Source organism: Bradyrhizobium sp. CCBAU 11430, assembly GCF_028128855.1.
Lineage (GTDB): Bacteria > Pseudomonadota > Alphaproteobacteria > Rhizobiales > Xanthobacteraceae > Bradyrhizobium > Bradyrhizobium ottawaense.
In genome coordinates, this window is the sequence record NZ_LBJV01000070.1 from 1 (window position 1) to 111,584 (window position 111,584).

Sequence of the window (111,584 nt, forward strand, 5' to 3'; positions counted from 1 at the left end):
ATCCGATCGATCGGCGGCCCAGCCCGGGCGGCCACCCGGGCTGGGCCATTCCTCACGGAACGAGGCCATTCTAATCCGGCGCGCTAATACAAGGGTGGGCAAAGGCGCATGGCGCCGTGCCCACCAATTTCTCCAACATCACGATAGAAGACGTGGGCACGCTGCGCTTTGCCCACCCTACGATATCGAGTTTGTGGCACGCAGCTCAAGTAGCAGACACGGCATCGCGGCCTCGCGGCGCAATTCGCCCGAGCTTTGCCTGGTCTCGCTACCCTCTAAATCCAAGAGGGCGCAGGGAAGGCCGGGTGCTAGCTCGCACCCGCGGTCTGCTGCGCAATAGGCACACGCAGAAGAACCGCACAGCAGCATACAGGTGGTGCCGATCACTCGGCCTTCCCTGCGCAGTGGCTGGACGGCTTATGCCGTGATCTCCCGGGAGCCGACCATTCCTTCTGGCCTCCCTCGACCCGCGAATGGATGATGCAGTCTGCCCGGTTGGGCTCGCTCGCACCTTCGCAGGACTTGACCGTAGCAACGACGGCCAGGACCACACGGTTTTGCCGTACGCACGGCTCGCCATTTCGCCGCAGTTTTTCCTGGCCCCGTCGACGGAGCCGGAAACTTACAGACGAGACGAAGCCTAGCAGCGCCGCTCGTCCGCACGAAGCCTCGGGCTCACAGGGACACCCCGCCCTGCCCGCGCCTCTCGTGCCGACGCTGCCGCGTCCACCGCAAGCCCGGCTCGCGATGCGTGACGACACATGATCGCCCCTCTTGGTGAGCCGGGATGGACGACACATACGCCGAAACCGAATTTCGGTAAAGTGGAATATTTTCGGCGACGAGGATTGACAGAGCGCGACACAGGCCCCGTTTTCGGCTGGATGGGCGGTTCAGTCGCTCTCCAGCGCACCCGCCAATCGGACGTCACAGCCGATTGTCCTGAAGAGAAAGGGAAGCAAGGCGATCCAGACAACGCCGCCGCAAGACCTGGATCGCCCTCGCCTTCCGTTCCTCAATCGATTCGAATCCGACGTGACCTGTCGCGCGGCCGCGGAGCGGCCGTGCTGAATGCGGTCGAGCAGTCGTCGTCGTTCTCACCGTCGAGCAGCGGAGCACCACAGTGCCGGCACATGCGTGCCGACATCGACGACGCCTTGCCGCTCGCCAGGACCTGACGATAGTTCGCCAGGTCGATGACGTTGCGGGGCGACGTTATGTGTTTTTCAACCATGGTTGTTCCTCGCGGCTACGCACTGCTTATCGCAGACAAGTTTCGCGCAAACGTTCAGCCCACCGCTCAAATTTTACCGGAGGAATTGCGGCACGGCGAACACATCACGGCGCGGCCTCAATCCCGATCTATTCTGCGACACGATTCACCGTGTCTGTACGACCGGCGTAAGGTCTCGGTAGCTATTTTCCGAGCGCGACGAGATCAGAGCCACTTCTTCCACTTGAAGAGCCAGTACGGAAGAATCGCGGCGACAAGCATCATCACCAGCGCCATCGGATAGCCGTGCGCCCATTCGAGTTCCGGCATCATCTTGAAGTTCATGCCGTAGATCGAGGCGATCAGCGTCGGCGGCATCAGCACGACGGCCATGACCGAGAACAGCTTGATGATGTTGTTCTGCTCGAGATTGACGACGCCGAGCATGGCATCGAGCACGAAGGTGATCTTGCTGGAGAGATAGGAGGCGTGGTCGGTCAGCGAGGAAACGTCACGCTGCATGGTCTTGAGCTGCTCGCGCATGTCCTTCGACCATTTCACGCCCTCCACCACCGCCGAAAGGAAGGTGACGACGCGGCCGATCGACACCAGGCTCTCGCGAACCTTCGAGGTCAGATCGCCTTTGCGGCCGATCGAGATCAGGATCTGGGAATACTGCTTGGCGTGACCGTGGCGCTCGCTCTCGGGCTCGAAGATGTCGTGGCTGACCTGGTCGATCTCGGCGCCGCAGCGCTCCAGGATGTCGGCGCAGCGGTCGATCACGGCGTCCAGCAGTTCCATCAGCACCATCTCGCCGGTAATGGAGGGCGTGCAGGAGCGGGCGAGCTTGGCCTCGACCAGGGCGAACGGCTTCGGCAGGTCGTAGCGCACCGTCACCAGGCGGTGGTCGCCGAGGATGAAGGTCACCGCCGTGGTCCGGGGCATGTCGGTATCGGAGTGGCACATCAGCGTCGCGGTCATGTAGCGGGCGCCGTTCTCGATATAGAGACGGCTGGAGATCTCGATCTCCTGCATGTCTTCCCGGGTCGGGATGGCGATGCCGGCGAGCCGCTCCACCGCCTTGTCCTCGGCCGCGCTCGGGTTGACGAGATCGATCCAGACCGCGCTTTCCGGCAACGCGGTAAGATCTTCGATGACAACCTTCTTCAGAACGGACTCTGAGGGAACAAACACCGAAAACATGCACGACTCCAGAGAACCTGCGACAGAATGACAGCCCTTAGCGCGATTCTGACAAGTTCACGATGACAACCACATTAACGGAGCGTTGGCATTTGTGGCGGTGCCATGGCTCAACTGTGGCACGGAATCGACAGTCCGGCCCCCTTTGGCCCAAAAATCTTCACGGGACCGCAAAACTTGCGGCAGAAAAGCCACAGCTTGGGTCTCGCAGCGCGGGATAAGGCCTTCAGTGCTGGAATTGTGGCAGATTTCAACGATAATGGGATTAACGGAGTCGAGGAACTTGGGCGGTAAGCTCAGGCCTTCCGCACGGTATTGTTTTGATTGGAACCAAATCATGTCGTCGCTGAAAGTTAAGTTGGGAATTCTGGCCGCCGGCCTGATGCTGTCGGGCTGCATGCAGGCCACGCATTTCGAGGCGACCGACACCAAAGCCTTCAAGCCGAAGGACAAGGAACTGCTCGCCAAGGTTCGGTACGAGAACACCCCGGTTGCGGAGCCGTTCCGTCGCGCCATCGTCCAATACCACCGCAAGGAATCGCCCGGCTCGATCGTGGTCGATTCCGACAATCACTACCTCTATTACGTGCTGGATGGCGGCAAGGCGATCCGTTACGGCATCACCGTTGGCGAAGAGGCCATGGCCTGGTCGGGCATCGCCAAGGTGGGCAGCAAGACCGAGTGGCCGGCCTGGCACCCCACCCCCGGCGAAATTTCGCGCCTGGGCGTGCCGACCTATGTCGCACCCGGCCCGGACAATCCGATGGGCTCTCGCGCGATTTACCTCTATTCCGGCGGGAAAGACACGTTGTTCCGCATCCACGGCACCAACCAGCCGGAATATATCGGCGCCTCGATCTCGTCGGGCTGCATCCGCCTGACCAACGAGGACGCGATCGATCTCTATGACCGCGTCAAGCTCGGCACCCTCGTCGTGGTGCTCGAGCCGAAGCACGGCGATTCGCCCTACAATTCGCGGCTGGCGCTCGGCGGCAGCCAGACCGGCCAGGCGGGCAGCTACTGATCGCCTGCTGATCTCTGAGATCCAAAAGCGCCGGTTTCACCGGCGCTTTTTTGTTGCCGGCTTGCGCGGCTGGGACTTGCTGCCTTCGGCCGCCGGCTTTTTCGCAGGCGCCGCGGACTTCTGGACCGCCTCGTCGTCAGCTCCTTCCTTTTCTTCAGGCTTGGCCTCGGGCTTGACCTCGGGCTTGGCCGCGACCTCGCGCGGTGGCGCCTCCTCGGGGCGTTCCGCCGGCAGCAGCGGGGCGACCTGCGGCAGGGGATCCCAGACGTTCCACTGGCAGATCCGGTAGTCGTTGCGCCGCTGCGCCAAATCCAGATGGATATGGTCCTCATGGTACCAGTCCGAGCCCGGGCCGAGCACGGTGGAAAACCGCGCGCAGACCGAGTGCAGCACGCGCTCGCGCACCTCGCGCGACATGGTGCGGTCGGTGAGGCCGATTGACTGCCCATTGGCCAGCTTGATGCCGCGGACGTCGAGGGCGTTGGCCTTGCCGTGCTCAGACAGCAGCGCGCCGACGACGCGGTTGCGTCCGCGGCACTCGAACGAATCGAAATTGTCGAGTTCGCCAATGGTCGAGCCGAGGCTGGTGGCCAGCGGCGCCATGTCCTTGCGCAGCCAATCGGCGATCGCCGACGCCATGGTGCAGCGAAGGATCGCCGCCGGCTTGACCGTCACCTTGCGCTTGTCCGGCAGGACGACGGCTTCCAGCCGCACCAGATCCTCGCCGCCACAGGCGCCGGGGCCGCGGATATCCGGAATCGAGGGTGCGATCGCGATCTCCTCGGTCAGCGCGAGACGGCAGGCCGAGACCGGCTTCTGGGCCGGTGCCGCAGCCTCGGCGGGCTTGTCGGCGCCGGGCTTGTCCGCCGAAGGCTTGCCGTCCGCCTCCGGCGGGGCCTCGTCCGATGCCTTGGGCGCCTCCTCGGGGCGGGGTCGCGGCAGCGGGATCCTGGCGGAATGAACCGCGGGGCGCGGCCGTGGTGCGGCGATACCGAAGATATCCAGCGGGGACGTATATTTTCGCGCCTCTGCCCTCTCGGCGAGCACGAGCGACAGCCCGAGCACAGCGGTAACCATTGCCGCGCCAGCGGACATATAGCCGCGACAAGACCATTTGCGGCGAAAGTCCGGCAGGCTAAAACTCATGACAATTCTTTGGCCCAACGCTGAGAGCGACAACGCGCCCAGCGACTTCTCGGAGGAACGTCGGAATGCTTGGTTTGATGCAAGATTGGCCCCTGCTCTGCCACCGGATCATCGAACACGCCGCCAAAATTCATGGCAAGCAGGAGGTGGTTACTCGCTCGGTCGAGGGACCGATCCATCGCACCAATTACGCCGAGATCCACAAGCGCGCGCTCAAGGTCTCGCAGATGCTGGAGCGCGACGGCATCAAGCTCGGCGACCGTGTCGCAACGATCGCCTGGAACACCTGGCGCCATCTCGAGGTGTGGTACGGCATCATGGGGATCGGCGCCATCTGCCATACCGTCAATCCCCGCCTTTTCCCCGAGCAGATCGCCTGGATCATCAACCATGCGCAGGACCGCATCGTGATGACCGACATCACCTTCGTTCCGGTCCTGGAGAAGATCGCCGACAAGCTGACGAGCGTGGAACGCTACGTCGTGCTCACCGACAAGGCGCACATGCCGCAGACGACGCTGAAGAATGTGGTCGCCTACGAGGACTGGATTGCGGAGGCCGACGGCAAATTCAAATGGAAGGACTTTGACGAGAACACGGCAGCGGCGATGTGTTACACGTCGGGCACGACCGGTGACCCGAAGGGTGTGCTGTATTCGCATCGCTCCAACGTGCTGCATGCGCTGATGGCCAACAATGTCGACGCGCTCGGCACCAGTGCGTCCGAGACGATGCTGCCGGTGGTTCCGCTGTTCCATGCCAATAGCTGGGGCATCGCCTTCTCCGCGCCCTCGCAGGGCACCAAGCTGGTCATGCCCGGCGCCAAGCTCGACGGCGCCTCGGTCTACGAGCTGCTCTCGACCGAGAAGGTGACGCACACCGCCGGCGTGCCCACCGTGTGGCTGATGCTGCTCCAGCACATGACCGCCAATAATCTCAAGCTGCCGGACCTGAAGATGGTGATCTGCGGCGGCTCGGCGATGCCGCGCTCGATGATCAAGGCCTTCCTCGACATGGGCTCGAACGTGCGTCACGCCTGGGGCATGACCGAGATGAGCCCGATCGGCAGCGTCGCGGCGCTGAAGCCACCGTTCCAGAACGCCACGGGGGATGCGCGGCTCGACGTGCTGCAGATGCAGGGCTATGCGCCCTTCGCGGTCGAGATGAAGATCACCGACGATGCCGGCAAGGAGCTGCCCTGGGACGGCAAGACCTTCGGCCGCCTCAAGGTCTCCGGCCCTGCCGTCGCCAAGGCCTATTACCGTGTCGAGAGCAGCATCCTCGACGAGGACGGCTTCTTTGATACCGGCGACGTCTCGACCATCGACGAGGACGGCTACATGCGGATCACCGACCGCTCCAAGGACGTGATCAAGTCCGGCGGCGAGTGGATCTCCTCGATCGACCTCGAAAACCTCGCGGTCGGTCATCCGGCCGTGGCGGAAGCTGCCGTGATCGGCGTGTTCCACCCCAAATGGGACGAGCGGCCGCTCCTGATCGTGCAGCTCAAGCAGGGTCAGCAGGCCACCCGCGAGGAGATCCTCAAATACATGGACGGCAAGATCGCCAAATGGTGGATGCCCGACGACGTGGCCTTCGTCGAAGGTATTCCGCACACCGCCACCGGCAAGATCCTGAAGACGGCGCTGCGCGACCAGTTCAAGGATTATCGCTTCCCGAACGCGGCGGCGTGAGCTCGCTCGGGGCCCCCCTCCCCCGGAGGGTCCGGGACGAGCGGAGCTCGCCCGTGGGTCGGCTCACATGAAGCGAAGCGCAATGTGAGACGGGGTGGGGTGATCTCTCCACACGGTCACCGCCTCAAATGGAGACACTGTCACCCCACCCCGCTCGCGCTCCGCGCGATCGACCCTCCCCCTCCAGGGGAGGGTAAGTCCCTTGAATTTGCCCCCGCGCCGTGGTCTCAACGGCCCATCGTCGCGCCAGATCGGCCGGCATCGCCAACCCCGGCAGAGCTCACTCGATGGCCCGCAGGTTTTCCGCTCCCTATCAGTCGGAGCCCGTGTCCAGCCTCGCGAGCTGGGCGCGCAATCTGGCCGTGTTCGCGGTGGTGGCGGTGGTGGTCTCGATCATCATCGTCCGCTTCGATTTCCTGGAGCCGAAGCCGGCGCTTGCGACCTTCTTCGGCGGGCTCGCGATATCAGGCCTGTCTATCCTGTTCGGGCTCGCCGGCTTTGCCGCGATCTGGCAGAACGGCTCGCGCGGCATGGCGCGCATCCTGCTCGCTTTGCTCATCGACGGGGCGATCCTCGCCTATCCCGCCTATCTGGCCTTGCAATATCGCAAGCTGCCGGCGATCTACGACATCACCACCGACCCGATCGATCCACCGCGTTTCGACGCGCTGGCGCGCCTGCGCACCGGCGAGGGCACCAACACCGCGGTCTATGCCGGGCTCTATTCGGCGGAGCAGCAGCGCCATTTCTACCCTGATATCGAGCCCGTCGAGCTCGAGATTTCCGTCGACCGCGCCTATGCGATCGCGCTGCAACTCGTCAACAAGCGCAAATGGATCGTCATCGACGAGCGTGCACCGCAGCCGCCGCGCCGCATCGGCCGTATCGAGGCGGTGGCGCGCACGCCGATCATGGGTTTTCGCGAGGACATTTCGATAAGGTTCGTGCCGGACGGCGATGATTCCCGCGTCGACATCCGCTCGGCCTCGCGCAATTTCGACAGCGATCTCGGCAGCAACGCCGCGCGCGTCAAGAAATTCATCGACGACCTCAACACCGCCGCCGATGCCGACGCGCTCAAGCCGGTGAAGAAGACGCCGGTGGCGCCGCCGAAGGCGCCGGCAAAGACGGTGAAGAAATAGCTGGCTGTCATCCGGGGCGTGCGAAGCACGAACCCGGAATCCATCGGGCGGCGGAGTTTGTCGATGAATGGATTCCGGGCTCTCGCTTCGCGAGCCCCGGAATGACGGCGAAGGCTACGCGCCAGCCATCCGATACGTCCCGCCAATCACGGGATCGCCCTCGGTCGCGACCACGCCGCGGGCGACCAGATCTTCCAGGTGCGCCAGCACGGAATAGCCGGCGGCCGTCGTCAGCCTCGGATCGATGCCGATATAGATCGCGCGGACCATGGTCGGGATGTCGGTCTCGCCCTTGGCGAGGCGGTGCAGGATCGAGGCCTCGCGCGCCTTGCGATGACGGATCAGGAAGCGCACGAAGCGCTGGCCGTCGGGGATCTCGGGGCCATGGCCGGAGAAGTAGAGATCCTCCTCGCGTGCGGCGAGCCGGTCGAGCGAGTCCATGTAGTCGATCATCGAGCCGTCGGGCGGCGCCACGATCGAAGTCGACCAGCCCATCACGTGATCGCCGACGAAGTTGAACTTTCGCTCCGGCCAGGCGAATGCCAGATGATTGGCGGTGTGCCCCGGCGTCGCCACGGCCTCGAGCCGCCAGCCGTCGCCTTCGACGACATCGCCATGGGCGACCTTGACGTCCGGTGCAAAATCGCGGTCGGCGCCGGATTCCGGATTGTGCTTCTCGCTCTCGAAACGCGGGCGCGAGGCCCGGTGCGGGCCCTCGGCATAAACCGGCGCGCCGGTCGCCTGCTTGATCCGCGCGGTGTTCGGTGAATGGTCGCGATGGGTGTGGGTGACGAAGATATGGCTCACCGTCTCGCCGCGCACGGCATCGAGCAGCGCAGCCGCATGGGCCGCATCGTCCGGACCGGGATCGATGATCGCGACATTGCCCTTGCCGACGATGTAGCTGACCGTGCCGGTGAAGGTGAACGGGCTCGGATTGTTGCAGAGCACGCGGCGCACGCCGGGTCGGACTTCCTCGACGATGCCGGCTTTGAGCGGAAAGTTGCGGTTGAACGGGACGTCGTCATTGTCGGACATGGCTTGCTCATACCTTGCTGACTTCGTCATGCCCGGCCTTGTGCCGGGCATCCACGTTCTTCGCGCGGCCTAAGACGTCGATGGCCGGGTCGTCTCGCGCGAAGACGCGCTTCGCGCTTTTGCCCGGCCATGACGTCGAAGAGTTTCCTGCCGCTTAACCTTACGAGCTCAGAAGAACGCCTGAATGCCCGTGATGGCGCGGCCGAGGATCAGGGCGTGGACGTCGTGGGTGCCCTCGTAGGTGTTGACCGTCTCGAGGTTATGGACGTGGCGCATCACATGGTACTCGATCGAGATGCCGTTGCCGCCGTGCATGTCGCGCGCGACACGGGCGATGTCGAGGGCCTTGCCGCAATTGTTGCGCTTCATGATCGAGATCATCTCGGGCGCGAACTTGCCCTCGTCCATCAGGCGGCCGACGCGAAGCGAGCCCTGCAGGCCGAGCGCGATCTCGGTCTCCATGTCGGCGAGCTTCTTCTGCACGAGCTGGGTCGCGGCGAGCGGCTTGCCGAACTGCTTGCGGTCGAGCGTGTACTGGCGCGCGCGATGCATGCAGTCCTCGGCCGCGCCGAGCGCGCCCCAGGAGATGCCGTAGCGGGCGCGGTTGAGGCAGCCGAACGGCCCCTTGAGGCCGGAGACGTTGGGCAGCAGCGCGTCTTCGGGAACCACGACGCCGTCCATCACGACCTCGCCGGTGATGGAGGCGCGAAGCGAGAGCTTGCCGCCGATCTTCGGCGCGGAGAGGCCCTTCATGCCCTTCTCCAGCACGAAGCCGCGGATCTGGTTGTCGTGCGCGGCCGATTTGGCCCACACCACGAACACGTCAGCGATCGGCGCGTTGGAGATCCACATCTTGCTGCCCGTGAGGCGGTAGCCGTCCGCGACCTTCTCGGCGCGCGTCTTCATGCCGGCCGGATCGGAGCCGGCATCAGGCTCGGTCAGGCCGAAGCAGCCGACCCACTCGCCGCTGGCGAGCTTCGGCAGATACTTCTTGCGCTGGTTCTCGTCGCCATAGGCGTAGATCGGATACATCACCAGCGATGACTGCACCGAGTTCATCGAACGATAGCCGGAATCGACCCGCTCGATCTCGCGCGCGACGAGGCCATAGGCGACGTAGCTCGCATTGGCGCAGCCATATTCCTCCGGCAGCGTAATGCCGATCAGGCCGAGCTCGCCCATTTCGTTGAAGATCTCGCGATCGGTCGTCTCTTCGAGATAGGCCTTGGAGACGCGCGGCAGCAGCTTGTCCTGGGCATAGGCGCGGGCAGTGTCTCGCACCATGCGCTCGTCTTCGGTGAGTTGCTCGTCGAGCAGGAACGGATCGTCCCATTGGAAAGAAGCCGCAGCCGGCTTGTCCTTGGCCTGAGGGCGCACGCTCATGAAACGTCCTTTCGTCTGGTTCCGTCAGAAATTGCCCGACAAACTAAAGCGCCGCGGCAACAAGTGCAATTGCATCCTGGTTCGGTCATTCCGGGTCGCGCAACGGCGCGAACCCAGCAACGGCGTCGTCAGCTCTCGAGCTGTTCGTTGGCGACGATCTCGATGCCGAAGCCCGACAGGCCCTTGTAGTCGTGCACCGAGGAGGTGAGATGCCGGATCGAGGTGACGCCGAGGTCGCGCAAGATCTGCGCGCCGACGCCGACCTCGCGCCACTGGCGGTTGCGGTCTGCCTCCGTCGCGCTCTCGTCGGGCAGCGGGGCGACGGGGACACCGGCAGCGCCGTCGCGCAGATAAACCAGAACGCCACGGCCGGATTTCTTGAAGTGCTCGAGCACCGTCGCCATGCGCTTGTGGCCCGTGAAAGTGTCCTTGACGATGTTCGGCTTGTGAAAGCGCGTCAGCACGTTCTTGCCGTCACCGACGCCGTTATAGACGAAAGCGACGTGGGCGATGGAATCGAACGGCGAACGGTAGGCATAGCCTTGCAAGGGTCCGATCGGGCTTTCGGTGACGAAGGTCGAGACCCGCTCGATCAGCTTCTCGCGCGCCTGACGGTAGGCGATCATGTCCGCGATGGTGACGTGCTTCAGCTTGTGCTTGGCCGCGAACTGCGCGACCTGCTCGCCCTTCATCACGCTGCCGTCGTCGTTCATCAATTCGCTGATGACGCCGACCGGCGGCAGGCCGGAGAGCTTGCAGAGATCGACGGCGGCCTCGGTATGACCCGAGCGCAGCAGCACGCCGCCATCCTTGGCGATCAGCGGGAAGATGTGGCCGGGCCGGGCGAAATCGTTGGCGCCGACATTGGGATTGGACAGCGCGCGGCAGCAGGAGGCGCGCTCCTCGGCGGAGATGCCGGTGCCGCCATCAGGCTTGTAGTCGATCGACACCGTGAAGGCGGTGGTGTGCGCGGAATCGTTGTGGGCCACCATCGGATCGAGCCGCAGGCGGCGCGCGTCCTCGGTCGTCACCGGCGCGCAGACGATGCCTGACGTATGGCGGATGATGAACGCCATCTTCTCGGCGGTGCAGAGCGAGGCGGCGACGATCAGATCGCCCTCACCCTCACGGTCCTCGTCGTCGGTGACGACCACGAGCTCACCCCGGGCAAAGGCCTGCAAGACTTCCTGAACGCTATCGGGCATGTCCCAATCTCTATCGGTTATGCCGGGAGGCTTAGCCGGACTTGAGCCGGGGCGCTAGTGTCCTGGACGCAACCGCATATTCCGGGCAGCGGGCCATCGGAGGCCAGCCTTGCACCCCAGCCTTGCACCGAAGATACCAGGGATATAGGCGCAGACGGCCGGAGCGGAAGGTGGCCGAGCGCCGTCAGGGCAGCACTTCGCGGCGTTCGCCGAGCCGCTGGTCGAGCTCGGCGCGCTTGTCGGCCAGAAGGCCGGCCTGCGCGGCCTCAATGACCGTGAACAGCTCATGAGCGTCGCTGAGCCGGGTCACGGTGACGTAGCTTGCGCCGGCCGCATAGAGCTCGTCCACGTCCGACAGGAGATCGGCCGTGGCCACGATCAGGGCGGTCGGATTGAGCGCGCGGACGTGGCGGACCAGCTTCTCGTTGCTGGCGCCCTTCAGCAGCGAATCCGGCACGCTGAGGATGATCATCTCGGACTTGCCGACGCCGGCATGGAGCAGCGTATCCGCGCTGCTGATGTCGCCATAGATCACGTGCAGGCCGCGCGACAGCAACGTCTGGTACACATTGGGGTTGAAATCGACCACGGTGATCTGCTCGAGCAGCACCGGCGTCTGCCGTTCGATCTCGGCCAGCAACGCGCTCGCCGCACGGAAAAAACCGAGGATGACGATACGGCGGGCCTCGCCATGGCCGCCCTCGTGCCCCTCCTCGGCATGGCCGTTGCCGTGATCGAGGTCGCGCAGGCCGATCCGCTTCAGGGGGCCGATCGCCCAGCGGGTGATCTCGTCGCTGCGGCTCATCGCAAAGGTCGAGAGCACCGCGAGCACCACGAAGGCGAAGGAGGCGGCATTCGCCGTCTGCGCTGCGATATGGTGATCGGCGACGCCGGTCTGGATCACCACCAGCGAGAACTCGGAGATCTGCGCGAGGTTCAGCGCCGGCAACAGGCTGGCGCGCAAGCCCTGCTTCATCAGATAGAGCGGCGTGAAGGTGGTGACGAGGCGGCTCACCACCGTGAAAGCCGCGATCATCAGCGCCAGCCCGATCACGGAGAGGCCGGGGACGGGAATGGTCATGCCGAGTGCGACGAAGAACAGGGTGATGAAGAAGTCGCGCAGCGTGGTGACCTTGGCGGTGACGTCGAGCGCGTAGGGAAAGGTCGAGAGCGAGACGCCGGCGATCAGGGCGCCCATCTCGCGCGACAGCGACAGCCGCTCGGCGGTCTCGGCGACGAGAAAGCACCAGGCCAGCGCGCCGAGCAGGATCAGCTCGGGCCGCCGGGCGATCTGGTGGAACAGCCGCGGCAGCACGTAGCGGCTGACCAGCAGAGCTGCGGCGACCAGCACCGCGACACGGCCGATCGAGAGCAGGATGACGCTGGCCTGCAGATTGGCAAGGCTCGGCTGCACCGCCAGAAACAGGATGGCGAAGATGTCCTGGAGCACCAGCACGCCGAGCGTGATGCGTCCTGGCAGCGTGTCGAGCTCGCGTTTCTCGTAGAGCACCTTGACGATGATGACGGTGCTCGACAGCGCGCAGGCAACGCAGAGATAGACCGCATCGAAGTGCCCGCCCCCGAGTGACAGGCCGATGCCGACGAAGAACAGGACCCCGAGCAGGCAGCCGCCGAGGAGCTGGCCGCCCGCCGCGAACAGGATCACCTTTCCCGCCCGCACGATCTTCTTCAGATCGATCTCCAGGCCGATCATGAACAGCATGAAGATCAGGCCGAGCTCGGAGATGACGCCGATCGATTCCTGCGAATGGACCCAGCCCGCGCCGAATGGACCTATGCAAAAGCCGGCGATAAGATAGGCCAGAATGAGCGGCTGCCGGGAGAAATGGGCGAGCAGGCCCAGCATCCAGGCAAACAGAATACAGAGAGTGATGTCGCGAATGAGCTCATGCATGCCAAATTGGTCCGTTTTGCCGCACCCTAGAGGCGGGTTGCGGCGCGGCAAGCGAGCAATTCGTCACATGCGAAAAGGGCTGTTCGCAGCAATGCTGCTATGTCCCCTCGCCTTTGCCGTGCCCGCCGTCGCACAATCCAAGGTCAATATTGAACAGAACTTTGCCGATTCCCTCACCGCGCTGCCGAAGGAGGAACTCGCAATCTCCGGTGGATTCTACGTGCCTGCCTATTCCAGCGTCGCAATGAGCCAGGGCAAGCTGCGCGTCGACTTCTCGGTGACCTTGAGTGTTCACAACGCCTCCGAGACGCAAGCACTGGTGATCAAACGCATCGCCTATTTCGACACCGCAGGCAAGCAGGTCGAGAGTTATCTGAAGGCGCCGGTGGCCGTGAGGCCGCTGGCCACCGTCTCGATCTTCATTCCGACCGACGACGTGCGCGGCGGGACCGGGGCCAATTTCCTCGTCGACTGGGCCGCGACAGGCGAGATCGCCGAGCCCGTGGTCGAGGCCCTGATGGTTGGCGGCGTCGCCAATGCGCATTACGCTTTCATCAGTCAGGGCCGTCCGACTAGGACGGCCACAAAGAAGTGAGTCCGTCCGACCCGGACGGCAGGCAGGAAGTAAGGCCGTCCGACCCGGACGGTTGGCCAAGAAACAAGACTGGCCGGCGCAACGCCGGCTGGCTCAACAAGAACAAAACGAGGAACACTCCCATGACGTCCAGCTTCGATTTCGCACCCCTGTTTCCGGCAGGGCTGCCGGCCCCTTCTGCGCGCTGGACGGGCCTTGCCAAATACAGTTTTGTGGGCGGCAATAACGATTCCGAACAGGTGCCGCTCGACGAGTTGATCGAAGCGACCAACACGGTGCTGCGGCGAGAGGGCCGGTCGCTCGCCACTTACGGGCTGGCGCATGGGCCGCAGGGCTACCTGCCCTTGCGCGAATTCCTGGTGACCAAGCTCAAGCGCGATGCCGGCATCAACTGCACCGTCGACGATCTCCTGATCGTGTCCGGCTCGCTGCAGGCGCTCGACCTCGTCAACGCGACGCTGCTGACCCGCGGCGACACCGTGATCTTCGAGCAGGACAGCTATCAGGGCTCGCTGACCCGCCTGGCACGGCTCGGCGTCAATGTGGTCGGCGTCCCCCTCGACAAGGACGGCATGCGCATGGACGTGCTGGCCGCGACGCTGGCCGACCTGAAGAGCCGCGGGATCCGGCCGAAATACATCTACACCATTCCGACGGTGCAGAATCCGACCGGCAGCATCATGCCCGAGAGCCGCCGCACCGAGCTGGTACGGCTCGCGACCGAGTATGGCGTGCCGATCTTCGAGGACGATTGCTATGCCGATCTCGTCTGGTCGGGGCAGCGGCCGCCGGCGATTCATGCGATGAGCCCGAACGGCGGCGTGATTCATATCGGCTCGTTCTCCAAGTCGATCGCGCCGGCGCTGCGCGTCGGCTTCATCGTGGCGCCCTGGGAGGTGATGTCGCGGATGCTGGCGCTGAAGACGGATGCCGGCTCCGGCGCGCTGGAGCAGATGGTGCTCGCCGCCTATTGCAAGCCGCATTTCGCGAGCCACGTGCCGGCCCTGACCAAGGCGCTGCGCACCAAGCTCGACACGCTGATGGAGGCGCTGAACGAGCAGTTCGGGACGGCCGCCGAGTTCGAGGAGCCCAAGGGCGGCATCTTCCTCTGGGTGAAGCTGCCCGACCAGGTCGATACGCTGAAACTCTATCAGGCCGCTCTCACCGCCGGCGTCTCGATCAATCCGGGGCCGGAATGGTCGACCAACAAGAGCCATGCCAGCTCGCGCCTCAGGCTGTGTTTTGCGAGTCCGACGCACCAGCAGATCCGCGAGGGCGTCGCCGTGCTGGCCGAGGTCTGCCGCAAGGAATTCGGGGTGCCGGCCCGGAGTGCCAATGTTGAGAAGCGGGCCTGAGGCCGCGGCCTCACGCCTCGACGTGAAACTCCACGTTGACTTGGCCGCTCCCGGAGGACGGAAAATAGTCGCAGAGCTGCTCGGCGGCGCCGCGGTAGTCGTACCAGCCAAGCGCGGCGAACAGCATGATGGTGTCGGCCATGCCGCCTTCGCCGTTGCACTTGGTGGCGTAATCCGGAAGCATGTCGAGGAATTCGCGATAGCGGCGGCTCTGCCACAGCTCGAGCACGCGCAGATCGACCTGACGGTTGAACTCGCTGGCGACCGACGTCCAGGCCTCGGGGCCCAGCTTCTTGTTCGGCCAGAGCCGATGCGAGAGCGAACCGCTGGCGATGATTGCGACGCGTTCACCGGATTCATCGATCGCGCGGCGGGTCGCTTCACCGAGGATCCGGCTCTCCTCGAAGGAGGTGAATAGCGGCGAGGCGACCGAGACGACCTTCGCGAAGCCGTCCCGGTTCAGGTAGTGCATCGGCACGACGGTGCCGTATTCGAGCCCGAGGCTGGCCACCTGATGGGCGATCACGTTCAGGCCGGCGTCCCCGGCCCTATCAGCGATGGCTTCGGCCAGGCGCGTGTCGCCCGGCAAATCGTAGCGCAGATCCTGGATCATCTGCGGCGCCTCGTGGCTCGTGAACGAGCCGCAATGCCGCGCATTGGCATTGATGTGGTAGCCGAAATTGGAGAGCCAGTGGGTGTCGAACACCACAAAGCAGGTCACGCCGCGCTCCTTCGCCCGCCGGCCGAGCTCGCGCAAAGACCTGACCGCCGGCTCGCGCGCATCGCGTAACGGGCTGCCGGGTTGCTCCGACAGCATCAGCGATGGAACGTGGGTGACCTTGGCCGCGAGTACGAGTTGCCCCATGGCGGTCACCCCGAAGCGTCAGGCCGCCTGTGGCTGGCTGCCGTGGATCGCGGAGGCCAGCCTCAGCAAGAGGACGATCGAGACGTTGCCCTTGCCGGCCTCGATCTGGGCGATATAGCGCTCGGAAATCCCGGAACGGCGGGCCAGCTCGCGGCGCGACAGGTCGCAGCGCATGCGCGAGGACCGCAAGCGATCGCCCAGCTCGGTCAGAAACGCGGTCTCGGAATAAGGCGGCACGGCGCAGCTCCCCGGCAGCACTTCGCCCGCAAAATCCATGACTTGATTCAGCATTGGTCTATCCAGGTTCGCCTTCGGGAAGCGCCATCCTACGCCGGAAAAGACCGGCCTCATTGACGCGGATCAAATTCGCGAGCGATCGGCGGCAGCCATGGACGGAAGCGGACGGGATGCTACACTTTGGAATTCTTCGAGGCGGGGTTTCTTCAGGACATGACGCGTTGTTTGAGCCGCTGGATCGCGGCTGCGATGCTGTGGGCGGCGATCACCTCCACGGCAGGTGCCGAGACACTGACCGCGACGGTCGAGCAATGGGGCCTGCTCGGCTCGTGGGCGGTCGATTGCGCAACCGGGCCTGACCGCGACAAGGGCGCGCTCCTGACTTACGAAATCCGGAAGGACGGCCGGGTGATGTACCGGCGCAATTTCGGCGAGGCCAGGGACGAGAACGAGGTGGTGTCGGCCAGGGTCAGCGCCGAGGGCCTGCTCAATGTGATGGTGTACTTCCCCTCGCTGCACCAGGCCCGTGAGTTCGGGCTGCTGCTGGCGAAGGACGGCAGCAGCCTGCGCGCGATCTACAATCGCAGCGAGCGTGGCGAGTACACGATCAGGGACGGCAAGTACGTCGCCACCGGCGCGCCGACGCCGGCGCAGCAACGCTGCGATTAGTCAGCTGAACAGCTGTTCAGAATTCTCCCGCGTTTCCTCCGGAACGTTCGCGCGAATGCGCGGTTTAAATGTGCATTCGATTGGAGGAGGACATCATGAAGAAGCTTGGTTATGTGGTTGCGGCCCTGGGTGCGCTCGTGATCGCGGCGCCGACGCTGGCGAGCGCGGAGACGGTGGTGATCAAGCGCGGCGGCTACCACCATCATCATCACGGGCCGTACGGCGCTCGCGCCGAATTCCGCGGCCATCGCGACCATGGTTGGCATCGTGGCTGGCACAATCGCGACAAGGTCGTGGTGATCAAGCGCAGCCATCGCCATCACAACTGGGACTAATGCAGAGCGCATATGGAAATGGCCCCTCACGGGGCCATTTCTCTTGCGCGCAGTCTTGTAGGGTGGGCAAAGCGACTTGTCCGCCATAGCTCGAAGAGCGACGGCGGAAGCGTGCCCACCGCTTCCGTAGTGATCAAGGAGAAGTGGTGGGCACGGCGCAAGGGCGCCTTTGCCCACCCTACGATTATTCTGCGTTCGCAGGGCGTGTTGACGAAGCTAATCCCACGCCGGCGCGAAGCCCGGATTGACGCAGCGGCGGTCCTTGGGCAGCGCCGCGATCTTGTTGCGGTCGGCATCGTCGAGCGTGATCTTCAGCGCATCGAGATTGGCTTGCTGGCTCTCCCGGCGCGAGGCCTTCGGAATCGCGGCGACGCCGTCCTGGTCGAGCAGCCATTTCAGCGCCACCTGCGCAGCGGTTGCGTTGTGCCTGGCGCCGATCTCGGCCAGCACCGGCTCCGAGGCAATGCGCCCTTGCGCGAGCGGACAATAGGCCACCAGCGGGATCGACTTCGCGGCGAGATAGGCCAGCACCTTCGATTGATCGAGCATTGCGTGATATTCGATCTGGTTGCAGGCGATCGGCGCCCTGATGTCCTCGACCACGGTCTTGAGCAGCGCCGTGGTGAAATTGGCAACGCCAATCGCCCGCGTGCGCCCCTCCTGCTTCAGCTTCATCAATGTCTCGAACACCGCACCCCAGTTCGCCGCCTTCGACGGCCAGTGCACGAGATAGAGATCGACATGATCGAGCCTGAGCTTGTTCAGGCTCGCATCGAAGGCGCGGCGGATCGCGTCGGGGCTGAGGTTCTCATGCCAGACCTTGGTCGTGACGTGCAGCTCGCCGCGCGGCAGGCGAGCCGCGGCAAGGGCGGCGCCGATGGATTCTTCGTTGGCGTACATCTCGGCGGTGTCGATGTGGCGATAGCCGATCGACAGCGCGCTCTCGACTGCGGCGCGGCAGGCATCGCCCTGCATGCGGAAGGTGCCGAGGCCGAGCTTGGGCATGCTGATGCCCTGGGTCTTCAGATTGTCCATGAACAGGCTCCTGACGTCGTTCAACCCGCTGGATGCACGCGGCGTTGCCGCGTGGGCAGACTCTTCGGTGATGGAAAAGAGGTGGCGGGAGTGAGGAGCATAGCCCGGCATGGGCAGCGCTGCCAATCAAGATCGGGTTAGCATTGCACGCACCATTCCTCTCAGCCGTCATGTCCGGGACGAGCCCGGCCTTGACAACTGGGCTCATAGTCGCCCCGCCCCTCACGAATGCTGTGCCACCACGGCAGGTCGCGCCTGCGGCTGCGGCACGATGTCGACCGACCAGAGGTCGCGATTGTCCACGTCTTTCAAGGTCACAGTCATCACGCCGCTGGCACCGTCGATGTCGACTCGGCCGAAGAATTGCAGTCCGAAACACGGCGCCAAATTCTCGCCCTGCGCCGCGCTACAGCCGTTCTGGTACAGCGCGACCGGACCAAAGGTGTTGTCGAGCTCGCCCGGGCCCCAGGTGCCGGCGTGCAGCGGGCCGGAGACGAACTCCCAGAACGGCTCGAAGTCTTGAAACTGCGCCTTGGCGGGATCGTAATAATGCGCGGCGGTGTAATGCATGTCGGCGGTCAGCCAGACGGTGTTGCGCACGCCGGCGCGCTTGATGGAGGCCAGAAGGTCGGCGATCTCGTGCTCGCGCCGGTCGGGCGGCCCATCACCAAGCGCGACGGCATCCAGGCTGACCAGGCCGATCGGCAAATCGGCCGCAATCACCTTCCAGGTCGCGCGCGAGGCCGCGAGCTCGCGCTTCAGCCAGGCGAGTTGCTCGGCACCCAAAATCCAGCCGCGGTGATCGCCGCCCTTGTTCCAGCTGTCGTCGCGATAGCTGCGCATGTCGATCATGAAGACGTCCAGCAGCGGGCCGTAGGCGATCTTGCGATAGACCCGGCCTTGCCGCGCGCCGAGGTCGCGGATCGGCATGAAGTCGAAGAAGGCGCGGCGGGCGCGCGCGACCAGGCGCGGGGTGCCGTCGTCCTCATAACCGGCCTCGTCATGGCTGCCGGCCGGTGACCAGTCGTTGGTGACCTCGTGGTCGTCCCATTGCGCGAACATCGGCACCTCGGCGTGGAAGGCGCGAAAATTCCCGTCGAGATGGTTGTATCTGTAATTGCCGCGAAACTGCGCCAGCGTGTGCGCGACCTCGGACTTTTCCTCGGTCACGAGGTTGCGCCAGATCTCGCCGTTCGGCAGCTTCTGCTCGGAAGGAACCGTGCAGTCGGCGTAGATGTGATCGCCGGAGTGGATGAAGAAATCCGGACGGTTATCGAGCATGGTGCGATAGCTGCGATAGCCGCCGCGCGAAACGTCGATGCCCCAGCCCTGCCCCGCGACATCCCCGGACCACACGAACGAGATCGACCGGCCCGCGGCCAGCGCGGTGCGGAAATGGCCGACGCGGCTTTCGCCGGCAATGCCGGCCGCGATGTCGTCGAAGCGCACGCGGTAGAAGATATCCTGGCCGGGCGGCAGATCGTTCAGCAGCAGCTTTGCGGTGAAATCCGCATCAAGCAGAGCGTCGCGCGAAGCTGACGCGATGATGGTCTCGAAGCTCTCGACGGTCGAGCATTCCACCTGCATCCGCGCGGGGCGGTCGGCGCGCGCCCAGATCACGGCGGAGTCCCCAGAGACGTCGCCGGACTGGATACCGCCCGCGATCTGCGGCCGATCGGCGGCGCGGCTGAGGTGTGGCGTTGCGAGCGTGCCGAGCGAGGCGACGGCGAGGCTGGAGGTCGAGCGGACCAGGAATTGCCGCCGGGTCCATGCGCGCGAAGCGCGGAGCGTTGCCATTCAGGAAACCTTCGTCGAATCGCGACGGAAGGTGCCTGCGCTCCTTGACTCCTACCCTTACGGTTTCTTGACCCCGCGCCTACGGTTTTGCGACGCGCCGATGACGCGCTCAGACCGGGTTAACGCTGCCAGTTGCAGATGCCGCCGGAGCGGCACGGCCAGGTTTGGATGCGGGTATCCCTCGCCTGCGCATCCAGCGGATTGCCGTGGCGATGCGCGAGTTTGGTCCGGGCTGCGCCGCGCGGCTGGGCAGGCCTGGCGTGCGCAACCTTCGGCTCGGCCGCACGGACGCGTTCGGCCGCAACCTTCTTCGGCGCGTCGACGGGTGCGGCGCGGGCCTGCGCCTCATTGCCGCCGCGCGCTTCCAGCGCAACCGGAGCGAAGTGCGTCTCGGGCCCGAGACGTTTCGGCGACAGCACGGCCTTGGAGAGATCGAGGCCGAGATATTCGTCTGGCTTGTAGTCGTCAGCGCGCGCGAAGCTGCCCCATGCGATCACGAGGGCAACGGCAACTGCAAAAGGAATGCTTTTCAGGACCACGGACGCCTCCTGAAATTGATTTTGAAAGGGATATTTTATCCTTATTTAGGAGGCCTCGCTTGCGATTCCAGCGGCCAAGTGCCGCCGTGGTTAAGAAGTTTAGCGGTGTCAAGCGACCTTTCGCGTCGCCGCCGTCCCATCCAGGAACCCCATCAAACGGCTACGGATGATCTGTTCCGCCTCGGTCATGATCCGATCGACGAGTTCCTTGCAGGAGGGGATGTCGTGGATCAGGCCGGCGACCATGCCGCAGCTCCACGCGCCGGCGTCCATCTGTCCCTCCAGCATGATCCTGGGATAGACGCCCGCGACCTGATCGTGGATGTCGTCGATCTTCAGCTTGTCGCCCTTCTCGCGCTCGATCTCGATCAGGCGATCGACATTGGCGTTCCTCAGCACGCGCTCGGTGTTGCGCAGGCTGCGCATGATCAGGCGGGTGTCGAGCTCGGTCGCGGCGACCAGCGCATTCTTCACGTTCTGATGCACGGGCGCTTCCTTGGTGGCGATGAAGCGCGTGCCCATGTTCATGCCGGCGGCACCCAGCGACAATGCCGCGACGAGGCTGCGCCCGTCCGCCATGCCGCCGGAGGCGACGAAGGGGATCTTCAATTCCTCCGCCGCGCGCGGCAGCAGGATCATGTTGGGAATGTCGTCCTCGCCGGGATGACCGCCGCACTCGAAGCCGTCGACGCTGACGGCATCGCAGCCGATCCGCTCGGCCTTGAGTGAGTGACGCACCGAGGTGCATTTGTGGATGACCTTGATGCCCGCCGCCTTCAGCGCCGGCATGTATTGTTCGGGGCTGCGGCCGGCCGTCTCCACCGCCTTGATGCCACCCTCGACGATGGCCGCGATGTATTCCGGATAGGGCGGTGATCGCGGTCTTCACTTAATTCGCCTCCCGGAATTTGCTCAGATCGGGTTCAGTCTAGCCGGACTTTTGCGCCGCGGTCACCATTTCTCTCCGACGGTGGATCTCCATTTCGAGGATCCCCGAGGCCCACACCTCGCGAGGGCCCCGCTGCCATTCGTGAACGCCGGCTCAAAAAGAAGCGCGGCACAGTGCGTGCCGCGCTCGTCTCTGACGTCTCACGGGAAGCCCGCCTGTCTCAGTGCGTCTTCGTCTCGTGCCATTTCTCGAGATCGGGCTTCTCCTCGTCCGATCCCTGCTCCTTCTCCGGATTGCCCTTCCAGGGCTTGTCCGTCTGCCGGTGCGAACCCCAATCGTTCTGCTGCCGGGGATCGTCGTTAGGCCGTTCCTTGCTCATCGATCTCCCTTTCCGTGAACGTCAAGCAAAGGGAACACCATAATAGGAGTTGATGCCGCGCACCGCGGCATCATCACCCCAGTTCCAATCGCTTCGTTCGCCATATTTCGGCGCCCCTTCCAGTTCCTTGGTGGTGATGCCGGTGACATACCCGCCAAGCTCCGTGTCGTATTTCAGCGACTGCCAGGGCAACGGGTAGTGGTCGTTGCCGAGGCCCAGGAATCCGCCGAAGCCAAGCACGGCGTAGGACACCCTGCCGCTGACCTTGTCGATCATCACGCGTTCGATCGAACCGATCCGGTTGCGGTCGGCGCCGTAAACCGACGTTCCCTCGACCTTGTCGCTGCCGATCAGCCGTCCCATCTCGCTGCGGCCCAGCTCGCCTTGATTCAGCATCTCAATCCTCCACTCAGCCAATGTGAATCAACCGGATGAGCAAGCGATCGTTCCGGCGCCGATGTTCCCGGAAGTGGACCAGGAACATCGCAGGGAAGGAGCCGTTCTCTGAACTTCACGCACAACCGAGAGCCACGCGCGATGTCCCAGACCGTCTCCGACTTCATCGTCCAGCGTCTGCATCAATGGGGCGTGCGGCACATCTTTGGCTATCCCGGCGACGGCATCAACGGCGTGTTCGGCGCGATGAACCGGGCCCAAGGCAAGGAAGGCGAGATCGGCTTCGTGCAGGCACGGCACGAGGAGATGGCGGCATTCATGGCGAGCGCCTACGCAAAATTCTCAGGGCAGCTCGGCGTCTGCATCGCGACCTCGGGCCCGGGTGCCTCGCATCTCATCACCGGGCTCTACGATGCGCTGCTCGATCACCAGCCGGTGCTGGCGATTGTCGGCCAGCAGGCCCGCAACGCTCTCGGCGGGCACTATCAGCAGGAGATCGACCTTCTCTCGATGTTCAAGGACGTCGCCGGTGCCTACGTCATGCAGGCATCCTCGCCTGCGCAAGTGCGACACTTGATCGACCGAGCCGTGCGGATCGCGCTGGCGCGGCGGGCCCCGACCGTGATCATCCTGCCCAACGACCTGCAGGAAGAGCCTTACGAGAGCCCGCCGCGTGCACACGGCACGCTGCATTCCGGCATTGGTTATAGCGCGCCCAGCATCATGCCACGTGAGGCCGATCTCGATCGCGCCGCGGAAGTGCTCAATGCCGGCAAGAAGGTCGCGATGCTCGTCGGCGCCGGCGCCCTTGGCGCCACCGACGAGGTGATCGCCGTCGCTGACCGGCTCTCGGCCGGCTGCGCCAAGGCGCTGCTCGGCAAGGCAGCACTGCCCGACGACCTGCCATGGGTCACCGGCTCGATCGGCCTGCTCGGCACCGAGCCCAGCTACAACATGATGATGGAGTGCGACACGCTGCTGATGGTCGGCTCTGCCTTCCCCTATGCCGAGTTCCTGCCGAAGGAAGGCGCGGCCCGCGGCGTGCAGATCGACATCGACGCCGGCATGATGTCGATCCGCTTTCCCATGGAGGTCGGCCTCGTGGGCGATGCCGCCGAGACGCTGCGCGCTCTGTTGCCGCGGCTGAAGCCCAAGAGCGACGGCGCCTGGCGCCAAAGTATCGAAGCTGACGTCGCGACATGGTGGAAGACGCTGGATGGCCGGGCACATCAGCCGGCGGCGCCCGTCAATCCGCAGCTCGTCGCCTGGGAATTGTCCCCGCGCCTGCCCGACCGTGCGATCATCACCAGCGATTCCGGCTCTTGCGCCAATTGGTTCGCCCGCGACCTGAAGATGCGCCGCGGCATGACGGCCTCGCTCTCCGGCGGCCTCGCCTCGATGGGCGCCGCGGTGCCCTATGCGCTCGCCGCCAAATACGCCCATCCGGACCGTCCGGTGATCGCGCTGGTCGGCGACGGCGCGATGCAGATGAACAACATGGCCGAATTGATCACCGCCGCGAAATACTGGCGCTCCTGGCGCGACCCGCGCTTCGTCGTCTGCGTCTTCAACAACGAGGACCTCAACCAGGTGACCTGGGAGCAGCGCATCATCAACGGCGATCCCAAATTCGAAGCCTCGCAGCGCATTCCCGACGTCTCCTATTCACGCTTCGCCGAGCTCATCGGCCTGCGCGGCATCTTCGTCGACACCCCACAGCTGCTCGGCTCGGCCTGGGAGCAGGCGCTGGCAAGCGAGATGCCCGTCGTGCTGGAGGTGAAGACCGATCCCGAAGTGCCGCCGCTGCCGCCGCATATCACGCTTCAGCAGGCCAAGAACTTCTCGCTCGCCCTCTTGAAGGGCGATCCGAACGAGAGCGGGATGATCAAGGGAGCAGCGCGGCAGGTGCTCGAAACGATCCTGCCCGGAAAGCAATGAGGTCAACCATGAGCGACTTTCGCGACATCCAGCACGGCGTCAACGATCCCGTCGATGGCGTCGATGTAAAGTACCATTTCAACGACAACAAGACTCCGCACGAGCGCGCGCAGCGCCATGCCGATGTGCGTGCCGAAGCCACGGCCGTCGCCGCCGAGCCGTTTCTCCCCGAGCGGCTGCGACGCAAGCCGACCGATCCCATCAATCCGCGCACCGGGCGGAATCCGGCGGATTAGTCGTTAGGAACCTCGGCGCATACGACGTGTTGATCGGCGCAATATCGCGCGGCAAGAGGCCGCGCGCCCACTCGGAGGGACCGAACCATGAAACGTACCATCATCGCCCTTGCCTGCGTGCTTGTCGCAGGGCCCGCGCTCGCCCAATCTCTTGGCGAGAAGACCGGCGTCAATTCGGCGCTCGGCGTCGCGCCAACGACTGCCGACTTCGTCAAGCAGGTCGCCATCAGCGACATGTTCGAGATCGAGTCGAGCAAGCTCGCCACGCAAAAGGGCAACGCGCAGGAGAAGAGCTTCGCGCAGCAGATGGTGACCGACCACACCAAGACCAGCACCGAGCTCAAGGGTCTCGTCGGTGACGGCAAGGTGCAAGCGCCCCTTCCGACGGCGCTCGACAGCTCGCACCAGAGCAAGCTCGACAAGCTCAAGAGCGCGAATGGCAAGGACTTCAGCTCGGACTACAATTCCTACCAGGTGAGCGCCCATGAGGATGCCGTGTCGCTGTTCGAGCGCTACGCCAAGGGCGGCGACAATTCGGCGCTGAAGGTTTGGGCCGGCAAGACTCTGCCGGCGCTCAAGCACCATCTCGACATGGCCAAGGAGCTCGGCAAGGCGCCGAGCGTCGGCCAGGCGAAGTAAACCTCGAACGAGGGCGCCGGCGTGGCCGGCGCCCCGCGGGCCTGGTGCCGACGCGGCCGAACCCAGGAACCTTCGTTGATTCCGGGCTTTACAAATTTGTCATGAAGAACATCTCGCCTGCGGACCGATGGCGCTCGTAACAGTCAAACCCACCCGGATCGATACGGCGATCGCGAACGAGATCGCGCACCACACCAACTCCGGCCTCGAGCATGCGGCCCAGACATTGACCTGGGGCGCCGACGAGCATGTGCTCATCGCGCTCGCCGCCGCGGGATGGCTCTACACCCGGCTGCGGCAACCGCAGCAGCGTCGCGTTGCAGATCACATTCTCATGGTCTCGCTGGCGACAGCCGTGCTGCCGCATGTCCTCAAATCCGTGTTCGATCAGACCAGGCCGGACCGGCTGACGGTCGCCGGCCACTGGCGCGGCGTCCCCTTCTCGGGGCGATCACGCGACGCATTTCCCTCCGGTCACGCCGTGCACATGGGCGCCCTCGCCTCGGCGGCCGACCTGTTGCCGCCTGCCCGGCGTCAGGCGGTCCGCTTCGTTGCCGTGGCGCTATCGTTGACGCGCATCGTGGTGCTGGCGCATTGGGCCAGCGATGTGGTGGCCGGTTTCACGCTCGGCGTCGCCGTCGAGCGACTGTTCAGGCCGTTCACGCTGGCGAAGCGGCGGTCCAAGGCCTCACGGACACGGCCATGACCGAATATCTCCTGCGCTTCATCGCCGGCGGCCTGATCGTCTCTGCCTTCTCCATCCTGGGCGACATGCTGCGGCCGAAGAGCTTTGCCGGACTGCTCGGCGCGGCGCCGTCGGTCGCTCTGGCCACCCTCAGCATCGCCGTCGTCCAGCACGGCCCGCAATATGTCGCCGCCGAAAGCTGGACGATGATCTATGGTGCCATCGCACTCGGCTGCTACAGCATCGTCGTCTGCCATCTCCTGATGAGGTTTCATTTCTCCGCACTGCCAGCCACCATTCTCGCTTTTGCCACATGGCTCGTCGTCGCCTTCGCTCTGCTCGCGGGTTTCGGAGGTGCTGCCTGATGCTGGTCAAGATGTCTGCATCGGCGCTGAAACAGACTCGGTGGTACGAGTACGGTATCCGCTTTCTGCTCGGCGGACTGGCGACGGTCCTCGCGGGAGCCGTGACCACAGGTTTCGGCGTCTCCGTCGGCGGCCTCTTCCTCGCGCTCCCCGCCATCTTCTGCGCCAGTGCAACGCTGATCGAAAGCCATGAGCGCCGCGCCAAGGAAAAGGCCGGCCTCAGCGGAGACAGACGCGGGCAGCAGGCCGCAGCGCTCGATGCCGCCGGTGCCGGCCTTGGGAGCATCGGTCTCGCAGCGTTCGCTGCAGTCTTTTATCTCGTGGTTTCGACAACCGTGATCGGCGCATTCGTCGCCGCCATCCTGGTATGGGCGGCCGTGTCGGTGTCGGCTTGGTGGCTGCGGCGAAAGCTTCGCATCACCTCGAGGACCGTGCAGACCAAACGCATGGGGCCATCAGCGAGGGGCCGCGGCCTCTTCCCGTAGCATCAGAAAGCCGTACATCTCGGCGGCCGTCTGAAGCTGATCGATGCGCGCAAGAACAACTTCGCGCTGGCGGCCGTCCGGCAGGCCCGACAGTTCATGCTCGAGCCGCAGCTTCTGCGCCCCGAGACGCTGTTCGAATGTATGTGGCTCAGATCGTCTTCGCATCTTCCGTCCTCGGTGGCTGCAGTCCCGAGCTGTTGGCCCAGCGCTCGACTTGTTCGATGACCTTCTGGTGGCTGGGACGCACCGGCTTGGGGGCTTCCGGCTCTTCGGAAAGCTTGCGAGGCAACCTGACTTCGTCCGTCATGGCTTCTCTCCCTTTCCATGAGAATGCGCCACCGCCGGAGTCGTTTCAATAATAAATCATTGATTTTGTTATATTTTCTTACTCATTCGGCGTCTTTCTCGACTCTTGTGGAACTCCCGCCAAGTTGGTTCGTTGAGTAACCTACTCAACCTGCTCAATTTGTGTGATCGACCATGAACGACCTTCGCGCCGAGCGCCTACAGGTCATGCTCACGCCGGAAGAGTTGGCCGCCGTTGACGATTTCCGGTTCAAACATCGCATGCCGACGCGGGCGGCAGCGGTCCGCGAACTGCTCAAGTTCGGATTGGCCGCCGTCGGCGTCGACGCGGCTGCGGGTGTGAAGTCGAGCAGCTTCGGCGTTTTCGGCCGCGGGCCCGACGGGCATACGCAGGAGGATCCCGAGAACGGCACCGGGGGCTGACCCACAGGAGCCGTTCATAAGCAAACGACCCCGGCACGGGGCGTGCCAGGGCCGTCTTGGAGATTGCTTCCGGCGCACCGGGGGCGTGACAACCGGGAGCAACCTGTCGACGCGTCGCGCGAGGATTCGTTCCTCGCGCTTACCGTTGCGTCTAGCCGCTCGGCGCGTCGCCGGAATCGTCCGGCGTCATGCCGGAGCCCGGCGTCTTGCTGTTGTCGTTGAGCTTGGGATCGCGCGTCGCCTCCCGCGACGGCGAGCCTTTCGAACCCGTCTTTTGCGGATCCGTCTTGTGCACGGACTGTGCGCGCTGCTTGTCGCGCGGCTGTTCCTCCGCCCGTTTGTCCTTGACGATGCCGTGGTCGGAATGGGCCATGATGTGCTTTCACCTCTCCTGATGTGTCGAAGCGCTTACGCACTGCGGCGTCGAATGTTCCGGCGAGGCGCTAGCTGTGCGCCGCGTGGACCGCAGCCGACGCATTCCCCAGATGAACCTGGCGCACCGTCGTCACCGTCGCGAACGCGACCGAGACACCAAAGGCGAGAATGAGTGAAAGAAGAGCCAGACGTGGAGCCATCACAAAACCTCCTTCTGGAAGCGAAAACCAACGCGATCGACTGTCCCCTGATCATCCTGGATTGGTCGCTTGCATTCCGTGAGCGGTCTCACACGCGGATTCACGAAAAGCAGAGCCCTCACGCATCCCGCTTTTGAGAGAAACGGACTACGAGAGGCGGAATTTCCCCGTCGAGCCAATCCTGCTCGTGGGCGAGCGCCGTCCAGGCGTCCGCCATGCGCGAAAAGCGCTTGTGGGCGGGTTGTCCCTCGGCGCGCTCGGCGAGCTGAAGACAGTTGTCGGCATTATCCCTGAAGATGTCAGACTGTTTCATATTGAAGACGTGGGGACGGAACTCTCGGGTCGCAACCCGCTTGCCGGATCGTAATGTTCAGGGAACTCCGCACGCCATTGGCTGTTTGATATCGATGCGAGTTCTTGTCGCGATCATCCTGGCATTCATCAGCACCGCAGCGCTTGCCGACAGCACCGGTGAACGAAAGTCTGGCGGCCGCCCTCCGAGCGCAACCGACGTCATCAGCGGCCTTTATGATTTCAGCCGCTTCCAGCAGGGCCTCCTGGAGAGCACCGATCTGAAGGGCAACGCCGAGGTCAAGAACCTCGCCGCCTTGCGTGCCGAGGAAGCGGCCAAGCGCGACAAGGCGCTGAAGCAGATCCAGGAGGCGATCGGCGCGGAGCCGCGCATCGGCAAGACGACGTCGGTCAGCGCGGGCCTGGTCGAGCCCGAAACGTCCGACGGACCGACTTACGTCCGAAGCTTCTATGCCTCGCAGATTCCCGAATATGAATCGGCCATTGACCTGCTCGAACGCTATTTGAAGGCGCCCGATAACGCGGCGCTCGCAACGTTTGCGCGCGAGCAGCTCCCGATGCTGCGCGCACAGGTCAAGGACGCCGGGCGCACCATGGCGGACAAGTAGCCCCCTCTATTTATTTGTCGTTCGGATGATGTTGCTGGCTCTGCGGTCGCACGGTGCGGTCGCTCTCCGGCATCCGGTCCCGGCCCGCATCCCCATTGTCGTCCTTGCCGCCCGAAGACGAGGTGCCGCTGCCGCTCGGGTTCGACCGGGTCGCCGCCCCCGTCGTCGGAGTATCCGCCCTCGGGCTGGCGGAGCTCGCGGCGGGATCGCCGGTCACCGCCCCGCGGCCGCTGGGCGCTCCGCCCTGCGCCAAGGCCGACCCGGCAAACAGCACGACGACGATCGCGGCAAGTCCTGCTTTCATATCCGTTCTCCATGTCTTGGCGGGCTAACCGCGAGGGTTGGCGCTCGTTCCGAAGGGTGGCGGGGACGAACGAGCTGGCCGCAGGATCGCGGACGCCAGCCCTTTTCGAATTCGGATGGAACCAATTCGGCGGATCGTGGTTATATTTGCCGGGCTGAGCAAAGCAGGTTCCATTTGCTGGCGCCGCAAGGTTGGCGCTTGATTTCGAATTTGGCTGACGCTCTATGTTGACCAATCGCGTCTGGCCATAGATTCGGCCGACACCTGCGGGGGAATCAGTATGAGCGACCTCGATCCCGGATCTGCATCACGGTCCGGTCGTCGCGTCCCAAAGCCAAAGCCCAACGGTGTATCGGATCCGGATTCCCGGGCCGAATTGCTGCTCGCCCTGCAGGCCATGCGCAGCGGCGATTTCTCCGTCCGCATGAGCGGCGACTATCTCGGCATCGACGGCAAGATCGCCGACACTTTTAATGAAATCATCGCCGCCAACCAGCGCATGGCGCAGCAGCTCGAACTGGTCGGCCAGGTGGTCGGCCGCGAAGGCAAAACGCGCCAGCGCGTGAAGTTCGGCCTCGCCTCGGGCTCCTGGGCCGACATGGAAGGCTCCGTCAACACGCTGATCGACGACCTGTTGTGGCCGACCCGCGAGGTGACGCGTGCGGTCGCGGCGGTGGCGCAAGGCGACCTGCTCCAGACCGTCAAGCTCGACGTCGACGGCCGTCCGCTCCGGGGCGAATTCCTGCAGTCGGCGACCATCGTCAACACCATGATCAAGCAGCTCGGCGTGTTCACCTCCGAGGTGACGCGCGTGGCGCGCGAGGTCGGCACCGAGGGCAAGCTCGGCGGCCAGGCCCAGGTGCCGGAAGTGACCGGCGTCTGGAAGGACCTCACCGAGAGCGTCAACTCGATGGCGAACAACCTGACCAATCAGGTTCGCAACATCGCCGAGGTGACGATCGCGGTCGCCAACGGCGACCTCTCCAAGAAGATCACGGTCGACGTCCGCGGCGAGATCCTTCAGCTCAAGGAAGCCATCAACACGATGGTGGACCAGCTCCGCTCCTTCGCCTCAGAAGTGACGCGCGTGGCGCGCGAGGTCGGTACCGACGGCAAGCTGGGCGGTCAGGCGATCGTGCCCGGCGTCGCCGGCACCTGGAAGGACCTCACCGACTCCGTCAACGCGATGTGCGGCAACCTGACCGCACAGGTGCGCAACATCGCCAACGTCACCACCGCCGTGGCGCGCGGCGACCTGTCGCGCAAGATCACGGTGGACGTGCGCGGCGAGATCCTGGAGCTGAAGGACACCATCAACACCATGGTGGACCAGCTCAACTCGTTCGCCTCGGAAGTGACGCGCGTCGCGCGCGAGGTCGGCACCGAAGGCAAGCTTGGCGGACAGGCGCAGGTGCCTGGCGTTGCCGGCACATGGAAGGATCTCACCGACAACGTCAACTTCATGGCCTCGAACCTGACGGCGCAGGTCCGCAACATCGCCGACGTCGCCACCGCCATCGCGAGCGGCGACCTCTCGAAGAAGATCACGGTGAACGTCTCGGGCGAAATCCTTCAGCTGAAGGAGACGCTCAACACCATGGTCGACCAGCTCAACGCGTTTGCCGGCGAAGTGACCCGCGTGGCGCGCGAAGTCGGCACCGAGGGCCGGCTCGGCGGCCAGGCCAACGTGCTCGGCGTCGCCGGCACCTGGAAGGACCTCACCGAGAGCGTCAACTCGATGGCGTCGAACCTGACCGCGCAGGTCCGCAACATCGCCGAGGTGACCACCGCGGTCGCCGGCGGCGATCTGTCGAAGAAGATCACGGTGGACGTGCGCGGCGAGATCCTGGAGCTGAAGGACACCATCAACACCATGGTGGACCAGCTCAACGCCTTCGCCGGCGAAGTCACGCGCGTCGCGCGCGAGGTCGGCACCGAAGGCAAGCTCGGCGGCCAGGCCGTCGTGCGCGGCGTCGGCGGCACCTGGAAGGACCTCACCGACAGCGTCAACTCGATGGCCTCGAACCTCACCGGCCAGGTCCGCAACATCGCCGAGGTCGCGACCGCGGTCGCCAAGGGCGATTTGTCGAAGAAGATCACAGTGAACGTGTCGGGCGAAATCCTTCAGCTGAAGGAAACGCTCAACACCATGGTCGACCAGCTCAACGCCTTCGCCGGCGAAGTCACGCGCGTCGCCCGCGAGGTCGGCACCGACGGCAAGCTCGGCGGCCAGGCCGGCGTGCCCGGCGTCGCCGGCACCTGGAAGGACTTGACCGACTCCGTGAACTCGATGGCGGGCAACCTCACCGCCCAGGTCCGCAACATCGCCGAGGTCGCGACCGCGATCGCGGGCGGCGACCTGTCGCGCAAGATCACCGTGGACGTGCGCGGCGAGATCCTGCAGCTCAAGGACACGCTGAACACGATGGTCGACCAGCTCAACCGCTTCGCGGGCGAGGTGACGCGCGTGGCGCGCGAGGTCGGCACTGAAGGCCGCCTCGGCGGTCAGGCCAACGTGCCGGGCGTCGCCGGCACCTGGAAGGATCTCACCGACAGCGTGAACTCGATGGCGGGCAACCTCACCGCCCAGGTCCGCAACATCGCCGAAGTGACCACCGCCGTCGCGCGCGGCGACTTGTCGCGCAAGATCACCGTCGACGTGAAGGGCGAAATCCTCGAGCTCAAGAACACCATCAATACGATGGTCGATCAGCTCAACGGCTTCGCCGGCGAAGTGACGCGCGTGGCGCGCGAGGTCGGCACCGAAGGCAAGCTCGGCGGACAGGCCGAGGTGCCCGGCGTCGCCGGCACCTGGAAGGACCTCACCGACAACGTCAACTTCATGGCCTCGAACCTGACGGCCCAGGTCCGCAACATCGCCGAGGTCGCGACCGCGATCGCAGGCGGCGACCTGTCGAAGAAGATCACGGTGGACGTGCGCGGCGAGATCCTGCTGCTCAAGGACACCTTGAACACCATGGTCGAGCAGCTGCGCTCCTTCGCCGCCGAAGTGACGCGCGTCGCCCGCGAGGTCGGCACCGAGGGCCGGCTCGGCGGTCAGGCCGTCGTGCCCGGCGTCGGCGGCACCTGGAAGGATCTGACCGACAACGTCAACCTCTTGGCCGCGAACCTCACCACCCAGGTCCGCAACATCGCCGAAGTGACCACGGCGGTCGCGCGCGGCGACCTGTCGCGCAAGATCACCGTCGACGTGAAGGGCGAAATCCTCGAGCTGAAGAACACCATCAACACCATGGTGGACCAGCTCAACGCCTTCGCCGGCGAAGTCACGCGCGTGGCGCGCGAAGTCGGCACCGAGGGCGAGCTCGGCGGCCAGGCCCAGGTGCCCGGCGTCGCCGGCACCTGGAAGGACCTCACCGACACCGTGAACGTCATGGCGGTGAACCTGACCGAGCAGGTGCGCGGCATCGTCAAGGTGGTGACCGCGGTCGCGAACGGTGACTTGAAGCAGAACCTGACCGTGAAGTCGAAGGGCGAGGTCGCCGCCCTCGCCGACACCATCAACAACATGACCGCGACGCTGGCGACCTTCGCCGAGCAGGTGACGTCGGTGGCGCGCGAAGTCGGCGTCGAAGGTCGTCTCGGCGGTCAGGCCGACGTGCCCCGCGCGGCCGGCACCTGGAAGGACCTCACCGGCAACGTCAACCTGCTGGCGGCCAACCTCACCTCGCAGGTGCGCGCGATCGCGGAAGTGGCGACCGCCGTGACCAAGGGCGATCTGACGCGGTCGATCCAGGTCGACGCCCGCGGCGAGCTCGCCGAGCTGAAAGACAACATCAATACGATGATCACGAACCTCCGTCTCACGACGGACGTGAACACCGAGCAGGACTGGCTGAAGACCAACCTCGCCAAATTCACCAACATGCTGCAGGGCCAGCGCGACCTCACCACCGTCGGCCGGCTGCTGCTCACCGAACTGTCGCCGCTGGTTAACGCCCATACCGGCGTGATCTACCAGGTCGAGAACGAGGACAATCCGCAGCTCCTGCTGCTCGCCTCCTACGCCAGTGACGGCATCTACCCGTATCAGCGCGTGCTGCAGTTCGGCGACGGCTTGATCGGCCAGTGCGCGCTCGACAAGCGGCCGCGCGTGGTCGCCGACATTCCGTCCGACGCGGTGCCGATCAACTCGGCGCTGTTCCGCGTCGCGCCGAAGAACCTCGTCGTGCTGCCGGTGCTGTTCGAGGGCCAGGTCAAGGCCGTGATCGAGCTCGCCTCGCTCGTCTCCTTCACGACCTCGCAGATGACCTTCCTGGAGCAGCTCACCGACTCCATCGGCATCGTGCTCAATTCGATCGAAGCGACGATGCAGACCGAAGGCCTGCTCAAGCAGTCGCAGCAGCTTGCCGGCGAGCTCCAGACCCAGCAGCGCGAATTGCAGCAGACCAACGACCAGCTCGAGCAGAAGGCGCAGCAGCTCGCCGAGCGCAACGTCGAGGTCGAACGCAAGAACCAGGAGATCGAGCAGGCCCGCCGCGCGCTGGAGGAAAAGGCGACCGAGCTTGCGCTGACCTCGAAGTACAAGTCCGAATTCCTCGCCAATATGAGCCACGAGCTGCGCACGCCGCTGAACTCGATCCTGATCCTGGGGCAGCAGCTCACCGACAATCCGGACGGCAACCTCTCGGCCAAGCAGGTCGAATTCGCCCGCACCATCCACGGCGCCGGCACCGATCTGCTCAATCTCATCAGCGACATCCTGGATCTATCCAAGATCGAATCCGGCACGGTGACGGTCGACGCCGAGGAAATCCTCACCGCGAACCTGCTGGAGACCGTCGGACGGCCGTTCCGGCACGAGGCGGACAACCGCAATCTCTCGTTCAAGATCGACGTCGATCCGAACCTCCCACGCAGCATCGTCACCGACTCCAAGCGCCTGCAACAGGTCCTGAAAAACCTGCTCTCCAACGCTTTCAAGTTCACCGCCGAAGGCGAGGTGCGCCTGAATGTCACCGCCGCGGTCAGCGGCTGGGGAACCGATCATCCGGTGCTGAATTCCGCGCCGGCGGTGATCGCGCTCGAAGTGTCCGACACCGGCATCGGCATTCCCGTGGAAAAACAGAAGCTGATCTTCGAGGCGTTCCAGCAGGCCGATGCCGGCACCAGCCGGAAATATGGCGGCACCGGCCTTGGGCTTGCGATCAGTCGCGAATTGGCAAGCCTGCTCGGCGGCGAAATTCATCTGCGCAGTTCGCCGGGCAAGGGCTCGTCGTTCACGCTGTATCTGCCGCTCAAATATTCCGGTCCGACGCTCGCACCGCGCGCCGCACCCGCGCCGCAGCAAAACAATCAGCCGCCTGCGCTGCAGCCCGCCGCCGCGCCGGAGCAGCAGCGCGTCATCGAGCAGCTTCCCGACGACCGGCTCAACCTCGAGCCTGGCGACAGCATCCTTCTGATCGTCGAGGACGACCCGCATTACGCGCGTGTACTGGTCGACCTTGCGCGCGACAAGGGATTCAAGGTCCTGGTCGCCGCCCGCGGTGCGGAGGCGCTGGAGCTTGCCAAGCAATACCAGCCGAGAGCAGTCTCGCTCGACGTGTTCCTGCCCGATATGCTCGGCTGGACCGTGCTGAGCCAGCTCAAGCACAATCCGCTGACCCGCCACATCCCCGTGCAGATCATCACGCTCGACGAGGACCGCCAGCATGCGCTGGCGCGTGGCGCGTTCTCCTTCGTCAACAAGCCGACGACGACCGAGGGCGTCTCGGCCGCGCTGACGCAGATCAAGGAGTATGCACGGCCGCGGCGCAAGCGGCTCCTGATCGTCGAGGACAACGAGGCGGAACAGCTTTCGATCCGCGAGCTGCTGCACCACGACGACATCGAGATCGTGACGACGGACACCGGCGCCGGCGCGCTCTCGACGCTGCGGGAGGTGCCCTGCGATTGCGTGGTGCTCGACCTCAGGCTGCCCGACATGAGCGGTTTCGAGGTGCTGGACCAGATCCGCAACGACGAGGCGCTGTCCAACGTCCCGGTCGTCGTCTTCACCGGCCGCGAGCTTTCGGCGGAGGAGGATGCGGAACTCCACACCATGGCGCGCAGCATCGTGGTCAAGGGCGTGGAATCGCCGGAGCGCCTGCTCGACGAGACCGCACTGTTCCTGCACCGCGTGATCACGGAGCTTCCGGTCGAGAAGCAGCGCATGCTGGAGAAGCTGAACAGTTCCGACGAGGATTTGATCGGCAAGACCGCGCTGCTCGTCGACGACGACGCCCGCAACATCTTCGCGCTGTCGAGCGTGCTGGAACGGCGCGGCATGAAGGTGCTGACCGCCACGACCGGCCGTGAAGCCGTCACCCTGGTCGAATCCAATCCGGAGATCGCCATCGTTCTGATGGACATCATGATGCCGCAGATGGATGGCTACCAGACCATCGGCGTCATTCGCGAAAACCAGGCCTTCGCCCGCCTTCCGATCATCGCGCTGACCGCCAAGGCGATGAAGGGTGACCGGGAAAAATGCCTGGAGGCCGGCGCGTCCGACTATCTCGCCAAACCCGTCAACACCGATCAATTGCTGCTTGCGATCCGCATGTGGCTGCACCGATGAGTTTGGATCCGCGAATGGACCACGAAAAGGTCAACATCCTCCTCGTCGACGACCAGCCGGCCAAGCTGCTCGCCTATGAGGTGATCCTGAAGGAACTCGGCGAGAACCTCGTGGTCGCTTCGTCCGGACGCGAGGCGCTGGAGGTGCTGCTCAAGACCGAGATCGCGGTGATCCTGGTCGACGTCTGCATGCCCGAGCTCGACGGCTTCGAGCTTGCCGCGATGATCCGCGAGCATCCGCGCTTCCAGAAGACCGCGATGATCTTCATCTCCGCCATCCAGGTCAGCGACATCGACCGGCTGCGCGGCTACGAGATGGGTGCGGTCGACTACGTGCCGGTCCCGGTCGTGCCGGAGGTGCTGCGGGCCAAGATCAAGGTGTTTGCCGAGCTCTACCGCAAGACCCGCGAGCTGGAACGGCTGAATCAGGAGCTCGAGGATCGCGTCCGCGCACGCACGGCGGAACTGGAGAACTCCACCGCGAAGCTGCGCGAAAGCGAGCAGCGGCGCAGCATGGCCATCGCCGCCGGCAAGATGGGTTCCTGGGATTGGGACTGGATCAGCGGCGACTGGATGTGGGACGAGGGACAATATCGCATCTTTGGCGTCGGCCCGGAGAGCTTCGAGGTCAATCCGGCCAACGTCCAGGCGCTGTTGCATCCCGACGACGTCGATCAGTTGCGCAAGGCGATCGCCGAATTCAACAAGGGCACGCGTGCCTATGAGACCGAGTTCCGCATTGTGCGGCCCGACGGCGAGGTGCGCTGGTGCGTCGGCACGGCGGCCGCGACGGTCGACGACAGCGGTCGCGTCGTGCGCGTGAGCGGTGTCACCGTGGACATCACCGAACGCAAGCGAGCCGAGGAACGGCAGAATTTGCTGGCGCGGGAAGTCGATCACCGCGCCAAGAATGCGCTGGCGCTGGCGCAGTCGATCGTCCGCCTCACCCGCGCCGACGAGGTCAAGGCCTATGTCAGCGCCGTCGAAGGACGCATCAATGCGCTGGCGCGCGTGCACACCATCCTGTCGCTGTCGAGCTGGCAGGGCGCGGAGCTCTCCAAGCTGATCGACGAGGAGCTTGCGCCCTACTCGCTCGGCGGCCAGATCATATTGGCGGGTCCGGAGGTCCAGTTGCTGCCGGCGACGGCCCAGACGCTGGCGCTCGCGCTGCACGAGCTCTTCACCAACTCGGCCAAGTATGGCGCACTCTCGACCAGGTCGGGACGGCTCACGATCGGCTGGCAGGTCGAGGACCAGCTGCTGACGCTGAGCTGGGAGGAATCCGGCGGTCCGCTCGTCATGACGCCGAAATCGCGCGGCTTCGGCACGCGGAGCCTGCTTGCGAGCGTCGAGTCCCAGCTCGGTGGACAGGCGCAATTCGATTGGCGAGCCGAAGGACTGTTGTGCCGCCTCAAGGTGCCGCTGACACGCAAGACGGCGACGGCCGCCCCCGGAAAATTCGACGCCCCCAGCTCAGCCGAATTGCAACGCGCCTCGGGCTAAAGCGCGATGCGATCAGGATGAAGCGTCATCGCGCTTTGGTTTGTTGTTTGAGCATGATCTTTTCGGAAAACCGCTGCGCACTTTTCCGGATCATGCTTTAGCCCGACGCCGCCATCCTGGTTTGCCGCGGCGGCCGCGCTTCCTCGGCGAGGCGTCCTTCGAGCCAGGCTTCCGTCTGAGCGAGGTCGCGTAGCGCCCTCGCGTAGCGGCGGGCCGCACTTCGCTCCGCACCGCGCGGCAGTTTGCGGGCCTTGCGCAGCATGTCCGCAGCCGCGTTGCGATAGGCCAGCGAGCGGTAAAGAAAGACAACCTTACCCATATCGAATGTTCCCGTTTTGCTGACGCTCATCCTCGCAGGCCCGGCATGAACGTCGGATGAAGCCGGTGATGACAATTCCTTCATGCGTTTGGAACCGGCGAATATGGCCCGCGTTTGCATGTCAGTTCGGGATGCGGTTCCCATGCGCGCAAAAAAGTCGTCGGACCTGATCTCTCCCACCGGCCTCATCAAGCTGATGACGCATGCGATGATGGGCGCAGCCCTCGGCCTCGCCTTCAGCCTCACGCTGATCCTGTCCAATCCCGCCGTCGCCAAGCTGCTCGATCACGGCGGAAGCCAGGCCGCAATCATCTTCGCCCTGACATTGGTGACGACGTTCGCGATCGGCGCGACACTCACCGGCGTCGTGTTCATCCTCGCAGAGGACAAGCAATCTTGAAGCGTGCGTGCGGCCCGGCAGATGCGTTTGTCGGGAACTCCTTCGGCAAATGGCGGTTGGCTGCCTGCGTCAATTTAACTCAGGGAGTTCCCCGCATGACAACGGCAAAACTCGTTCTCACCGCAATTTTGGCCACCGGCCTCGCCGCCGCGCCGCTCGCCGCACAGGCCAAGTCGCACAAGGCCAAACACGGATCATCGATGTCGTCCTCGCAGACCACGGGCGCCAACACCAAGGCCTCGAAGGGCGCGGATCCTTCCGGCCAGGGCGGCTCCGGTCCCGGCTCGGACCAGGGCGGCACCATGACGAACAAGAGCAGCAAGGGCATGAGCAATACCAAGTGAGCTCAGGCCGACATGACATCAAAAGCCCCGCGGCGACGCGGGGCTTTTTTTCTTGATGCGGGATCGGCAATCGAGCGCCACATCGTCGAGCGCCGGCGTCAGCTCGTTACGGGCGACGCGTTTCAGAGTTGAGCGGGCGGCTCGCAGCATTCGTCTTCACGAGTTGCTCGAGCTGCGCCCGCTTGCGTCCGATCAGAAGTTGGGCCGCAGCATCGTCGAGCCCCGCACGCTGCAATTGCCGGATGGCCGAGCCCAATTCGAGAATCTCGGCGCGCAACCTCAAGATCCGGTAAGTGTCCGGGTCCTCCTCCACGGCGCCCCCCCAAAAGGTGTCAGCGCCGCGTGCTCGCGCGCTCGGGACCGACGGCTGTCTTCACGAGACGAAGGCGCACCCGGTCGCGAACGTCAGGCAGGACATCGCCGCCGCCAGCAGCCTTCCATTCGCCGATCAGCAAATTGACCTTCCGGCGCAAATCCATCTGCGCCAGGGCTTGCTGGACGCAATCGCGGTCGCCGTTGATGAGATACCGCACGGAGGCCTCGACGCCGGCCATCTCAACCCTCAAGGCGCTGATTTTACGTCGAATTTCATTAATTCTGTTGTCCATGGCTTGTTAGAACAAAATAAGAACATATAGTCAAGTCACGATTTCAGGACGGAGAAGCGACATGCAGGTTCAGGGCAAATACGACGCCAGGGTTTTCCTCGCCGAGCAGATGACACGGACGCAGGGGCTGAGGTTGAAACGGCTAAGCGAAGAAGCGTATCAGCCCGCGCAATATGCGCGCGATCTGTCCTTCAGCGAGGCCGCACGTCGTATCCAGGTGCTGGAAGCCGAGATCGAGCTGGCGAATTCCTTCTAGGCTGCGCCTGGAACACTGTCCGCGTCCTTCGGAACCATGCCCGTGTCGAATGGTTCTCCCCGGCCAAGGGAGAACATGCATGGCACGCAAGGCAAAGAAGCGCAGCTACTCGCGCAGCGCCGGCAGCGATGTCGAGAGCGAGATGCGCCGCTACAAGAAGGGCACCGCCAAGAGCGGTCGCAAAGGCCGTGGCGGACGTGTGAAGAGTCGCAAGCAGGCGATCGCGATCGGACTGTCGAAGGCACGCAAGAAGGGCAAGAAGGTCCCGAAGAAGGCCGCCAAGAAGACCTCCAAGAAGACGTCCAAGAAGACCTCCAAGAAGACCTCCAAGAAGAGGACGACCAAGAAGAGGACAACCAAGAAATCGTCGAAGCGCAAATCCAGCAAGCGTTGACGTTGGCCTGCGTCAGATCATGCTGCCCGGCATGAAGCAGCGGATCGAAACGCCGAACGCGGTCTTCACCGGCCACACCATGGTGCGGCCGGCCCGGTTCGGCTCGGTGATGACGGCTTCGTCCGGCACCTCGATCCACTCGCCGTCGAGACGCACGCGATAATGCCCGTTATGCGACTCCCAGTCGGGATCGGCGACGGCAAAACCATCCGCATCCGAACAGCACGGACCAAGGTGGCTGCGCAGGCTGTCGAACCATGGCTTCAGGGGTGAGTCCGCGTAGCGGCCGTCGTCCCGCCCGAGAGCGTTTCCGCCCCAGAGCACGAATGGCGCCACGAGTAGCGCCCTCCTCAGCGAGAGCTTCAATCGATCCATGTCGGCACCGATCAAATGCGAACAGCGGCCAGTTCCGGAAACCGGCGGCAAGTTCGAAGTTCCACGCTTGCAACTGGTCCCGGCGGCATCGTTACCGCCGGCGACCCGCACGAGTCGGAACTTTGATGAGCGAACACGGCTTTTTCGGACGAACCGCGTCATCGTCGCTGCCGTTAACGAGAATGTTATCGATCGCCTCCCGGGAGTCCTGAAGGCGAACGAAAAAGGCGGCCGCGAGGGCCGCCTTTCTTGATCCATGCCGATCGGCGTTCGCCTCAGGCGAGTGGTACCGCGACGAAGCGGGTCGCCTGCGCGCTTCTGACCTGCAACAGCACGCTGCGCTTGCCGGACGATTTGGCCTGCGCCAGCTCGGAACGGACATCGCCGACATTGGCGACGGCCTTGCCGCCGACGTTGAGGATGACGTCGCCGGTCTGGATGCCGCGCTGCGCCGCCGGCCCTTGCGGATCGACTTCGGTGACGACAACGCCCTTCTGGCCAGCGCCCTGGACGTCACCGGCCGGAGCCAAAGCAAGACCGAGGCGCGGCGTGCCGGAGCCCGGCTGGTCCTTGCCAACATCGGCCTTGGCCTGCCGTTCGTTCGGCAGTTCGCCGAGCGCGAGCGTCACCGTTTTGCTGTCGCCTTTGTGGAAGACGTCGAGCTTCACTGAGCTGCCAGGCGCAAGAGTCGCGATCGTGCGGGCGAGGTCGCGGGAGTCCTTAATCGCGGTGCCGTTGACGGCGGTGATGACATCGCCCGCCTCGATGCCGGCCTTGGCCGCCGGGCTGCCATCCTGCGGATTGTCGACGATCGCACCGCGCGCCTCCTTCAGTCCGAGGCTGTCGGCAATCTCGGCGGTGACCGGCTGCACTTGCACGCCGAGCCAGCCACGGGTCACCGCGCCCTTGTCCTTCAGCTGCGCGACGACGAGCTTTGCGGTCGAGGCCGGAATGTCGAAGCCGATGCCGACCGAGCCGCCGGAGGGCGAGAAGATCGCAGTGTTCACGCCGATCACGTTGCCGCTCATGTCGAAGGCCGGGCCGCCGGAATTGCCCTTGTTGATGGGCGCATCGATCTGGATGAAGTCGTCATAGGGACCGTTGCCGATGTCGCGGCCACTGGCCGAGACGATGCCGGCAGTCACGGTGCCGCCGAGGCCGAAGGGGTTGCCGACCGCGACCACCCAGTCGCCGATGCGCGGCTTCTGGTCGGAGAATTTGACGAACGGGAAGTCCTTCTTGCCGTCGACCTTGATGAGCGCGAGATCGGTCTTCGGATCGGTGCCGACGACCTTGGCGGTGTAGCTCGTGCCGTCATCCATGGTCACCTGCACCGACTCGGCGTGGTCGACGACGTGGTTGTTGGTCACGGCATAGCCGTCGGCGGAGATGAAGAAGCCGGAGCCTTCGCCCGTGATCATCTGATGGCGCTGGCGCGGCATGCCGTTCATGCCGCCCGGGCCACGGAAGCCGAACTGCCGCGAGAACTGGTCGAACGGGGTGTCCTCGTCCTGATCCATCCGGTTCTGCTGCAGCATCGCGCTCTTGTCGTTGTCCTGGTCGATCTTGACCCGCACCGAGATGACGGCGGGTTTGACCTTACTGACGAGGTCACCAAAGCCCGGCGGCGTCGCGGCGGATTCGGCGGCCTGGGCCGGGGTAATGAAGGAGCTCGGACCGAACGGCGAAGAGCCGGGAGCAGCCGCCAGCACGGCCACGCCGAGTGCGGCCACGGTGCCGAGCAGCGCAAGCCGGCGCGGCCTCAGGATCTTGCGGGACGTGGTGTCGGAATTGACGCGATCGTTCATGTCGAAATGTCCATGTTGGATAAGGTGTCGCCTTGCCTCCAACATGGCCATCGTCACCTTACGACGTCCCGTCCATCCGATTAAATCTTCGCAAAGAATGCGCGGGCCCCGGGAAAGTCGTCCCCTGCGCATTTGATGCAGCTCAACGCGGGTCCTTCGGGCAGTGAAAAAATGCGACCATTGGATGATGTTCATCGGAGGCGCGCCATGTACAAAGACATTCTCGTCCACATCCCCACCGAACGCCCCATGCGCTGCGCGATCGAAGGCTCGATTTCGCTCGCGGCGCGGTTCAACGCCCATCTCGACGCAGTCGCGATCGGCTATGTCGCGACCAGTGCGGCTTACGTGATGGAGGGCGGCGCTGCGGTCGCGGCCGTGTTCGAACTGGAACGCGAGCGCGCGGTAGAGCGGGCCGAGGCCGCGCTGGCGGTGTTTGGCATCGAAGCGGCGAACGCCGGCATCTCCTACGGCTGCCGCGCGCTCGGCGCGATCCCGGTAGACGCGGCCGGCTCGCTCGGCGAGATGGCACGGTTGCACGACCTCAGCGTCGTGCTTCAGCCAGATCCGGCGCAGGGCTCGTTCGACAACGACGTGCCGCGCGAGATCCTGTTCCAGGCCGGCGGCCCGGTGCTGTTCCTGCCCTACACCTTCCATGGAGCTTTCAAGGCGAACCGGATCGGCATCTGCTGGGACGGCAGCCGCCTCGCGGCCCGCGCCGTGCACGATGCCGCACCGTTCCTGGCGCGCGCCGATGAGATCGTGATCATCACCATCAACGAGGCCGATGCGGTCTCCGACGAAGCTTCAGCGAACGGTCTGGCAAGACATCTCGGCCGGCGCGGACTGTCGACCCGCACGGTCGGCCTGTCGGCGACGCGCGCCGACATCCAGCCGACCATCCTGTCGCTGGCGGCCGACGAGGGCCTCGATCTCCTGGTGATGGGCGGCTACGGCCATTCGCGGTTGCAGGAGCGCGTTCTCGGCGGCGTCACCCGCGCCATGCTGCAGGCCATGACGGTCCCGACGCTGATGTCGCATTGAGCCGGGCCGGCCCGGCGCCATCACGCCGCGACCGGGGTCTCCCACGTCGCGGGTACGGCGTCGCCCTCGTCGTGCTGCACATTGCACGCGTCGAAATGCGCCTTGAGCTCGACCTCGGCGAGATATTCGAAATGTTCGGCCTGGCCGAGGAGTTCCCAGTTCTGAAGCGGCCGGTAGGCCGCCTGCTGACGACAGAGGGACGCCAGCGCCCGGTAGCGACGTACGTTCTCCATGAGACCCTCCCTCGCATTCACTGGGCTTATTGCCCCGATTTGCGTCAGGCCGATGGCGGTTGTGCAAAAGATTTGCTGCGCCTAGCCTCGGCTCGCTGCTAGGAAATATATGTCCGGGCCAAAGTTCCAAATGAACCGCGCCTTGGACCCGAAGGCTAGGCGTAGAGCCGGCGCTCCACGGTCACGCCGACCAGGTCAAGATAGCGCTCGATCAGGGCGGGCCGACCGACCAGATAGCCCTGCATCTCCTCGCAGGCCTCCCGCGCCAGGAAGGCACGCTGCGCTTCCGTCTCCACCCCCTCGGCAATGACCGGGATACGCAGGGCGTGCGCGAGACTCAGGACCGCGCGGACGATCTCGGCCGATTGCGGCGTCGCCTCGAGATTGGAGATGAAGCTGCGATCGATCTTGATCTTGTCGAACGGGAACGACTGGAGATAGGACAGCGAGGAATAGCCGGTGCCGAAATCGTCCATCGCGATGCGGATGCCGAGCGCCTTCAGCCGCCGCAGCAGATTGAGCGCGCGGGTGAAATCGCCGATCAGCACGCCCTCGGTGATCTCGACCTCGAGCCGCGTCGGCGTCAGCCCCGTCTCCAGCAGGATCTGGTGGATCGAACGTTCGAGATCGCCGGCCTGGAACTGGATCGGCGACAGGTTGACGGCCACCTGCAGCGGCCGCGGCCAGGAAGCCGCCTCGCGGCACGCTTCGCGCAAGACCCATTCGCCGATCTGGACGATCAGCCCGTTCTCCTCGGCGAGCGGAATGAACTGGTCCGGCGGCACGAAGCCGCGGGTCGGATGGTTCCAGCGCAGCAGAGCCTCGAAGCCGATGACCTCGCCATCCACCCGCGCCTGCGGCTGGAAGTAGACCAGGAACTGGTTCTGCTCCAGCGCCAGTCGCAGGTCGTGCTGCAACAGCCTGCGGTCGCGCAGCTCCTGGTCCATCTCGGATTCGAAGAAGCGCACCCGGCCCCTGCCCTCGCGCTTGGCACGGTAGAGCGCCGAGTCGGCGTTGGCGAGCAGCGTGGCGGCATTCACGCCGTCGTCCGGATAAAACGCGATGCCGACGCTGAGGCCGACATGGGAGAGATAGTCGTCGACCTCCAGCTCCTGGCCGATGGTCTCGACCAGGCGTTCGGCGAGCGCCAGAACGTCATCGCGGCTGATGTCGTCGGGCATCAGGATCATGAATTCGTCGCCGCCGATACGGGCGACGAAGGCGCCGTCGGCTTCCTCGGCAAGCCGGTCCGCCGCCGCCCGCATCAGCAGATCGCCGACGGGGTGGCCGAACACGTCGTTGACTTCCTTGAAGCGGTCGAGATCGAGGCTGAGCACGGCAAAACTGGTCGCCGCCTCCTGCGCCCGCTCCAGCCGTTCGCCGAGCACGGCGTTGAAGGCGCTGCGGTTCGGCAGGTCGGTCAACGCATCATGATGCGCAAGATGGCTGATCCGCGCCTCGTTGGTGATCCTCTCGGTGACGTCCTCGATCACGCCGACCAGGTATTGCGGCGCGCCGCTGCCGTCCCTGACCAGCAGCTTGCGCGAATTGACGAGACGATCGCGGCCCTTCACGCCGACCTCGAGCAGATGCCCCTCCAGGAACATCGGCGCGCCGCTGTCGACGACGCGGCGATCCTGCTCGTTGACGACGCGGGCGATATGGTCCGGAAAGATCTGCTGCGGAGTCTTGCCCAGCATCGCCTCGCGCGGCATTCCGTAATACTCTTCGCCGGCGCGATTGAGCAGGACGTAGCGGGAATCCTTCGCATCCTTGGCAAACACCGCGATCGGGATGCTCTCGATGATGCTGTCGAGGAATTCGCGCGCCCGCAGCAGATCCTGTTCGGCGCGCTTGTGCGTCTGTTCGAGTTCCTCGATCATCAGCTTCATTGCACGGTCGGTGCGGCGGCGATCGCGATCGCCCTCCTCGTAGGCCGCACCGACGAGCTCGCAGAGCTTGGTCAGGTCGACCTGTCCGGACTCGTCCGTCGACTGGCGGATCTGTCTTGCGAGCAGCCGGTGCATGGTCAAGCTGCCGCCTCCGCGATGACGGTGACGGTCATGGTCTGGTTGTGCAGCTCGCAGCGGCCGGACGCGGCCGGCGGAGCGATCTCGCCATAGGAGTAGAACCCGATCCGGACGACGTCCTCGCCGAGCTCGGCGGCAACGGCATCCAGCTCGTCCTGCGTGTGCTGCCCCATCACCCTGCGGCGGCCGGTACAGCTCACCAGGATGGCAAGCTTGTCGCCGTCAACGCCCTCCGCAAGTGCACTGCGCGCCTGCCGGCCGGCCTCGCCAGCGCCGGCGGCAAGACTGTCGAAATTGGCGCGCATCAATTGCGCGGTGCATCCTTCCGGAATGTCGGCGGCGAATGTCAGGGTGCGGGCATTGCGATCCACCGCGAACACCGAGCGCACGATCTGCCGGTCCGGCTCGGCCTCATCGTGAATGCGCAAGGGGAATGCCAGACCCGAACCCGGCATCGCCTCGGCTTCTTCCTCCCCGAGATAGCGGGTGTAGAGGTCGAGCGGCGGCTCGCCGTCGAGTTCCACGACCACGGATCCTTCCGACTTCGTCACCTTGCGACGCGGGCCGAACACGTCCCAGCCGCCGGCACAGCCATGCGCGAAGCGGAACGAGGCGCCGTAGAATGCGATTGCGGCAACGCGGTTCGGCGACGGCTCGGCGTCGGCTCCGACGATCGTCTGTTCAAATCGGGTGCCGTCGCCGGCGAGCCCGCCGGTGACCGGCAAATCCGGCCCCAGAACCTCGGTGATTCCGGCAAGCAGTTCGCCGCCGTTCACCGCCAATCCGTCGGACAGGACAAACAGACCCGCCAGATCGGCCGCCAGCGCCTGGCGGGCAAGGCGCGCACCGCAGGCCCGCGACGCATCGCGGGTCTCGACGACCTCCTGCACCAACCGCACTTGCGTATGGGCGAAGCGCAAGGCGACCGCGATGACTTCGTCATCGCAGATGTCGTCGCCGTGGATCTGGCCGCCGGTGCTGCAGCCGACGATATGGCTCTCGGGATAAAGACCGCGCAGCTCGCGATAACGTTTGCCGTCCACCAGTTGCTCGCGGCTGCCGAAATAGAGCACGAGCTGGGGCGGCTCGCGCAGGGCATCCGCTCCGCGCCAACCATGGGCAGCATTCCAGTGACGATATTGAATGTGCATCCCACGCTCTCTGCAGTCCTTGAACCACAGATTGTGGAGCGGCGCATTGCGTCGCCGTTAATCACGCGTCTACTTCGACACCGTTGGTTACCCCGGCATGAAAGCTAATGCCGACTCGCGCCGGATTCTCCGTAGGACTGCGGGAAAATTTCGGTTCCCTCCAAGCGATCGACACGTCGGCGTAATCACCTAAGTGAGACCGCCCGTAATCTACCGGGTGCGCGCGCCTTCGCCGAGGCGCATCGGCTGCACGGCATTATCTTGCCGCTTTGGAACCCGGCCCGTCTCGGCGGCGACGCGGATGGCCTGGATATTCGCGGCATATTCGGCAACGCTCTTGCCGCGAAACACCGCGGAGCCCGCCACCAGCGTATCAGCGCCCGCTGCCGCCACGGCAGCGGCATTGTCGCGCGTGACACCGCCGTCAACCTCGAGCCGGATCGGCCGGTCGCCGATCATGGCTTTGATCCGTTCGATCTTCTCGAGCTGGGATTCGAGGAAGGACTGGCCGCCGAATCCCGGATTGACCGTCATCACCAGCACGAGATCGATGCGGTCGAGCACATAGGCGATCGCGCTCTCGGGAGTCGCGGGACACAGGCTGACACCGGCCTTCTTGCCGAGCGCACGGATCGCCTGCAGCGAGCGGTCGAGATGGGCGCCGGCTTCGGCATGAATCGTGATGACGTCAGCCCCGGCCTTCGCGAACGCTTCGAGATAAGGATCGACAGGCGCGATCATGAGATGCACGTCGAATATCTTCTTCGTCGTCGGGCGGATCGCCTTGATGACATCGGCACCGAAGCTGATGTTCGGCACGAAGTGTCCGTCCATGACGTCGCAATGGATCCAGTCGGCGCCGGCCGTGTCGATTGCGGCGATCTCCTCGCCGAGGTGCGCGAAATCCGCGGCCAGGATCGAGGGAGCGATGATGATCTCTCTGGTCATGGCTTTGCACTCCGCGCATCGGCGCCGCCGCTGAAGACACGGCTCGCCAGGACGTCCATGGGATCGATGGTTTCGAGATCGTCGACATCGAGCATACGGTCGAGGTCGGACACCAGGCGATCGGCCTGGCGCAAGCGGATGCGGTCGACGGCGTTGCGGATCGAACGCCCATTGGAGAAGAACGGCTGGGTCCGGCGCAGCGCGATGTATTTCTCGAACGCCTCGCGGGCCGCAGCCGAGAAGCGATAGCCCCGCTCCTTCAGCATCAGCTCGGCAATGACGAGCAGCTCGGCTTCGGCATAATCAGGGAATTCGATGTGATGGGCGATGCGCGAGCGGAAGCCGGGGTTGGACGCGAAAAAGCTCGTCATGCGCTCGCCATAGCCGGCGAGGATCACGACGAGGTCTTCGCGCTGGTTCTCCATCACCTGGAGCAGGATCTCGATGGCCTCCTGACCGTAGTCGCGTTCGTTGTCGGGGCGATGCAGATAATAGGCTTCGTCGATGAACAGCACGCCGCCCATCGCCTTCTTCAGGATCTCCTTGGTCTTCGGCGCAGTGTGGCCGATATATTGCCCGACGAGATCGTCGCGCGTCACCGAGATCACCTGCCCCCGCCGCACGAAGCCGAGCCCGTGCAGGATCTTGGCCATGCGCAGCGCGACGGTCGTCTTGCCGGTGCCGGGATTGCCGGTGAACGACATGTGCAGCGTCGGCGGAGCCGATGCCAGGCCCGCGCGCTGCCGGATGCGTTCGATCAGCAGCAGAGAGGCGATCTGGCGCACGCGGTTCTTCACCGGCTTCAATCCGATCAGCTCCTGCTCGAGCTGCTGCAGCGTGTCGGTGATCCCGGCCGCTTCCGCTTCCTTGCGGAGATCGAATTGGGTCTCGCCGGGCTCAGTCGTCGTTGCGTGGGGAACATCCAGCATCGTTACCTCGAAGAAAAGGAGCTTCGCCGCGGGGGAGCGGCGAAGCAGTGGTCCGCCAAGGATGCGGAGCAGGGAGAGCTCCGCGCGGAAGCGGATGGCTTACGTTGGCGCGTGCGCGGCCGGCCGGCGCACGGTGGTGTAACGGATCGCGCGGCCGCCGACTTCCTGCCGCACCAGCTCGAACTCCGCCTCATGCGGAGGCCTATTGACGAGGAAGGAGATCCGCACCGATTCCCAGCCATGGCTTGAATCGAAGCCGCTGATGCGGATGTACTTGTTGCCATACACCCTGCGGCACTCCGCGAGCTCCATCATCACGCCGGCGGCGTCCTGGAGGTCGAACATCGGCAGGCCCCACATCTCCCAATAGGTGTTGCGGGGATGAGGATCGTCGGTGAATTCGATATTCACCGCCCAGCCGTTGCCGAGGCAATATTGCACCTGCTTATAGATCTGATCGTCGGTGAGATCCGGCAGGAACGAAAAGCAACCCTGAGTGAGTTTCATGCTGCGTCTCCTCAAACGGTTTCGAGCGCGGTCGGCACGAAGTCCGGCGTGTCGGTGGATTGATAGTTGAACGTCACGTCCTTCCAGACCTCGAGCGCAGCCTTCAGCGGCGTGCAGGTCTCGGCCGCCCTGGCCAGGATCTCCGGACCTTCGTGGACGTAGTCGCGCCCCTCGTTACGGGCGAGGATCATCGCTTCCAGCGCCACGCGGTTGGCGATCGCACCGGCCGCAATGCCCATGGGATGGCCGATGGTGCCGCCGCCGAACTGCAACACGACGTCTTCGCCGAGCAGGTCGAGCAGCTGATGCATCTGGCCGGCATGGATGCCGCCGGAGGCGACCGGCATCATCTTGTTCAGGCTCGCCCAGTTCTGGTCGAAGAACAGGCCATGCTCGAGCTTGGTCGGGTTGAAGTCCTCGCGGCAGACGTCGTAATAGCCGCGCGTGGTGTTGGGGTCGCCTTCCAGCTTGCCGACCACCGTGCCGGCATGGATGTGATCGACACCCGCGAGCCGCATCCATTTGGCGATGACGCGGAACGACACGCCATGGCTCTTCTGCCGCGTATAGGTCGAGTGACCGGCGCGGTGCAGATGCAGGATCATGTCGTTGCGCCGCGCCCATTTGGCCATCGACTGGATCGCGGTGTAGCCGATCACGAGGTCGATCATGACGATGCACGACCCGAGCTCCTTGGCGAACTCGGCGCGCTCGTACATGTCCTCCATCGTGCCGGCGGTGATGTTCAGGTAGGTGCCCTTCACTTCGCCGGAGGCCGCCTGTGCGCGGTTCACGGCCTCCATGCAGTAGAGGAAACGGTCGCGCCAGTGCATGAAGGGCTGCGAGTTGATGTTCTCGTCGTCCTTGGTGAAGTCGAGGCCGCCCTTCAGCGCCTCGTAGACCACGCGGCCGTAGTTGCGGCCTGAAAGCCCGAGCTTCGGCTTCACGGTCGCGCCCAGCAGCGGCCGGCCGAACTTGTCGAGCCGCTCGCGCTCGACCACGATGCCGGTCGCCGGTCCCTGGAAGGTCTTCACATAGGCGACAGGGAAACGCATGTCTTCCAGCCGCAGCGCCTTGAGCGGCTTGAAGCCGAACACGTTGCCGATGATCGAGGCCGAGAGGTTCGCGATCGAACCCGGCTCGAACAGGTCGAGGTCATAGGCGATGTAGGCAAAATACGAGCCCGGCGTGCCCGGCACCGGATCGACGCGGTAGCATTTTGCGCGATATTTCTCCGCCGCGGTCAGGCGATCGGTCCACACCACGGTCCAGGTCGCGGTCGAAGATTCACCGGCGACGGCCGCGGACGCTTCGATCGGGTCAACGCCTTCCTGGGGCGTGACGCGAAACAGCGCGATGACGTCGGTGTCCTTTGGCGTGTAGTCGGGCTCCCAATAGCCCATGCGCTTGTATTCCATGACGCCCGAGCGATAGCGCTCTTTGCCGCGGACCGTGCCGGTATGTGCGTTCATGTCTCTCTCCTGCTGTTTTCTCTGTTGTTTCCGATTGACTAGGCCGCAACGGGCTCGCGGGCATCGACGCGCGGATCGAGCTCGCCGGCGCGATAGCGCCGCGCCATCTCGCTCAAGGGAATGACCTTGATCTTGCTGGCATGGCCCGCGGTCCCGAACTGCTCGAAACGGTCGCGACAGAGCTCGCGCATCGCGTCCATCGCCGGTTTGAGGAATTTGCGCGGGTCGAACTCGGAACGCGTTTGCGCGGCGACCTTGCGGAACACGGCCGTCATCGCGAGGCGGCAGTCGGTGTCGATATTGACCTTGCGCACGCCGCTCTTGATGCCGCGGACGATCTCCTCGACCGGCACGCCCCAGGTCTGCGGCATCTCGCCGCCGAACTGGTTGAACATGTCCTGCAGCGGCTGCGGCACCGACGAGGAGCCGTGCATCACCAGATGCGTGTTAGGCAAGCGGCGATGGATCTCCTCGACCACGCGCATCGCCAGGATGTCGCCATCCGGCTTGCGGCTGAACTTGTAGGCGCCGTGCGAGGTGCCCATCGCGATGGCGAGCGCATCGACCTTGGTGGCACGAACGAAGTCGACCGCCTGGTCGGGATCGGTCAGGAGCTGGTCGTGGCTGACCGTACCCTCGACGCCGTGGCCATCCTCCTGCTCGCCACCGCCGTGCTCGAGCGAGCCGAGCACGCCGAGCTCGCCTTCGACGGAGGCGCCGACCCAGTGGGCGAGATCGACGACGCGGCGGGTGATCGCGACGTTGTAATCGTAATCGGCCGCCGTCTTGGCGTCGGCCTTGAGCGAGCCGTCCATCATGACGGAGGTGAAGCCATGGGCGATGGCGGACGCGCAGGTCGCTTCGTCATTGCCGTGGTCCTGGTGCATGCAAAGCGGGATGTCCGGATAGGTCCGCTCCAGCGCGTCGATCATGTGCGAGAGCATGAGATCGCCGGCGTAGCTGCGCGCGCCGCGCGAGGCCTGGATGATCACGGGCGCGTCGACCTCGGCCGCCGCCTGCATGATCGCGATGCCCTGCTCCATATTGTTGATGTTGAACGCCGGCACCGCATAGCCATGGCTGGCCGCGTGGTCGAGCAGTTGGCGAAGTGTGATACGGGCCACGAGAAGTCCTCCTTATTGTCGCTTGCGAGCGACCGCCCGGCGGGCGGCTTCCGCAATGCTTTGCGGTGTGATGCCGAATTCGCGGTACAGCACCGGCGCCGGCGCCGAGGCGCCGAAGCCGCGCATGCCGACGAATTCGCCCTCAGCGCCGAGCCAGCGCGCCCAATCGCCCTGCACGGCAGCCTCGATTCCGACACGCGGCGCGGTACCGAGCACGGTGGCGCGGTAGTCGTTCGGCTGCTCCTCAAACAGGGCGAAGCAAGGCGCGGACACCACGGCCGCACGAATGTGCTCGGTCGCAAGCAGGCGGGCGGCTTCCAGTGCAATCGACACTTCCGAACCGGTTGCGATCAGCGTCACGTCGCGTCCGCCGTCCGGCGAGACGACGAGATAGGCGCCGTGTGCGACGCGGTTTCTGCCGCGCGCATCGCTACGGAAGGTCGGCAACGCCTGCCGCGACAGGCACAGCACGGAGGGGCGGTCTTCGGAATTGAGTGCGCAATCCCAGGCTTCCAGCGTCTCCACCGCGTCGGCGGGACGGAACACCAGCAGGTTCGGGATCACCCGCAGCGCGGCAAGATGCTCGACAGGCTGGTGCGTCGGGCCGTCCTCGCCGAGGCCGATGGAATCGTGGGTCATCACATGGATGACGCGCAGCCGCATCAGGGCCGCAAGGCGGATCGCGGGCCGGCTATAATCGGAGAACGCGAGGAACGTGCCACCGTACGGGATGAAGCCGCCATGCAGAGCGAGGCCGTTCATCGCGGCGGCCATGCCGTGCTCGCGAATGCCGTAGTGGATGTAGTCGCCGGCGAACGTCCCGCGCTTGACGGGGACTTGCAGCTTGGCGTGCGTGAGGTTCGAATGCGTCAGGTCAGCGGAGCCGCCGACCAGGCCGGCAATCGTCCCGGCGATGCCGTCGAGCACCTGTTGCGAGGCCTGCCGCGTCGCGAGCTTCGGACGCTCGGACGCAAAGCGTTCGCGCAACTTCGCCGCGGCCAGCGCGTAGGCGGCCGGCAGGGCAACCGCCTTGCCTTCGACGAACATGTCGCGCTGCTCGGCCGTCGCGCATTCATAGCGATCGAGCCAGGCGAGCCGATCGACCTGGCCGCGTTGCCCGATCATCCGCCACGCTTTCTGGACCGTGACAGGCACCACGAAGGGCTGATAATCCCAACCCAGCGTCCGGCGCGCGGCCGCGGTCTGCTCGGTCCCGAGCGGCGCTCCATGGGCTTTCTCCGTGCCCTGCCGATCAGGCGCGCCGTAGCCGATGACGGTGCGGCAGGCGATCAGCGACGGTTTGGCGGTCTCCCGCTCCTCTGCGATCGCCTGCGCAATCGCTTCGGGATCGTGGCCGTCGATGCTGCGCACCGACCAGCCGGAGGCGGCGAAACGCGCGAGCTGGTCGTCGGACGTCGCCAGCGAGGTGGGCCCGTCGATCGAGATCCCGTTGTCGTCGAACAGCACGATCAGGCGGCCAAGCCCGAGATGCCCGGCGAGCGAGAGCGCTTCCTGGCTGAGGCCCTCCATCAGGCAGCCGTCACCCGCGATCACATAGGTGAAATGATCGACGAGGCCGTCGCCATGTCGCGCGTTGGCCATCCGCTCGGCGAGCGCCATGCCGACCGCGGTTGCGATCCCCTGCCCCAGTGGCCCCGTCGTCATCTCGACGCCCGGCGTGTGACCATATTCCGGATGGCCCGGCGTCTTCGAGCCCCATTGCCGGAATGCCTTGATGTCGTCGAGGCTGACGTCGCCGCCGGTCAGATGCAGCAACGCATAGAGCAGCATCGAGCCATGGCCCGCCGACAGCACGAAGCGGTCGCGGTCCGGCCAGTTGGGATGCGCCGAGTCGAATTTCAGGAAGCGCGAGAACAGCACGGTTGCGACATCGGCCATGCCCATGGGCAGGCCGGGATGACCCGACTGCGAGGTCTCGATGGCGTCGACCGCGAGGAAGCGGACGGCATTGGCGAGATCGTTGTGCGTGACCGCCGTGAGGTCGGCTTCGGCATGAACCGAGATGTTCATTGGATTCTCTCCTCGTTCACTTCAAGCTGCGCTTGCGCTCGATCAGCTGCATGATCAGCGGCGTCAGGATCAGCTGCATCGCGAGATCGAGCTTTGCGCCGGGGCACACGATCGAGTTCGCGCGGGACATCCAGCTCTGCGGCAACATCGAGAGCAGATAGGGGAAGTCGATGCCGCGCGGGTTCTTGAAGCGAATCACCACCATCGACTCGTCCGGCGTCGGGATCCAGCGCGCGATGAACGGATTGGAGGTGTCCACCGTCGGCACGCGCTGGAAGTTGATGTCGGTCTCGGTGAATTGCGGGCAGATGTAGTGGATGTAGTCGGGCATCCGCCGCAGGATGGTGTCGGTGACGGCCTCGGTCGAATAACCCCGCGCACTGCGGTCGCGGTGCAGCTTCTGGATCCATTCGAGATTGATGACCGGCACGACGCCGATCTTGAGGTCGGCATAGCGCGCGACATTGACCTTGTCGGTGACGACGGCGCCATGCAGGCCCTCGTAGAACAACAGGTCCGAATTCTCCGGCAGCCGCTTCCAGTCGGTGAAGGTGCCGGGCGCCGCGCCATGCAGCGCGGACTCCTCGGCGTCATGCACGTAATGCCGCGTCGTCGCGGTGCCGGTCTCGCCATAGTCGCGAAACGCACGCTCCAGCTCCTCGAACAAGTTGGTCTCGGGGCTGAAATGGCTGAAATGCTTGTTGCCGCGATCGGCCTCCTTCGCCATCTGCGCGCGCATCTCGGCGCGGTCGTAGCGATGGAAGGCGTCACCCTCGATGTAGGCCGCGTTGACCTTCTCGCGGAAAAATATCTGCTCGAACGTCTTCTTGACCGAGGTGGTGCCGGCGCCGGAGGAGCCGGTGATGGAGATGATGGGATGCTTCCTGGACATCGGACGCCCTCCTTACAGCCGGAAGAATCCGCGCCGCGCGAACAGCGGCGCTGAGACACTGGCAACCAGCAGCGGATCGCAATGCAGTTCCTCGACGCGGCGCACCTCGTTGCTCGAGCCCATGATCAGCGGCACGCGCTGGTGCAGGCTCTGCGCCGAGAGATCGAGGATGCGCTCGCGCCCCGTCGTGGCGGAGCCGCCGGCCTGCTCGATGATCATGGCCATCGGATGCGCTTCGTAAGTCAGACGCAGGCGGCCGTCGCCATAGCCGGCACGCGCGTCCGAGGGATAGAGGAAGATGCCGCCACGGGTGAGGATGCGATAGGCTTCGGCGACCAGCGAGCCGACCCAGCGCATGTTGAAATCGTGGTTGGCTGGCCCGTCGACGCCGGCGAGGCACTCGTCGACGAAGGCACGCACCGGCGAATCCCAGTGCCGGCGATTCGACGCGTTGATCGCGAACTCCTCGCAGGCCTCGGCAATCTGCGCGCCGCTGCGCGCGAGGCGGAAGCAACCCGCCTTGCGATCGAGCGTGAAGATGTCGACGCCTTCGCCGAGCGTCAGCACCAGCGAGGTCTGCGGCCCGTAGGTGACGAAGCCCGCCGCGAGCTGCGCCGAGCCGCGCTGATGGAAGGCAAGCGAGAGATCATCGGGGGCGGGCAGGATCGAGAAGATCGTGCCGACCGTCATGTTGATGTCGATGTTGGAGGAGCCGTCGAGCGGATCGATCGCGATGCAGATCTTCGCCCCACGATCGCCGATCTGGGCCTCGCGCATTTCTTCCGAGGCGAGCGCGGCGACCGGCAGCTTGCTGAGGCAGCGGCGCAGGATCGCGTCCGCCTGCACGTCGAGATCGCGCTGGACGTCGCCGTCGCTGTTGCGGCCGGTGGTCAGGCCGGAGGCGTCCGCGAGATCTCCGGTGGCGATCAGGTCAGCGATCTCAATGGCCGCTGCCGCGATGGCATCGACCGCGGCCGCCACGGCGAGCGCATGAGGTGCGGTCTCCGAATACCGTTGAAGGTGGTCGTCCAGCCTCAATTGCCCGGTCATCTGCGCATCCCCTTTGCCGGCGCCGTATCCAGTTCCCTCCCCTCTGGAGGTCGGTACGGTCGGTCCCGGCATCAGGAGATTGACAGGGGCGGCTTAATAAGGAAAATTTCTATTCATAATGAGTGTCAAAGAATTTTCTTATAATGGCCCCAGCCATGCGGCGGCCCAGCTCCGGCATCTGACGATCCGGCAGCTGCGCTCGCTTGCGGCGCTCTCGGCCAAAGGCAGCGTGACGGCGGCGTCCGGGCATCTCGGGCTGACCCAGCCGGCCGTGACCCAGCAACTCCGGCAGCTTCAGGATCTCGCCGGCCTGCCGCTGGTGCAGCGGACCGGCGACGGCATGCTGCTGACGGAGGCGGGCAAGGAGGTCTTGACGCTGGCCGAGCGGGTCGAGGCCGCCATCATGGACTGCCAGGGCGCGCTCGACCTGCTCGCCGGGCGGACCGGCGGCACCGTGCATCTCGGCGCGGTCTCGACCGCGAAATATTTCGTGCCGCACGCGATCGCGGCGTTCTCCAAGCGGTACCCCAAGATCGAGATCAAGCTCACCATCGGCAACCGCGAGGAGATCCGCGAGGCCATGCACGGCTATGACCTCGATTTCGCGGTGATGGGTCGGCCACCGGCCGACGTCACGGTCGACGTCCGCCAGCTCGGGCGCAATCCGCACATCATCGTCGCGCGCAAGGGGCACTGGCTGGAGAACGATTCCGGCCTCAACCTGACCGACCTCGTCCACGAGACCTTCCTCACTCGCGAGCCCGGCTCGGGCACGCGGACGCTGATGGAGGGCATGTTCCAGAAGTCCGACCTCGAGCCGATCATCGGCATGGAGATGAGCAGCAACGAGACCATCAAGCAGGCCGTGATCGCCGGGCTCGGCATCGCCTTCATCTCGGCCCACACCGTGGCGCATGAGCTGACCGAGGGCCGACTCATCGTGCTCGACGTCGCGGGCCTGCCGATCGTGCGGCAATGGTACGTGATCCGCCGCAGCGACAAGGTGCTGCTGCCGCCGGCGCAGGCGATGTTCGATTTTCTGGGCTCGGAAGGGTCGAACTACCTGCCCGACGTGCCCGAGTTCGGCGGACGATGATCCGCCCGCGCTCAGCTCATCAGCTTCATGGCAACCGTCGCCGCCAGAATCACGATGATCTGGAGCAGACGCTCCGTCGTGAAGATGCGGTTGAACGTGATCATCGCTTGCCCCGGCCGACGTGAGGGAGATTTCGGTCGGCCCGTTGCTAGCACAGGCGGGCAGCCAGACAACTCCGTAATTGCCACAGGTGCCGCTTGCCGCCGGCCTGTTGCGAGGAGACCGCACGTCATCCCCTCCCCGGCTGACGGTCGATCCACCACGCAACATCGCGCGCGGCGCCCTCCTGGAATCCGACGACCGGCACGCCTGCAGTCACGCCGCGGAGGCGGCGGACGTCGGCGGCAATGATCGGCTCGGCGTCGATGCCCGTTGCATCGACGGCGCCGAACCTGGCCAGATGGCGTGCTTCGAGGAGACCTGCGACATGCTCGATCACGCTGCGCAGGCTGCGCGTCTCGCCACTGGCGAGATTGACGACGCCGGAGAGCTCGCTGTCGAGCACGGCGGCGATCATCTGCGCGAGGTCATCGACATAGACGAAATCGCGAAGCTGCCCGCCATGCGAGCAATCGAAATGCTGTCCCGCGCGAAGGCTCCGGATCAGCGAGGGGATCAGGCGCGCCTCGGGCTCGTGCGGCCCGAACGGGACAAACACGCGGCCCCAGGCGGCGCCTGCCGCGATATAGGCTTCGGCCGTCGCGAGCTTGGCTTGTCCGTACAGTGTCGTGGGACGGCATTGACTCACCTGCTCCTCGCACGGGCCGCTCTGCGGTCCGTATTCGAGGCAGCTTCCGATGCCGAGGATGCGCTGGGTGCCGCGGGCTCGCGCACGTGACAACAGGTCAATGCTCGCCTCGGCCCACAACCGATTGACGGGATCCTCGCGATAGCGGCCCGGCCGCACCTCCCATGCGAGATGAACGAGATGCGTCGGCCGCGATGCCGACAGCGCATGTACGCGGCCGGCTTCGGTGAGGAGATCGGCCGCATGCCATGTCACACCGGCCACCGCCGATTGAGTCGCGCGCGTGACGCCGTGCACCTCGAAGCCGCGACCAGTCAGCACAGGCAACAGCGCACGACCGACGAAGCCGGACGCGCCCGTGACCAACACCCGCCTCATGCGAGACACGGCAGCGCGCGGTCGCGCGCGGACAGAATAGGATCGGCAAGCGGCCAGTCGATCGCGAGCGATGGATCGTCCCAGCGAATGCCGGCCGCGCCTTGCGCGTCATAGGGCACATCGATGCAATACATCAGCTCGGTGCCCTCAGTGAGCGTCTGGAAGCCGTGCGCGCATCCGGCGGGAATGAATACGGCATTGCCACGGCCGGCGGCGAGCTCGACCGAGCACCATTGTCCATAGGTCGGCAGCGACCGGCGCAGATCGACGATCACGTCGAACGCGCGGCCGGCAACGCACCGCACCAGCTTGGCCTCCGGTCGGCCCATCTGATAGTGCAGGCCACGCAACGTGCCGGCGCGCTCGTTATGCGAGAGGCTGTGCTGCGCGAAATGCGTCGGCAGGCCCTGCGCCGCGAAGGCCTCAGCATCGAACAGCCGGGCGAAGAATCCGCGCGCGTCGGTCTCCGGCTCGATCCCGATTTCAACCACGCCTGGCAGCGCCAATGCAGTGAACTTCATCCCGGGCCTCCGCACCGCGACGCCGCCGTTGCGAACGTCGGTTCACCGAAACGCCTTTTGGGTTGCATCATGCGCAACGTTGTCGGAATTTCCGTGGCTTGGGAGAATTCACTAACAGCCGCGGCACGACGGCACAACCGGACGATCCGTTCATGGACAGGCATCGATGCCGCTTTTGCGCGCGGGAGCTCGATGAGACCTTCGTCGATCTCGGCCTGTCGCCTTTGGCGAATTCCTTCGTGCCGCCGGAGCGGGCGGAGGCGACTGAGCCGACCTATCCGCTGCATGCCCGTGTGTGCCCCGCCTGCGGACTGGCGCAGCTTCCGCAATTCGAGCCTGCGGCCAACATCTTCGAGCAGTATCTGTATTATTCGTCCTATTCCGAGAGCTGGCTCCGGCATGCGGAGAGCTATGCCGCCGAGATGGTCGTCCGTGCGAAGCTCGGCGCAGCGTCCGAGGTGATCGAGATCGCCAGCAACGATGGATATCTGCTGCAATATTTCCTGCGCGCCGGCATCCGTGCGCTCGGCATCGAGCCGGCCAGCGGTCCGGCGGCCGCTGCGATCGCCAAGGGGATTCCGACCCGGATCTGCTATTTCGGCCGCGACGTCGCGACCGCGCTGCGCGCCGAAGGTCATAGGCCCGAGCTGATCGTCGCCAACAACGTGCTGCCGCACGTCCCTGATATCAACGATTTCGTCGCGGGCCTGCGCATTCTCCTGCCCGAGACCGGGCGCGCCACGCTGGAGCTTCCGCATCTGTTGCACCTGATCGAAGGCATCCAGTTCGACACGATCTATCACGAGCATCTGTCGTACTTCTCGCTCGCGACCCTCGAGAGGGTGTTTCGCGCACACGCGTTGCGCGTCTTCGACGTGGACGAGTTGCCGACCCATGGTGGCTCGCTGCGCCTGCATGTCTGCGCCGAGGCTGCGCCTCAGAGCCCTTCGCCCACACTCGAGAGCTTGCGCCGGCGCGAGACCCTGGCAGGGCTCGACCAGCCGGCGAGCTATCGTGATTTCCAGGCCAAGGTGGCGGCCAAGCGCGAGACGATCCGCGACTTTCTCGTCGCGGCGCGGCGCGCGGGCAAGTCGGTGCTGGCCTATGGCGCGCCTGCGAAGGGCAACACGCTGCTCAATTATTGCGACGTCACGCGCGAGCTGATTCCGTTCACCGTGGACCGCAATCCGCATAAGCAGGGCCTGCTGCTTCCGGGATCGCATCTGCCGATCCGCGATCCCGCCGCCCTGATCGCGGCCAGGCCCGATTACGTCTTCATCCTGCCCTGGAATCTGAAGGACGAGATCATCGCCCAGCTGGCGGAAGTTCGCGCCTGGGGCGGACGATTCGTGGTGCCCGCACCCGATCTGACGATCATATCGTGAGCGATGGTTAACAATCAGGCTGCGAGCGGAGCGGCGTAGTCCGCGCGCAACGCGAAATAGGCTTCCAGCTCCGACAACGCCCGCGCTTCCCAATCGCTCGCCTGCTCCAGCAGCGACCAGCTCTGGCCCGGGCGGAACGCAGCGGTCTGGCGATAAAGCGATGCGATGCCGCGATAGCGGCGCACATTCTCCAAGATGGCTTGACCGTTCATGTCCGAAAACTCCCTCGTCATTCCCGGGGGAGAAACTGCGGCCAAATCTTTTTCGAAAAGTTAGCGGCGCGCGGCAAGCTTGCGGATGGTTGCCGGACTGTTGCGCGGACGCAACGTGCACGGCCGGGCAAAGGCGAATTATTGCGGATTCGTTGCCGCGCTCTCGCCCGGGGACTTCAACCCGCCCTGGCTGACGATCCTCATGGTCTCGCGGCAGAGATCGGCGAGGCCAATCAGCAGCACCGCGAGCAGGCAGAACAGGTTGATGGAATCGGTATTTGCGTTGCTCAGCGCGTTGAACTCGAAGAAGGGCGGAATGAACGCCCACCACACCAGGGGAATGGTGAACAGCGCGGCAAACCCCGCCGCCGGCGTGCCCGCAACGATGCCGAGTATGAACAGGCCGGGCAGGAACGCTGCAAAATAGAGCTTTGCGCCGAGCGCAACGCAAATGCCCTGAAACGCAGCCGACATGGCGACAACGACGCATCCGAGCAGAAACGCCTGCCACGACCATGGCCGTACCCGCGGTACGCCAAACAGCCCCGCACGCCTCATCAGCCTCCCCCTGCCGCCCATTAACCGGGCCTGCTTGAGACCAAAGTACTACAGCAGCACCGGAATCGCGAGATGCAAATTGCATCACCCGGCTGCCTCCCGCGGCCCGGTAAACGGCCGCATCGCACAATTGCTGTGGCCGGCGGCTATTCGGTCGCCGCCGGCCCGGTAAACGGCCGCATCGCACAATTGCTGTGGCCGGCGGCTATTCGGTCGCCGCATAGAGCAAGCCGATGACGGGCAGAGCGAGGCCGATGGCCGATGCGAGCGTCCAGCCGCCTTGCGCGAAAGCCCAGGCGCCGACCGCGGAGCCGGCCGCGCCGGCGGTGAAGAACGTCGCCATGTAGAGGCCGTTGAGGCGGCTGCGGTGCTCGTGCCCGAGCGCGAAGATGGCGCGGAAGCCGAGCACGACATTGCCCTGGACGCCGACGTCGATGGCAATTGCCGCCGCGACCAGACAGACCAGGTTCAGCATCGAGCCGGGCGCGCCGAGATAGGTCACGAGGAAGCCCCCGGCCGCGAGCAGCATCGCGACCAGCGTCGCGATGCGGCTATGGCCGCGATCGGCGAGCCGTCCGGCGATGGGCGCCGCGAACACGCCGGCCACGCCGGCCAGCGCAAACAGCGCGATGCCGCGCTGGGTGAAGCCGAACGCGTCGGCGAGCTGGAGCGGTGCCACCGTCCAGAACAGGGTGAAGCAGCCGAACAGGCTGGCCTGGTAGAGCGCCCGGCGCCGCAGCAGCGGCGTCGCCCGCACCAGATGCGGCATCGACAGCAACAGTTCGCCATAGTGCATCCGCGTCACCGGCTTGCGGTTCGGCAGCGTCATCCAGAGCACGGCCGTCAGCACGATCATCAGCGCGGCGGAGGCGAAGAACACCGCGTGCCACGACAGCGCCGAGGTGACGAAGCTCGACACCGGACGCGCCAGCATGATGCCGAGCATCAGGCCGGTCGAGACGTTGCCGACGACACGGCCGCGGATGGCTTCCGGCGCCAGATGCGCGGCATAGGGAATGATGATCTGCACCGCGACCGATCCGAGGCCGATGAACAGCGCGGCGATCAGGAACGGCAACGCGTGGGTGGCGAACGCGGCGGCGAGCAGCGCCGCCGCGCCGAGCGTGATGACGGAGCAGATCAGGATACGGTTCTCGACGAGATCGCCGAGCGGCACGATCAGCAGCAGCCCGGTGCCGTAGCCGATCTGCGTCATGGTGACGATCAGCCCGCCAGCTGCGTGCGACAGGCCGAGCGCGGCGCTGATCGGGGCGATCAGCGGCTGCGCGTAGTAGATGTTGGCCGCGATCATGCCGCAGGCCGCGGCAAGCACGAAGGTCAGGCGCTGCGACACCGCATCCGGTTCGGGCGCGGTCTCGATCGTGGCATTCATCGTCATGACGCGAAGTCTCCGAGAAACGGGAATGATCGTTCCCTAATAGGACACAAATTCAGGCGAGCAGTTTCATCGCGACGCCGACGAGGCGGGTCCCGTCGAGCGGCAGGCGCGCCTTGCCGACGACACGCAGGCCCTGCGTGATGCAGATCATCAGCCGCGCGGTGTCGTCGGCCGCGACATGACCGGGAATCGAGCCGTCGGCCTGCCCCTCGCGAATGAGGCCGGCGATGAAATCTTCGTTGGTCTCGAGCTGCGCGGCGACGCGGGCGGCGACGACGGAATCGACCGCCGACAATTCGACCGCGCTGCCGACCACGAGGCAGCCGCGCCGTCCCTCGGCGCCCTGGGACTGCTCCACATAGGACAGCAGCAAATTGCGGACCCGATCGCGGCCGTTTGTGCCGCGCCGGGCGGCGCTGCGGGTCTGCTCCTGGCGCAGCGCCGTATAGCGCTCGAAGGCAGCCAGGAACACCGCATGCTTGTCGCGAAACGCCTTGTAGATGCTCCCCGTCGCCAGCCGCATCGCCGCGGTAAGGTCGCCGATGGAGGTCGCATGATAGCCGCGCTCACGAAACACCCGCACGGCGCGGTCCAGCGCCGTATCCATGTCGAATTCCCGGGGACGACCGGGCGGACGGGCGGCAGACGGCGATCGGCGGGCGGCTTTTTGCATTGCGGGATAATAGGGAATGATTGTTTCCTAATAAAGACAATTGGTTGTGATGGGGGAGATCGGGTGGTCGGATAAGCAGGCCCCGGGCCTCGTGTCCCGGACAAGCAGCAACGCGAAGCGTTGCGGCGCAGAGCCGGGACCCAGAAGGCGACAGGGCGCGATGCGGATGGATGGGCCCCGGCTCTGCAGCGCACCGCCCCGGACGATGCTTCGCATCGCCCGAGCGCTGCGCTGCGTCCGGGGCACGCGAGCGGAGTGTGGCGCTCGCCCTCTCCACCGTCATCGCGACGAGCTCTAGCGACGAAGCAATGACGGTGTATGAGGCGATGGCTCGTTCTCCAAGCGCGCAGTGCCGTAGGGTGGGCAAAGGCGCATGGCGCCGTGCCCACGATCTCTCTCCATAAGCAACAAGACGTGGGCACGCTGCGCTTTGCCCACCCTACGATATCGAGTTTGTGGCACGCAGCTCAGCTCACAGACACGCCTTCGCGTCCTCGCGGCGGATTTCGCCCGAGCTTTGCTTCAACTCTCCACCCTCCAATCCAAGAGGGCGCAGGGAAGGCCGGGTGCCGGTTCGCACCCGCGGTCCGCTGCGCGAAATGCACACGCAGGAAGAACCGCACAGCAGCATACAGGTGGTGCCGATCACTCGGCCTTCCCTGCGCGATGGTCGGACGGCATATGCCGTGATCTCCCGGGAGCCGAACTTTCCTTCTGGCCTCCCTCGCTCCCGCGAATTGGATGATGCAGTCTGCCCGGTTGGGCCCGCTCGCACCTTCGCAGGACTTGACCGTAGCAACGACGGCCAGGACCACACGGTTTTGCCGTACGCGTTCAGCGTCGCTCGTCCGCACGCGGTTTCGGGCTCACAGGGACTACCCGCCCTGCCCGCTACCATCTCGTGCCGACGCTGTCGCGTCCACCGCAACCCGGCTCGCGAAACGTGACGACGCGCGATCGCCCCTCAAGGTCAAGCCGGGACGGGCAACACATACGCCGAAACCGAATTTCGGTAAAGTGGAATATTTCTGCGCGCGTGGATTGACAGAGGGCGACACAGCCCTCTCCGCTCCGTCATCCTGCACGGTCGTCAGGATGGAGATCACCCCTTCCGCAACACCGGCGTCCCATGCGCCGTCGTCGTCACGCCCTTCCGTTCCACGATCATCCCATAAGCCTGCGGCTGGCGGTGAAGGTCGAAATTGAAGGTGGTGCGCTTGTAGGAGTTGCAGAGGTCGAGATCGCAGCGCGCCAGCGCGATCTCGTCGCCCTTGGTCGTGCATCGCGCGATGATCTCGCCCGAGGGCGCGATGATGCAGCTGCCGCCGATGTGATCCACGCCCTCCTCGACGCCGGCCTTGGCGACGCCGACCACGAAAGTGCCGTTCTGGTAGGCGCCGGCCTGCATCACCAGATGGTTGTGGAACAGCGAGAGATCGTCATGCTCGGGCGCGGGCGGATTGTGCACCGGCGTGTTGTAGCCGATCAGCACCATCTCGACGCCCTGCAGGCCCATCACCCGGTAGGTCTCGCTCCAGCGGCGGTCGTTGCAGATCGCCATGCCCATCACGCCGCCGAAGGCCTCGGTCACGCCAAAACCGCTGCCCGGCTCGAAGTAGCGCTTTTCCAGATGCTGAAATTTCCGCCACGGCTCGGGCTCGGCATGGCCGGGCAGATGGACTTTGCGATACTTCGAGACGATCGCGCCGCTCTTGTCGACCAGAATGGACGTGTTGTAGCGCCTGACGACATCGGCCTCGACCGTCAGCTCGGCATAGCCGAGATAGAAGCCGATACCGATCTCGCGGGCGAGATCGAACAGGGCACGCGTCTCCGGCCCCGGCATCTCGCGCTCGAAAAAACTGTCGATCTCGGCCTGATCCTCAAAATACCAGCGCGGAAAAAACGTCGTCAGCGCAAGCTCGGGATAGACGATCAGATCGCAGCCGCAGGCTTTCGCCTCGCGCATCAAGGCCATCAGCCGGGCGACAACTTCCGTCCTGCTCGCGGTCCTTGCGATCGGGCCAAGCTGGCCGGCTGCGATAGTTACGAATCTCGCCACGCCTCATTCCCTCGTCTTCCGGAGTGCATCGGGCCTGAGCCTATCTAGCAGCGCACCGCGCGCACAGGCCGGCTCGACCCATCGTCGCGATGAGGCACAATCAAATTCCATGCCTACGGGTATCATTGTGCAGCGGCCGGCGCCCGCGCATCAAAACGTTGCGAATCTGCAACGGTTCCCCGCGATCTGAAGCCGGACAAAACAAACTCCCATTCCGGCCACGAACCGCTCTCACAAGGCCGTGAGACTAGCAGGGGAACGGCGATGCGTGCACAACGCGTTTGGAAAGTGAATGGAGATGCCAGCATCGGGCAGCTCCAGTCGAGACTGGACGATCTGAACAAGCGTCTCGGTCAACTCGAAAACCAGCATCCGGAGAGCTGGAAACTCGAGGAACTGAGAGCGAGCGCGCTCAGCCTGTCCCGCGAGATCGACGACATCCGCTGCGCCGAGGCGACGGCGGCATTGAGCGAGTTGCTGCGGAAGTAGTCACCCCTGGCGATTCGGCGTTGGCGCCAGCGAAACCCGTCGCTCCCTCTCAGTCGCGCGAGGAACCAACCTCTCTCGCCGTCATTTCCATGAGAGCATGGAGCACGATCATGACCAGGCACCTGACGCGAACCCATCTCGCGCGCGGCGTGGCCGGCGCGGTATCCACGCTGGTCCTGTGCGCGACGGCGGCCTTCGCTCTCGCGCGCCATTTCGCGCTGTAAGGGATTTCGCATGACGTCCGATCCCGAGGAGCAGGTGAGGCTGCAAGGTTTTGGCGAGATGACGCTACGCACGGCGATCGCGACGCTGACGGCGCTCGCGCCGCGGGAGCAATCGGAGGCTGCGATCTTCCGGGTGCGTGACGGCGTGCGTCTCGCGCAAAGCGAGATCGCCGAACTCGCGTCGAGCTGGGACATACCTGCGACGCCTGAAGTCAGGTCCCCAAAACTCGTCCCCGAACAGCACTGGCCCGACATCGTTCGCGGCATGGTGCGCGAAGCGCCGCTGCCGGCGCTGCTGGTGGCGTTTCTGGTGGGGGTGGTGGTGGCAAGGCGGTGAGGAACCCCACCGCCCGCCCCGGGGACCCCGACCTATTCGTGACGATCCATCGCGGACGTCGCCTTGGTGTCGCGCATCGTCAGATAGACCAGCAGCGAAACCGCGATGCAGCCGGTCAGATACCAGTAGAACCAGCTTTCGTGGCCGATCGACTTGAACCATAACGCGATCGATTCGGCGGTACCGCCGAAGATCGAGACGGTCAGCGCATAGGGCACCCCGACGCCCGTTGCGCGTACGCTGGTCGGAAACAGTTCCGCCTTCACCACCGCATTGATCGCAGTATAGCCCGACACGATCATCCAGGCGGCGGCGATCAGCAGGAAGGCGGAAAATGCATCGTGCGTGGCCTGCAGCGTCGTCAGCAACGGAATGGTGAACAACGTGCCGGATACGCCGAAGCCGATCAGCAGCCATTTGCGCCCGATGCGGTCGGAGATCGCACCGTAGACCGGTTGCAGCACCATCGCGAAGACGAGGCTTCCCGCTGTCACCATGGTGGTCTGGTCGTCGGTCAGCTTCACCGACAGGCGGAGGAATTTCTGCATATAGGTGGTGTAGGTGTAGAACGCCGCCGTGCCGCCCATGGTCAGCCCCACCACGAGCATCAGCTCACGCGGGTAGTTCAGCAGCGCGCGGATCGAGCTGGATTTCTTCACCGCGGCCTGGCTGCTCTTGAAGGCGTCGGTTTCGTGCAGATTGCTCCGCATCAAGGCCGCGACGACCGCGAGCACGGCACCGAACGCAAATGGCACGCGCCAGCCCCAGGCCCGGATCTCCTCAGTCGAGAGAAACACCTTCTGCAGGAGAAGCAGCACGAGGATGGCGCAGAGCTGCCCGCCGATCAGGGTCACGTACTGGAAGCTGGAGTAGAAGCCGCGATTCTTCTCGTCGGCGACCTCACTGAGATAGGTGGCGCTGGTGCCGTATTCGCCGCCGAGGCTCAGCCCCTGCAGGACCCGCGCGAGGCCGAGGATGACGGGAGCGGCCAGACCGATCGAAGCATAAGTCGGTGTCACCGCAATGATCAGCGACCCGAAGCACATCATCACGACGGACAGCGTCAGCGCGTTGCGCCGGCCATAGCGATCGGCCAGATGGCCGAACATCCAGCCGCCGAGCGGGCGCACCAGGAAGCCCGCAGCAAACAGCAGCGCCGCATTGAGCTGCTGCACCACCTCGTCACCATCAGGGAAGAACGCCTTGGCGAAATACAGGGAGAACGCCGCATAGGCGTAGAAATCGTACCACTCGACGAGATTGCCGACCGAGCCGACGAAGATCGCGCGCAACCGGCGCTTCATGTCGGTGATATCGGCACGCTGCTCCGTGGCGGGCGCTCCGACAGTCTGAATCGAGGCTTCCTGTGAACTCACGACGTCCTCCGCAGATTTATTGGAAAACCGGATGGTTTCGGCGGTGCTTCAGCAACGACCGTGCCAATCGTGAGCGGCACGCAAAAACGGGGGGAATTGCCGTAAATTGCGCAGTTTTTGAGGAGGACGGCCACGCGAGGGCGGGAGCGTCGGCAAGAATCCGCCGATGCGAATGTCGACATCGGCGGATTTCCGCCGATCAATCGCCGGCTCAGGGCTCCCTGCGGCCGGGCCGCGCCAGCGCGTATTTCGCCATCTTCTCGTTCAGCGTCCGGCGCGGCACGCCGAGCTCCTCGGTGACGGCGGCAATCGACCAGTCATGCTCGCGCAAGGCGGCCTCGATCAGCGCACGCTCGTAGGCCGCAACACGGTCGGCGAGCGACCGCTGCGGCGCTCCCGGTTCGCCGCGTCGAAGGATCTCGGCGACGCTGCGACCGGTCGCGACCAGTCCCAGCGCATAGCGTTCGGCGACGTTCTTCAGCTCGCGCACATTGCCAGGCCAGTCATGCGCGAGCAGCGCATCGAGATCGTCCGCCCGCAGCGGCGACATCGTGCGGCCCGCGCCCTGGGCGGCAGCGGCGGCAAAATGCTCGAACAGCAGCAGGACGTCATTGCCGCGCTCGCGCAGCGCCGGCAGGTGGACCTCCGCCGCCGCAAGACGGAAGTAAAGGTCGGAGCGGAAGCGCCCCTGGCGGCTGTCGGCCGCGAGATCACCCTTGGCTGCCGCGATGACGCGAACGTCGACCGGCAGCAGCTTGTTGGACCCGACCCGCTCGATCGCGCGCTCCTGCAGCGCCCGCAGGATCTTGGCCTGGAACGGAAGCGGCATGCTTTCGATCTCGTCGAGCAACAGCGTGCCGCCGCTCGCGTGCTCGAACTTTCCGATGCGGGCGCCACGTGCGCCGGTGAAGGCGCCGGCCTCATGGCCGAACAATTCGCTTTCAAACAATTCGGCCGGGATCGCGGCGCAGTTCACGGCAACGAAAGGCGCCTTCGCGCGCGGACCGAAATCGTGCAGGGCCCGCGCCACCACCTCCTTGCCGGTTCCGGTCTCGCCGGTGACGATCACGTCGCGATCGTGACCGGCGAGCTCGAGCACGCTGGCGCGCACCGCGACCATCGGCTTCGACAGGCCGATCAGGCGGGCATCGATCTCGCCAGGCGCGGCGAGGCGATCCGAGAGCTGGCGAAGCTGCAATTTCAACTGTCGCCGCTCGATCGCGCGGGTCATGACTGCCGAGAGCAGCTCGGGATCATGAGGCTTCTGCAGGAAATCGTAGGCGCCCTCGCGCATCGCAGCGACCGCCAGAGGCACGTCGCCATGCGCGGTCAGGAGCACGACGGGAATATCAGGATCGGCGCGGCGAATGTCGCGCATCAACTCGAGCCCGGATCGCTGCGGCATGCGAAAATCGGTCAGCACGGCGTCGGGCGGAGTTTCCTTCACGAGGCGCATGGCCTCGTCCGCGCCCGCGGCAACCCGGACCGTGAACCCGCCCAGCTCCAGCCACTGCCGCACCGAATTGCGGACGATCTCCTCGTCGTCGACGACGAGCAAGGACCCGCTCATGCCTGCAGTTCCGATTGCTGGAAAACCGGCGCGACATCCACGACCGGAATGACGACCTTGAAAGTCGAGCCTTTGCCCGGCGCGCTCTCCACCAAGATATCTCCTCCGAACTCCCTGACGATTCCGTACGAGATCGAAAGCCCGAGGCCAAGCCCCTCGCCGATCTCCTTGGTGGTGAAGAACGGGTCGAACAGCGATTTGAGGTGCTCGGGTACGATGCCGGCGCCGGTGTCGCCGACCTCGATCACAGCGCTGTCGTCGCGGCGGCCGAGCCGGACCTGGAGCACCCGCCGCTCGCAATCGCGCATCGCATCGATCGCATTCGACAGCAGATTGACGACGACCTGCTCGAGCCGGATCGGATTGGCAAGGCTATGGAGCGGCTCGGCAGGCGCCTCGCGCACCACCTCGATATGCTCGTGGTCGATGCGGTATTGCAGCAGGCGGACCGCATTGTCGATGACAGGCGCGAGCTCTACGGCGCTGCGCGTCCCGGTCTCCTTGCGCGCGAACATGCGCAGATGATCGATCAGTGCCATCATGCGCTCGGCGATCGAAGACATCAGGTCGAGGTTGGCGGCCGCGCGATCGACCTCGTTGCGGCGGAGCAGGACGCGACTGCTCGCGACATAGGTGATCAGCGCCGCGAGCGGCTGGTTGATCTCGTGCGCGACGCCGGCAAGCGCCTGGCCGAGGCTCGCGAGCTTGGCGCTCTGCACCAGGCTTTCCATGGTCCGGCGCAGCTCTTCCGTGCGCTCGGCCACGCGCCGCTCGAGAACGTCATGCGCCTCGAGCTTCGCCCTGACGGCCTGCCGCCGCTGCCAGGCAACCAGCACGACCAGCAGCGCGGCGACGAGAGCCAGGACGCTCGCGATCGCGACGGTCGCCGCACTGCGCTTGGCATCCGCGACGTCCGAGAACAGGAGCAGCTTCCAGCCCTGGTCGTGCGGATGGACCTGAAGGGCGTATTCCCCGAGCTCGGCATTACCGCGACCGCGCGCGCGACCGATCTGGATGCGCTGCCGATCGCGCTCGGGCACGAAGATTGGAGCGGCGTCGATCGCCTGACCGAATTGCTGTGCGGCGTTCAGCTCTGCGAGCCGCTCCGCCGGCACCGGGAGCAGCGGACGATATTTCCAGTCCTCGCGGCTGGCGAGGAAGATCACGCCGTTCTCGTCCTCCATCGCCACGAGGTCGCCCGCCCGCGCCCAGTCGGACTCGAGCGAACCGAGATCGATCTTGACCACGGCGACACCGAGGGTTTTGCCGCCCTCCACGATCCGATGCGACAGGAAATAGCCGGGCTGTCCCGTGGTGGCGCCGACGGCGTAGTAATGGCCCTCGCCGGCGCGCATGGCGTCCACGAAATAGGCGCGGAACGCGTAATTGTGCCCGACGAAACTCGAATCCTGGTCGAAATTGCTCGCCGCCAGAGCGAGACCGGTGCTGTCGAGGACATACAGCTCGGCCGATCGAGCTCCCTGGTTGAGCGAATTGAGGTAGCGATTCGCGGCGGCGGTCGCCGATGCGTCATGGGGATCGCGGTAGAGCTCGCGGATGGGATCGGCGAGCGACAGAACCGCCGGCAAATAGCGATAGCGCGCGACGGTCGCGTCGAAGGTGCTTGCAATCAGCGCAAGCCGGTCATTGCCCTCCCGCTGCATGCGCGCAAACCCTGCATCCAGCGCGAGAACGTAGGCCAGCCAGCCCACCGCCGCGATCGCCGCAAGCGCGAGAGCGCCCGTCAGCGTGTGCCGCCGCAGAGCTGGACGAGGAGTTTGCATCTGGGCTCCGGACCGGGACGATATCGCTAGGTAGCATATCGCGCGACCGGCGCCCGAGGGGAACGCCGCGCGGAAAAGGGGCTGCTGGGGGAATGCCGAGCCGTCCGGTCGGTCGGGTCCGGCCCATGGGCCGCAACAAGCCATGCCGCCGCAACAGACCGCCCTGCCCGGCCAAATCGGCCGTGGACCCGATCCCGAAATCGTTGCAAAAGGGCGCTCCCGAGGCGCCGGCGGCCGGTCCGCCAAACCTCTGGAAAACGTCGACTTTTGGAAGAATGGTCGGAGTGGCAGGATTCGAACCTGCGACCCCTGCGTCCCGAACGCAGTGCTCTACCGGGCTGAGCCACACTCCGACAAGAAGGCGGCTTATAGCGGCGGGTTCGGCGCACTGCAAGCGGCCGGCATGAGGAATTTTGTCCCTGTGAAAACGGGTCTTGAAACGCTGATTTTACCGGCCGGCGAGGCCGGCGCCGAGGCTGCGGCCCGCACGCTGGCCGCCGGCGGGCTGGTCGCGTTTCCGACCGAGACCGTCTACGGGCTCGGGGCGGATGCGGCCAATGCCGCCGCGATCGCCCATCTCTACGCCGCCAAGGGGCGGCCGGCCTTCAATCCGCTGATCGCCCATGTCCCGGACATTGCCGCCGCGCGGCGGATCGGCCGGTTCGACGCGCGCGCGTTGAGGCTCGCGGAAGCGTTCTGGCCGGGACCGCTGACGCTGGTGGTGCCGAAGACGGAGGGCTGCGCGGTGGCCGAGCTCGCCACCGCGGGCCTCGACACGGTCGCGATTCGCATTCCCGCGCACAAGGTGGCGCAGGCGATCCTCCGCGCCTTCGGCGGCGCCGTGGTGGCGCCGTCCGCCAACATCTCCGGCCACGTCTCGCCGACGCTGGCGGCCCATGTCGAGAGCGACTTGTCGGGGCGGATCGACCTGATCGTGGACGGCGGGCCTGTAACGGTCGGCGTCGAATCGACCATTGTCGGCTGCCTCGAGGCACCGATGCTGCTGCGCCCCGGCGGGCTGTCGCGCGAGCGGATCGAGGCGGTGCTGGGCGCCCCCCTGGCGCGGCTGCCGGTGGAGGCCGAGAGCGACGACAGCCAGCCGCTGGCACCGGGCATGCTGGCCTCGCATTACGCGCCGCGCGCCAGCGTGCGGCTTCGCGCGCAGGACGTTGCGCCCGGCGAAGCGCTGCTGGCGTTCGGCTCTGAGCGCCTGCCTGGCGTCGATACGGCCGTCGCCGTCATGAATTTGTCGCCCACCGGTGATCTCGATGAAGCCGCCGCCAATCTGTTCGGCTATCTTCGCGCCCTCGATGCGAAGGGGCCACGGGCCATCGCGGTGATGACGATCCCCGAAGACGATCTGGGCGAAGCGATCAACGACCGGCTACGCCGGGCTGCCGTGGCGAGATGAGAGTGGAAGTAGAGACGAGACAATGAACATCAATAAGCCTGCGATCCCTCCACTTGCGCCCGAACTGATCGACCAATTCCGCAAGATCGTCGGCGACAAGCACGCGATCACCGATGCAACCGACATCGAGCCTTACGTCACAGAGGAGCGCAATCTGTTCCACGGCCGCTCGCCGCTGGTGCTGCGTCCGGGCTCGACGGCGGAGGTCTCCGCAATCTGCAGGCTCGCCTCAGAACACAAAATCGCGCTAGTGCCGCAGGGCGGCAACACCGGGCTCGTCGGCGGGCAGACGCCGCATAATGGCGAGGTGGTGGTGTCGCTGCGGCGGCTCGACAAGATCCGCGAAGTCGACACCGCCTCCAACACCATGACGGTCGAAGCCGGCGTGGTGCTGCAGATCGCGCAAGCGAAGGCGTCCGACGTCGACCGGCTGTTTCCGCTCTCGCTCGGCGCCGAAGGCAGCTGCACCATCGGCGGCAATCTCTCCACCAATGCCGGCGGCACCGCGGCGCTCGCCTATGGCGTGGCGCGCGAGATGGCGCTGGGGCTGGAAGTCGTGCTCGCCGACGGGCGCGTGCTGGGCGTGCTGTCGAAGCTGAAGAAGGACAACACCGGCTACAATCTGCACAATCTCTTCATCGGCGCCGAAGGCACGCTCGGCATCATCACGGCGGCGACGCTGAAGCTGTTTCCGAAGCCGCGGGCGGTCGAGACCGCCTATGTCGGGCTGAAGTCGCCAGCGGCGGCCTTGAAGCTGCTGACCATCGCGCAGAGCGAGGCCGCGAGCGCGCTGACGAGTTTTGAACTATTGTCGGAGATGGCGGTCGATTTCTCGGTGCGGCACGGCATCGACGTGCGCGATCCGCTCAGCGAGAAGCATCCCTGGTACGTGCTGATGGAGTTGTCCTCCCCCGGCGACGACGCCCGCACGCCGCTGGAGACGATCCTCGCCCGCGCCATGGAAGAGGAGATCGTCGACGACGCCGTGATCGCGGCCAACCTCAGCCAGCGCAACAATTTCTGGAAGCTGCGCGAGGAGATGTCGTCGGCGCAGAAGCCGGAGGGCGGCTCGATCAAGCACGACATCTCGGTGCCGATCGCCGCGGTGCCTGAATTCATCGCGGAAGCCAACGCCGCCGTGGTGAAGCTGATCCCGGGCGCGCGGCCGGTGCCGTTCGGCCATCTCGGCGACGGCAATCTGCATTACAATGTCAGCCAGCCGATCGGGGCCGATACCGCGGATTTTCTGGCGCGCTGGCACGACATGAACGCCGTCGTGTTCGAGATCGTGCTGCGCATGGGCGGATCGATCTCGGCCGAGCACGGCATCGGCGTGCTCAAGCGCGACGAGCTGCCCGACGTCAAGGACAAGACCGCGATCGAGCTGATGCGCGCCATCAAGGCGATGCTCGATCCGCTTGGCATCATGAATCCGGGGAAAGTGCTGTGAGCGCTCTTGCGATCGACGCCATCGGGGATGCCGATGTCGAAGAGGTCGTCGCGCTGTGGCAGCGCTGCGGCCTGACGCGGCCCTGGAACGACCCGCATGCCGACATCGCTCTGGCACGGCGGCGCGATAACTCGACCGTGCTGGTCGGGCGCGACGCCGGCGCGATCGTTGCGACCGTCATGGTCGGCCATGACGGCCACCGCGGCTGGGTCTATTACGTCGCGGTCGACCCCGACGGCCGCAAGCGCGGCCATGGCCGCGTCATCATGGCGGCGGCCGAGGACTGGTTGCGCGCGGCCGGAATTTCGAAGCTGCAGCTCCTCGTCCGCCGCGAGAACGCGCAGGCCAATGCGTTCTACGGCTCGCTCGGCTTCGAGCTATCGACATCCGTGATGTTCCAGAAGTGGCTCGACGGCCGCTCCGCCACGCCAAGCAACTGAGATCAGGCAAATGACCATTTCCGACCGCGTCCGCATCAAGGACGTCCGCGTGCTCTCGGACGGCTGGACCACGCTGAAGACCACCACGTTCGAGTACCGGCGCGCCAGTGGCGAGTGGCAGACGCAGCACCGCGAGACCTATGAGCGCGACAACGCCGCCGCCGTGCTGCCGTATAATCGCGCTGGGCGTACCGTGATCCTGGTGCGCCAGTTCCGCCTGCCGGCCTTCATCCGCGGCTACAACGATCTCCTGATCGAGGCCGCCGCCGGCGTGCTCGACAACGCCGAGCCCGAAGAGCGCATCCGCGCCGAGGCCGAGGAGGAGACCGGCTATCGCCTGCACCACGTCCACAAGGTGTTCGAGGCCTTCATGAGCCCCGGCGCCATCACCGAGAAGCTGCATTTCTTCGTCGCCGAGTACGAGCCTTCGATGCGGGTCAGCGACGGCGGCGGCCTGGAGCATGAGGGCGAGGACATCGAGGTGCTGGAGCTCTCGATCGACGAGGCCCTGGCGATGATCGCCGACGGCTGCATCATCGACGCCAAGGCGATCATGCTGCTGCAATATGTGGCGCTGCATATTTTCAGGTGACGTGCTTACCCTCCCCCTCCAGTGAAGGGTCAGAGGCACCGCCCCACCTCATTCTGCAATTCAGGCCTGCGCCCCCCTTGCCCCCGTTGAGCAACCACAAAACTACCTCTAGTCTGTCGCCAACCAAGAACCAGGAGACGCGCCATGTCCGCGCCGCGCGACGACGAATTCGGCTTTGCGCCCGACTATGATTCCCCCGTCCCCTACATGCAGCGCACCCGCGATTATTACGCGGCGATCGGCTACACCACCGCGTATCGCTGGGCGCATTACACCGAGGCGCCGTTTCAGCCGCTGAAGAAGCCGCTGGCAAAGTCGCGCGTGACCATCATCACGACCGCTGCGCCGTATGATCCCAGCAAGGGCGATCAGGGGCCGGGCGCGGCGTATAATGGCGGCGCCAAGTTCTACCAGGTCTATGACGGCGACACATCGAAAGAGCACGATCTGCGCATCTCGCATATCGGCTACGACCGCAAGCACACCTCGGCGACCGACAACGGCACCTGGTTTCCGTTGCCGCAGCTCTTGAAGGCGTCCGCCGCCGGCCGCATCGGCGAGGTCGCCCCGCGCTTCTTCGGCGCACCGACCAACCGCAGCCATCGCGTCACGCTCGACACGGATGCACCGGACATCCTGGCGCGCTGCCTTGCGGACAAGGTTGACGTCGCGGTGCTGGTGCCGAACTGCCCGGTCTGCCACCAGACCACCGCGCTGGTGGCGCGGCATCTGGAGCGAAACGGCATCCCGACCGTGATCATGGGCTGCGCCAAGGACATCATCGAGCACGCCGCCGTGCCGCGGTTCCTGTTCAGCGATTTCCCGCTCGGCAATTCCGCCGGCAAGCCGCACGACGTCGCCTCGCAGGCGCAGACGCTCGAGCTGGCGCTCAAGCTGCTGGAGAGCGCGAGCGGTCCGCAGACCACGATGCAGTCGCCGCTGCGCTGGAGCGAAGATGCCTCCTGGAAGCTCGACTACAACAACGTCGCGCAGCTCAGCGCGGAAGAGCTGGCGCGGCGCCGTGCCGAATTCGACAAGCAGAAGGAGATCGCGCGCGGCAACCGCGCCGCCTGACGTCCTCCAATGACAACAAATCAAGGGAGAGCGACGTGACGCGACCGTTCGAGGGCGTGAAGATTTTGGACTTCACCCAAGTGCTGGCCGGCCCCTATGCGAGCTACCAGCTCGCGCTGCTGGGAGCCGATGTCGTCAAGGTCGAGCGGCGCGAGGGCGAGGACATGCGCCGCACGCCGCTCTCACGCGAATGGGCCGAGCGCGGGCTCGCCCCCGCATTCCAGGCCGTCAACGGCAACAAGCGCAGCCTGACGCTCGATCTGCAGAAGCCGGAGGCGATCGCGATCGTGAAGAAGCTCGCAGCGACCGTCGACGTCGTCATGGAGAATTTCCGCCCCGGCGTGATGGACAAGCTCGGCATCGGCTATGAAGCGCTGTCCGCGATCAATCCAAAACTGATCTATTGCGCGGTGTCGGGTTTTGGCCAGACCGGCCCGGATCGCCTGCGGCCCGGCTATGACGGCAAGATGCAGGCGCTGTCGGGCATCATGGCCATCACCGGCCATCCCGAGACGGGGCCGACGCGCGCGGGCTTTGCGGTGTGCGACGTGCTGTCGGGCGCCACCGCCGCGTTCGGCGTGTCGAGCGCGCTGTATCAGCGCGACCGCACCGGCAAGGGGCAGTTCGTCGATGTCTCCATGCTGGAGGCGACGATGGCGTTTCTATCGGGACAGATCGCGGACTGGTCGGTCGCCGGCCATCGCCAACAGCTCTCGGGCAATCAGGCGGTGAGCCGCAGGACCACGGCGAATTTGTTCAAGTGCGGCGACGGCCACATCCTGCTCGCCGTCAACAACGAGAAGCAGTACCGCGCGCTGATGGCTGCGCTTGGCCGCGAGGACACGCTGTCAGATCCGCGCTTTGCCGACTGGTTTTCCCGCAACGAGAACGAGCCCGCGCTGCGCGCCATCATCGAAGCGGCGCTGGCGGCAAAGCCGGCGCGCGAATGGGAGACCATTTTGGAGGACGCCGGCGCGCCCTGCGCCAGCATTTGGAAGGTCGAGGAGGTCATCGACCATCCGCAAGTGCAGGCGCGCGGCGCGATTCAGCAGCTGGATACGCCCTACGGACAGCTGCGCTTTGCCGGCAGCGGCTTCAAGCTCGCCCATGGCGGCGGCAGGCTGGACCGGATGGCACCGGAGCTCGGCGCCGATACCGATGCGGTGCTGGGCGAGCTGGGGTTTGATGCGGCGGAGATCGCGGCGCTTAAGGCACGGGAGATTGTGTGACGCTCCAACAAAAAACTCGGCCGTCGTCCCGGACAAGCGTCAGCGCAGATCCGGGACGACGGCGGAGTGAATGGCGCCAGCTTGGCTAGAACAACGACCCCTGCCCGTCATCAGATGACGCCGCCGCTTTCCGCGCCGCCTTCTTTGGCTTCGCCGCCTCTGCTTCCGCCGCCATCTCCTCCGCGCTGATCGGCAGCAGCAACTGATCGTCGTCATTGGCGACGCGGTTGACGCGGGTGGAGACCGGGTGCCAGGCGAATTCGCCGATGCGCGGCGCCGTCATCAGCGGCAGGATCGCATCGACCTCGTCGCCCCTGATGTCGAGCCAGCGCTCGAAATCGCGCGGGCTGATGGTGACGGGCACGCGGTCATGCAGGGCGGCGAGATCCTCGCCCGCCGCGGCCGTGACGATCGCGACCGTGTCCAGCTCCTCACCGTTCGGCCCGGCCCAGGTCTCGAACAATGCGGCAAAGCCGAGCGGCGCACCGTCGGCGCGGTGGATGAAGAAGGGCTGCTTGCGGCCGTCCGCCACCTTCCATTCGTAATAGCCATCGGCCGGGATCAGGCCGCGCCGCCGGCGAATCGCGCGTTTGAAGGCGGGCTTCTCCAGCACCGTCTCGGAGCGCGCATTGATCAAGAGCGTAAAGCCCTTGGGGTCCTTGACCCAGCCCGGCAACAGGCCCCAGCGCATCAGGCGAAAATGCCGCGCGCCGTTCTCGGCCAGAACGACCGGAATCGGTTGTGTCGGGGCCACATTGTACCGGGGCGGGAAATTCGGCTGCTCGATGTAGCCAAACAGTTGCCGCAAAGCCGCGGGGGCCGAAGTTATGACGAAGCGTCCACACATCCCAAGGTGTCTATATAGGGTCCGTTCAGGTCCTTTTAACCCCGAACGTTAACACTGCGGCAGATGAGCTCAACGGCCTCCCAACCCGCGCGGACGCATGCACAGACGGGCCCCGAGGCCGCCGACTGGGCCGAGCGGCTGCGCGTGGCCAATATCAACCCGCGGACCGGGCTTGCCACCGACTATCTCAACCATTTCAATGAAGCCGTGATGCTGCTGGAAATGGTTCCGGACATGCCGGAATGCGCGGAAGATTTCTTGACCTGGTCGCCGCTGTCCTATGCCGAGCATTTCACGGCATCGAACTTCAAGGCGCGGGACCTGGCCATCGAGGCCTATGAGAAGGCCAACCCCAACGTGCGCGCCCAGTTCGACCACATCACCGATACCATGACCTCGATCCTGACAGCGGTCGGCTCGGCCATGCGCGAGGTCGAAAAGGACACGACCCGCGTCCGCCTCGCCGAGCAGGCCACGCTCTGGGTCAAGCCGCTGATCGCCGCCTGCGGCGGCATCATCAATGGCGGGGCGGAAGCCGACGTCGACACCATCATGGCGAACTGAGCTGTGGTTGCCGTCGTCCAGCCCACCCATCCCCAGCTCGCCGTCAGCGCCGCCATTTTCCGCGACGGCAAGGTGCTGCTGACCCGCCGCGCCCGGTCGCCCGCCAAGGGCTTCTATTCGCTACCGGGCGGCCGGGTCGAATTCGGCGAGTCGCTGCACCAGGCCCTGAGCCGCGAGGTCGACGAGGAGACCGGGCTCGACATCGCGATCGTCGGCCTCGCCGGCTGGCGCGAGGTGCTGCCGGCGGCGGCCGGCGCCGGCCATTATCTGATCATGTCGTTTGCCGCCCGCTGGGTAGCCCGGGAGACGGTCCTGAACGACGAGCTCGACGACTACCGCTGGATCGCCCCCGACGCTCTGGCGGACCCCGGAGACCTCAAGCTGACCGGAGGACTGGAGGAGGTCATCCAGTCCGCCGCGCGGCTGATTGGAGCCTAGCTGGCGCCGTGAGCTCCACCTCTCCCGCGAGCGGGAGAGGGAGCGCACCGCCCGTGTGGCTCACCTTGCTTCCCCGGCCCCGACGGGGCATACACCCCGCCGATGTCGACGCGATTTCTGGTCATTTTTGCCCTGATTCTCGCCTGCGCCTCCGGGCCCACGAGGGCCCAGGACGTGGCGGCGCCGTTCGACGCCGATTTGCAGCGGCTGGCCGAGATCCTCGGCGGGCTGCACTATCTGCGCGGCATCTGCGGGTCCAACGAGGGCAACAAATGGCGCAACGAGATGCAGGCGCTGATCGATGCCGAAACCCCCTCCGGGGAGCGCCGCACCCGCATGATCGCCGGCTTCAACCGCGGCTATAACGGCTTTCAGCAGACCTATCGGAGCTGCACGCCCGCCGCCACCGTCGCGATCCGCCGATACATCGAGGAAGGCTCGAAGATCTCGCGGGATCTCACGGCGCGCTACGCGAACTAGGTTCTCTCCACTGTCATTCCGGGGCTCGCGTAGCGAGAGCCCGGAATCCATTTCGCGGCAGTGTCTGCGGCACGATGGATTCCGGGTTCGCGCTACGCGCGCCCCGGAATGACAGCGTGGCTGGAACCCTGTCATCGACTTTGTACACAGCCGTTAACCGTTCTTAAAGATGTGGCCTAGCGGTCGTTAATGCGCGTGCTACACCTCTCGCACAGCGCATCGCCGTGGATCGCGCCCCAGCCCCGATCGAGTTTCATGAGCCAGCCGATTTCCTACGCCCCCGACCGCGCGCCGCTGCCCGATCACGAGCAGAAGCAGGCCGCACTGAGTTATCTCAACGAGGCCTGGGCCGAAGCGCGCCATGAGGGCGTCGACGGCGACTGCCTTGCACAGGCGAGCCTGTTTGCGGCCTTCGCCGAACTCGTCGGCACCTACGGCGAGGACGCGGTCGCCAAGTTCGTCGAGGGTTTTCCCGGCCGCATCCGCAACGGCGAGTTCTCGGTCACGCTCGCAAGGCAGTAATCCCTCGTCACGAAAATGACCCCGCCACGCGGGCGGGGCCAGTCAACGGATGAATGACTTTGCGAACGGATTTGGCGAAAGCCTTCGCGAAGTCTGCCGCGTTTATCGCACGGAAGCCGCTTGCCGCGGACAAGCATTAGTCTCGCGGCGGCCGGGAGATGTTCCCGCGGCGATCAGGAACCTGCTCCCTCCCCTCACGGCTCGACCTTGAGCGTCGCTTTCATGTTGGGATGATAGCGGCAGTAATAGTCGATCACTCCCGCCTTCTTCAGAACCGATGTCGCCGACTTCTTCGGCGGCAATGTCACGTCGAAATCGCCATTCTTCGCCGTGGCGGTGTGGGCGAAGACGTCCTTGTTGATCCAATTGATGGTGTCGCCGACCTTGGCCGACACATCGGCCGGAGATATCTCGAGGTTCTCCATCGTGATCTCGATGGTCGCGGCGCGCGCCGGGGCGACCATCGCCGCAAGGACAAGTGCTATGGCGATCGAAGCCTGTCGCTCCGGCATCATTGCCTCCCCTATTTCAGCTCTGCCGCAACGTGCTCGGCGTGTTGCTGATGGCCCTGGAAGATCTTCAGGCCGGTCTGCAGCAGGCTCTTCAGCTCCGCATTGTTCGCCGACGGAATCAGCTGGGTCTCCAGCGCGCCGTTGACCGCCTTGTGGTAGGCGACCTCGTTGGCGACATAGGCCTTGTCGAAGGCGGCGCCACTGAGCTTGTCGAGCTCGGCCAGCTTGTCGCTCGCCTGCTTCGACAGCGACTTGCTGGTGTCGTTGTCTTCAGGGGTGACGTTCAGCTTCTTGACCAGCGCGAGCGCCTGCTTGTTGACCGCCTCGTGGTCGCGCAGCATGTCCTCGGCAAACGCCTTGACGTCCTTGTTCTGTGCCTTCTTCTGCGCCTGCTTGGCGGCGTTGATGTCGATCACGCCGGCGGTGTAGGCGATGTGGGCGATCTGGGGATCGGTGGGCTTGTCGGCTGCGCCGGCGCTTTGCAGCAGCGCGGGGCCAGACAACAGAATTGCCGCGGCGATCGCCGCGCTCCGTCGGGTGAACATGGCTCGATACTCCTGTGGTGCCGGACGCTGGCCGGCGCGTTGCTTCACAGGGATTGGATGCGAGTTTCGAGCAAACGTTCCGAAAAATTACGCCCCGACGCCAAGGCGCCCCAGCACGGCCTCGGTCAGGCGCTCGCAGCGCTGTCCGGCGAACGGAAACGCGTCCATCACGACGGGGCCGATCTTCTTCTCGACGTTCTCGCGCAGCAGGGTGCGCGCACGATGCAGCCGCGTCTTGACGGTCTCCGGCTTGATGCCGAGCAGCCCGGCCGTCTCCTCCATGCTCATGGCCTCCATCACCCGCGCGATGAAGACCATGCGGTAGACGTCGGGCAATTCATCGACCGCGTGTTCGACGACGCGCTGGATCTCGCGTTGGGCCATGGATTTTTCCGGATCGGTTGCGGCGGACGAAAGGGGAAACTGGATGATCTGTGCTTCCAGCGTTGCCTCCGGCACCGATCCCAGCTCGACCTGCGGCTTCCGACTGCGCAAGCGTCCGAGCGCGTCGTTGATCGCAATGCGCGACAACCAGGTCGACAGCGCGGCTTCACCCAGAAAACCGTCGAGATGTGTGAAGGCGCGGACGTAGGTTTCCTGCACCACGTCCTCGGCCTCGCTGTCGCTGCGCAGGATGCCGCGGGCGAGGCGATAGAGCCTGCGGTTGTTGGCCTGCATGATCTCGCGGAGCGCAGCCTCGTCACGGCGCCGCGCGCGCTCGATCAGCTCGGATTCCGACGTCCTGAGGCCGGCGGACAGGCCGGCTGCGGTCCCTGGCATGGCGGGCACCCTGTCTCCATTGGTTCCGGACATTGGATGCCGGCCGGGGGAAAAGGTTCCAGACTTTTCCCAAACCTAATCCGTCTCGATCGGCAGCGCCGGATCCCTCGCCCATTCGCCCATCGAGGCGTCGTAGAGCGTCAGTCTGTCGTAGCCGAGCTGCGTCAGCAGGAACAGGTCGATCGTCGCCGAGATGCCGCCGCCGCAATAGCAGATTACATTCTTGTCGCGCGTGACACCCTGGGCCGTGAATTTCGCTTCGGCGTCCGCCAGGCTGGTCAGCGTCTTGTCGGCGTTGACGAGCGTTGCGGCTGATACGTTGACGCTGCCGGGAACGCGGCCGGGCCGGCCGTAGCGGCTCGGCTCGAGGCCGCGATGAAACTGAGGCCCGAGCGCGTTGACGATGACCGTCGAGGGATCGCCGATCCGCGCCTTCACGGTCGTCTTGTCGACGAAGAAGCCCGCGCGCGGCGCGGCCTTGAAGGTGGTGGCCGGATATCCCCTCGGCGCGCCTGTCTCAATCGGCCGCCCCTCTTCCTTCCATTTGTCGAGACCGCCGTCGAGCACATGGGCATCGACGCCGAGCGAGCGCAGCATCCACCAGAACCGCGTCGCCCACATCATCGTGCCGATGCTGTAGAGCACGATGGTCTTGCTCGCATCGAGGCCGTGGCGGCCGAAGGCGGCCTCCAATTGGGCGACGCTGGGCATCATGAAGAATTGTTGCGCGGAGGTGTCGGAGAACTCGCCTTGCAGGTCGAGGAAGTCGGCGCCCGGAATGTGGCCGGCTTCGAACGTCTTGTCGCCGGGGACTGCGCGATAGGGTACGTCACTGCCGGGTGGGACAGGTTCGTTATAGGTCGTGCAGTCGTAGAGGCGCAGGCTGGGATCGCCGAGCATGGCGGCGAGCTGCTCGGTGGTGATGAGAGCGGCTGGCTGGGACATTGGACCTCTCCCAATTTGAGCTTGTGCGTCGTGGCACACTGTCATTTCCCGCGAAGGCGGGCAATCCAGTGTTCCAGAGGCAGCAGCCGTATCAGCCAACTATCGCCGCGGAGTACTTGATGCCCCGGTCAAGCCGGGGCATGACAGCAGAGGGAGAGGCTTGACCTACTCCTACTGCTTCAGCGTCTCCAGAAACCGCACCGGCTCGCCCTGCGAGGCCGTCACCAGCTCGCCCTGCCACATCACGCGGCGGCCGCGGATGAAGGTGCCGACGGGCCAGCCGGTGACTCGCAACCCGTCATAGGGTGTCCAGCCGGCCTTGGACGCAACCCATTTGTTGGTGATGGTCTCGCTGCGCTTCAAGTCGACGATGGTGAAGTCGGCGTCGTAGCCGGCGGCGATGCGGCCCTTGCAGGCCATGTTGTAGAGGCGCGCGGGGCCGGCGCTGGTGAGATCGACGAAGCGCGCCAGGGAAAGCCGGCCCGCATTGACGTGATCGAGCATCAGCGGCACCAGCGTCTGCACGCCGGTCATGCCGGAGGGCGAGGCCGGATAGGTCTTCAGCTTCTCCTCCAGCGTATGCGGGGCGTGGTCGGAGCCGAGCACGTCGATGATACCCTGCTCGATGCCGCGCCAGATGCCGGCGCGGTGATCGGCGCCGCGCACCGGCGGGTTCATCTGCGCCAGCGTGCCGAGCCGCTCGTAGCATTCGGGGGCTGCGAGCGTGAGGTGGTGCGGCGTCGCTTCGCAGGAAGCGACGTCCTTGTGATCGCGCAAAAACTCGATCTCTTCCTTGGTCGAGATGTGCAGCACATGGATGCGCTTGCCGGTCTCGTGCGCGAGCTTGACGAGGCGCTGCGTCGCCATCAGCGCCGCGGTCTCGTCGCGCCACACCGGATGCGAGCGCGGGTCGCCTTCGATGCGATGCGACTTGCGGTCGTTGAGGCGGTATTCGTCCTCGGCATGGAAGGCCGCGCGGCGGCGAATCACCTGGAAGATGCGGCGCAGGCTTTCATCGTCCTCCACCAGCAGCGCGCCGGTCGAGGAGCCGATGAACACCTTGACGCCGGCACAGCCCGGCGCGCGCTCCAGCACCGGAAGGTCCTGCACGTTCTCACGGGTGCCACCGATGAAGAAGGCGAAATCGCAATGCATGCGGTGATGGGCGCGCTTTACCTTGTCGGTGAAGGTGGCTTCAGTCACGGTGAGCGGCGAGGTGTTCGGCATCTCGAACACGGCGGTGACGCCGCCCATCACGGCGCTGCGCGAACCGGTCTCGAGGTCTTCCTTCTGCTCCAGCCCGGGCTCGCGGAAATGCACCTGCGTGTCCATCACGCCGGGCAGGATGTGCAGGCCCTTGCAGTCGATGACCTCCGCGGCCGAGGCCTGCGACAACGGCCCCAGCTCGGCGATGCGGCCGCCGGTGATGCCGATATCGCGAACATTCCCGCCGTCCTGGTTGACGACGGTGCCGCCTTTGAGGATCACATCGAAACGCTGGGTCATGGCTGAAGGCCCTTGTCATCCCCAAGCGCAGGGCTCGAGGTCTTGTCGTTTATGCCTCGCGGGCTTACGTTCCGGAGCAACATGTCGCAAGAGATTTTCGCATGAAATCAGCGTTTCTTCCCGACCGGGGCGTGGTCAAGGTCGCGGGCGAGGATGCGCGCAACTTCCTCAACGGCCTGGTCACGACCGACCTCGACAGGCTGAAACCGGGGCTGGGGCGATTCGGCGCGTTGCTGACGCCGCAGGGCAAGATCATCGTGGATTTCCTGATCACGGAAGTCCCCGCGGGTCACGGCGGCGGGTTCCTGATCGACTGCCCGAAGGCGCTGGCCGAGAGCTTCGCCACCAAGCTAAAATTCTACAAGCTGCGCGCCAAGGTCACGGTGGAAAACCTCGATCTCGGCGTGCTCGCCGCCTGGGACGGCCAGCCTGCGGCGCAGCCCGATCTTGCCTTCGCCGATCCACGCAACGAAACGCTCGGCTATCGCATCCTGATCCCCGAAGATCTCAAGCAGAAGCTCTCCGACCTCATCGGCGCCGAGCTGGTCGATGCGGCCGACTACGAGGCGCACCGCATCGCGCTCGGCGTGCCGCGCGGCGGGCTCGATTTCATGTACAGCGATGCGTTCCCGCACGAGACCAACATGGACCGCCTTGCCGGCGTCGATTTCGACAAGGGCTGCTATGTCGGCCAGGAGGTCGTCTCGCGCATGCAGCATCGCGGCACCGCGCGCACCCGCAGCGTGAAGGTGCTGCTCGACGGTCCCTCGCCCGAAGCCGGCGCGACCATTCTCGCCGGCGACAAGCCGGTCGGCACCATCGGCTCGACATCCGGCGGCAAGGGCATTGCCCTGGTGCGCATCGACCGTGTCGCCGACGCGCTCGATGCCGGCCAACCCCTCACCGCAGGCGGCCTCGCCTTGAAGCTGGCAGAACCTGACGTCGTCCGTATTCCTGCGAAGCAGCCCATCGCATGAGCCGAGCCCCTCGCCTGCATCCCGACGGAAAGACCCGCTGCCCCTGGCCGGGCGATGACCCGTTCTACGTTGCCTATCACGACACCGAATGGGGCGTGCCGGAATATGACGACCGCGCGCTGTACGAAAAGCTGATCCTCGACGGTTTCCAGGCCGGCCTGTCCTGGATCACCATCCTGCGCAAGCGCGACAATTTCCGCAAAGCCTTCGACGATTTCCAGCCGGAAAAGATCGCGCGCTACAATGCCAAGAAGGTCCACGCGCTGATGAACGATGCCGGCATCGTGCGCAACCGCGCCAAGATCGACGGCACGATCGCGAGCGCGAAGTCTTATCTCGATATCATGGAGAAAGGCCCGGGCTTCTCGCAGCTGCTGTGGGACTTCATGGGCGGAAAGCCGCTCGTCAATCATTTCAAGACCACCGCGAGCGTGCCGGCCTCGACGCCATTGTCGGTGCAAATCTCGAAGGAGCTGTCCTCGCGCGGCTTCAAGTTCGTCGGCCCGACCATCGTCTATGCCTTCATGCAGGCGACCGGCATGGTCAACGACCACCTCGTCGACTGCCACTGTCACGCCAGCTGCAGCAAGACGCAGCGCAAGCCGCGCCTCAAGGTCAAATGACGGCCAAGAAGACTGCACGCGACGTGGCGTCCCGCGCCTGGCAGCGCATGCTGTCGGGCCGGCGGCTCGATCTGCTCGATCCCTCCCCGCTCGACGTCGAGATCGCCGACATCGCGCACGGGCTGGCGCGCGTCGCGCGCTGGAACGGGCAGACCGTTGGCACGCACATCTTCTCGGTCGCCCAGCACACGCTGCTGGTGGAGACCGTGATGCGGCACGAGATGCCGCGGGTCGACCAGCGCATGCGGCTCGCGGCGCTGTTGCATGATGCGCCCGAATATGTCATCGGCGACATGATCTCGCCGTTCAAGGCGGTGCTCGACGGCCATTACAAGGCGGTGGAGAAACGCCTGCTCGGCGCCATCCACATCCGCTTCGGCCTGCCGCCGGTACTGCCTGAGGAGGTCACGCTGGCGATCAAGGCCGCCGATCGCGGGGCAGCCTATCTGGAAGCGACCGAGCTTGCCGGCTTCAGCGAGAGCGAGGCGCGGCGCCTGTTCGGCAAGGATCCCGGCCTCTCCGACAGCGTCCGGCGCGACTACCTTACGCCCTGGACGGCGGCGCGAGCCGAGAAGCAGTTTCTGGAGCGGTTTGGCGCGGTGTTTGCGTAGGTGCCGCAGAGTGGGCAAAGGCGCGCTTGCGCCGTGCCCACGTCCTTTCGCGTTTGCGACAAAGGTGGTGGGCATGCTTGCGCCTTCGCTCTTCGAGCTACGGCGGACATGTCGCTTTGCCCACCCTACGGCACCGGCTATAATCGCGGCAAAAAGGTCCGCCATGATCCACGTCTGTTCCCTCGCCGCGCTTCCCGAAACCGTCCGCCTCACCAGGGCCAGCCACGTGCTGACCGTGATGGCCAATGTCGAGCAGGTGGCGCGGCCGGTGTCCGTGCTGCCCGCCAACCATCTCAAGGTGTCGATGGACGACATCACCGAGGAGATGGATGGTTTTACCGCACCGTCCGAGACGCACATCGATCAGGTGCTGAACTTCGTGCGCGGCTGGGACCGTAGCGCGCCGCTGGTGGTGCATTGCTATGCCGGCATCAGCCGCTCCACCGCGAGCGCGTTCGCGGCGGTCTGCGCGCTCAATCCGAACCGCGACGAGCTCGAGATCGCCAGGAAGATCCGCGCCGCCTCGCCGATCGCCTCGCCGAACCGGCGCATCGTCGGCCTTGCCGACCGCGCCCTGGGACGCAACGGCCGCATGCTGCGCGCGCTCGACGAGATCGGCCCGGGCGCGATGATGGTCGAGGGCCGCCCCTTCGTGATCGAGCTCGAATGAGGCGAGAGTCGGATAGCAGCCGCAACGCCGCGCTCACTTTGATGCGCAGGCGCATCCACGTCGTCATGGCCGGGCTTGTCCCGGCCATCCACGAACTTTCTCGCGACACGAAGAACGTGGATGCCCGGCACAAGCCCGGGCATGACGAGTTTGTGGCAACTTCCTCGATCATCATCGCATGAGCGATAAGCTGCTGACGCCGATCGAGATCGGCCTGACCGCGGCGATCGTCGCGATCGAGGGGCATGAGCCCCTCATCCTCACCGCGCGCGGCAGTGACGGGCTTGCCGGCCTGCCGTTCGGCCCGTTCGACGCGCTCGCGCATCGCACCTTCGACATCGGCCTGCGCGCCTGGGTCGAGGAACAGGCGGGCTTGCGGCTCGGCTATGTCGAGCAGCTCTACACATTCGGTGATCGCGGCCGCCATGCCGAGGCCGGCGACACCGGCGCGCATATGGTGTCGATCGGCTATCTCGCCTTGACGCGCGCGGTCGACGGCGAGCTTGCAGCCAATGCGGCGAGCTTCGCGCCATGGTATCGCTTCTTTCCCTGGGAAGACCGGCGCGAGGAGCCGCCCGCGATCATCGCCCGCGACATCATTCCGGCGCTGACCGAATGGGCGGCGGAGGAGACCCCGGACACGACGCGCGCACTCCCGCGCAAGGATCGCGTGCGGTTCTATTTCGGCCTCGACGGGGCGGCCTGGGACGAGGAGCGCGTGCTCGACCGCTACGAGCTGTTGTATGAGGCCGGGCTGGTCGAGGAGGCGCGGCGCGACGGCCGCCCTGCGGCATTAGCGCGCAAGACGCTTCCCCCGCTCGGGACCTCGATGCAGTTCGATCACCGCCGGATTCTCGCCACGGCGATCGCGCGGCTGCGTGCAAAACTGAAGTATCGTCCTGTCGTCTTTGAACTTTTGCCGCCCGAATTCACACTTACCGAACTGCAGCATACGGTCGAGGCAATCTCCGGCCGGCACCTGCACAAGCAGAATTTCCGCCGCCTGGTCGAAATGGAAGCCCTGGTCGAACCGACCGGGGTGATGTCGACACAGACGGGCGGACGGCCGGCGGCACTCTATCGCTTCCGGCGCGACGTGCTCCAGGAGCGGCCCGCGCCGGGCTTGCGCGTGCGCTCCCGGCGCTAACCCGACATACTACGTGACCGGCCCCTGCCCGCCGGTCGCCTGGAGGCTTTATGTTCGACGGCCCGTTTGACGTCTTTGCGTGGATCATTGCGATCGCCGCCTTCCTGATCGCGATCAAGGCCTCCAGCCAGGCGGCCGAGCTGCGCCGGCGACTGAATTCGCTCGAGGAGATGTTCTACGCGCAGCGGCAGGTGCAGCCGCCGCCGCTCATGCCGGTGCAGGAGCCAGCGCCTGCGCCCGCGACGACGGCCGCCGAGTCGCCGCCGCTTGCACCCGAAGCCGAAGCGGCACCGCCTCCACTCGTCACCGAAGAGCTTTCACCGCCGCCGCTCGAAGCGGGCCCTGCGGCTGCCGCACCACCTCCCGTGCCGGCCGCTGCGCCCGGCTTCGAGGAGCAGCTCGGCACCCGCTGGGTGGTGTGGATCGGCGGCCTTGCGCTCGCGCTCGGCGGCTTCTTCATGGTGCGCTATTCGATCGAGGCCGGCCTGCTCGGCCCCGGCGTGCGCGTGTTCCTGGGTGGCCTGTTCGCAGCTGCGCTGCTCGGGGCCGGCGAGTGGTCGCGGCGCAAGGAGAGCATTTCCAACATCCAGGCGCTGCCGATCGCCAACATCCCGGCGATTCTCACCGCCGCGGGTACGGCGGTGGCGTTCGCGACCATCTATGCCGCCTATGCGCTCTACGGCTTCCTCGTGCCCGCGACCGCCTTCGTGCTGCTCGGCATCGTGGCCATGTGCACGCTCGCCGCCGCGCTGCTGCACGGGCCGGCGCTCGCCGGCCTCGGCGTGGTCGGCGCCTTCGTGACGCCGCTGCTCGTCTCCAGCGGCAAGCCGGACTATTGGGCGCTCTACATCTATCTCGCCATCGTCACCGCCGCGAGCTTCGGCCTCGCGCGCATCCGGCTGTGGCGCTGGCTCGCGGTCACGACGATCGCCTTTGCCGTGCTCTGGGTCTTCCCGGGTCTGGATAGCGAAGAGTTGCAAGTCGCGCCGCACGCCTTCCACGTCATCGCAGGCTTCGTGCTCGCCGCGCTGCTCGTCGTCTGCGGCTTCATGTTCGGCCCCAGCATCGAGGACGGCGAGATCGAGCCGGTCTCGTCGAGCTCGCTCGGCGCCTACCTGTTCGGCGCCATGCTGATCGTGCTGTCGAGCGCACATGCGGATCTGGCCCTGATCGCGTTCACGCTTCTCGTAGGCGCGACTCTTCTCGTCGCCTGGCATGCGCCGGCGGCCACCGGCGCGCTCGGCGCGGCGGCAGCGACCGTCTTCATCGTGTTCGCCGAATGGGCGGTGCGCGCCAATCCCGACATGCTGGTGCTGCCGGGCGGCGCGATGTCCGGTATCGGGCCGACCGCGATCGACAGCTCCGTGACGCTCCATCTGATGATGGCCGCGATCTTCGCCATCGGCTTCGGCGTTGCCGGCTTCCTCGCGCAGGGCCGCTCGAACTCGGCAATCATTCCCGTGGTGTGGTCGGCCGCAGCCGTCGCCACGCCGATCGCGATCCTCATCGCGCTCTACGCCCGCATCGCCCATCTCGACCGCTCGATCCCGTTCGCGATCCTCGCGGTGCTGCTCGCAGCCGCCTTTGGTGCTGCGACCGAAGCGCTCACGCGCCGCGAAACCCGGCCGGGCGTCACCGTCTCCACGGCCCTGTTCGCGACCGGCACGCTCGGAGCGCTGGCGCTGGCGCTGACCTTCGCGCTGGAGAAGGGCTGGCTGACGATCGCGCTGGCGCTGATGTCGCTCGGCACCGCCTGGATCTCGATGCAGCGGCCGATCCCGTTCCTGCGCTGGCTCGCCGCCATCTTCGCCGGCATCGTCACCGCGCGCATCGGCTATGATCCGCGCATCGTCGGCGACGCCGTCGGGACCACGCCGATCTTCAACTGGCTGCTCTGGGGCTACGGCCTGCCGGCGGCCTCGTTCTGGGCCGCGAGCATCTTCCTGCGCCGCCGCGCCGACGATGCGCCGCTACGCATGGTCGAGACCGCGGCGATCCTCTTCACCGCCCTGCTCGCCTTCATGGAGATCCGGCACTTTGCGACCAACGGCCGGATGACCTCGCCGCCGTCGCTGCTCGAATTCGCGCTGCAAGTCTGCGTCACGCTCGCGATGGCGATCGGGCTGGAGCGCTTGCAGCTGCGCAGCCGCAGCATCGTGCACAATGTCGGCGCGGTCGTGCTGACGGCGATCGGCGGGCTCATCAGCGTGTTCGGCCTCCTGATCCTGGAGAACCCGCTGATCTGGCGCATCGACGTCGGCGGCGCCGTGTTCAACCTGCTGCTGCTCGGCTATGCGCTGCCGGCGGCGCTGATGCTGCTGCTGTCCTATGCGGTGGTCGGCGAGCGTGGCAAAGTCTACGCCAACACCATCGCCGGTGGCGCGCTCGTGTTCGCGCTCGCCTATGTCACGCTGGAGATCCGCCGCTTCTATCACGGCCCGATCCTCTCCACCGGCGGGACGACGGGCGCCGAGCAATACACTTATTCGATCGGCTGGCTCGCCTTCGGCGTGCTGTTGCTGGGCGTCGGCATTCTCGTCAACTCGGAGCGTGCACGGCTGGCCTCGGCTGCCGTCATCGCACTGACGATCCTGAAGGCCTTCGTCATCGACATGTCGACGCTGACAGGCGTCTACCGCGCGCTGTCGTTCATGTGCCTCGGCGTCGTGCTGGTCGCAATCGGCTGGCTCTACCAGCGCATCCTGTTCCGGCGGCAGGTCGCACCGCCGCCGGCTCCGCAGGCGACCAGCTGAATTATTTGAGCAAGATCTCTTCGGAAAACCGCTTTCACACTTTTCCGGATCATGCTCCTGAAGATCAGGCCGCGCGGACCGATTCCAGGAACTGCGCGACCTCGACCTTCAGGCGGGTGCTGTCGGTCGCCAGCGATTTCGCCGCCGAGAGCACTTCGCCCGAGGCCGAGCCGGTGTCGATCGCGCCGCGCTGCACGTCGGTGATGTTGGACGAGACTTCCTGCGTGCCGAGCGCGGCCTGCTGGACGTTGCGCGAAATCTCTTGCGTCGCGGCGCCCTGCTCCTCGACGGCGGCGGCGATGGCCGAGGACACCTCGGACAACCGCTCGATGGTGCCGCCGATCTCCTGGATGGCGCTGACGGATTCCTGTGTGGCCGACTGGATGCCGGAAACCTGCGCCCCGATCTCGCCGGTGGCCTTCGCGGTCTGCTCGGCCAACGCCTTGACCTCGGAGGCGACGACGGCAAAGCCGCGACCGGCTTCGCCTGCGCGCGCCGCTTCGATGGTCGCATTGAGCGCCAGGAGGTTGGTCTGGCCGGCGATGGTGTTGATGAGCTCGACGACGTCGCCGATGCGGGAGGCCGCCTGCGACAGCGCGTTGACGCGATCGTTGGTCCGCGCCGCCTGCTCGACGGCTTCCGCGGCCATCCGTGCCGAATCCTGCACGCGGCGGCTGATCTCGGTGATCGAGGACGACAGCTCTTCCGAGGCGGACGCCACCGCCTGGACGTTGGTGGAGGCTTCCTCGGATGCTGCCGCAACGACGGTTGCGAGTTCCTGGCCGCGCTGCGCCGTGCCGCTCAACGTGGCCGCGGAGGCCTCGAGCTCGGTCGAGGCCGACGACACGGTCTCGACGACCTCGCCGATCATGGCCTCGAAATTGCGCGTGATGGCATCGACGCGGCGGCCGCGTTCGATTTTGGCCTCGGCGTCGCGAGCAGCCGCCTCATCGGCGGCCTTCTTGGCGATCAGTGCCTCCTTGAAGATCTGAAGCGCATCCGCCATCGAGCCGATCTCGGTCTTCTCGCCGCGATGCGGCACTTCGGCCGAGAGGTCTCCTTCGCCGAGCGACTGCATCGGACGAATGATCGAGGCGATGCCGCGAGAGACGTCGCGCACGAGATAATAGGCTGCGCCGATCGCGATCACGACCGAGAGCACGATGATGCCGACCAGGACGCGGAAGATCGTGGCGTAACTGTCGGCCGCCTGCTTGGTCTCCAGCTCGGCGCCCTGGTTATTGAGCTCGATGCCCTTCTGAAGCAGGGGATCGGCGGCCTGAGCCATCTTGGCGACCTTGGTCTGCAACATCTCGTTGGCGTCGGTCGGGAAGCGGCCGACGCTCTTGCGCGACAGCGCCATGGTCTCCTGCACGCCGTTCAGATATTCGCCCCACGCCTTGCTCCATTGCTCATAGAGCGCGCGCTCTTCGGCGGCCGTGATCAGCGGCTCGTAGACCTTGCGCGTCTTCTCGATGCGCTCACGCAACGAGCCGAGGCGCTTCTCGGCGGCTTCCTTGCCTTCGGCGGTGTCCTGCATCAGGTGCAGACGCAGCGCGACGCGCAGCTCGTTGATGTCGGCGCGCATTGAGCCGAGCGCACGCACGCTCGGCAGCCAGCTCTCCGCGATCTCGACGGTATGAGCATTGATGTTCTGCATGGTGCCGATCGCCGTCACGCCGACGCCGGCGAGTGACAGCACGAGGACCGATAACACGGCCAGAAGCTTGAAGACGATCGACAACTTCGACATCACACAAATCCCGATGATATCCTGGCAGCACGCACGTCACCCGCGCCGCAGGCGTCACGACGGACGACCGGGCGGAGGTCAGTTCAACAATGCTGGCTGGTTCTTATCCCGTAAGATTGCGCCCCATAATTGCAAGCAGGCGTTAACAGGAGCCTACGTAAAACTACGGGTCGGCCTCTTCGGACGCTATTTTCTCCGCAGCCGTGCTGCGACGCGAAACACGACGCGCCGCCACATTCACCGGGCGGCGGCCGCCTCAGGCCGCCCGCACCGATTCCAGGAAGCGCGCGACCTCGCTCTTGAGCCGGTTGCTCTCCTGCGACAGCGACTGCGCGGCCGAATGCACCTGCGCCGAGGCAGCCCCGGTCTCGCCGGAGCCGCGCTGGACGTCGGCGATGTTCGACGAAACCGCGGAAGTACCTTGCGCGGCGTGCTGGATGTTGCGGGAGATCTCCTGCGTGGCGGCGCCCTGTTCCTCCACCGCAGCAGCGATGGTCGACGAGATCTCCGACATCCGCGCGATGGTGTCGCCGATCTCCTTGATCGCGCCGACGGATTCGTCTGTCGCGGACTGGATCGCGCCGATGTGCTGACCGATTTCGCCGGTGGCTTTCGCGGTCTGCTCTGCAAGAGCCTTCACTTCGGTCGCGACCACCGCAAAGCCCTTGCCGGCTTCGCCCGCCCGCGCCGCCTCGATCGTCGCGTTGAGCGCCAGGAGGTTGGTCTGCGCGGCGATGGTGTTGATCAGTTCGACGACGTCGCCGATGCGGGAAGCGGCCTTGGTCAGCTCGGCGACGCGCGCATTGGTGCGCTGGGCCTGCCCGACGGCGACGTCGGCGACGCGCGCCGATTCCTGCACCTGGCGGCTGATCTCGGAGACCGAGGAGGTCAGCTCTTCACTTGCAGACGACACCGACTGCACGTTGGCGGACGCCTCCTCCGAAGCCGCTGCCACGGCGGTGGCGAGGCTGTTGCCGCGCTCGGCGGCGTGGGTCAGCGTATTCGACGACGCTTCGAGCTCGGTGGCCGCCGACGATACCGTCTCGATGATCTCGCCGACCGCGCCTTCGAACGTATCGGCGAGCCGTTGCATGTCGAATTTGCGCTGCTCGCGCCGACGCGCGTCCGCTTCGGCCTGCTCGGCGCGCAGCCGGTCGGCCTCGGCCATGTTGCTCCTGAACACCTCGACGGCACCAGCCATCTCACCGATCTCGTCCTTGCGGCCAACGCCGGGGATTGCGACTGACATGTCGCCCTTCGCCAAACCGGTCATCGCGCGAACCATGGCGATCAGCGCTGTCGAGATCGAGCGGCCGGTGAAGAAGGACACGCTCCCCACCAGCAGGATGGAGCATCCGAGTGCGACCCACATCCAGAGCTTGATCGAGGCCCGCATTGACTCTTCGGCGGCCCGCGCAGCGTCGTATTGCTGACTGACGGTCTTTTCGATCTCGTCGAGGACGGGCTCGATGGTGCGGAACTCCTTGGACATTGCCGAGCCGTGCGCGGTCAGATCCTGCGCGCCGGCTGCCCACGCCACGAAGTCGTCCTGGTATTTGGAGAGCTTCTTGCCGATATCGGCCTTGACGGCCGGCGGGATCGCCGAAGCCTCGACTTGCCCGGAGAATTCCGTCGCCGTCTTCTTCAGGGCGTCGAGATATTTCGGGTCGCGGCGCAACATGAAGTCTTTCTCGTGACGACGCATCGTCAGCATGCCGCTGGTGAGCCTGGGATCGTCGACCTCCTTGAGCTTGGTCTCGATGCCGTGCACCGCCGTGCGCAACGAGCCTGACAGCCCGAGGGTTTCGTTCAATCCAAGCCTGACCTCGGCCTGCTCGACGGCCGCGAATTCGCTCACGTATCTCTCGAATCCGGTGCGGACCAGTGACGCCTTTTCTCCGACCGCCGCGTACCCTGCCGCACGCGCCGCGCTGCCGAGGCGATCAAGATTTCGGGTAATGTCGGAAGCAAGTTCGGCGTGACGCTTCGCATAGGATTGATCGCGGCGGAGCTGGAAATCCTTCTCGGCCCGGCGCGCTTCGAGCAATTGCTGCGAGATCCGCTGGTTCAGATCGGACAGCCGGCGCGCGTCTTCAGCAGCGTCGCGGGACGTGTCCTGAGAGAGGCTGCCAATCTGGTAGATCGTGCCGAAGGCGACGAGCCCAATGAGGCCGAACAGTCCGATCGCCATGACCTTGTGAGTGAGGCGAATGGAAATGCCGCTCATGAAAGTGCTCCAACGATTGAGACGCAATACGCGAAAGGCGACTCAGCGCCCCAAATATTGCGGGCATCATGACTGCGCCGCTTTTCCGGAAGGTTAACCCTGCGCGCATCGGTCGCGGCGTCGAGATACGCGCGCGAGCAACCGCCACGCATTCACGCGTGATGGTTGCAAGCAGGACCTGCCGAAAGACGCCACCGTCAGGCCGCGCGCACGGTGCCGAGAAACTTGCCGACCTCGAGCTTGAGGCGGTTGCTGTCGCCGGACAGCGATTGCGCCGCCGCCAGCACCTGCGAGGACGCCGAGCCGGTCTCGCTCGCGCCGTGCTGCACGTCGGTGATGTTGGACGACACCTGATGGGTGCCCTCCGCCGCCTGCTGCACGTTGCGGGAAATCTCCTGCGTCGCCGCGCCCTGCTCTTCGACGGCAGCCGCGATGGTCGAGGAAATCTCCGACAGTTTCTCGATGGTGTCGCTGATGTCCCTGATGGCGCCGACCGAATGCTCGGTCGCGGTCTGGATGCTGGCGATCTGCTGGCCGATCTCGCCGGTCGCCTTCGCGGTCTGCTCGGCGAGCGCCTTGACCTCGGAGGCGACAACGGCAAAGCCGCGACCCGCCTCGCCGGCGCGCGCGGCCTCGATGGTCGCATTGAGCGCCAGGAGATTGGTCTGGCCGGCGATGGTGTTGATCAGCTCGACCACGTCGCCGATCCGCGCCGCCGCCTTCGACAATTCGCCGACGCGGTCGGTCGTGGTGCGGGCCTGGCTGACCGCTTCGCTTGCGACGCGCGCGGATTCCTGCACCTGGCGGCTGATCTCCGTGATCGACGACGACAGCTCCTCGGTCGCCGACGCCACCGACTGCACGTTGGTGGACGCCTCTTCGGAGGCGGCAGCAACCATGGTGGTGAGCTCCTGTCCGCGCGCCGCAGTCGACGTGAGCGTCGACGCAGACGCTTCCAGTTCAGTCGCGGCCGATGACACGGTGTCGACGATCTCGCCGATCGCCGCCTCGAAGCCATCGGCCAGCTTGGACATCTCGGCCTTGCGTTGCGCGGCTGCAGCCTGATCCTGCCTGATCTTGGCCTCGGCCTCCTCGCGCGCCTTCTGTTCGGACACGATCTTGAACTTCTCGACAGCCGCCGCGACACCACCGACCTCGTCCTTGCGGCCGAGACCGGGCAGCACCACGGAAAAGTCGCCGCCGGCGAGCTTGTCCATGGCCACCGTGAGCGCGCGGATCGGCCGTGCGATGGTCAGGAACGACATCAGCCAGGAGCAGAGGAGGACGAGCGCCGTGAAAACGCCAATGACCATTGCGATATGCTCGCTGGACGCCATCTCCCGCGCGGAGGCCGCAACCTCCTCTTCGCTTCTGTGCCTGGCGACGTCGGCAATCTGATTGGCTGCCTGGTCCATCTCGCCTGCGATCGGCAACGTGACCTCGCGGGCGAGACGCGTCCCCTCATCGACGAGCTTGGCGAGGCGAGCAGCGGCATCCTCGCCCGTGAGAGCCAGGGCGGCACCGCGCACGGATGCGAGCTGCTGAGCTCCCTTGAGATAGTTCGCCGTGAGGACCTTGAGCTTCTCTATCCTCGCGCGGTTTTCCGGCACGTGCGAGAGCGTGAGCATTGCGTCGGCAACCTTCACCAAATGACCGGCGCGTTCGACCAGCGCGTCGCGCGCCTTCTGCAGTTCATCTGAATTATTGGCGAGGCGGATGTCGCGTGCGGCGAGCTGCATGGCGCGCGCCGCGAGCTTGGATTCGACTGCCTCGCGCGCCAGCTCCTGCTGCTCGGACGCCGTCTGGCTGGACCGGCGCACGTTGCCGTTTCCGATCACCTGACCCGCGATCATCGCGAGGACCAGGAGGATGCCGAGCGCCGATGAGATCGCCAGCTTGGTCCCAATCCGCAAATTCTGAACGAGGTTCAACATGGGCTTGCTTCCCCCCTAGGGAATGCGCGGCCGAGTCATTGCCAGCCGCCCTCGGCGTTGACCGCCCTTGTCCGAAAAGTATGCGTTCGCCATTCCAATTTGGTTAACGCGACCTCCGGGCAATTACTGAATCGGTAGGAAAATCCCTTGAATTTCAGCACGGTATGCGCGCTTAACAGGTTAATCACACGCAGTGATAGGAGCCCCGCTCTGCTGCGTTACGCTCTCGCCGACGAGGCTGATGCGAAAGACCGGCTTCTTGTCCTCGTCGAGCAGCTCCATGCACCACTCAGCGTTCGGCTTCAGGCCGCGCGCGATGCCGCCGAGCAGATTGGCGCAGACCTCGGTCATCTCGGTCCAGGCGGCAGTGCGATCCTCGAACTCGTACGGCTGGTCGGCGGCGCCGGAATAGCGACCGGTGCTGATGCGGAAAAAGTACAGCGACATCGTTGAACCCTTTTATCGGGCCGCGCCCCCCGGCCGTCCGCAAACTGGAGCGCGAACAGCTACCAACGCATGAAAGCCGCCGTCCGTATGACTACGGCGCGGCGGCTCGGCGTTCGATGGACGTCTTCAACGACAAAGTGCGCGGAACCGACCGCGCAGCCCTCTCACTGGGTGGAACGGCGCAGCTCCAGCGGGCCCTCGTTCCTGGCGGGCTCCGACTTGATCTCCGACTTCACCGGCTCGAGCCGGCTGCTCTCGACACGCGGCGTCTCGACGCGCGCGGCGACTTCGGTGTTGGTCGCACTGACGGAACCGGTGTGCTCTGTCCTGTGCAGCGAGCGCGGACGCGCCGCAGCGCGCGCCATCAGCATCTGGTTGCCACCCTGGTGATGGAAGTCGCAATAGGCGAAGCCCATCCCCGACACCGAGCCGCGGAAGCTGCGATCGTCGGTCTTTTCCAGGTTGAAACACGGCTCGAACGGAATGCCCTTGATCGAGGCGCAGACGTTCTGGCCACGGATCTGGAGCGTATTGCCGGGCAGGCGGAGATGCTTGACCGGGCCCGCGCCGGAGAACTGCACCGCGCCGGCGGCGCCGAGATCGTCCAGGATGCGGCCCGCGCCGCGGGTGCCGTCGAAACAGGTGAAGGCAAAGACCTTGCCCGCCACGAAGCGACGCGCCTCGTCGGCGTTCATGCTTCCGGCAAGGGCCGGCGCAAACGTTGCTGCCGCCGTGACAGCCCCCAACACAATACGCGCAAGCATGCTCAACTCCGAACCAACCCCCGCAGCGGGCGATGCCTTATCTCTTTACCCGCTGCTTACCATACCAACCATGGCGACATTGAAGCAGCTTGGTTGGTAAAGTCTGAACGCCGTTAGACAATTTTTACCACGATGCGACCGCGGACCTGGCCCGCCAGGATTTTCGCGCCCCACTCCGGCACCTCATCAAGAGGAATTTCGTGAGTGATTTCAGTTAGTTTGGTCCGATCCAGATCTGACGCCAGGCGCTGCCACGCGGCTTTCCGCGGCTCGATCGGGCACATCACGGAATCGATGCCGAGAAGGCACACCCCGCGCAAAATGAAAGGTGCGACAGACGACGGCAGGTCCAGGCCGGCGGCCAAGCCGCAGGCCGCGATCGCCCCGCCGTATTTCGTCATCGACAGCAGATTCGCCAGTGTGGTCGAGCCGACGCTGTCGACGCCACCCGCCCAGCGCTCCCTTGCGATCGGCTTGGCCGGCGCCGACAATTCGTTGCGGTCGATGATCTCGGCTGCTCCCAGCTGCTTCAGATAGTCAGCCTCCGAGGCGCGGCCGGTCGAAGCGATGACGTGGTAGCCGAGCTTGGAGAGCACGGCGATCGCGACCGAGCCGACGCCGCCGGCGGCGCCCGTCACCACCACAGGGCCGCTCTTCGGCGAGAGACCGTGCTTCTCCAGTGCCAGCACCGAGAGCATCGCAGTGAAGCCGGCGGTGCCGATCGCCATGGCATCGCGTGCCGACAGGCCTTGCGGCAAGGCCACCAGCCAGTCGCCCTTCACCCGCGCCTTCTCGGCATAGGCGCCGAGATGGGTCTCGCCCATGCCCCAGCCGGTGCAGACGACCTTGTCGCCGGCTTTCCATTGCGGATGCGAGGATTGCTCGACCGTGCCGGCGAAGTCGATGCCGGCGATCATCGGGAAACGGCGCACCACCGGCGCCTTGCCGGTGAGCGCGAGGCCGTCCTTGTAGTTCAGCGTCGACCATTCCACGCGGACGCTGACGTCGCCGTCCATCAGCTCGGCTTCATCGAACTGCGTCAGCGCGGCGGTGGTGCCCTTGTCCGCCTTGTCGATCCGGATCGCCTTAAATGTGGCCACGACTGAACTCCCTGACTTGTTTGTCGGGGATGTTTAGCCGATCACACAGGCTGCGCAACCGCCCGAACGACAGGTTTCTCCACGATCGGAAGATTGATCAGCGCGGAAAGCACGCCGAACAGGATCGAGAGCCACCAGATCGGCGTATAGGAACCGAAGCGCTCGAAGACGATGCCCCCGAGCCACACGCCGAGGAAGCCGCCGACCTGATGGCTGACGAAGGCAAAGCCATACAGCGTCGCAAGCCAGCGCGTGCCGAACATCAGCGCCACCAGCGCCGAGGTCGGGGGCACCGTGGACAGCCAGGTCAGGCCGGAGACCGCACCGAAAGCGATCGCCGAGAACGGCGTGATGGGGAACGAGATGAAGGCGAGGGTTGCGAGCGCACGCGTGAAGTAGATGGCCGAGAGGATGTAGCGCTTGGGCAGCGAGTTCTGGAGATAGCCGACGCTGAGCGAGCCGATGATGTTGAACAGGCCGATCGCCGCGATCACCCAGCCTCCGGTTTGCGTCGAGATGCCGCGATCGACCAGGAAGGCCGGCAGATGCACGGTGATGAAGGCGAGCTGGAATCCGCAGGTGAAGAAGCCGAGCACCAGCAGCACATAGGAGCGGTGACCGAAGGCTTCGGCGAGCGCCCTGGTGATGGTCTGCTCATCCGCCGGCGTCGCACTGGCCGCAGTTGCAGCCGGCGGCGTCGAGAGCGCCAGTGACAGCGGGATGATCAGCAACATCAGGAAGCCGAACACGGAGAGCGCCTGCTGCCAGCCGAAATTGTCGATCAACGCGACGCCGATCGGCGCGAACAGGAACTGGCCGAACGAGCCCGCCGCCGTGCCGGCGCCGAGCGCGAGGCCGCGCTTCTCGGCGGGCAGCAGCTTGGTGAACGCCGACAGCACCAGATTGAACGAGCAGCCGGCAAGACCAAAACCGACCATGACGCCGGCGCCGATGTTGAGCGACAGCGGCGTCGAGGAATAGCGCATCAGCAGGAGGCCGCCGGCATAGAGCAGCGCGCCGACGCACATCACCCGGAACAGCCCGAAGCGATCGGCGACCGCGCCGGCGATGGGCTGGCCCAGTCCCCACAGCAAGTTCTGAAAGGCGATGGCGAGGCCAAACACGTCGCGGCCCCAGGAGAATTCATGACTCATCGGCTGCACGAAGAAGCCGAGCGCCGAGCGCGGACCGAAGCCGAGCATGCCGATCGCACAGCCGCACAGAATGATGACGGCGGGGGTACGCCAGCTGGAGGAACGTGAGGCCGGAGCGAGTTCGCCCACTGATGTCGACATGGTATTCCCTGTCTGTCATTGGCGGACTCGCAAAGAGGCGCCGCGAACGCCTCATTTAATGCATTTGCATGAAAATCCCAAATCAAAAACGGTTGCATTCCACGAGGGGCTGCCGCGGGAGCATTGCGTTTCAATCTGGCCTCGCCCGACGCGTCGGACGACGATCTGACGAGATTGTGTGCGGCAGGACCTAGCCGTCCTCGGCAGAGCGTGCTATTTCCTATGTACTCATATTGAGCATATATGAGGTTCGATGAAACCCACTCCGGCCCCTCGGCCGGATTACTCAGGCCCTACATATACTCATATTGAGTATAAGTGACATGCGACGGAGGCTTTGATGCCGATCACTGCAATCTACGGTCCAGACGATTTTGCCAACCGGCCGCAGGGCCATCTCGCCTCCTCTCCCCGCTCCGCACCGGCGCCCACAGCGTGCGCGCTGCCGACGCCCTCGCTGGAATGGACGGCGGAGGTCGAACGCACCACCGCCCCGCTCTATGAGCGCGTGAAGCACGTCATCCCTCCGATCGAGTGGCCGTTGATGGCGCCGACGATCAAGGCGATCAATGAGCTGAAGCGCGCGCGGGGCGCGGTGATCCTCGCCCATAACTACCAGGCGCCGGAGATCTTCCACTGCGTCGCCGACATCGGCGGCGACTCGCTCCAGCTCGCGGTCGAAGCCACCAAGGTGGAGGCCAATGTCATCGTCCAGTGCGGCGTGCACTTCATGGCGGAGACCTCGAAACTGCTCAACCCCGACAAGACGGTGCTGATCCCGGATTCGCGGGCCGGCTGCTCGCTGGCCGCCAGCATCACTGGCGCCGACGTGCGCCTGCTCCGCGAAAAGTTTCCGGGCGTGCCTGTCGTCGCCTACGTCAACACCTCCGCAGAGGTGAAGGCCGAGGTCGACATCTGCTGCACCTCGTCGAACGCGGTGCAGGTGGTCGAGAGCCTGAACGCGCCAAGCGTGATCTTCCTGCCCGATCGCTATCTCGCCACTTACGTGGCCTCGAAGACCGACGTGAAGATCATCGCCTGGAAGGGCGCCTGCGAGGTGCACGAGCGCTTCAAGGGCGAAGAGCTGCGCGCCTTTCGCGAGGCCGATCCGTCCGTGCAGATCATCGCGCATCCGGAGTGCCCGCCGGACGTGCTGGCGGAAGCCGACTTCACCGGCTCGACCGCGCACATGATCAATTGGGTGCGCGAAAAGCGGCCGCGGCGGCTGGTGATGATCACGGAATGCTCGATGGCCGACAATGTGCGCGCCGAGCTGCCCGACGTCGAGATGCTGCGCCCCTGCAATCTCTGCCCGCACATGAAGCGCATCACGCTCGCGAACATTTTGGACAGCCTGCTGACGCTCCGCGAGGAGGTGACGATCGATCCCGCCCTGGCGTTGCGTGCAAGGCGCTCGGTCGAGCGGATGATCAATCTGAAGAATTGAGGGCAACACACACCGCGTCACACACGACTGTCGTCCCGGACAAGCGCAGCGAAGCGGAGCGCAGATCCGGGACCCATAACCACAGGAAGATGTGGTTGCGAAGGAAGGCAACACGCAGTTTCGCGCAACAATTTCTGCTGCGGCGTATGGGTCCCCGCCTTCGCGGGGACGACAGTGGAGTGAAAGGAAAGAACTATGACAAACACCAGCCACAACCTCACCCGCACCGACGACATCGTCATCGTCGGCGGCGGCCTTGCCGGACTGTTCTGCGCCCTGAAGCTGGCGCCGCGGCCGGTGACCTTGATCTCGGCCGCGCCGCTCGGACAGGGCGCATCCTCCGCATGGGCGCAAGGCGGCATCGCCGCGGCGGTGGCCGAGGGCGACACGCCGGAAGCCCATGCCGCCGATACCATCGCGGTCGGCGGCGGCCTCGTCGACGAGGTGGTCGCACTTGGGATCGCGCGCCAGGCCGCGCCGCGCATCCACGATCTCTTGAGCTATGGCGTCCCGTTCGATCGCGACCTCGAAGGCAGGCTCGCCGTGGGACGCGAAGCAGCGCATTCTGCGCGGCGCATCGTGCATGTGCGAGGCGATGGTGCCGGTGCCGCGATCATCGCAGCCTTGAGCGAAGCGGTGGGCCGCACGCCCTCGATCCGCCTGGTCGAGGGGTTCGTCGCCGAGGCGCTGCTGGTTGAGGATGGCACCGTCGCCGGTCTTCAATTGCGCGAGGCCGGCAACTTCCAGGCGAAGCCGTTCCTGCTCGCCTCGCGCGCGGTGGTGCTTGCCACCGGCGGCATCGGACATCTCTACGCCGTCACGACCAATCCAATGGAAGCCAGCGGCTCCGGCCTCGCCATCGCCGCGCGTGCCGGTGCCGTAATCGCCGATCCGGAATTCGTGCAGTTCCATCCAACCGCCATCATGGTCGGCCGCGATCCGGCACCGCTCGCCACCGAAGCGTTGCGCGGCGAAGGCGCGACGCTGGTCAATGGCGCCGGTGAACGCTTCATGGTTGCGCGCCACCCGCTCGCGGAGCTCGCGCCGCGCGACATCGTGGCCCGCGGCGTATTCGCCGAGATTGCGGCCGGGCGCGGGGCCTTCCTCGATGCGCGCCAGGCGCTGGGCGCGCGCTTTGCGGACAAATTTCCGACCGTGCATGCGAGCTGCATCGCCGCCGGCATCGATCCGGCCACGCAGATCATCCCGATTGCCCCGGCCGCGCACTATCACATGGGCGGCATCGCGGTGGACGGACGCGGCCGCAGCTCGATCGACGGACTCTGGGCCGGTGGCGAGGTATCGTCGACCGGCGCGCACGGCGCCAACCGGCTCGCCTCGAATTCGCTGCTGGAGGCGGTGGTCTACGCCGCGCGCATCGCCGACGACATCGCCGGCTGCTCGATCCCCGCGCCTGCCCGCCTCCCCGACGCACCGGTCGCGTCGCGCGGCGGCACGCCGGATGCTCTGGCCGGGAAGCGGCTGCGCGCGATGATGAGCGCGCATGTCGGCGTGATCCGCGAGAGCGACGGCCTCTCCGAGGCCGTGCACCACTTCGCTGCGCTCGAACGCGAGGCAACGAGCATCGCGCTGCGCAACATGGCGACGTCTGCCCTGCTCGTTGCCGCCTCGGCGTGGAGCCGCCGCGAGAGCCGCGGCGCGCATTTCCGCTCCGACCATCCGGCTGACGTCCCTGCGCAGGCGCAGCGAACGATGACGACGCTCACGGCGGCGCGCGAGATCGCGGAAAGCCTGAGCTCCCTGCCGCCCGTTGCGCAATCCATGATTGCCTGAAGGAGTTTTCCATGATTACCACCACCTCCCTGCTCTATCCCGACGCCTTCCTCTCGCCGCTTGCGATCGGCGAAGCCGTGCAGCGCGCGCTCGACGAGGACCTCGGCCGCGCCGGCGACATCACCTCGCTGGCGACAATCCCGGAAGCGACCAGGGCGCAAGCCATTCTGGTGGCGCGCCAGTCCGGCGTGATCGCCGGATTGCCGCTGGCACTCGCGACATTGCAAAAACTCTCCTCCGACATCGACGTGCGCGCGCATGTCCGTGATGCCGCACGCGTTGTCCGCGGACAGCAGGTGCTGACGATCTCGGGGCCTGCGCGCGCCATTCTCACAGCGGAGCGGACGGCGCTGAATTTCGTCGGCCGCCTGTCGGGCGTCGCGACGCTCACGGCCGACTATGTCGCCCGCACCGAAGGCACGAAGATGCGCATCTGCTGCACGCGCAAGACCACGCCGGGGCTGCGCGCACTGGAGAAATACGCCGTGCGCTGCGGCGGCGGCTTCAATCACCGCTTCGGCCTCGACGATGCGATCCTGATCAAGGACAACCACATCGCGGTCGCCGGCGGCATCTGTGCGGTGCTGGAGCGCGCCCGCGCCCATGCCGGCCATCTTGTCAAGATCGAGATCGAGGTCGATACGCTGGCGCAGTTGCGCGAGGTGCTCGATACCGGACTTGCCGACGCCGTGCTGCTCGACAACATGGACCTTGCGACATTGCGCGAGGCCGTGCGGATCAACGAGGGTCGTCTCCAGCTGGAGGCGTCCGGCGGCGTCACGCTGGACTCGATCGCGGCCATCGCGGCAACCGGCGTCGACTACGCTTCGGCGGGCGCGCTGACGCATTCGGCGCCGAACTTTGATTGCGCGCTGGATATTGAGATGTGAGATCACCGCTCTGAGCCCAGGGCTGGCTGCACCTCTCCCGCTTGCGGGGGAGGTCGGCGCGAAGCGCCGGGTGGGGGCTCTCTCCACACGGGGGGTCTCGCCTGCGGAAACACCCCCTCCCCAGCCCTCCCCCGCAAGCGGGAGAGGGAGCATACCTTCACTGCGGCAACGATTGATTGCCTCAGCGCCGCTCGCTCACGCCCATCTCGGCAGAGCTCTTGGCTTCCTGCGCGAGCTCGGCTGACAGCGCGGCGGTCTGGGCCGGGGTGCCCCAACTCGGTTCCTCGCTTCCGTCGCCCCAGGCGCGCGGGCGATAGAAGGTGTGCACGCCGGTCTTGTACATCTTCTTCATCTCGGCGACCCAGGACGGGCGCACCCAGTAGGCGTGATAATGCGTGGACTTGCCCACCTCGGGCAACCAGATCTGGCCGTCGAGCATCGCCTTCGCGATCTTCTTGGCGCGCTCCCACATCTCGGGCTCGCGGATCACGTCGGCGTTGTTGTCGCAGGCGAAGGTGAACTGGCAGGCGAGATGGCGGTGCTTGTTCTGATAGACCGCTCCGCACACGGTGTCGGGATATTTGCCCGAGAACACGCGGTTCATCACCACCTGCGCCACAGCCATCTGGCCGCGAACGGCCTCGCCGCGCGACTCGAAATAGACGGCTTCCGCAAGGCACTTCTCGGACTTCGCGCGCGACTTGTCGTCAAGCGCGAGACGCTCCGCCGGCGATCTGGCGCGCTGGTTGTCGGCGTTGACCTCACCCTTCGGCGCGACGCTCTCGCCGCTCTCGATATCCTTGGCGATGTCCACCGTCGGCGGCGATAGCGAGGCCGTCACCTTCATGTCGGGATCGGGCATCACGATCAGCGGCTCGGCGCCGGGCTGCCAGCTCTCGATGCTTTCGAGATTGCCGCCGAGCGAGGAACTGCCGAAGAACAGGTTGGAGGTCTTGACGCTGAAGGGATCCCGCACCGGCGTCGTCGGCGCAGTGGTCCGCTTAAGCGCCTCGAGCGGCTGCACCGCGAACGCGCGCGCGGCGTCGCTGGCCCGCGGTGGATTGGAATATTGCGGCAGCGGCGGCGCGCGGAGCGCTTCCTGGAGTTCGGGATCGAGGGCGGCCGCGGATTCCGGCGACATCGCCTGCGGCAGCGCCGCGGTCTTGGCGCCGAACACCGAGCTGTTCGACGTCGCGGGATCCTGCTGCGGCGGTGCCGCAGCGGGCGCGGCCGCCTCGGGAGCCTCGGTCGGCGCAACGGTCGCGAGGCGATCACCCTTCATGGAGCGATCGACCTTGGGAAAGTCGGAAGCCTGGTAGCGCGGCGCAGCCTGCAGCGCCGGATTGCGGCTGATCGCGCCGGTGACGTCGCGGCCATCGAGGCTCGCCAGGCGAACCATCGCGCTTTGCGGAACCGAGGTGCCGATGGGGCGGGAAAAACTGTAGGTGGCGAGCTGGATCGAGGACGCCGCGGAGAACACCTGCTTCTGCCAACGCTCGGCGACGCCGGGTTGGCGCGCCAGCAGAGAGGCAATATCCTGATAGCCGGTCTCTCTCGGCATCAATGCGAAGATGCAGAGACCGATGCCGAAGGACGCGAACCGCGCGCCCTTCGGATGGTTACGCAACACAGACATCGATACGCTCACGCTACGCTTACGCCAGAAAAATCGAAACGCAGTACATCCGTGCAATTCGATCTTTATCGTAAGTATCCAATTTAGGTTGCCGGGGCGTTAATCGGCGTTGCGCGTGCGGCACACTCAAGCGATTGCAGGTGTTTTCACGGGGTGATCGCGCACGGTGGTAAACCCGTCCTCACGCGAAGCGGTAAACAACCGGTCAACGCGAATGGTGAAGGAACTCTTGCTGGCGCGTATCATTACGGGACGCGCGCGTGGTTCCTTGTTGTCCGAGCTTCCGCCTCGTCATTGGAGGAGCTGTTGCGACGAAGCAATCCGGGCCGCCGCCGTTGAGAGATTCTGGATTGCTTCGCTGCGCTCGCAATGATGGGTTGGCGAGAGCATCGCGAAAACGAAAAGAGGCGGGGTTTTGGCCCCGCCTCTTTCATCCAGCATTCTAGTTCTGCTTACGCCTGGCTGGCGATCGCCTTGCCGAGTGCGGCTTGCGCCGCTGCGAGACGGGCGATCGGCACGCGGTAGGGCGAGCAGGAGACGTAGTCGAGGCCGATGTTGTGGCAGAAGGCGACGGAAGCGGGATCGCCGCCGTGCTCGCCGCAGATGCCGACCTTGAGCTTCGGGCGGGTCTTGCGGCCGCGCGCGACGCCGATCTTGACGAGCTCGCCAACGCCTTCCTGGTCCAGCGCGACGAAGGGATCGACCGACAGGATGCCCTTCGCCACGTAGGGACCGAGGAAGCTCGCCGCGTCGTCGCGGCTGATGCCGTAGGTGGTCTGCGTGAGGTCGTTGGTGCCGAACGAGAAGAACTCGGCCGACTCTGCGATCTCGGCCGCGAGCAGACAGGCGCGCGGCAGCTCGATCATGGTGCCGACCTGATAGGTCAGCTTGGTGTTGGTGTCGCGCATCACCGCCTGGGCGGTCGCATCGATCCGCGCCTTGACGAGGTCGAGCTCCATCTTGGTCGCGATCAGCGGCACCATCACCTCGAGGCCGACGGCCTTGCCGGTGCGCTTCTCGGCCTCGACCGCCGCCTCGAAGATCGCACGCGCCTGCATCTCGGCGATCTCCGGATAGGCGATCGCGATGCGGCAGCCGCGGAAGCCGAGCATCGGATTGAACTCCGAGAGCTCGCGCGCGCGGTCAGCCAGGCGCCGCGGGTCGGTATTCATGGCGCGTGCCACTTCCTCGACCTCGGCGTGGGTATGCGGCAGGAACTCGTGCAGCGGCGGGTCGAGCAGACGGATCGTGACGGGCAGGCCCTTCATGATCTCGAACAGCTCGACGAAGTCGGCGCGCTGCATCGGCAGCAGTTTGGCGAGCGCCGCGCGGCGGGACTGCTCGTCCTCGGAGAGGATCATCTCGCGAACCGTGCGGATGCGGGTCTCTTCGAAGAACATGTGCTCGGTGCGGCACAGGCCGATGCCTTCGGCGCCGAACTTGATCGCGGTGCGCGCGTCGTCGGGCGTGTCGCCGTTGACGCGGACGCCGATCTTGCGGACCTGGTCGGCCCAGGCCATCAGCGTGCCGAACTCGCCGGACAGCTCCGGCTCGATCATCGGCATGCGGCCGGCGAGCACCTGGCCGAGCGAGCCGTCGATGGTGATGACGTCGCCGGTCTTGAAGGTGCGCGAACCGATGCTCATGGTGCCGCGGCCGTAATCGACACGGATGGTGCCGCAGCCGGAGACGCAGGGCTTGCCCATGCCGCGCGCGACCACCGCCGCGTGCGAGGTCATGCCGCCGCGCGTGGTCAAAATGCCTTCGGCGGCGTGCATGCCGTGGATGTCTTCCGGGCTGGTCTCGATGCGGACCAGGATGACCTTGCGCCCGTCGGCCTGAAGCTTGGCGGCCTCGTCCGAGGAAAACACGATCTCGCCGGAAGCAGCACCCGGGGATGCCGGCAGGCCGGTCGCAATCACGTCGCGCTTGGCGTTGGGATCGATGGTCGGATGCAGCAGCTGATCCAGCGAAGCCGGATCAATCCGCGTCACCGCTTCCTTCTTCGAGATCAGGCCTTCATTGGCGAGCTCGACGGCGATGCGCAGCGCCGCCTTGGCGGTGCGCTTGCCGCCGCGGGTCTGCAGCATCCACAGCTTGCCGCGCTCGACGGTGAACTCCATGTCCTGCATGTCGCGGTAGTGCTTCTCGAGCTGCGTGTAGATCCGCGTCAGCTCCTTGAAGGCCTCCGGCATCGCCGCTTCCATCGACGCCTTGTCGGAGCCCGATTCCTGGCGCGCCTCCTCGGTGATATCCTGCGGCGTGCGGATGCCCGCCACCACGTCCTCACCTTGCGCGTTGATCAGGAACTCGCCGTAGAGCTTGCTCTCGCCGGTCGAGGGGTTGCGGGTGAAGGCAACCCCGGTCGCCGAGGTCTCGCCCATGTTGCCGAACACCATGGCCTGCACGTTGACCGCGGTGCCCCAGGATTCCGGAATGTCGTGCAGCTTGCGGTAGGTCACCGCGCGCGCGTTCATCCAGGATGAGAACACCGCGCCGATTGCGCCCCAGAGCTGGTCGTGCGGATCCTGCGGGAAGTCCTTGCCGGTCTCGCGCGCGACGGCGTCCTTGTACTTGCCGACCAGCTCGACCCAGTCCTCGGCGGTGAGGTCGGTGTCGAGGGTATAGCCCTGGCCGTCCTTGAAGGTGTCGAGGATTTCCTCGAAGTGATGATGCTCGAAGCCGAGCACCACGTCCGAATACATGGTGATGAAGCGGCGATAGCTGTCGTAGGCGAAGCGGCGGTCACCCGACAATTCCGACAGCGCTTCCACGGTCTGATCGTTGAGGCCGAGGTTGAGCACGGTGTCCATCATGCCCGGCATCGAGGCGCGCGCGCCGGAGCGCACGGAGACGAGCAGCGGGTTCTTGGCATCGCCGAAGATCTTGCCGGTCAACTTGCCGACATAGTCGAGCGCCTTCTCAACCTGCGACTGCAACTCCTTCGGATAGGATTTGTCGTGGGCGTAGAAATAGGTGCAGACCGAGGTCGGGAGGGTGAAGCCCGGAGGCACCGGCAGGCCGAGATTGGCCATCTCGGCAAGGTTCGCGCCCTTGCCGCCGAGCAGGTCGCGCATCTCCGTGCGGCCCTCGGCCTTGCCGTCACCGAACGTGTAGACCCATTTGCCGGCCTTGCCCGCGGCCGGCGCGGCCTTGGCTGATACAGCCTTCTTCGGCGCAGGCTTCGCAGCGACCTTCGGCAGAGCCGCCTTGGTCACAGCCTTCGCAGCCGGCTTGGCAGCAGCCTTTGCGGCAGTTTTGGCGACCGGCTTTGCGGCAGCTTTGGCGACCGGCTTGGGCGCGCTCTTGGCAAGCGTCTTGCGGGCTGCCGGCGCGGCTTTCGCCTTGGCGGAAGACTTTGATTTCGCTGGAGTTTTATTGGGCTTCGAGGCGGCTTTGGCCATAGCTTGCACACAACCTGCGAGAGGAATGGGAATTCGCGGGCCTTACACCATTTTGGGCGGGCCCGCGCAAGTCGGACAGTTCCGGAAAATGAACCCCTAGAGGCGGAGCCATTTCAGGAGCCCAAGCCCGATCGCACCGTTCACAATAAGGAAGATCGCGACGATCAGGTTGAGAAGTCGCGGCATGATCAGGATGAGCACGCCCGCAATCAACGACAGGATCGGCGAAATGTGGGCGACGGTGATGTGCATGAATTTTCTTTCTGTGGAGGTGGGGCGAATCGCGGGCGGATCATAGCCCTCCCGGTTCCGCGAGTAGAGACGCGCAAGACGTGATGCGAGTTCCGGCACCCACGAAAACTGCCTGAAATTGCCGCGAATGCGGCGGGCCTTTTCCCGGAACATTGCGAAGGGTGCATGCATTGGCCAACCGGTCGCGCCATTGGCGCGTCCGAAAATAAAATTCACGTCGAAGGAGTTGTCCATGCGGAACAGGATTCTCGCTCTTGTAGCGCTCGCGGCCGCGATCGGCTCGCCCCTTGCGGCGCAGGCGCAAAGCGGTGTCACCGTCGGACGCGCGCCCGCCGTGGTCGACAGCGGCCCAACCATCGCAGTCGAACAGCGGCCGGCCTTCCGCGAGTACGTCGTCGAGCAGCGTGTGCCCGCCTTCAGCATTCCCGATCGCATCATCGTCGGCACGACATTACCCGAGGCAGGCGTCACCTATTATGACGTGCCGCAACGCTTCGGCGCCACCACCTACCGCTACACCGTCGTGAACGGCGAAACCGTTCTGGTCGAGCCGCGCTCGCGCCGCATCGTCGAGGTGCTGGACTAGCACGGATCGACTGTTGGCACTGATCGACTAGATGTCCGGCGCGTCACTTCAATCAGGCTGGCGCGAGCAGTGTAATCGGACATCAGGCCCCGCCCGGTCTTCCCCCCGCCGGGCGGGGCTTTTTGCGCTGTCATTCCGGGGCGCGCCACTTGGCGCGAGCCCGGAATCCATACTCACGATGGTGGTTATGGATTCCGGGCTCGTGCTTCGCACGCCCCGGAATGACAGCGGTATTTGCCCCGCGAGCGCGACCTCAATCCTGGATCTTCGAGAAATCCGCCACCGCACGCGTGGCGCTGCGGATCTCGTTCAGCAGCTTGAGGCGGTTCTCGCGCACCTTCGCATCGTCGTCGTTGACGCGGACCTTGTCGAAGAACGCATCGACCGGCGGACGCAACTTGGCCATCGCGCTCATCGCGGCCGCGAAGTCTTCCCTGACGACGGCGGCGCTGGCTTCCGCCTGCACTTCGCCTATCGCCTTTGCCAGCGCCTTTTCCTCGGCCAGGCTGTAAAGCGCAACGTCGGGCGCGCCTTCGAAGCTGCGCTTGTCCTTCTTCTCCTCGATGCCAAGGATATTGCTGGCACGCTTGATGCCAGCCAGCAGGTTCTTACCGTCGTCGCTCTCGAGAAACTTTCCGAGCGCCTCGACGCGGCGGACGATCATCAGCAGGTCGTCCTGGCCGCCGAGCGCAAACACGGCATCGACGAGATCGTGCCGCGCGCCCTGCTCACGGAGCTGTACTTTCAGGCGATCAGCGAAGAAGGCGAGGAGGTCGCTCGGCAGCTTCTGCGCATCGGCCGGCTTCACCGACAAACCGGTGAGCGCAGATGTCGCCACCTTCATGAGCGACAGACGCAGCGCGTTCTCGGCGATCAACCTGATCACGCCCAGCGCCGCGCGACGCAGCGCATAGGGGTCCTTGCTGCCTGTCGGCTTCTCGTCGATGGCCCAGAACCCGACCAAGGTATCGATCTTGTCTGCAAGCGCGACCGCAACGCTGACCGGATCGGTCGGCACGCGATCAGTCGGTCCTTGCGGCTTATAGTGCTCCTCGCAGGCGGCGGCGACGGACGCGTCCTCGCCCTGGGCCAGCGCATAGTACTTGCCCATCAGGCCCTGCACTTCGGGGAATTCGCCGACGACCTCGGTGAGCAAATCCGCCTTCGCCAGATGCGCCGCGCGCGTCGCCTTCGCGACATCGGCGCCGACCAGTGCCGCAATCTCGGCTGCGAGCCGCTCGATGCGCTTGATCCGCGCTGCCTGCGTGCCGAGCTTCTCGTGGAACACGATCTGCTCGAACTTCGGCAGCCGATCTTCGAGTTTCGTCTTCAGGTCTGTCTCGTAGAAGAACTTCGCATCCGACAGGCGCGGACGGATCACGCGTTCGTTGCCTGATACGATGACCTTGCCGCCGTCGGCCGCCTCGATATTGGCGGTGAGGACGAACTTGTTGGTCAGCTTCCCGGTCTTGGGATCCTTGACCACAAAGCACTTCTGGTTGTTGCGGATGGTGGCGCGGATCACCTCGTCCGGAATCGCGAGATATTCCGCTTCGAACGATCCCATCATGACGACGGGCCATTCGACGAGGCCCGAGACCTCGTCCAGCAGCACCTGATCTTCGACCAGTTCGAAGCCTTGTGCGAAGGTCAGCTCCTTGGCGTCGGCGAAGATGATGTCCTTGCGCGCCTGCGGATCGAGGATGACCTTGGCGGCCTTCAGCTTCGCTTCGTAGTCTTCAAAACGACGCACGGAAATCGCGTCCGGCGCCATGAAGCGATGACCGTAGGTGGTCTGGCCGGTCGTGATGCCATCGACCTCGAATTTCACGACATCGGGCTCTTCGGTCTCGAGCCCGAAGGTCGCGGTGATCGCGTGCAGCGGACGCACCCAGCTCAGCGAACCCGGCTTGCCGGAGCGCGCGCCCCAGCGCATCGATTTCGGCCAGGGGAAGGTGCGGATGATGACGGGCAGGATTTCCGCGAGCACGTCGATCGCGTCGCGGCCAGGCTTCTCGATCAATCCGATGTAGAAATCACCCTTGGGGTCGCGCTGGATTTTTGCTTCATCCAGCGACTTCAATCCCGTCGCCTTCAGGAAGCCCTGCACGGCCGCGTCGGGCGCGCCGACCTTCGGACCGCGACGTTCGGTCTTGAGGTCAGGCTGGCGCGCCGGGATGCCGTGCACGGTGAGCGCGAG

Annotated in this window: 110 protein-coding genes, 1 tRNA gene and 1 pseudogene (1 of these 112 running past the window's edge); 47 read left to right on the plus strand and 65 right to left on the minus strand. The window is 65.3% G+C overall.

Going from position 1 to position 111,584, the window contains the following annotated elements; translation table 11 throughout:
- Positions 1–1,015: 1,015 nt before the first annotated feature.
- On the minus strand, positions 1,016–1,234 hold the full coding sequence (locus XI04_RS29730; protein ID WP_038972668.1) for a hypothetical protein: 219 nt from the start codon (positions 1,232–1,234) through the stop codon (positions 1,016–1,018).
- A 204-nt stretch (positions 1,235–1,438) separates the two neighbouring features.
- Entirely contained in the window at positions 1,439–2,416 is a 978-nt protein-coding gene (locus tag XI04_RS29735; RefSeq protein ID WP_028144018.1) for a magnesium transporter CorA family protein, read from the minus strand.
- Positions 2,417–2,753: 337 nt separating this feature from the next.
- Here XI04_RS29735 and XI04_RS29740 point away from each other — a divergent pair, with 337 nt between their 5' ends.
- Entirely contained in the window at positions 2,754–3,440 is a 687-nt protein-coding gene (locus XI04_RS29740; RefSeq protein ID WP_018321707.1) for a L,D-transpeptidase, read from the plus strand.
- A gap of 36 nt (positions 3,441–3,476) precedes the next feature.
- Here XI04_RS29740 and XI04_RS29745 read toward each other — a convergent pair whose 3' ends face one another.
- A complete protein-coding gene (locus XI04_RS29745; protein WP_271608974.1) occupies positions 3,477–4,586 on the minus strand; it encodes an extensin family protein in 1,110 nt (369 codons plus the stop codon).
- A 65-nt stretch (positions 4,587–4,651) separates the two neighbouring features.
- Between XI04_RS29745 and XI04_RS29750 the strand changes: the two genes are divergently transcribed.
- Positions 4,652–6,280 carry a fatty-acid--CoA ligase gene (locus XI04_RS29750; RefSeq protein WP_038950567.1) on the plus strand — a complete coding sequence of 543 codons (1,629 nt, stop codon included), beginning with the start codon at positions 4,652–4,654 and terminating at the stop codon, positions 6,278–6,280.
- Between the two features lie 287 nt (positions 6,281–6,567).
- Positions 6,568–7,422, plus strand: coding sequence for a DUF1499 domain-containing protein (locus XI04_RS29755; protein WP_028144022.1), 855 nt, complete (start codon positions 6,568–6,570; stop codon positions 7,420–7,422).
- 114 nt (positions 7,423–7,536) lie between these two features.
- On the opposite strand, the gene XI04_RS29760 is transcribed toward XI04_RS29755, so the two are convergent.
- From XI04_RS29760 to XI04_RS29775, 4 genes are all read right to left on the minus strand, one after another.
- A complete protein-coding gene (locus XI04_RS29760) occupies positions 7,537–8,460 on the minus strand; it encodes an MBL fold metallo-hydrolase (RefSeq protein ID WP_028144023.1) in 924 nt (307 codons plus the stop codon).
- A gap of 168 nt (positions 8,461–8,628) precedes the next feature.
- A complete protein-coding gene (locus tag XI04_RS29765) occupies positions 8,629–9,843 on the minus strand; it encodes an acyl-CoA dehydrogenase (protein ID WP_028144024.1) in 1,215 nt (404 codons plus the stop codon).
- Positions 9,844–9,971: 128 nt separating this feature from the next.
- The gene (ribB, locus tag XI04_RS29770; RefSeq protein WP_028144025.1) at positions 9,972–11,048 is read right to left on the minus strand and encodes a 3,4-dihydroxy-2-butanone-4-phosphate synthase; all 1,077 of its coding nucleotides are present in this window, start codon (positions 11,046–11,048) and stop codon (positions 9,972–9,974) included.
- Between the two features lie 184 nt (positions 11,049–11,232).
- The gene (locus XI04_RS29775) at positions 11,233–12,963 is read right to left on the minus strand and encodes a cation:proton antiporter (protein WP_028144026.1); all 1,731 of its coding nucleotides are present in this window, start codon (positions 12,961–12,963) and stop codon (positions 11,233–11,235) included.
- A 67-nt stretch (positions 12,964–13,030) separates the two neighbouring features.
- On the opposite strand from XI04_RS29775, the gene XI04_RS29780 reads away from it, so the two are divergent.
- Positions 13,031–13,558: a DUF3124 domain-containing protein gene (locus XI04_RS29780; RefSeq protein ID WP_212476647.1), complete on the plus strand. Its 528-nt coding sequence runs from the start codon at positions 13,031–13,033 to the stop codon at positions 13,556–13,558.
- A gap of 122 nt (positions 13,559–13,680) precedes the next feature.
- The gene (locus XI04_RS29785) at positions 13,681–14,913 is read left to right on the plus strand and encodes an aminotransferase-like domain-containing protein (RefSeq protein ID WP_028144028.1); all 1,233 of its coding nucleotides are present in this window, start codon (positions 13,681–13,683) and stop codon (positions 14,911–14,913) included.
- Between the two features lie 10 nt (positions 14,914–14,923).
- Here the strand turns inward: XI04_RS29785 and hpaD are convergent, their stop codons facing one another.
- Together hpaD and XI04_RS29795 are read right to left on the minus strand one after the other, a co-directional pair.
- Positions 14,924–15,778, minus strand: coding sequence for a 3,4-dihydroxyphenylacetate 2,3-dioxygenase (gene hpaD, locus XI04_RS29790; protein WP_152103353.1), 855 nt, complete (start codon positions 15,776–15,778; stop codon positions 14,924–14,926).
- A gap of 18 nt (positions 15,779–15,796) precedes the next feature.
- Positions 15,797–16,069 carry a helix-turn-helix domain-containing protein gene (locus tag XI04_RS29795; RefSeq protein ID WP_026202606.1) on the minus strand — a complete coding sequence of 91 codons (273 nt, stop codon included), beginning with the start codon at positions 16,067–16,069 and terminating at the stop codon, positions 15,797–15,799.
- A 159-nt stretch (positions 16,070–16,228) separates the two neighbouring features.
- Between XI04_RS29795 and XI04_RS29800 the strand changes: the two genes are divergently transcribed.
- Both XI04_RS29800 and XI04_RS29805 read left to right on the plus strand, forming a co-directional pair.
- Positions 16,229–16,684, plus strand: coding sequence for a hypothetical protein (locus XI04_RS29800; protein ID WP_028144030.1), 456 nt, complete (start codon positions 16,229–16,231; stop codon positions 16,682–16,684).
- Between the two features lie 95 nt (positions 16,685–16,779).
- A complete protein-coding gene (locus XI04_RS29805; protein WP_028144031.1) occupies positions 16,780–17,019 on the plus strand; it encodes a hypothetical protein in 240 nt (79 codons plus the stop codon).
- Positions 17,020–17,235: 216 nt separating this feature from the next.
- Here XI04_RS29805 and XI04_RS29810 read toward each other — a convergent pair whose 3' ends face one another.
- The 6 genes and pseudogenes from XI04_RS29810 to XI04_RS29835 form a co-directional block, all read right to left on the minus strand.
- Entirely contained in the window at positions 17,236–18,054 is an 819-nt protein-coding gene (locus XI04_RS29810) for an aldo/keto reductase (protein ID WP_028144032.1), read from the minus strand.
- A gap of 222 nt (positions 18,055–18,276) precedes the next feature.
- Entirely contained in the window at positions 18,277–19,851 is a 1,575-nt protein-coding gene (locus tag XI04_RS29815) for an alkaline phosphatase D family protein (protein WP_271623873.1), read from the minus strand.
- A 119-nt stretch (positions 19,852–19,970) separates the two neighbouring features.
- Positions 19,971–20,390 (minus strand): hypothetical protein, encoded by a 420-nt coding sequence (locus XI04_RS29820; protein ID WP_271608972.1) that lies wholly within the window; start codon positions 20,388–20,390, stop codon positions 19,971–19,973.
- 108 nt (positions 20,391–20,498) lie between these two features.
- Positions 20,499–21,266 (minus strand): annotated as a pseudogene (locus XI04_RS29825) (NAD(P)H-dependent flavin oxidoreductase); the annotation flags it as partial.
- 233 nt (positions 21,267–21,499) lie between these two features.
- Positions 21,500–21,658: a hypothetical protein gene (locus XI04_RS29830; protein WP_018321727.1), complete on the minus strand. Its 159-nt coding sequence runs from the start codon at positions 21,656–21,658 to the stop codon at positions 21,500–21,502.
- Positions 21,659–21,679: 21 nt separating this feature from the next.
- The gene (locus XI04_RS29835) at positions 21,680–22,054 is read right to left on the minus strand and encodes a PRC-barrel domain-containing protein (RefSeq protein ID WP_028144036.1); all 375 of its coding nucleotides are present in this window, start codon (positions 22,052–22,054) and stop codon (positions 21,680–21,682) included.
- A 141-nt stretch (positions 22,055–22,195) separates the two neighbouring features.
- Here XI04_RS29835 and XI04_RS29840 point away from each other — a divergent pair, with 141 nt between their 5' ends.
- From XI04_RS29840 to XI04_RS29865, 6 genes are all read left to right on the plus strand, one after another.
- Entirely contained in the window at positions 22,196–23,992 is a 1,797-nt protein-coding gene (locus tag XI04_RS29840) for a thiamine pyrophosphate-requiring protein (protein ID WP_028144037.1), read from the plus strand.
- An 8-nt stretch (positions 23,993–24,000) separates the two neighbouring features.
- Positions 24,001–24,228: a hypothetical protein gene (locus XI04_RS29845; protein ID WP_028144038.1), complete on the plus strand. Its 228-nt coding sequence runs from the start codon at positions 24,001–24,003 to the stop codon at positions 24,226–24,228.
- Positions 24,229–24,315: 87 nt separating this feature from the next.
- Positions 24,316–24,867, plus strand: coding sequence for a DUF4142 domain-containing protein (locus tag XI04_RS29850; protein WP_271608971.1), 552 nt, complete (start codon positions 24,316–24,318; stop codon positions 24,865–24,867).
- Positions 24,868–24,994: 127 nt separating this feature from the next.
- Positions 24,995–25,573 (plus strand): phosphatase PAP2 family protein, encoded by a 579-nt coding sequence (locus XI04_RS29855; RefSeq protein WP_028144040.1) that lies wholly within the window; start codon positions 24,995–24,997, stop codon positions 25,571–25,573.
- A complete protein-coding gene (locus XI04_RS29860) occupies positions 25,570–25,917 on the plus strand; it encodes a DUF3147 family protein (RefSeq protein WP_271608970.1) in 348 nt (115 codons plus the stop codon). The genes XI04_RS29855 and XI04_RS29860 overlap by 4 nt, the downstream gene beginning before the upstream one ends.
- Complete coding sequence (locus tag XI04_RS29865; RefSeq protein WP_038972659.1) at positions 25,917–26,402, plus strand: hypothetical protein; 486 nt, start codon at positions 25,917–25,919, stop codon at positions 26,400–26,402. The genes XI04_RS29860 and XI04_RS29865 overlap by 1 nt, the downstream gene beginning before the upstream one ends.
- Here the strand turns inward: XI04_RS29865 and XI04_RS29870 are convergent.
- Entirely contained in the window at positions 26,373–26,567 is a 195-nt protein-coding gene (locus XI04_RS29870; protein ID WP_271608969.1) for a hypothetical protein, read from the minus strand. The two genes, XI04_RS29865 and XI04_RS29870, sit on opposite strands and share 30 nt — an antisense overlap.
- Positions 26,551–26,709, minus strand: a complete 159-nt coding sequence (locus XI04_RS29875; protein ID WP_271608968.1) for a hypothetical protein — start codon at positions 26,707–26,709, stop codon at positions 26,551–26,553. The genes XI04_RS29870 and XI04_RS29875 overlap by 17 nt, the downstream gene beginning before the upstream one ends.
- Before the next feature lie 173 nt (positions 26,710–26,882).
- On the opposite strand from XI04_RS29875, the gene XI04_RS29880 reads away from it, so the two are divergent.
- Positions 26,883–27,131, plus strand: coding sequence for a hypothetical protein (locus XI04_RS29880; RefSeq protein WP_028144042.1), 249 nt, complete (start codon positions 26,883–26,885; stop codon positions 27,129–27,131).
- Positions 27,132–27,282: 151 nt separating this feature from the next.
- On the opposite strand, the gene XI04_RS29885 is transcribed toward XI04_RS29880, so the two are convergent.
- From XI04_RS29885 to XI04_RS29895, 3 genes are all read right to left on the minus strand, one after another.
- Positions 27,283–27,504: a hypothetical protein gene (locus XI04_RS29885; RefSeq protein ID WP_028144043.1), complete on the minus strand. Its 222-nt coding sequence runs from the start codon at positions 27,502–27,504 to the stop codon at positions 27,283–27,285.
- A gap of 70 nt (positions 27,505–27,574) precedes the next feature.
- Positions 27,575–27,706, minus strand: a complete 132-nt coding sequence (locus tag XI04_RS29890) for a hypothetical protein (protein WP_256379439.1) — start codon at positions 27,704–27,706, stop codon at positions 27,575–27,577.
- A gap of 118 nt (positions 27,707–27,824) precedes the next feature.
- A complete protein-coding gene (locus XI04_RS29895) occupies positions 27,825–28,019 on the minus strand; it encodes a hypothetical protein (protein ID WP_271608967.1) in 195 nt (64 codons plus the stop codon).
- Between the two features lie 94 nt (positions 28,020–28,113).
- Between XI04_RS29895 and XI04_RS29900 the strand changes: the two genes are divergently transcribed.
- A complete protein-coding gene (locus XI04_RS29900) occupies positions 28,114–28,626 on the plus strand; it encodes a DUF4142 domain-containing protein (RefSeq protein ID WP_038950583.1) in 513 nt (170 codons plus the stop codon).
- A gap of 10 nt (positions 28,627–28,636) precedes the next feature.
- Here the strand turns inward: XI04_RS29900 and XI04_RS29905 are convergent, their stop codons facing one another.
- Entirely contained in the window at positions 28,637–28,930 is a 294-nt protein-coding gene (locus XI04_RS29905; protein WP_028144046.1) for a hypothetical protein, read from the minus strand.
- Positions 28,931–29,210: 280 nt separating this feature from the next.
- Between XI04_RS29905 and XI04_RS29910 the strand changes: the two genes are divergently transcribed.
- Both XI04_RS29910 and XI04_RS29915 read left to right on the plus strand, forming a co-directional pair.
- Positions 29,211–35,510, plus strand: coding sequence for a HAMP domain-containing protein (locus XI04_RS29910; protein ID WP_271608966.1), 6,300 nt, complete (start codon positions 29,211–29,213; stop codon positions 35,508–35,510).
- 14 nt (positions 35,511–35,524) lie between these two features.
- Positions 35,525–37,012: an HWE histidine kinase domain-containing protein gene (locus tag XI04_RS29915; protein WP_028144048.1), complete on the plus strand. Its 1,488-nt coding sequence runs from the start codon at positions 35,525–35,527 to the stop codon at positions 37,010–37,012.
- 97 nt (positions 37,013–37,109) lie between these two features.
- Here the strand turns inward: XI04_RS29915 and XI04_RS29920 are convergent, their stop codons facing one another.
- Positions 37,110–37,331, minus strand: a complete 222-nt coding sequence (locus XI04_RS29920) for a hypothetical protein (RefSeq protein ID WP_028144049.1) — start codon at positions 37,329–37,331, stop codon at positions 37,110–37,112.
- A gap of 142 nt (positions 37,332–37,473) precedes the next feature.
- Between XI04_RS29920 and XI04_RS29925 the strand changes: the two genes are divergently transcribed.
- Both XI04_RS29925 and XI04_RS29930 read left to right on the plus strand, forming a co-directional pair.
- A complete protein-coding gene (locus XI04_RS29925; protein ID WP_028144050.1) occupies positions 37,474–37,731 on the plus strand; it encodes a hypothetical protein in 258 nt (85 codons plus the stop codon).
- 95 nt (positions 37,732–37,826) lie between these two features.
- Entirely contained in the window at positions 37,827–38,075 is a 249-nt protein-coding gene (locus XI04_RS29930; protein ID WP_028144051.1) for a hypothetical protein, read from the plus strand.
- 106 nt (positions 38,076–38,181) lie between these two features.
- On the opposite strand, the gene XI04_RS29935 is transcribed toward XI04_RS29930, so the two are convergent.
- The gene (locus tag XI04_RS29935) at positions 38,182–38,388 is read right to left on the minus strand and encodes a hypothetical protein (RefSeq protein ID WP_028144052.1); all 207 of its coding nucleotides are present in this window, start codon (positions 38,386–38,388) and stop codon (positions 38,182–38,184) included.
- 19 nt (positions 38,389–38,407) lie between these two features.
- The gene (locus XI04_RS29940) at positions 38,408–38,629 is read right to left on the minus strand and encodes a hypothetical protein (RefSeq protein ID WP_028144053.1); all 222 of its coding nucleotides are present in this window, start codon (positions 38,627–38,629) and stop codon (positions 38,408–38,410) included.
- Between the two features lie 115 nt (positions 38,630–38,744).
- Between XI04_RS29940 and XI04_RS29945 the strand changes: the two genes are divergently transcribed.
- Both XI04_RS29945 and XI04_RS29950 read left to right on the plus strand, forming a co-directional pair.
- Complete coding sequence (locus tag XI04_RS29945) at positions 38,745–38,939, plus strand: DUF3072 domain-containing protein (RefSeq protein WP_018321749.1); 195 nt, start codon at positions 38,745–38,747, stop codon at positions 38,937–38,939.
- Between the two features lie 79 nt (positions 38,940–39,018).
- Entirely contained in the window at positions 39,019–39,333 is a 315-nt protein-coding gene (locus XI04_RS29950; RefSeq protein WP_271608965.1) for a DUF6496 domain-containing protein, read from the plus strand.
- 12 nt (positions 39,334–39,345) lie between these two features.
- Here the strand turns inward: XI04_RS29950 and XI04_RS29955 are convergent, their stop codons facing one another.
- Positions 39,346–39,708 (minus strand): hypothetical protein, encoded by a 363-nt coding sequence (locus tag XI04_RS29955; RefSeq protein ID WP_028144056.1) that lies wholly within the window; start codon positions 39,706–39,708, stop codon positions 39,346–39,348.
- Positions 39,709–39,983: 275 nt separating this feature from the next.
- A complete protein-coding gene (locus XI04_RS29960) occupies positions 39,984–41,516 on the minus strand; it encodes a Do family serine endopeptidase (protein WP_212476655.1) in 1,533 nt (510 codons plus the stop codon).
- Between the two features lie 207 nt (positions 41,517–41,723).
- Between XI04_RS29960 and XI04_RS29965 the strand changes: the two genes are divergently transcribed.
- The gene (locus XI04_RS29965) at positions 41,724–42,560 is read left to right on the plus strand and encodes a universal stress protein (RefSeq protein ID WP_028144058.1); all 837 of its coding nucleotides are present in this window, start codon (positions 41,724–41,726) and stop codon (positions 42,558–42,560) included.
- A gap of 20 nt (positions 42,561–42,580) precedes the next feature.
- Here the strand turns inward: XI04_RS29965 and XI04_RS29970 are convergent, their stop codons facing one another.
- The 11 genes from XI04_RS29970 to XI04_RS30020 form a co-directional block, all read right to left on the minus strand.
- On the minus strand, positions 42,581–42,793 hold the full coding sequence (locus XI04_RS29970; RefSeq protein WP_038951145.1) for a hypothetical protein: 213 nt from the start codon (positions 42,791–42,793) through the stop codon (positions 42,581–42,583).
- 155 nt (positions 42,794–42,948) lie between these two features.
- Positions 42,949–44,820, minus strand: a complete 1,872-nt coding sequence (locus XI04_RS29975) for a putative bifunctional diguanylate cyclase/phosphodiesterase (RefSeq protein ID WP_240536467.1) — start codon at positions 44,818–44,820, stop codon at positions 42,949–42,951.
- A gap of 2 nt (positions 44,821–44,822) precedes the next feature.
- On the minus strand, positions 44,823–45,974 hold the full coding sequence (locus tag XI04_RS29980) for an FIST signal transduction protein (RefSeq protein WP_271623874.1): 1,152 nt from the start codon (positions 45,972–45,974) through the stop codon (positions 44,823–44,825).
- Positions 45,975–46,184: 210 nt separating this feature from the next.
- The gene (gene rpe / locus XI04_RS29985) at positions 46,185–46,922 is read right to left on the minus strand and encodes a ribulose-phosphate 3-epimerase (protein ID WP_038972651.1); all 738 of its coding nucleotides are present in this window, start codon (positions 46,920–46,922) and stop codon (positions 46,185–46,187) included.
- A complete protein-coding gene (cbbX, locus tag XI04_RS29990; RefSeq protein ID WP_097668741.1) occupies positions 46,919–47,851 on the minus strand; it encodes a CbbX protein in 933 nt (310 codons plus the stop codon). The genes rpe and cbbX overlap by 4 nt, the downstream gene beginning before the upstream one ends.
- Before the next feature lie 99 nt (positions 47,852–47,950).
- Entirely contained in the window at positions 47,951–48,358 is a 408-nt protein-coding gene (locus tag XI04_RS29995; protein ID WP_028144064.1) for a ribulose bisphosphate carboxylase small subunit, read from the minus strand.
- Between the two features lie 11 nt (positions 48,359–48,369).
- Positions 48,370–49,830: a form I ribulose bisphosphate carboxylase large subunit gene (locus XI04_RS30000; protein ID WP_028144065.1), complete on the minus strand. Its 1,461-nt coding sequence runs from the start codon at positions 49,828–49,830 to the stop codon at positions 48,370–48,372.
- 38 nt (positions 49,831–49,868) lie between these two features.
- Complete coding sequence (gene fba / locus XI04_RS30005) at positions 49,869–50,954, minus strand: class II fructose-bisphosphate aldolase (protein WP_028144066.1); 1,086 nt, start codon at positions 50,952–50,954, stop codon at positions 49,869–49,871.
- A 12-nt stretch (positions 50,955–50,966) separates the two neighbouring features.
- A complete protein-coding gene (gene tkt / locus XI04_RS30010) occupies positions 50,967–52,985 on the minus strand; it encodes a transketolase (RefSeq protein WP_028144067.1) in 2,019 nt (672 codons plus the stop codon).
- 16 nt (positions 52,986–53,001) lie between these two features.
- A complete protein-coding gene (locus XI04_RS30015) occupies positions 53,002–53,877 on the minus strand; it encodes a phosphoribulokinase (protein WP_018321765.1) in 876 nt (291 codons plus the stop codon).
- A gap of 12 nt (positions 53,878–53,889) precedes the next feature.
- Positions 53,890–54,927: a class 1 fructose-bisphosphatase gene (locus XI04_RS30020; RefSeq protein ID WP_028144068.1), complete on the minus strand. Its 1,038-nt coding sequence runs from the start codon at positions 54,925–54,927 to the stop codon at positions 53,890–53,892.
- A gap of 118 nt (positions 54,928–55,045) precedes the next feature.
- Between XI04_RS30020 and XI04_RS30025 the strand changes: the two genes are divergently transcribed.
- Positions 55,046–56,023 (plus strand): LysR family transcriptional regulator, encoded by a 978-nt coding sequence (locus XI04_RS30025; RefSeq protein WP_028144069.1) that lies wholly within the window; start codon positions 55,046–55,048, stop codon positions 56,021–56,023.
- A 229-nt stretch (positions 56,024–56,252) separates the two neighbouring features.
- Here XI04_RS30025 and XI04_RS30030 read toward each other — a convergent pair whose 3' ends face one another.
- Together XI04_RS30030 and rfbC are read right to left on the minus strand one after the other, a co-directional pair.
- A complete protein-coding gene (locus XI04_RS30030) occupies positions 56,253–57,149 on the minus strand; it encodes an NAD-dependent epimerase/dehydratase family protein (RefSeq protein ID WP_028144070.1) in 897 nt (298 codons plus the stop codon).
- Complete coding sequence (gene rfbC, locus XI04_RS30035) at positions 57,146–57,670, minus strand: dTDP-4-dehydrorhamnose 3,5-epimerase (protein WP_028144071.1); 525 nt, start codon at positions 57,668–57,670, stop codon at positions 57,146–57,148. Before rfbC ends, XI04_RS30030 begins: the two co-directional genes overlap by 4 nt.
- A 152-nt stretch (positions 57,671–57,822) precedes the next feature.
- Here rfbC and XI04_RS30040 point away from each other — a divergent pair, with 152 nt between their 5' ends.
- Entirely contained in the window at positions 57,823–59,055 is a 1,233-nt protein-coding gene (locus tag XI04_RS30040) for a class I SAM-dependent methyltransferase (protein WP_028144072.1), read from the plus strand.
- Between the two features lie 14 nt (positions 59,056–59,069).
- Here the strand turns inward: XI04_RS30040 and XI04_RS30045 are convergent, their stop codons facing one another.
- From XI04_RS30045 to XI04_RS30065, 5 genes are all read right to left on the minus strand, one after another.
- Positions 59,070–59,267, minus strand: coding sequence for a hypothetical protein (locus tag XI04_RS30045; RefSeq protein ID WP_028144073.1), 198 nt, complete (start codon positions 59,265–59,267; stop codon positions 59,070–59,072).
- A gap of 138 nt (positions 59,268–59,405) precedes the next feature.
- Positions 59,406–59,825: a hypothetical protein gene (locus tag XI04_RS30050; protein ID WP_028144074.1), complete on the minus strand. Its 420-nt coding sequence runs from the start codon at positions 59,823–59,825 to the stop codon at positions 59,406–59,408.
- A 205-nt stretch (positions 59,826–60,030) separates the two neighbouring features.
- Positions 60,031–61,224 (minus strand): MFS transporter, encoded by a 1,194-nt coding sequence (locus XI04_RS30055; protein ID WP_271608964.1) that lies wholly within the window; start codon positions 61,222–61,224, stop codon positions 60,031–60,033.
- Between the two features lie 52 nt (positions 61,225–61,276).
- Positions 61,277–61,831, minus strand: a complete 555-nt coding sequence (locus XI04_RS30060) for a TetR/AcrR family transcriptional regulator (RefSeq protein ID WP_271608963.1) — start codon at positions 61,829–61,831, stop codon at positions 61,277–61,279.
- Between the two features lie 1,168 nt (positions 61,832–62,999).
- A complete protein-coding gene (locus tag XI04_RS30065; protein WP_097668747.1) occupies positions 63,000–63,959 on the minus strand; it encodes an N-carbamoyl-D-amino-acid hydrolase in 960 nt (319 codons plus the stop codon).
- A 264-nt stretch (positions 63,960–64,223) separates the two neighbouring features.
- On the opposite strand from XI04_RS30065, the gene XI04_RS30070 reads away from it, so the two are divergent.
- Both XI04_RS30070 and XI04_RS30075 read left to right on the plus strand, forming a co-directional pair.
- Positions 64,224–64,448 (plus strand): hypothetical protein, encoded by a 225-nt coding sequence (locus XI04_RS30070; RefSeq protein WP_028141616.1) that lies wholly within the window; start codon positions 64,224–64,226, stop codon positions 64,446–64,448.
- 234 nt (positions 64,449–64,682) lie between these two features.
- The gene (locus tag XI04_RS30075) at positions 64,683–65,009 is read left to right on the plus strand and encodes a hypothetical protein (protein ID WP_038951193.1); all 327 of its coding nucleotides are present in this window, start codon (positions 64,683–64,685) and stop codon (positions 65,007–65,009) included.
- A gap of 32 nt (positions 65,010–65,041) precedes the next feature.
- Here XI04_RS30075 and XI04_RS30080 read toward each other — a convergent pair whose 3' ends face one another.
- The 4 genes from XI04_RS30080 to XI04_RS30095 all read right to left on the minus strand — a co-directional run bounded on the left by XI04_RS30080 (position 65,042) and on the right by XI04_RS30095 (position 70,092).
- Positions 65,042–66,313 carry an MFS transporter gene (locus tag XI04_RS30080; RefSeq protein WP_028141618.1) on the minus strand — a complete coding sequence of 424 codons (1,272 nt, stop codon included), beginning with the start codon at positions 66,311–66,313 and terminating at the stop codon, positions 65,042–65,044.
- Between the two features lie 283 nt (positions 66,314–66,596).
- Complete coding sequence (locus XI04_RS30085) at positions 66,597–67,955, minus strand: sigma-54-dependent transcriptional regulator (protein WP_038951195.1); 1,359 nt, start codon at positions 67,953–67,955, stop codon at positions 66,597–66,599.
- Entirely contained in the window at positions 67,952–69,739 is a 1,788-nt protein-coding gene (locus XI04_RS30090; RefSeq protein WP_271608962.1) for a sensor histidine kinase, read from the minus strand. Before XI04_RS30090 ends, XI04_RS30085 begins: the two co-directional genes overlap by 4 nt.
- Positions 69,740–70,015: 276 nt before the next feature.
- A tRNA-Pro gene (locus XI04_RS30095) sits at positions 70,016–70,092 on the minus strand.
- A 68-nt stretch (positions 70,093–70,160) separates the two neighbouring features.
- On the opposite strand from XI04_RS30095, the gene XI04_RS30100 reads away from it, so the two are divergent.
- The 6 genes from XI04_RS30100 (at position 70,161) to XI04_RS30125 (ending at position 75,935) form a co-directional block, all read left to right on the plus strand.
- Entirely contained in the window at positions 70,161–71,150 is a 990-nt protein-coding gene (locus tag XI04_RS30100) for an L-threonylcarbamoyladenylate synthase (RefSeq protein WP_271608961.1), read from the plus strand.
- Positions 71,151–71,172: 22 nt separating this feature from the next.
- Complete coding sequence (locus XI04_RS30105; RefSeq protein WP_271608960.1) at positions 71,173–72,600, plus strand: FAD-binding oxidoreductase; 1,428 nt, start codon at positions 71,173–71,175, stop codon at positions 72,598–72,600.
- Positions 72,597–73,040 (plus strand): GNAT family acetyltransferase, encoded by a 444-nt coding sequence (locus tag XI04_RS30110; protein ID WP_038972096.1) that lies wholly within the window; start codon positions 72,597–72,599, stop codon positions 73,038–73,040. Before XI04_RS30105 ends, XI04_RS30110 begins: the two co-directional genes overlap by 4 nt.
- A 10-nt stretch (positions 73,041–73,050) precedes the next feature.
- Positions 73,051–73,632, plus strand: coding sequence for an NUDIX domain-containing protein (locus XI04_RS30115; protein ID WP_271623875.1), 582 nt, complete (start codon positions 73,051–73,053; stop codon positions 73,630–73,632).
- Between the two features lie 144 nt (positions 73,633–73,776).
- On the plus strand, positions 73,777–74,706 hold the full coding sequence (locus XI04_RS30120) for a glycine reductase (protein ID WP_271608958.1): 930 nt from the start codon (positions 73,777–73,779) through the stop codon (positions 74,704–74,706).
- 35 nt (positions 74,707–74,741) lie between these two features.
- Positions 74,742–75,935 (plus strand): CaiB/BaiF CoA transferase family protein, encoded by a 1,194-nt coding sequence (locus tag XI04_RS30125; RefSeq protein ID WP_271608957.1) that lies wholly within the window; start codon positions 74,742–74,744, stop codon positions 75,933–75,935.
- 85 nt (positions 75,936–76,020) lie between these two features.
- Here XI04_RS30125 and XI04_RS30130 read toward each other — a convergent pair whose 3' ends face one another.
- The gene (locus XI04_RS30130) at positions 76,021–76,782 is read right to left on the minus strand and encodes an SOS response-associated peptidase (RefSeq protein WP_095426948.1); all 762 of its coding nucleotides are present in this window, start codon (positions 76,780–76,782) and stop codon (positions 76,021–76,023) included.
- Between the two features lie 63 nt (positions 76,783–76,845).
- Here XI04_RS30130 and XI04_RS30135 point away from each other — a divergent pair, with 63 nt between their 5' ends.
- The 4 genes from XI04_RS30135 (at position 76,846) to XI04_RS30150 (ending at position 78,786) form a co-directional block, all read left to right on the plus strand.
- Positions 76,846–77,346 (plus strand): hypothetical protein, encoded by a 501-nt coding sequence (locus XI04_RS30135; protein WP_018323385.1) that lies wholly within the window; start codon positions 76,846–76,848, stop codon positions 77,344–77,346.
- Between the two features lie 3 nt (positions 77,347–77,349).
- Positions 77,350–77,784, plus strand: a complete 435-nt coding sequence (locus tag XI04_RS30140; protein WP_095426947.1) for an NUDIX hydrolase — start codon at positions 77,350–77,352, stop codon at positions 77,782–77,784.
- A gap of 102 nt (positions 77,785–77,886) precedes the next feature.
- A complete protein-coding gene (locus tag XI04_RS30145) occupies positions 77,887–78,264 on the plus strand; it encodes a TIGR02301 family protein (RefSeq protein ID WP_038972104.1) in 378 nt (125 codons plus the stop codon).
- 255 nt (positions 78,265–78,519) lie between these two features.
- Positions 78,520–78,786: a hypothetical protein gene (locus XI04_RS30150; protein ID WP_018323382.1), complete on the plus strand. Its 267-nt coding sequence runs from the start codon at positions 78,520–78,522 to the stop codon at positions 78,784–78,786.
- A gap of 194 nt (positions 78,787–78,980) precedes the next feature.
- On the opposite strand, the gene XI04_RS30155 is transcribed toward XI04_RS30150, so the two are convergent.
- The 5 genes from XI04_RS30155 to XI04_RS30175 form a co-directional block, all read right to left on the minus strand.
- A complete protein-coding gene (locus XI04_RS30155) occupies positions 78,981–79,301 on the minus strand; it encodes a cupredoxin domain-containing protein (protein ID WP_271623876.1) in 321 nt (106 codons plus the stop codon).
- Between the two features lie 8 nt (positions 79,302–79,309).
- Positions 79,310–79,843 (minus strand): DUF4142 domain-containing protein, encoded by a 534-nt coding sequence (locus tag XI04_RS30160; protein ID WP_028141631.1) that lies wholly within the window; start codon positions 79,841–79,843, stop codon positions 79,310–79,312.
- Between the two features lie 87 nt (positions 79,844–79,930).
- Positions 79,931–80,623, minus strand: coding sequence for an RNA polymerase sigma factor (locus tag XI04_RS30165; RefSeq protein ID WP_038951206.1), 693 nt, complete (start codon positions 80,621–80,623; stop codon positions 79,931–79,933).
- Between the two features lie 75 nt (positions 80,624–80,698).
- Complete coding sequence (locus XI04_RS30170) at positions 80,699–81,568, minus strand: sulfurtransferase (protein ID WP_271608956.1); 870 nt, start codon at positions 81,566–81,568, stop codon at positions 80,699–80,701.
- 171 nt (positions 81,569–81,739) lie between these two features.
- A complete protein-coding gene (locus XI04_RS30175) occupies positions 81,740–83,074 on the minus strand; it encodes a dihydroorotase (RefSeq protein ID WP_271608955.1) in 1,335 nt (444 codons plus the stop codon).
- 101 nt (positions 83,075–83,175) lie between these two features.
- On the opposite strand from XI04_RS30175, the gene ygfZ reads away from it, so the two are divergent.
- The 7 genes from ygfZ to XI04_RS30210 all read left to right on the plus strand — a co-directional run bounded on the left by ygfZ (position 83,176) and on the right by XI04_RS30210 (position 89,855).
- A complete protein-coding gene (gene ygfZ / locus XI04_RS30180; protein WP_038972106.1) occupies positions 83,176–84,051 on the plus strand; it encodes a CAF17-like 4Fe-4S cluster assembly/insertion protein YgfZ in 876 nt (291 codons plus the stop codon).
- Positions 84,048–84,674: a DNA-3-methyladenine glycosylase I gene (locus tag XI04_RS30185; protein WP_028141636.1), complete on the plus strand. Its 627-nt coding sequence runs from the start codon at positions 84,048–84,050 to the stop codon at positions 84,672–84,674. The genes ygfZ and XI04_RS30185 overlap by 4 nt, the downstream gene beginning before the upstream one ends.
- Positions 84,671–85,285 carry a YfbR-like 5'-deoxynucleotidase gene (locus XI04_RS30190; protein ID WP_104465681.1) on the plus strand — a complete coding sequence of 205 codons (615 nt, stop codon included), beginning with the start codon at positions 84,671–84,673 and terminating at the stop codon, positions 85,283–85,285. The genes XI04_RS30185 and XI04_RS30190 overlap by 4 nt, the downstream gene beginning before the upstream one ends.
- 163 nt (positions 85,286–85,448) lie before the next feature.
- A complete protein-coding gene (locus XI04_RS30195) occupies positions 85,449–85,955 on the plus strand; it encodes a tyrosine phosphatase family protein (protein ID WP_028141638.1) in 507 nt (168 codons plus the stop codon).
- Positions 85,952–86,137 carry a hypothetical protein gene (locus XI04_RS30200; RefSeq protein ID WP_271608953.1) on the plus strand — a complete coding sequence of 62 codons (186 nt, stop codon included), beginning with the start codon at positions 85,952–85,954 and terminating at the stop codon, positions 86,135–86,137. Before XI04_RS30195 ends, XI04_RS30200 begins: the two co-directional genes overlap by 4 nt.
- Positions 86,134–87,102, plus strand: coding sequence for an NUDIX hydrolase (locus XI04_RS30205; RefSeq protein ID WP_038972109.1), 969 nt, complete (start codon positions 86,134–86,136; stop codon positions 87,100–87,102). The genes XI04_RS30200 and XI04_RS30205 overlap by 4 nt, the downstream gene beginning before the upstream one ends.
- A 50-nt stretch (positions 87,103–87,152) precedes the next feature.
- Entirely contained in the window at positions 87,153–89,855 is a 2,703-nt protein-coding gene (locus XI04_RS30210; RefSeq protein WP_271608951.1) for a DUF2339 domain-containing protein, read from the plus strand.
- Between the two features lie 64 nt (positions 89,856–89,919).
- Here XI04_RS30210 and XI04_RS30215 read toward each other — a convergent pair whose 3' ends face one another.
- The 7 genes from XI04_RS30215 to XI04_RS30245 all read right to left on the minus strand — a co-directional run bounded on the left by XI04_RS30215 (position 89,920) and on the right by XI04_RS30245 (position 99,375).
- Positions 89,920–91,608 carry a methyl-accepting chemotaxis protein gene (locus tag XI04_RS30215; protein WP_028141641.1) on the minus strand — a complete coding sequence of 563 codons (1,689 nt, stop codon included), beginning with the start codon at positions 91,606–91,608 and terminating at the stop codon, positions 89,920–89,922.
- 256 nt (positions 91,609–91,864) lie between these two features.
- On the minus strand, positions 91,865–93,835 hold the full coding sequence (locus XI04_RS30220; protein ID WP_028141642.1) for a methyl-accepting chemotaxis protein: 1,971 nt from the start codon (positions 93,833–93,835) through the stop codon (positions 91,865–91,867).
- Positions 93,836–94,032: 197 nt separating this feature from the next.
- Positions 94,033–95,769 carry a methyl-accepting chemotaxis protein gene (locus XI04_RS30225; RefSeq protein WP_271608950.1) on the minus strand — a complete coding sequence of 579 codons (1,737 nt, stop codon included), beginning with the start codon at positions 95,767–95,769 and terminating at the stop codon, positions 94,033–94,035.
- Positions 95,770–95,949: 180 nt separating this feature from the next.
- The gene (locus tag XI04_RS30230) at positions 95,950–96,216 is read right to left on the minus strand and encodes a DUF6894 family protein (RefSeq protein ID WP_028141644.1); all 267 of its coding nucleotides are present in this window, start codon (positions 96,214–96,216) and stop codon (positions 95,950–95,952) included.
- Between the two features lie 164 nt (positions 96,217–96,380).
- Positions 96,381–96,980 (minus strand): hypothetical protein, encoded by a 600-nt coding sequence (locus XI04_RS30235; RefSeq protein ID WP_028141645.1) that lies wholly within the window; start codon positions 96,978–96,980, stop codon positions 96,381–96,383.
- A gap of 113 nt (positions 96,981–97,093) precedes the next feature.
- Positions 97,094–98,080, minus strand: coding sequence for an acrylyl-CoA reductase (NADPH) (gene acuI, locus XI04_RS30240; protein ID WP_028141646.1), 987 nt, complete (start codon positions 98,078–98,080; stop codon positions 97,094–97,096).
- 41 nt (positions 98,081–98,121) lie between these two features.
- Complete coding sequence (locus tag XI04_RS30245; protein ID WP_028141647.1) at positions 98,122–99,375, minus strand: MFS transporter; 1,254 nt, start codon at positions 99,373–99,375, stop codon at positions 98,122–98,124.
- 340 nt (positions 99,376–99,715) lie between these two features.
- Here XI04_RS30245 and nadA point away from each other — a divergent pair, with 340 nt between their 5' ends.
- From nadA to nadC, 3 genes are all read left to right on the plus strand, one after another.
- Positions 99,716–100,822 carry a quinolinate synthase NadA gene (gene nadA, locus XI04_RS30250; RefSeq protein ID WP_028141648.1) on the plus strand — a complete coding sequence of 369 codons (1,107 nt, stop codon included), beginning with the start codon at positions 99,716–99,718 and terminating at the stop codon, positions 100,820–100,822.
- Between the two features lie 195 nt (positions 100,823–101,017).
- On the plus strand, positions 101,018–102,616 hold the full coding sequence (locus tag XI04_RS30255) for an L-aspartate oxidase (protein WP_097668750.1): 1,599 nt from the start codon (positions 101,018–101,020) through the stop codon (positions 102,614–102,616).
- 11 nt (positions 102,617–102,627) lie between these two features.
- A complete protein-coding gene (gene nadC, locus XI04_RS30260; RefSeq protein WP_028141650.1) occupies positions 102,628–103,506 on the plus strand; it encodes a carboxylating nicotinate-nucleotide diphosphorylase in 879 nt (292 codons plus the stop codon).
- Between the two features lie 181 nt (positions 103,507–103,687).
- Here nadC and XI04_RS30265 read toward each other — a convergent pair whose 3' ends face one another.
- From XI04_RS30265 to XI04_RS30275, 3 genes are all read right to left on the minus strand, one after another.
- Positions 103,688–105,142: a cell wall hydrolase gene (locus XI04_RS30265; protein ID WP_028141651.1), complete on the minus strand. Its 1,455-nt coding sequence runs from the start codon at positions 105,140–105,142 to the stop codon at positions 103,688–103,690.
- A gap of 452 nt (positions 105,143–105,594) precedes the next feature.
- The gene (gene ppdK / locus XI04_RS30270) at positions 105,595–108,546 is read right to left on the minus strand and encodes a pyruvate, phosphate dikinase (RefSeq protein WP_028141652.1); all 2,952 of its coding nucleotides are present in this window, start codon (positions 108,544–108,546) and stop codon (positions 105,595–105,597) included.
- A 96-nt stretch (positions 108,547–108,642) separates the two neighbouring features.
- The gene (locus XI04_RS30275) at positions 108,643–108,798 is read right to left on the minus strand and encodes a DUF3096 domain-containing protein (protein WP_080670142.1); all 156 of its coding nucleotides are present in this window, start codon (positions 108,796–108,798) and stop codon (positions 108,643–108,645) included.
- Positions 108,799–109,030: 232 nt separating this feature from the next.
- Here XI04_RS30275 and XI04_RS30280 point away from each other — a divergent pair, with 232 nt between their 5' ends.
- Positions 109,031–109,384: a DUF1236 domain-containing protein gene (locus XI04_RS30280; RefSeq protein ID WP_028141653.1), complete on the plus strand. Its 354-nt coding sequence runs from the start codon at positions 109,031–109,033 to the stop codon at positions 109,382–109,384.
- 253 nt (positions 109,385–109,637) lie between these two features.
- Here XI04_RS30280 and glyS read toward each other — a convergent pair whose 3' ends face one another.
- A protein-coding gene (gene glyS, locus XI04_RS30285; RefSeq protein WP_038972121.1) for a glycine--tRNA ligase subunit beta crosses the window boundary here: on the minus strand, positions 109,638–111,584 show its 3' portion. Its footprint extends 153 nt past the window's final position; the window shows 1,947 of its 2,100 coding nt (coding positions 154–2,100); the start codon falls outside the window, past its right edge; the stop codon is at positions 109,638–109,640.

Excerpts from the sequence above, each read along its gene's own strand:
- XI04_RS29730 (WP_038972668.1), bottom strand. The coding sequence starts at position 1,234 with ATGGTTGAAAAACACATAACGTCGCCCCGCAACGTCATCGACCTGGCG.
- XI04_RS29735 (WP_028144018.1), bottom strand. The coding sequence starts at position 2,416 with ATGTTTTCGGTGTTTGTTCCCTCAGAGTCCGTTCTGAAGAAGGTTGTC.
- XI04_RS29740 (WP_018321707.1), top strand. The coding sequence starts at position 2,754 with ATGTCGTCGCTGAAAGTTAAGTTGGGAATTCTGGCCGCCGGCCTGATG.
- XI04_RS29745 (WP_271608974.1), bottom strand. The coding sequence starts at position 4,586 with ATGAGTTTTAGCCTGCCGGACTTTCGCCGCAAATGGTCTTGTCGCGGC.
- XI04_RS29750 (WP_038950567.1), top strand. The coding sequence starts at position 4,652 with ATGCTTGGTTTGATGCAAGATTGGCCCCTGCTCTGCCACCGGATCATC.
- XI04_RS29755 (WP_028144022.1), top strand. The coding sequence starts at position 6,568 with ATGGCCCGCAGGTTTTCCGCTCCCTATCAGTCGGAGCCCGTGTCCAGC.
- XI04_RS29760 (WP_028144023.1), bottom strand. The coding sequence starts at position 8,460 with ATGTCCGACAATGACGACGTCCCGTTCAACCGCAACTTTCCGCTCAAA.
- XI04_RS29765 (WP_028144024.1), bottom strand. The coding sequence starts at position 9,843 with ATGAGCGTGCGCCCTCAGGCCAAGGACAAGCCGGCTGCGGCTTCTTTC.
- ribB (WP_028144025.1), bottom strand. The coding sequence starts at position 11,048 with ATGCCCGATAGCGTTCAGGAAGTCTTGCAGGCCTTTGCCCGGGGTGAG.
- XI04_RS29775 (WP_028144026.1), bottom strand. The coding sequence starts at position 12,963 with ATGCATGAGCTCATTCGCGACATCACTCTCTGTATTCTGTTTGCCTGG.
- XI04_RS29780 (WP_212476647.1), top strand. The coding sequence starts at position 13,031 with ATGCGAAAAGGGCTGTTCGCAGCAATGCTGCTATGTCCCCTCGCCTTT.
- XI04_RS29785 (WP_028144028.1), top strand. The coding sequence starts at position 13,681 with ATGACGTCCAGCTTCGATTTCGCACCCCTGTTTCCGGCAGGGCTGCCG.
- hpaD (WP_152103353.1), bottom strand. The coding sequence starts at position 15,778 with ATGGGGCAACTCGTACTCGCGGCCAAGGTCACCCACGTTCCATCGCTG.
- XI04_RS29795 (WP_026202606.1), bottom strand. The coding sequence starts at position 16,069 with ATGCTGAATCAAGTCATGGATTTTGCGGGCGAAGTGCTGCCGGGGAGC.
- XI04_RS29800 (WP_028144030.1), top strand. The coding sequence starts at position 16,229 with ATGACGCGTTGTTTGAGCCGCTGGATCGCGGCTGCGATGCTGTGGGCG.
- XI04_RS29805 (WP_028144031.1), top strand. The coding sequence starts at position 16,780 with ATGAAGAAGCTTGGTTATGTGGTTGCGGCCCTGGGTGCGCTCGTGATC.
- XI04_RS29810 (WP_028144032.1), bottom strand. The coding sequence starts at position 18,054 with ATGGACAATCTGAAGACCCAGGGCATCAGCATGCCCAAGCTCGGCCTC.
- XI04_RS29815 (WP_271623873.1), bottom strand. The coding sequence starts at position 19,851 with ATGGCAACGCTCCGCGCTTCGCGCGCATGGACCCGGCGGCAATTCCTG.
- XI04_RS29830 (WP_018321727.1), bottom strand. The coding sequence starts at position 21,658 with ATGAGCAAGGAACGGCCTAACGACGATCCCCGGCAGCAGAACGATTGG.
- XI04_RS29835 (WP_028144036.1), bottom strand. The coding sequence starts at position 22,054 with ATGCTGAATCAAGGCGAGCTGGGCCGCAGCGAGATGGGACGGCTGATC.
- XI04_RS29840 (WP_028144037.1), top strand. The coding sequence starts at position 22,196 with ATGTCCCAGACCGTCTCCGACTTCATCGTCCAGCGTCTGCATCAATGG.
- XI04_RS29845 (WP_028144038.1), top strand. The coding sequence starts at position 24,001 with ATGAGCGACTTTCGCGACATCCAGCACGGCGTCAACGATCCCGTCGAT.
- XI04_RS29850 (WP_271608971.1), top strand. The coding sequence starts at position 24,316 with ATGAAACGTACCATCATCGCCCTTGCCTGCGTGCTTGTCGCAGGGCCC.
- XI04_RS29855 (WP_028144040.1), top strand. The coding sequence starts at position 24,995 with ATGGCGCTCGTAACAGTCAAACCCACCCGGATCGATACGGCGATCGCG.
- XI04_RS29860 (WP_271608970.1), top strand. The coding sequence starts at position 25,570 with ATGACCGAATATCTCCTGCGCTTCATCGCCGGCGGCCTGATCGTCTCT.
- XI04_RS29865 (WP_038972659.1), top strand. The coding sequence starts at position 25,917 with ATGCTGGTCAAGATGTCTGCATCGGCGCTGAAACAGACTCGGTGGTAC.
- XI04_RS29870 (WP_271608969.1), bottom strand. The coding sequence starts at position 26,567 with ATGCGAAGACGATCTGAGCCACATACATTCGAACAGCGTCTCGGGGCG.
- XI04_RS29875 (WP_271608968.1), bottom strand. The coding sequence starts at position 26,709 with ATGACGGACGAAGTCAGGTTGCCTCGCAAGCTTTCCGAAGAGCCGGAA.
- XI04_RS29880 (WP_028144042.1), top strand. The coding sequence starts at position 26,883 with ATGAACGACCTTCGCGCCGAGCGCCTACAGGTCATGCTCACGCCGGAA.
- XI04_RS29885 (WP_028144043.1), bottom strand. The coding sequence starts at position 27,504 with ATGGCCCATTCCGACCACGGCATCGTCAAGGACAAACGGGCGGAGGAA.
- XI04_RS29890 (WP_256379439.1), bottom strand. The coding sequence starts at position 27,706 with ATGGCTCCACGTCTGGCTCTTCTTTCACTCATTCTCGCCTTTGGTGTC.
- XI04_RS29895 (WP_271608967.1), bottom strand. The coding sequence starts at position 28,019 with ATGAAACAGTCTGACATCTTCAGGGATAATGCCGACAACTGTCTTCAG.
- XI04_RS29900 (WP_038950583.1), top strand. The coding sequence starts at position 28,114 with ATGCGAGTTCTTGTCGCGATCATCCTGGCATTCATCAGCACCGCAGCG.
- XI04_RS29905 (WP_028144046.1), bottom strand. The coding sequence starts at position 28,930 with ATGAAAGCAGGACTTGCCGCGATCGTCGTCGTGCTGTTTGCCGGGTCG.
- XI04_RS29910 (WP_271608966.1), top strand. The coding sequence starts at position 29,211 with ATGAGCGACCTCGATCCCGGATCTGCATCACGGTCCGGTCGTCGCGTC.
- XI04_RS29915 (WP_028144048.1), top strand. The coding sequence starts at position 35,525 with ATGGACCACGAAAAGGTCAACATCCTCCTCGTCGACGACCAGCCGGCC.
- XI04_RS29920 (WP_028144049.1), bottom strand. The coding sequence starts at position 37,331 with ATGGGTAAGGTTGTCTTTCTTTACCGCTCGCTGGCCTATCGCAACGCG.
- XI04_RS29925 (WP_028144050.1), top strand. The coding sequence starts at position 37,474 with ATGCGCGCAAAAAAGTCGTCGGACCTGATCTCTCCCACCGGCCTCATC.
- XI04_RS29930 (WP_028144051.1), top strand. The coding sequence starts at position 37,827 with ATGACAACGGCAAAACTCGTTCTCACCGCAATTTTGGCCACCGGCCTC.
- XI04_RS29940 (WP_028144053.1), bottom strand. The coding sequence starts at position 38,629 with ATGGCCGGCGTCGAGGCCTCCGTGCGGTATCTCATCAACGGCGACCGC.
- XI04_RS29945 (WP_018321749.1), top strand. The coding sequence starts at position 38,745 with ATGCAGGTTCAGGGCAAATACGACGCCAGGGTTTTCCTCGCCGAGCAG.
- XI04_RS29950 (WP_271608965.1), top strand. The coding sequence starts at position 39,019 with ATGGCACGCAAGGCAAAGAAGCGCAGCTACTCGCGCAGCGCCGGCAGC.
- XI04_RS29955 (WP_028144056.1), bottom strand. The coding sequence starts at position 39,708 with ATGGATCGATTGAAGCTCTCGCTGAGGAGGGCGCTACTCGTGGCGCCA.
- XI04_RS29960 (WP_212476655.1), bottom strand. The coding sequence starts at position 41,516 with ATGAACGATCGCGTCAATTCCGACACCACGTCCCGCAAGATCCTGAGG.
- XI04_RS29965 (WP_028144058.1), top strand. The coding sequence starts at position 41,724 with ATGTACAAAGACATTCTCGTCCACATCCCCACCGAACGCCCCATGCGC.
- XI04_RS29970 (WP_038951145.1), bottom strand. The coding sequence starts at position 42,793 with ATGGAGAACGTACGTCGCTACCGGGCGCTGGCGTCCCTCTGTCGTCAG.
- XI04_RS29975 (WP_240536467.1), bottom strand. The coding sequence starts at position 44,820 with ATGCACCGGCTGCTCGCAAGACAGATCCGCCAGTCGACGGACGAGTCC.
- XI04_RS29980 (WP_271623874.1), bottom strand. The coding sequence starts at position 45,974 with ATGCACATTCAATATCGTCACTGGAATGCTGCCCATGGTTGGCGCGGA.
- rpe (WP_038972651.1), bottom strand. The coding sequence starts at position 46,922 with ATGACCAGAGAGATCATCATCGCTCCCTCGATCCTGGCCGCGGATTTC.
- cbbX (WP_097668741.1), bottom strand. The coding sequence starts at position 47,851 with ATGCTGGATGTTCCCCACGCAACGACGACTGAGCCCGGCGAGACCCAA.
- XI04_RS29995 (WP_028144064.1), bottom strand. The coding sequence starts at position 48,358 with ATGAAACTCACTCAGGGTTGCTTTTCGTTCCTGCCGGATCTCACCGAC.
- XI04_RS30000 (WP_028144065.1), bottom strand. The coding sequence starts at position 49,830 with ATGAACGCACATACCGGCACGGTCCGCGGCAAAGAGCGCTATCGCTCG.
- tkt (WP_028144067.1), bottom strand. The coding sequence starts at position 52,985 with ATGAACATCTCGGTTCATGCCGAAGCCGACCTCACGGCGGTCACGCAC.
- XI04_RS30015 (WP_018321765.1), bottom strand. The coding sequence starts at position 53,877 with ATGTCCAGGAAGCATCCCATCATCTCCATCACCGGCTCCTCCGGCGCC.
- XI04_RS30020 (WP_028144068.1), bottom strand. The coding sequence starts at position 54,927 with ATGACCGGGCAATTGAGGCTGGACGACCACCTTCAACGGTATTCGGAG.
- XI04_RS30025 (WP_028144069.1), top strand. The coding sequence starts at position 55,046 with ATGAGTGTCAAAGAATTTTCTTATAATGGCCCCAGCCATGCGGCGGCC.
- XI04_RS30030 (WP_028144070.1), bottom strand. The coding sequence starts at position 57,149 with ATGAGGCGGGTGTTGGTCACGGGCGCGTCCGGCTTCGTCGGTCGTGCG.
- rfbC (WP_028144071.1), bottom strand. The coding sequence starts at position 57,670 with ATGAAGTTCACTGCATTGGCGCTGCCAGGCGTGGTTGAAATCGGGATC.
- XI04_RS30040 (WP_028144072.1), top strand. The coding sequence starts at position 57,823 with ATGGACAGGCATCGATGCCGCTTTTGCGCGCGGGAGCTCGATGAGACC.
- XI04_RS30045 (WP_028144073.1), bottom strand. The coding sequence starts at position 59,267 with ATGAACGGTCAAGCCATCTTGGAGAATGTGCGCCGCTATCGCGGCATC.
- XI04_RS30050 (WP_028144074.1), bottom strand. The coding sequence starts at position 59,825 with ATGAGGCGTGCGGGGCTGTTTGGCGTACCGCGGGTACGGCCATGGTCG.
- XI04_RS30055 (WP_271608964.1), bottom strand. The coding sequence starts at position 61,224 with ATGACGATGAATGCCACGATCGAGACCGCGCCCGAACCGGATGCGGTG.
- XI04_RS30060 (WP_271608963.1), bottom strand. The coding sequence starts at position 61,831 with ATGGATACGGCGCTGGACCGCGCCGTGCGGGTGTTTCGTGAGCGCGGC.
- XI04_RS30070 (WP_028141616.1), top strand. The coding sequence starts at position 64,224 with ATGCGTGCACAACGCGTTTGGAAAGTGAATGGAGATGCCAGCATCGGG.
- XI04_RS30075 (WP_038951193.1), top strand. The coding sequence starts at position 64,683 with ATGACGTCCGATCCCGAGGAGCAGGTGAGGCTGCAAGGTTTTGGCGAG.
- XI04_RS30080 (WP_028141618.1), bottom strand. The coding sequence starts at position 66,313 with ATGAAGCGCCGGTTGCGCGCGATCTTCGTCGGCTCGGTCGGCAATCTC.
- XI04_RS30085 (WP_038951195.1), bottom strand. The coding sequence starts at position 67,955 with ATGAGCGGGTCCTTGCTCGTCGTCGACGACGAGGAGATCGTCCGCAAT.
- XI04_RS30090 (WP_271608962.1), bottom strand. The coding sequence starts at position 69,739 with ATGCAAACTCCTCGTCCAGCTCTGCGGCGGCACACGCTGACGGGCGCT.
- XI04_RS30105 (WP_271608960.1), top strand. The coding sequence starts at position 71,173 with ATGAACATCAATAAGCCTGCGATCCCTCCACTTGCGCCCGAACTGATC.
- XI04_RS30115 (WP_271623875.1), top strand. The coding sequence starts at position 73,051 with ATGACCATTTCCGACCGCGTCCGCATCAAGGACGTCCGCGTGCTCTCG.
- XI04_RS30120 (WP_271608958.1), top strand. The coding sequence starts at position 73,777 with ATGTCCGCGCCGCGCGACGACGAATTCGGCTTTGCGCCCGACTATGAT.
- XI04_RS30130 (WP_095426948.1), bottom strand. The coding sequence starts at position 76,782 with ATGTGTGGACGCTTCGTCATAACTTCGGCCCCCGCGGCTTTGCGGCAA.
- XI04_RS30135 (WP_018323385.1), top strand. The coding sequence starts at position 76,846 with ATGAGCTCAACGGCCTCCCAACCCGCGCGGACGCATGCACAGACGGGC.
- XI04_RS30145 (WP_038972104.1), top strand. The coding sequence starts at position 77,887 with ATGTCGACGCGATTTCTGGTCATTTTTGCCCTGATTCTCGCCTGCGCC.
- XI04_RS30150 (WP_018323382.1), top strand. The coding sequence starts at position 78,520 with ATGAGCCAGCCGATTTCCTACGCCCCCGACCGCGCGCCGCTGCCCGAT.
- XI04_RS30155 (WP_271623876.1), bottom strand. The coding sequence starts at position 79,301 with ATGATGCCGGAGCGACAGGCTTCGATCGCCATAGCACTTGTCCTTGCG.
- XI04_RS30160 (WP_028141631.1), bottom strand. The coding sequence starts at position 79,843 with ATGTTCACCCGACGGAGCGCGGCGATCGCCGCGGCAATTCTGTTGTCT.
- XI04_RS30165 (WP_038951206.1), bottom strand. The coding sequence starts at position 80,623 with ATGCCAGGGACCGCAGCCGGCCTGTCCGCCGGCCTCAGGACGTCGGAA.
- XI04_RS30170 (WP_271608956.1), bottom strand. The coding sequence starts at position 81,568 with ATGTCCCAGCCAGCCGCTCTCATCACCACCGAGCAGCTCGCCGCCATG.
- XI04_RS30175 (WP_271608955.1), bottom strand. The coding sequence starts at position 83,074 with ATGACCCAGCGTTTCGATGTGATCCTCAAAGGCGGCACCGTCGTCAAC.
- ygfZ (WP_038972106.1), top strand. The coding sequence starts at position 83,176 with ATGAAATCAGCGTTTCTTCCCGACCGGGGCGTGGTCAAGGTCGCGGGC.
- XI04_RS30185 (WP_028141636.1), top strand. The coding sequence starts at position 84,048 with ATGAGCCGAGCCCCTCGCCTGCATCCCGACGGAAAGACCCGCTGCCCC.
- XI04_RS30190 (WP_104465681.1), top strand. The coding sequence starts at position 84,671 with ATGACGGCCAAGAAGACTGCACGCGACGTGGCGTCCCGCGCCTGGCAG.
- XI04_RS30195 (WP_028141638.1), top strand. The coding sequence starts at position 85,449 with ATGATCCACGTCTGTTCCCTCGCCGCGCTTCCCGAAACCGTCCGCCTC.
- XI04_RS30200 (WP_271608953.1), top strand. The coding sequence starts at position 85,952 with ATGAGGCGAGAGTCGGATAGCAGCCGCAACGCCGCGCTCACTTTGATG.
- XI04_RS30205 (WP_038972109.1), top strand. The coding sequence starts at position 86,134 with ATGAGCGATAAGCTGCTGACGCCGATCGAGATCGGCCTGACCGCGGCG.
- XI04_RS30210 (WP_271608951.1), top strand. The coding sequence starts at position 87,153 with ATGTTCGACGGCCCGTTTGACGTCTTTGCGTGGATCATTGCGATCGCC.
- XI04_RS30215 (WP_028141641.1), bottom strand. The coding sequence starts at position 91,608 with ATGTCGAAGTTGTCGATCGTCTTCAAGCTTCTGGCCGTGTTATCGGTC.
- XI04_RS30220 (WP_028141642.1), bottom strand. The coding sequence starts at position 93,835 with ATGAGCGGCATTTCCATTCGCCTCACTCACAAGGTCATGGCGATCGGA.
- XI04_RS30225 (WP_271608950.1), bottom strand. The coding sequence starts at position 95,769 with ATGTTGAACCTCGTTCAGAATTTGCGGATTGGGACCAAGCTGGCGATC.
- XI04_RS30230 (WP_028141644.1), bottom strand. The coding sequence starts at position 96,216 with ATGTCGCTGTACTTTTTCCGCATCAGCACCGGTCGCTATTCCGGCGCC.
- XI04_RS30235 (WP_028141645.1), bottom strand. The coding sequence starts at position 96,980 with ATGCTTGCGCGTATTGTGTTGGGGGCTGTCACGGCGGCAGCAACGTTT.
- XI04_RS30245 (WP_028141647.1), bottom strand. The coding sequence starts at position 99,375 with ATGTCGACATCAGTGGGCGAACTCGCTCCGGCCTCACGTTCCTCCAGC.
- nadA (WP_028141648.1), top strand. The coding sequence starts at position 99,716 with ATGCCGATCACTGCAATCTACGGTCCAGACGATTTTGCCAACCGGCCG.
- XI04_RS30255 (WP_097668750.1), top strand. The coding sequence starts at position 101,018 with ATGACAAACACCAGCCACAACCTCACCCGCACCGACGACATCGTCATC.
- nadC (WP_028141650.1), top strand. The coding sequence starts at position 102,628 with ATGATTACCACCACCTCCCTGCTCTATCCCGACGCCTTCCTCTCGCCG.
- XI04_RS30265 (WP_028141651.1), bottom strand. The coding sequence starts at position 105,142 with ATGTCTGTGTTGCGTAACCATCCGAAGGGCGCGCGGTTCGCGTCCTTC.
- ppdK (WP_028141652.1), bottom strand. The coding sequence starts at position 108,546 with ATGGCCAAAGCCGCCTCGAAGCCCAATAAAACTCCAGCGAAATCAAAG.
- XI04_RS30275 (WP_080670142.1), bottom strand. The coding sequence starts at position 108,798 with ATGCACATCACCGTCGCCCACATTTCGCCGATCCTGTCGTTGATTGCG.
- XI04_RS30280 (WP_028141653.1), top strand. The coding sequence starts at position 109,031 with ATGCGGAACAGGATTCTCGCTCTTGTAGCGCTCGCGGCCGCGATCGGC.